General features: G+C 71.9%; 97 protein-coding genes, 2 pseudogenes and 1 riboswitch (2 of these 100 only partly in view). Of the genes and pseudogenes, 25 read left to right on the top strand and 74 right to left on the bottom strand.

What is annotated here, in order from left to right; translation table 11 throughout:
- The 3 genes in view from OG811_RS18350 to OG811_RS18340 are tightly spaced (at most 48 nt apart) and all read right to left on the bottom strand, a layout consistent with a single transcriptional unit that may run on beyond the window.
- On the bottom strand, positions 1-1,270 hold the 5' end (the start) of the coding sequence (locus OG811_RS18350; protein ID WP_406067369.1) for a GNAT family N-acetyltransferase. 1,286 nt of this gene lie to the left of the window's left edge; the window shows 1,270 of its 2,556 coding nt (coding positions 1-1,270); the start codon lies at positions 1,268-1,270; its stop codon lies off the left edge, out of view.
- A gap of 25 nt (positions 1,271-1,295) precedes the next feature.
- The gene (locus tag OG811_RS18345; protein WP_406067367.1) at positions 1,296-2,477 is read right to left on the bottom strand and encodes an acetoin utilization protein AcuC; all 1,182 of its coding nucleotides are present in this window, start codon (positions 2,475-2,477) and stop codon (positions 1,296-1,298) included.
- 48 nt (positions 2,478-2,525) lie between these two features.
- A complete protein-coding gene (locus OG811_RS18340) occupies positions 2,526-3,386 on the bottom strand; it encodes a sulfurtransferase (protein WP_406067365.1) in 861 nt (286 codons plus the stop codon).
- Positions 3,387-3,487: 101 nt separating this feature from the next.
- Here OG811_RS18340 and OG811_RS18335 point away from each other — a divergent pair, with 101 nt between their 5' ends.
- Positions 3,488-4,177: a metal-dependent transcriptional regulator gene (locus OG811_RS18335; protein ID WP_406067364.1), complete on the top strand. Its 690-nt coding sequence runs from the start codon at positions 3,488-3,490 to the stop codon at positions 4,175-4,177.
- Positions 4,178-4,195: 18 nt separating this feature from the next.
- Here the strand turns inward: OG811_RS18335 and OG811_RS18330 are convergent, their stop codons facing one another.
- From OG811_RS18330 to nrdR, 5 genes are all read right to left on the bottom strand, one after another.
- On the bottom strand, positions 4,196-4,744 hold the full coding sequence (locus OG811_RS18330; protein WP_406067362.1) for a hypothetical protein: 549 nt from the start codon (positions 4,742-4,744) through the stop codon (positions 4,196-4,198).
- Positions 4,745-4,856: 112 nt separating this feature from the next.
- Positions 4,857-5,111, bottom strand: a complete 255-nt coding sequence (locus tag OG811_RS18325) for a DUF5522 domain-containing protein (RefSeq protein ID WP_406067360.1) — start codon at positions 5,109-5,111, stop codon at positions 4,857-4,859.
- A gap of 64 nt (positions 5,112-5,175) precedes the next feature.
- Positions 5,176-6,111, bottom strand: a complete 936-nt coding sequence (locus tag OG811_RS18320) for a DUF2332 domain-containing protein (RefSeq protein ID WP_406067359.1) — start codon at positions 6,109-6,111, stop codon at positions 5,176-5,178.
- Positions 6,112-6,767: 656 nt separating this feature from the next.
- The gene (locus OG811_RS18315) at positions 6,768-9,662 is read right to left on the bottom strand and encodes a vitamin B12-dependent ribonucleotide reductase (protein WP_406067357.1); all 2,895 of its coding nucleotides are present in this window, start codon (positions 9,660-9,662) and stop codon (positions 6,768-6,770) included.
- Positions 9,663-9,691: 29 nt separating this feature from the next.
- Positions 9,692-10,195 (bottom strand): transcriptional regulator NrdR, encoded by a 504-nt coding sequence (gene nrdR / locus OG811_RS18310; protein ID WP_272616340.1) that lies wholly within the window; start codon positions 10,193-10,195, stop codon positions 9,692-9,694.
- A gap of 724 nt (positions 10,196-10,919) precedes the next feature.
- Between nrdR and lexA the strand changes: the two genes are divergently transcribed.
- The gene (lexA, locus tag OG811_RS18305; protein WP_110563337.1) at positions 10,920-11,705 is read left to right on the top strand and encodes a transcriptional repressor LexA; all 786 of its coding nucleotides are present in this window, start codon (positions 10,920-10,922) and stop codon (positions 11,703-11,705) included.
- Between the two features lie 74 nt (positions 11,706-11,779).
- Here the strand turns inward: lexA and OG811_RS18300 are convergent, their stop codons facing one another.
- Positions 11,780-13,501, bottom strand: a complete 1,722-nt coding sequence (locus OG811_RS18300; RefSeq protein WP_406067354.1) for a hypothetical protein — start codon at positions 13,499-13,501, stop codon at positions 11,780-11,782.
- Between the two features lie 50 nt (positions 13,502-13,551).
- Positions 13,552-15,006: a GTPase HflX gene (gene hflX / locus OG811_RS18295; RefSeq protein ID WP_406067352.1), complete on the bottom strand. Its 1,455-nt coding sequence runs from the start codon at positions 15,004-15,006 to the stop codon at positions 13,552-13,554.
- 183 nt (positions 15,007-15,189) lie between these two features.
- On the opposite strand from hflX, the gene OG811_RS18290 reads away from it, so the two are divergent.
- Complete coding sequence (locus OG811_RS18290) at positions 15,190-16,656, top strand: NAD-dependent malic enzyme (protein ID WP_406067350.1); 1,467 nt, start codon at positions 15,190-15,192, stop codon at positions 16,654-16,656.
- Between the two features lie 198 nt (positions 16,657-16,854).
- Here the strand turns inward: OG811_RS18290 and dapF are convergent, their stop codons facing one another.
- Genes dapF through OG811_RS18275 form a run of 3 tightly spaced genes read right to left on the bottom strand, consistent with a single transcriptional unit; the run spans position 16,855 to position 19,440 of the window.
- Positions 16,855-17,706, bottom strand: a complete 852-nt coding sequence (dapF, locus tag OG811_RS18285; RefSeq protein ID WP_406067349.1) for a diaminopimelate epimerase — start codon at positions 17,704-17,706, stop codon at positions 16,855-16,857.
- Between the two features lie 7 nt (positions 17,707-17,713).
- Positions 17,714-18,637, bottom strand: coding sequence for a tRNA (adenosine(37)-N6)-dimethylallyltransferase MiaA (gene miaA / locus OG811_RS18280; RefSeq protein ID WP_406067347.1), 924 nt, complete (start codon positions 18,635-18,637; stop codon positions 17,714-17,716).
- Positions 18,634-19,440 carry a hypothetical protein gene (locus OG811_RS18275; RefSeq protein ID WP_406067345.1) on the bottom strand — a complete coding sequence of 269 codons (807 nt, stop codon included), beginning with the start codon at positions 19,438-19,440 and terminating at the stop codon, positions 18,634-18,636. The genes miaA and OG811_RS18275 overlap by 4 nt, the downstream gene beginning before the upstream one ends.
- A 201-nt stretch (positions 19,441-19,641) precedes the next feature.
- Between OG811_RS18275 and OG811_RS18270 the strand changes: the two genes are divergently transcribed.
- From OG811_RS18270 to OG811_RS18260, 3 genes are all read left to right on the top strand, one after another.
- A complete protein-coding gene (locus OG811_RS18270; protein ID WP_406067343.1) occupies positions 19,642-20,850 on the top strand; it encodes a DUF349 domain-containing protein in 1,209 nt (402 codons plus the stop codon).
- Between the two features lie 681 nt (positions 20,851-21,531).
- Positions 21,532-23,121: a cellulase family glycosylhydrolase gene (locus OG811_RS18265; RefSeq protein ID WP_406067341.1), complete on the top strand. Its 1,590-nt coding sequence runs from the start codon at positions 21,532-21,534 to the stop codon at positions 23,119-23,121.
- A 238-nt stretch (positions 23,122-23,359) separates the two neighbouring features.
- Positions 23,360-24,727: a cellulose binding domain-containing protein gene (locus tag OG811_RS18260; RefSeq protein WP_406067339.1), complete on the top strand. Its 1,368-nt coding sequence runs from the start codon at positions 23,360-23,362 to the stop codon at positions 24,725-24,727.
- A gap of 51 nt (positions 24,728-24,778) precedes the next feature.
- Here OG811_RS18260 and miaB read toward each other — a convergent pair whose 3' ends face one another.
- Positions 24,779-26,272, bottom strand: a complete 1,494-nt coding sequence (gene miaB / locus OG811_RS18255) for a tRNA (N6-isopentenyl adenosine(37)-C2)-methylthiotransferase MiaB (RefSeq protein ID WP_406067337.1) — start codon at positions 26,270-26,272, stop codon at positions 24,779-24,781.
- Positions 26,273-26,492: 220 nt separating this feature from the next.
- Between miaB and OG811_RS18250 the strand changes: the two genes are divergently transcribed.
- Positions 26,493-27,401 (top strand): alpha/beta fold hydrolase, encoded by a 909-nt coding sequence (locus tag OG811_RS18250; RefSeq protein ID WP_406067335.1) that lies wholly within the window; start codon positions 26,493-26,495, stop codon positions 27,399-27,401.
- Positions 27,402-27,464: 63 nt separating this feature from the next.
- On the opposite strand, the gene fxsT is transcribed toward OG811_RS18250, so the two are convergent.
- The 6 genes from fxsT to OG811_RS18220 form a co-directional block, all read right to left on the bottom strand.
- Positions 27,465-31,334, bottom strand: coding sequence for an FxSxx-COOH system tetratricopeptide repeat protein (gene fxsT, locus OG811_RS18245; protein WP_406067333.1), 3,870 nt, complete (start codon positions 31,332-31,334; stop codon positions 27,465-27,467).
- Positions 31,331-32,602: a TIR-like protein FxsC gene (locus OG811_RS18240; protein WP_406067331.1), complete on the bottom strand. Its 1,272-nt coding sequence runs from the start codon at positions 32,600-32,602 to the stop codon at positions 31,331-31,333. Before OG811_RS18240 ends, fxsT begins: the two co-directional genes overlap by 4 nt.
- Positions 32,599-33,249: a TIR-like protein FxsC gene (locus tag OG811_RS18235; protein ID WP_406067330.1), complete on the bottom strand. Its 651-nt coding sequence runs from the start codon at positions 33,247-33,249 to the stop codon at positions 32,599-32,601. The genes OG811_RS18240 and OG811_RS18235 overlap by 4 nt, the downstream gene beginning before the upstream one ends.
- A gap of 61 nt (positions 33,250-33,310) precedes the next feature.
- Entirely contained in the window at positions 33,311-34,111 is an 801-nt protein-coding gene (locus OG811_RS18230; protein WP_406067328.1) for an aminoglycoside N(3)-acetyltransferase, read from the bottom strand.
- 7 nt (positions 34,112-34,118) lie between these two features.
- On the bottom strand, positions 34,119-36,392 hold the full coding sequence (locus OG811_RS18225) for an FxsB family cyclophane-forming radical SAM/SPASM peptide maturase (RefSeq protein ID WP_406067327.1): 2,274 nt from the start codon (positions 36,390-36,392) through the stop codon (positions 34,119-34,121).
- Between the two features lie 63 nt (positions 36,393-36,455).
- Positions 36,456-36,644, bottom strand: a complete 189-nt coding sequence (locus tag OG811_RS18220) for a hypothetical protein (RefSeq protein ID WP_406067326.1) — start codon at positions 36,642-36,644, stop codon at positions 36,456-36,458.
- A gap of 162 nt (positions 36,645-36,806) precedes the next feature.
- Here OG811_RS18220 and OG811_RS18215 point away from each other — a divergent pair, with 162 nt between their 5' ends.
- On the top strand, positions 36,807-37,055 hold the full coding sequence (locus OG811_RS18215) for a DUF2277 family protein (RefSeq protein ID WP_406067324.1): 249 nt from the start codon (positions 36,807-36,809) through the stop codon (positions 37,053-37,055).
- Between the two features lie 52 nt (positions 37,056-37,107).
- Here the strand turns inward: OG811_RS18215 and OG811_RS18210 are convergent, their stop codons facing one another.
- Together OG811_RS18210 and selD are read right to left on the bottom strand one after the other, a co-directional pair.
- Positions 37,108-37,587 carry a hypothetical protein gene (locus OG811_RS18210; RefSeq protein ID WP_406067323.1) on the bottom strand — a complete coding sequence of 160 codons (480 nt, stop codon included), beginning with the start codon at positions 37,585-37,587 and terminating at the stop codon, positions 37,108-37,110.
- A gap of 246 nt (positions 37,588-37,833) precedes the next feature.
- Positions 37,834-38,823 (bottom strand): selenide, water dikinase SelD, encoded by a 990-nt coding sequence (gene selD / locus OG811_RS18205; RefSeq protein WP_406067322.1) that lies wholly within the window; start codon positions 38,821-38,823, stop codon positions 37,834-37,836.
- 195 nt (positions 38,824-39,018) lie between these two features.
- Between selD and OG811_RS18200 the strand changes: the two genes are divergently transcribed.
- From OG811_RS18200 to OG811_RS18185, 4 genes are all read left to right on the top strand, one after another.
- Complete coding sequence (locus tag OG811_RS18200; protein ID WP_406067320.1) at positions 39,019-39,774, top strand: amino acid ABC transporter ATP-binding protein; 756 nt, start codon at positions 39,019-39,021, stop codon at positions 39,772-39,774.
- Positions 39,775-39,837: 63 nt separating this feature from the next.
- Positions 39,838-40,716, top strand: a complete 879-nt coding sequence (locus OG811_RS18195) for a glutamate ABC transporter substrate-binding protein (protein ID WP_406067318.1) — start codon at positions 39,838-39,840, stop codon at positions 40,714-40,716.
- Positions 40,717-40,756: 40 nt separating this feature from the next.
- A complete protein-coding gene (locus OG811_RS18190) occupies positions 40,757-41,464 on the top strand; it encodes an amino acid ABC transporter permease (protein WP_406067317.1) in 708 nt (235 codons plus the stop codon).
- The gene (locus OG811_RS18185) at positions 41,461-42,432 is read left to right on the top strand and encodes an amino acid ABC transporter permease (RefSeq protein WP_406067315.1); all 972 of its coding nucleotides are present in this window, start codon (positions 41,461-41,463) and stop codon (positions 42,430-42,432) included. The genes OG811_RS18190 and OG811_RS18185 overlap by 4 nt, the downstream gene beginning before the upstream one ends.
- 96 nt (positions 42,433-42,528) lie before the next feature.
- Here the strand turns inward: OG811_RS18185 and rny are convergent, their stop codons facing one another.
- From rny to OG811_RS18140, 9 genes and pseudogenes are all read right to left on the bottom strand, one after another.
- Complete coding sequence (gene rny / locus OG811_RS18180) at positions 42,529-44,295, bottom strand: ribonuclease Y (RefSeq protein ID WP_406067313.1); 1,767 nt, start codon at positions 44,293-44,295, stop codon at positions 42,529-42,531.
- Between the two features lie 598 nt (positions 44,296-44,893).
- Positions 44,894-45,583 (bottom strand): regulatory protein RecX, encoded by a 690-nt coding sequence (locus OG811_RS18175; RefSeq protein ID WP_406067312.1) that lies wholly within the window; start codon positions 45,581-45,583, stop codon positions 44,894-44,896.
- 14 nt (positions 45,584-45,597) lie between these two features.
- Positions 45,598-46,098, bottom strand: a complete 501-nt coding sequence (locus OG811_RS18170) for a hypothetical protein (RefSeq protein ID WP_406075785.1) — start codon at positions 46,096-46,098, stop codon at positions 45,598-45,600.
- 171 nt (positions 46,099-46,269) lie between these two features.
- Positions 46,270-46,881: pseudogene (locus OG811_RS18165) on the bottom strand (recombinase RecA); the annotation flags it as partial.
- 6 nt (positions 46,882-46,887) lie between these two features.
- A pseudogene (gene recA, locus OG811_RS18160) lies at positions 46,888-47,748 on the bottom strand (recombinase RecA); the annotation flags it as partial.
- Between the two features lie 184 nt (positions 47,749-47,932).
- Positions 47,933-48,133, bottom strand: a complete 201-nt coding sequence (locus tag OG811_RS18155; protein ID WP_030489422.1) for a DUF3046 domain-containing protein — start codon at positions 48,131-48,133, stop codon at positions 47,933-47,935.
- 5 nt (positions 48,134-48,138) lie between these two features.
- Positions 48,139-49,542, bottom strand: coding sequence for an MFS transporter (locus OG811_RS18150; RefSeq protein ID WP_406067310.1), 1,404 nt, complete (start codon positions 49,540-49,542; stop codon positions 48,139-48,141).
- Positions 49,543-49,751: 209 nt separating this feature from the next.
- On the bottom strand, positions 49,752-50,456 hold the full coding sequence (locus OG811_RS18145; protein WP_406067309.1) for a UdgX family uracil-DNA binding protein: 705 nt from the start codon (positions 50,454-50,456) through the stop codon (positions 49,752-49,754).
- Positions 50,457-50,769: 313 nt separating this feature from the next.
- On the bottom strand, positions 50,770-52,110 hold the full coding sequence (locus tag OG811_RS18140; RefSeq protein WP_406067308.1) for an aminotransferase class I/II-fold pyridoxal phosphate-dependent enzyme: 1,341 nt from the start codon (positions 52,108-52,110) through the stop codon (positions 50,770-50,772).
- Positions 52,111-52,144: 34 nt separating this feature from the next.
- Between OG811_RS18140 and OG811_RS18135 the strand changes: the two genes are divergently transcribed.
- Positions 52,145-53,386 (top strand): bifunctional pyridoxamine 5'-phosphate oxidase family protein/GNAT family N-acetyltransferase, encoded by a 1,242-nt coding sequence (locus OG811_RS18135; RefSeq protein WP_406067307.1) that lies wholly within the window; start codon positions 52,145-52,147, stop codon positions 53,384-53,386.
- On the top strand, positions 53,386-54,057 hold the full coding sequence (leuE, locus tag OG811_RS18130) for a leucine efflux protein LeuE (RefSeq protein WP_406075784.1): 672 nt from the start codon (positions 53,386-53,388) through the stop codon (positions 54,055-54,057). The genes OG811_RS18135 and leuE overlap by 1 nt, the downstream gene beginning before the upstream one ends.
- A gap of 128 nt (positions 54,058-54,185) precedes the next feature.
- Here the strand turns inward: leuE and OG811_RS18125 are convergent, their stop codons facing one another.
- The 10 genes from OG811_RS18125 to OG811_RS18080 all read right to left on the bottom strand — a co-directional run bounded on the left by OG811_RS18125 (position 54,186) and on the right by OG811_RS18080 (position 64,539).
- Positions 54,186-55,115 carry a sporulation protein gene (locus OG811_RS18125; protein WP_406067306.1) on the bottom strand — a complete coding sequence of 310 codons (930 nt, stop codon included), beginning with the start codon at positions 55,113-55,115 and terminating at the stop codon, positions 54,186-54,188.
- A gap of 157 nt (positions 55,116-55,272) precedes the next feature.
- Positions 55,273-56,337, bottom strand: coding sequence for a hemolysin family protein (locus OG811_RS18120; protein WP_406067305.1), 1,065 nt, complete (start codon positions 56,335-56,337; stop codon positions 55,273-55,275).
- The gene (locus OG811_RS18115) at positions 56,334-57,689 is read right to left on the bottom strand and encodes a hemolysin family protein (protein ID WP_406067303.1); all 1,356 of its coding nucleotides are present in this window, start codon (positions 57,687-57,689) and stop codon (positions 56,334-56,336) included. The genes OG811_RS18120 and OG811_RS18115 overlap by 4 nt, the downstream gene beginning before the upstream one ends.
- Before the next feature lie 182 nt (positions 57,690-57,871).
- A complete protein-coding gene (mnhG, locus tag OG811_RS18110) occupies positions 57,872-58,231 on the bottom strand; it encodes a monovalent cation/H(+) antiporter subunit G (RefSeq protein ID WP_406075782.1) in 360 nt (119 codons plus the stop codon).
- On the bottom strand, positions 58,231-58,494 hold the full coding sequence (locus OG811_RS18105) for a monovalent cation/H+ antiporter complex subunit F (RefSeq protein ID WP_406067301.1): 264 nt from the start codon (positions 58,492-58,494) through the stop codon (positions 58,231-58,233). Before OG811_RS18105 ends, mnhG begins: the two co-directional genes overlap by 1 nt.
- A complete protein-coding gene (locus tag OG811_RS18100; protein ID WP_406067299.1) occupies positions 58,491-59,102 on the bottom strand; it encodes a Na+/H+ antiporter subunit E in 612 nt (203 codons plus the stop codon). The genes OG811_RS18105 and OG811_RS18100 overlap by 4 nt, the downstream gene beginning before the upstream one ends.
- Positions 59,099-60,604, bottom strand: a complete 1,506-nt coding sequence (locus OG811_RS18095; protein WP_406067298.1) for a Na+/H+ antiporter subunit D — start codon at positions 60,602-60,604, stop codon at positions 59,099-59,101. Before OG811_RS18095 ends, OG811_RS18100 begins: the two co-directional genes overlap by 4 nt.
- A complete protein-coding gene (locus tag OG811_RS18090; protein WP_406067297.1) occupies positions 60,604-61,083 on the bottom strand; it encodes a Na(+)/H(+) antiporter subunit C in 480 nt (159 codons plus the stop codon). The genes OG811_RS18095 and OG811_RS18090 overlap by 1 nt, the downstream gene beginning before the upstream one ends.
- 55 nt (positions 61,084-61,138) lie before the next feature.
- Positions 61,139-63,973 carry a Na+/H+ antiporter subunit A gene (locus OG811_RS18085; RefSeq protein WP_406067296.1) on the bottom strand — a complete coding sequence of 945 codons (2,835 nt, stop codon included), beginning with the start codon at positions 63,971-63,973 and terminating at the stop codon, positions 61,139-61,141.
- Positions 63,974-64,152: 179 nt separating this feature from the next.
- Positions 64,153-64,539, bottom strand: coding sequence for a hypothetical protein (locus OG811_RS18080; RefSeq protein ID WP_406067295.1), 387 nt, complete (start codon positions 64,537-64,539; stop codon positions 64,153-64,155).
- Between the two features lie 179 nt (positions 64,540-64,718).
- Here OG811_RS18080 and OG811_RS18075 point away from each other — a divergent pair, with 179 nt between their 5' ends.
- Positions 64,719-69,386, top strand: coding sequence for a DEAD/DEAH box helicase (locus OG811_RS18075; RefSeq protein WP_406067294.1), 4,668 nt, complete (start codon positions 64,719-64,721; stop codon positions 69,384-69,386).
- A gap of 102 nt (positions 69,387-69,488) precedes the next feature.
- Here the strand turns inward: OG811_RS18075 and OG811_RS18070 are convergent, their stop codons facing one another.
- The gene (locus tag OG811_RS18070) at positions 69,489-70,064 is read right to left on the bottom strand and encodes a hypothetical protein (RefSeq protein WP_406067292.1); all 576 of its coding nucleotides are present in this window, start codon (positions 70,062-70,064) and stop codon (positions 69,489-69,491) included.
- Between the two features lie 163 nt (positions 70,065-70,227).
- Here OG811_RS18070 and OG811_RS18065 point away from each other — a divergent pair, with 163 nt between their 5' ends.
- Positions 70,228-70,470, top strand: a complete 243-nt coding sequence (locus OG811_RS18065) for a CPCC family cysteine-rich protein (RefSeq protein WP_406067291.1) — start codon at positions 70,228-70,230, stop codon at positions 70,468-70,470.
- Between the two features lie 26 nt (positions 70,471-70,496).
- Here OG811_RS18065 and OG811_RS18060 read toward each other — a convergent pair whose 3' ends face one another.
- Entirely contained in the window at positions 70,497-71,762 is a 1,266-nt protein-coding gene (locus OG811_RS18060) for a hypothetical protein (protein WP_406067289.1), read from the bottom strand.
- A gap of 109 nt (positions 71,763-71,871) precedes the next feature.
- Between OG811_RS18060 and OG811_RS18055 the strand changes: the two genes are divergently transcribed.
- Entirely contained in the window at positions 71,872-72,681 is an 810-nt protein-coding gene (locus tag OG811_RS18055) for a DNA-formamidopyrimidine glycosylase family protein (RefSeq protein WP_406067287.1), read from the top strand.
- A gap of 73 nt (positions 72,682-72,754) precedes the next feature.
- Positions 72,755-76,453: a hypothetical protein gene (locus tag OG811_RS18050; protein WP_406067286.1), complete on the top strand. Its 3,699-nt coding sequence runs from the start codon at positions 72,755-72,757 to the stop codon at positions 76,451-76,453.
- 38 nt (positions 76,454-76,491) lie between these two features.
- Here OG811_RS18050 and OG811_RS18045 read toward each other — a convergent pair whose 3' ends face one another.
- From OG811_RS18045 to OG811_RS18015, 7 genes are all read right to left on the bottom strand, one after another.
- A complete protein-coding gene (locus tag OG811_RS18045; protein WP_406067284.1) occupies positions 76,492-77,277 on the bottom strand; it encodes a hypothetical protein in 786 nt (261 codons plus the stop codon).
- 23 nt (positions 77,278-77,300) lie between these two features.
- Positions 77,301-78,173, bottom strand: coding sequence for a PspA/IM30 family protein (locus tag OG811_RS18040; RefSeq protein ID WP_406067282.1), 873 nt, complete (start codon positions 78,171-78,173; stop codon positions 77,301-77,303).
- A gap of 200 nt (positions 78,174-78,373) precedes the next feature.
- On the bottom strand, positions 78,374-78,814 hold the full coding sequence (locus OG811_RS18035; RefSeq protein ID WP_406067280.1) for a helix-turn-helix domain-containing protein: 441 nt from the start codon (positions 78,812-78,814) through the stop codon (positions 78,374-78,376).
- 144 nt (positions 78,815-78,958) lie between these two features.
- Positions 78,959-79,606 (bottom strand): CinA family protein, encoded by a 648-nt coding sequence (locus OG811_RS18030; protein ID WP_406067279.1) that lies wholly within the window; start codon positions 79,604-79,606, stop codon positions 78,959-78,961.
- Positions 79,607-79,765: 159 nt separating this feature from the next.
- Positions 79,766-80,365, bottom strand: coding sequence for a CDP-diacylglycerol--glycerol-3-phosphate 3-phosphatidyltransferase (gene pgsA / locus OG811_RS18025; protein ID WP_406067277.1), 600 nt, complete (start codon positions 80,363-80,365; stop codon positions 79,766-79,768).
- Between the two features lie 74 nt (positions 80,366-80,439).
- Positions 80,440-81,948, bottom strand: a complete 1,509-nt coding sequence (rimO, locus tag OG811_RS18020; protein ID WP_406067275.1) for a 30S ribosomal protein S12 methylthiotransferase RimO — start codon at positions 81,946-81,948, stop codon at positions 80,440-80,442.
- Between the two features lie 91 nt (positions 81,949-82,039).
- Positions 82,040-82,963, bottom strand: coding sequence for an ornithine cyclodeaminase family protein (locus OG811_RS18015; RefSeq protein WP_406067274.1), 924 nt, complete (start codon positions 82,961-82,963; stop codon positions 82,040-82,042).
- A 92-nt stretch (positions 82,964-83,055) separates the two neighbouring features.
- Positions 83,056-83,128, top strand: a riboswitch (guanidine-III (ykkC-III) riboswitch).
- Between the two features lie 61 nt (positions 83,129-83,189).
- On the opposite strand from OG811_RS18015, the gene OG811_RS18010 reads away from it, so the two are divergent.
- Positions 83,190-83,504, top strand: a complete 315-nt coding sequence (locus OG811_RS18010; RefSeq protein ID WP_406067272.1) for a DMT family transporter — start codon at positions 83,190-83,192, stop codon at positions 83,502-83,504.
- 101 nt (positions 83,505-83,605) lie between these two features.
- Here the strand turns inward: OG811_RS18010 and OG811_RS18005 are convergent, their stop codons facing one another.
- A complete protein-coding gene (locus OG811_RS18005; protein WP_406067271.1) occupies positions 83,606-86,068 on the bottom strand; it encodes a DNA translocase FtsK in 2,463 nt (820 codons plus the stop codon).
- Between the two features lie 112 nt (positions 86,069-86,180).
- Here OG811_RS18005 and OG811_RS18000 point away from each other — a divergent pair, with 112 nt between their 5' ends.
- Positions 86,181-86,660, top strand: a complete 480-nt coding sequence (locus OG811_RS18000; protein WP_406067269.1) for a YbjN domain-containing protein — start codon at positions 86,181-86,183, stop codon at positions 86,658-86,660.
- Complete coding sequence (locus OG811_RS17995) at positions 86,657-88,333, top strand: YbjN domain-containing protein (protein WP_406067268.1); 1,677 nt, start codon at positions 86,657-86,659, stop codon at positions 88,331-88,333. The genes OG811_RS18000 and OG811_RS17995 overlap by 4 nt, the downstream gene beginning before the upstream one ends.
- 65 nt (positions 88,334-88,398) lie before the next feature.
- Here OG811_RS17995 and OG811_RS17990 read toward each other — a convergent pair whose 3' ends face one another.
- The 5 genes from OG811_RS17990 to OG811_RS17970 all read right to left on the bottom strand — a co-directional run bounded on the left by OG811_RS17990 (position 88,399) and on the right by OG811_RS17970 (position 94,027).
- Positions 88,399-90,087: a ribonuclease J gene (locus OG811_RS17990; RefSeq protein WP_406067266.1), complete on the bottom strand. Its 1,689-nt coding sequence runs from the start codon at positions 90,085-90,087 to the stop codon at positions 88,399-88,401.
- A 52-nt stretch (positions 90,088-90,139) separates the two neighbouring features.
- The gene (dapA, locus tag OG811_RS17985) at positions 90,140-91,066 is read right to left on the bottom strand and encodes a 4-hydroxy-tetrahydrodipicolinate synthase (RefSeq protein WP_406067265.1); all 927 of its coding nucleotides are present in this window, start codon (positions 91,064-91,066) and stop codon (positions 90,140-90,142) included.
- 46 nt (positions 91,067-91,112) lie between these two features.
- Complete coding sequence (gene thyX, locus OG811_RS17980; protein ID WP_406075781.1) at positions 91,113-91,853, bottom strand: FAD-dependent thymidylate synthase; 741 nt, start codon at positions 91,851-91,853, stop codon at positions 91,113-91,115.
- A gap of 358 nt (positions 91,854-92,211) precedes the next feature.
- Positions 92,212-92,733 carry a DUF2752 domain-containing protein gene (locus tag OG811_RS17975; RefSeq protein ID WP_406075779.1) on the bottom strand — a complete coding sequence of 174 codons (522 nt, stop codon included), beginning with the start codon at positions 92,731-92,733 and terminating at the stop codon, positions 92,212-92,214.
- A 64-nt stretch (positions 92,734-92,797) separates the two neighbouring features.
- Complete coding sequence (locus OG811_RS17970) at positions 92,798-94,027, bottom strand: winged helix-turn-helix domain-containing protein (RefSeq protein ID WP_406067263.1); 1,230 nt, start codon at positions 94,025-94,027, stop codon at positions 92,798-92,800.
- Between the two features lie 79 nt (positions 94,028-94,106).
- On the opposite strand from OG811_RS17970, the gene OG811_RS17965 reads away from it, so the two are divergent.
- Positions 94,107-94,658, top strand: a complete 552-nt coding sequence (locus OG811_RS17965; protein WP_406067261.1) for a GNAT family N-acetyltransferase — start codon at positions 94,107-94,109, stop codon at positions 94,656-94,658.
- Here the strand turns inward: OG811_RS17965 and OG811_RS17960 are convergent.
- A complete protein-coding gene (locus tag OG811_RS17960) occupies positions 94,557-95,831 on the bottom strand; it encodes a glycosyltransferase family 87 protein (protein WP_406067259.1) in 1,275 nt (424 codons plus the stop codon). The two genes, OG811_RS17965 and OG811_RS17960, sit on opposite strands and share 102 nt — an antisense overlap.
- A gap of 35 nt (positions 95,832-95,866) precedes the next feature.
- On the opposite strand from OG811_RS17960, the gene OG811_RS17955 reads away from it, so the two are divergent.
- Positions 95,867-96,448: a GNAT family N-acetyltransferase gene (locus tag OG811_RS17955; RefSeq protein WP_406067258.1), complete on the top strand. Its 582-nt coding sequence runs from the start codon at positions 95,867-95,869 to the stop codon at positions 96,446-96,448.
- A 64-nt stretch (positions 96,449-96,512) separates the two neighbouring features.
- Here the strand turns inward: OG811_RS17955 and OG811_RS17950 are convergent, their stop codons facing one another.
- The 17 genes from OG811_RS17950 to rimP all read right to left on the bottom strand — a co-directional run bounded on the left by OG811_RS17950 (position 96,513) and on the right by rimP (position 114,412).
- Positions 96,513-97,037, bottom strand: a complete 525-nt coding sequence (locus tag OG811_RS17950; protein WP_406067257.1) for a GNAT family N-acetyltransferase — start codon at positions 97,035-97,037, stop codon at positions 96,513-96,515.
- A 70-nt stretch (positions 97,038-97,107) separates the two neighbouring features.
- Entirely contained in the window at positions 97,108-97,875 is a 768-nt protein-coding gene (dapB, locus tag OG811_RS17945; RefSeq protein ID WP_406067255.1) for a 4-hydroxy-tetrahydrodipicolinate reductase, read from the bottom strand.
- A 71-nt stretch (positions 97,876-97,946) separates the two neighbouring features.
- The gene (locus OG811_RS17940; RefSeq protein ID WP_406067253.1) at positions 97,947-99,344 is read right to left on the bottom strand and encodes a M16 family metallopeptidase; all 1,398 of its coding nucleotides are present in this window, start codon (positions 99,342-99,344) and stop codon (positions 97,947-97,949) included.
- Between the two features lie 47 nt (positions 99,345-99,391).
- Positions 99,392-101,782: a polyribonucleotide nucleotidyltransferase gene (locus OG811_RS17935; RefSeq protein WP_406067252.1), complete on the bottom strand. Its 2,391-nt coding sequence runs from the start codon at positions 101,780-101,782 to the stop codon at positions 99,392-99,394.
- 226 nt (positions 101,783-102,008) lie between these two features.
- Complete coding sequence (rpsO, locus tag OG811_RS17930; protein WP_030337594.1) at positions 102,009-102,278, bottom strand: 30S ribosomal protein S15; 270 nt, start codon at positions 102,276-102,278, stop codon at positions 102,009-102,011.
- A gap of 199 nt (positions 102,279-102,477) precedes the next feature.
- Positions 102,478-103,407, bottom strand: a complete 930-nt coding sequence (locus tag OG811_RS17925; protein ID WP_406067250.1) for a bifunctional riboflavin kinase/FAD synthetase — start codon at positions 103,405-103,407, stop codon at positions 102,478-102,480.
- 76 nt (positions 103,408-103,483) lie between these two features.
- Complete coding sequence (gene truB, locus OG811_RS17920; protein ID WP_406067249.1) at positions 103,484-104,368, bottom strand: tRNA pseudouridine(55) synthase TruB; 885 nt, start codon at positions 104,366-104,368, stop codon at positions 103,484-103,486.
- A 97-nt stretch (positions 104,369-104,465) separates the two neighbouring features.
- Positions 104,466-105,791: an MATE family efflux transporter gene (locus tag OG811_RS17915; RefSeq protein WP_406067247.1), complete on the bottom strand. Its 1,326-nt coding sequence runs from the start codon at positions 105,789-105,791 to the stop codon at positions 104,466-104,468.
- 639 nt (positions 105,792-106,430) lie between these two features.
- Positions 106,431-106,640, bottom strand: coding sequence for a DUF6186 family protein (locus OG811_RS17910; protein WP_203151123.1), 210 nt, complete (start codon positions 106,638-106,640; stop codon positions 106,431-106,433).
- Positions 106,640-107,047 carry a hypothetical protein gene (locus OG811_RS17905; RefSeq protein ID WP_406067245.1) on the bottom strand — a complete coding sequence of 136 codons (408 nt, stop codon included), beginning with the start codon at positions 107,045-107,047 and terminating at the stop codon, positions 106,640-106,642. The genes OG811_RS17910 and OG811_RS17905 overlap by 1 nt, the downstream gene beginning before the upstream one ends.
- Positions 107,048-107,150: 103 nt before the next feature.
- On the bottom strand, positions 107,151-108,209 hold the full coding sequence (locus tag OG811_RS17900) for a bifunctional oligoribonuclease/PAP phosphatase NrnA (protein WP_406067244.1): 1,059 nt from the start codon (positions 108,207-108,209) through the stop codon (positions 107,151-107,153).
- Positions 108,206-108,697 (bottom strand): 30S ribosome-binding factor RbfA, encoded by a 492-nt coding sequence (gene rbfA / locus OG811_RS17895; protein WP_406067242.1) that lies wholly within the window; start codon positions 108,695-108,697, stop codon positions 108,206-108,208. The genes OG811_RS17900 and rbfA overlap by 4 nt, the downstream gene beginning before the upstream one ends.
- A 126-nt stretch (positions 108,698-108,823) precedes the next feature.
- Positions 108,824-109,120 carry a DUF503 domain-containing protein gene (locus tag OG811_RS17890; RefSeq protein ID WP_272616236.1) on the bottom strand — a complete coding sequence of 99 codons (297 nt, stop codon included), beginning with the start codon at positions 109,118-109,120 and terminating at the stop codon, positions 108,824-108,826.
- 90 nt (positions 109,121-109,210) lie between these two features.
- Complete coding sequence (gene infB / locus OG811_RS17885) at positions 109,211-112,240, bottom strand: translation initiation factor IF-2 (protein ID WP_406067241.1); 3,030 nt, start codon at positions 112,238-112,240, stop codon at positions 109,211-109,213.
- Positions 112,241-112,333: 93 nt separating this feature from the next.
- On the bottom strand, positions 112,334-112,666 hold the full coding sequence (locus OG811_RS17880) for a YlxR family protein (RefSeq protein ID WP_406067239.1): 333 nt from the start codon (positions 112,664-112,666) through the stop codon (positions 112,334-112,336).
- Positions 112,667-112,682: 16 nt separating this feature from the next.
- Complete coding sequence (nusA, locus tag OG811_RS17875; protein WP_406067238.1) at positions 112,683-113,726, bottom strand: transcription termination factor NusA; 1,044 nt, start codon at positions 113,724-113,726, stop codon at positions 112,683-112,685.
- Positions 113,723-114,412, bottom strand: coding sequence for a ribosome maturation factor RimP (gene rimP / locus OG811_RS17870; RefSeq protein WP_406067237.1), 690 nt, complete (start codon positions 114,410-114,412; stop codon positions 113,723-113,725). The genes nusA and rimP overlap by 4 nt, the downstream gene beginning before the upstream one ends.
- Before the next feature lie 154 nt (positions 114,413-114,566).
- Between rimP and OG811_RS17865 the strand changes: the two genes are divergently transcribed.
- Positions 114,567-115,094 carry a hypothetical protein gene (locus OG811_RS17865; RefSeq protein WP_406075777.1) on the top strand — a complete coding sequence of 176 codons (528 nt, stop codon included), beginning with the start codon at positions 114,567-114,569 and terminating at the stop codon, positions 115,092-115,094.
- A protein-coding gene (locus OG811_RS17860) for a ferritin-like domain-containing protein (RefSeq protein WP_406067235.1) crosses the window boundary here: on the top strand, positions 115,091-115,343 show its 5' portion. 185 nt of this gene lie beyond the right edge of the window; only the first 253 of its 438 coding nucleotides appear in the window; the start codon lies at positions 115,091-115,093; its stop codon lies off the right edge, out of view. The genes OG811_RS17865 and OG811_RS17860 overlap by 4 nt, the downstream gene beginning before the upstream one ends.

Here is a 115,343-nt window from a genome sequence, read left to right as displayed (position 1 = left end):
GCTTGGCACGGCCGATCCGCCGGGCCAGCCGGGCGAACTTGCGCGGGTTACCGAAGGTCTCCAGGTACAGCATGATCACGTCGGTGCCGGGGTCGTCCTGCCAGTACTGAAGAAGGTCGTTGCCCGAGACGTCGGCCCGGTTGCCGGCCGAGACGAAGCTGGACAGCCCGAGGCCACGCCGGTCCGCCTCGGCGAGCAGCGCCACCCCGAACGCACCGGACTGGCTGAAGATGCCGACCCGACCGGCGGGCGGCAGGGCCGGGGCGAGGGTGGCGTTGAGGCGTACCGCCGGGTTGGTGTTGGCCACGCCCAGACAGTTCGGGCCGACGACCCGCATCCCCGCGGCGTGCGCCGCGCGGACCAGCGCCCGCTGGGTGGCCGCGCCTTCGGCGCCGGCCTCGGCGAAGCCGGCCGAGATGACCACCAGGCCGTGCACCCCCGCGGCGGCGGCGTCGGTGACCACCGCGGTCGCCGCCTGCGGTGGGACCGCCACCACCGCCAGGTCCACCGGCATTCCGGCGTCGACCGCTGACGGGTACGCGGGCAGGCCCGCCACGGTCGACGCGCTCGGATGCACCGGCACCACCGCCCCGGTGAAACCACCGTCACGCAGGTGCCCGAGCACCGCCGCGCCGACGCCCTGGCCGGTGGCGCTGGCACCGTAGACGACGATGCCACGCGGGGCGAGCAGCCGGGCGATCGAGCGGGCCTCGGTGCGGTGCTCCCGGCCGCGCTGCACCTCCAGCGTGGCTTCGGTGGGGGCGATCGGGAAGCTCAGGTGCACCACACCGTCGGCGTACTCGCGCTGAACCTGGTAGCCGAAGTCGGCGAAGACCCGCAGCATCGTCCCGTTGGCCGGTAGCACCTCGGCGACGAAGCTCATGATGTCGTGACGACGGGCCGCGTCGGCCAGGTGCTCCATCAGCACCGAGCCGATGCCCCGGCCCTGGTAGGCGTCCTCCACCACGAAGGCCACCTCCGCCTCCGGGGCCTGCGGGCCGAGCCGCTCGTAGCGGCCGACCGCGACGATCTGGTCGGCGGCCAGCACCACGAACGCCTCCCGGTCGTGGTGGTCGACGGTGACGAAACGGATCAGGTCGCGTTCCGGGATACGCGGGTACGGCGAGAAGTACCGCAGGTAGCGGGTGCGCTCGGAGAACCGGCTGTGCATCGCCACGATGCCCGGCGCGTCGGCCGGGTCGATCGGTCGCAACTGGACGGTGCTGCCGTCGCTGAGCAGCACGTCCACCGGCTGGTCCACGATCGTCACCGGTGCGGCCCTCCCCCGGCCCGACTCAGTCCCGTGGATCGTACGGGTCGAGCCCGAACAGCGGGAAGACCTTCTTGCGGGTGGCCGCGATCGCCCGGTCCACCGCGTTCGGCTCACCGGTCGGCTGCCACGGCTCGTACGACGGGTCCGCGTCGTCGGTCATCCGCAGCGGCACCTCCCGGCCCAGACGACGGGAGGCGACCAGATCCCGCCACGCCGGTGGGGTGAGCGTGGCCGGGTCGATCGGGTCACCGGTGGCCACGGCCAAGAGGTGCGTCCACGCCCGGGGCACCACCTCGACCAGCGCGTACCCGCCGCCGCCGGTGGCCACCCAACGGCCGTCGCACAACTCGTCGGCGAGTGCCCGCAACGCCAGGTAGGTGGCCCGCTGCCCGTCCACCGTCAGGTTCAGGTCCGCGAGCGGATCCAGTCGGTGCCCGTCGGCACCGCACTGGCTGACGAGCACCTGCGGCCGGAACGCGCGCAGCACCGACGGCACGATCGCGTGGAACGCCCGCTGCCAGCCGGTGTCGTCGACACCCGGCGGCAGCGGCATGTTGACCGCGGTGCCCAGCGCGCCCGGCCCACCCGTCTCGTCCGGGAAACCGGTGCCCGGGAAGAGCGCCAGCGGGGTCTCGTGCAGGCTGACCGTGAGCACCCGGGGGTCGTCCCAGAAGATGTCCTGCACTCCGTCGCCGTGGTGCACGTCGACGTCCACGTACGCGATCCGCTCAGCGCCCAGGTCGAGCAGGCGGGCGATGGCCACCGCGGGGTCGTTGTAGACACAGAAACCAGAGGCCCGGGCCGGCATCGCGTGGTGCAGGCCGCCGGCCACGTTCACCGCCCGCCGGGCATCGCCGCGCCAGACCGCCTCGGCGGCAGCCACCGTCGCGCCGACGACCAGCGCGCTGGACTCGTGCATCCCCTCGAAGACCGGGTTGTCGGACGTGCCCAGCCCGTACCCGGCGAACAGCGGGTCGCGCGGCGCGGCGCGCACCGCGGCCAGGTAGGCCGGGTCGTGCACCCGGATGAGCACGGCATCGTCAGCGGGCTCCGGCTTGACCACGCGCACCCCGGGCCGATCCAGGATGCCCAGCTCGCGAGCGAGCGCGACGGTCAGCTCCACCCGGACCGGGTCGAGCGGATGGTCACCCATGTCGTAGGCGAGCAGCGACTCGTCCCACACCACCACCGTGTCGTCGGACATGAGCCCATCGTCGCACGAGGACCGTCGCCGGCCCACCGCACGCGCTGGTCAGCGGCCAGATGTCGGCCCGGAGGCGACCGGTCGGGCCGGGTCCGCCACCCAGTTGCTCCACGATCCAACATAGAGAGCAGCGTCCGTACGACCAGCCAGGTGCAGCGCGAGCACCGCCTGCGCGGCGGTCACACCCGAGCCGCAGTACGCCCCGACGGCCCGCGCCCCGGTCACCCCGGCGGCGGCGAACCGCTCGCTCAACAGATCGGTGGCCAGGAAGCGCCCGTCCGGGCCGACGTACTCCCCGGCGGGCAGGTTCGCCGCTCCCGGCACATGCCCGGCGACGGGGTCGATCGGCTCCACCTCGCCCCGATAGCGGGGCGCCGCCCGTACGTCGAGCAGCACGGCGTCGTCCGCGGCGGCCAGCGCGGCGGCCTGCCCGGCGTCGAGCACCGGAAGATCACCGGGGCGTACCACGACGTCGCCGGACGCCCGGGCGGGCGCGTCCGTGGAGACGGGCCGGCCCGCGGCGACCCAGGCCGGGTAGCCACCGTGCAGCAGTCGCGCCGGGCGGTGTCCCGCCCAGCGCAGCGTCCACCAGGCCCGCGCGGCGGCCAGGCCGTCGCCGCCGTCGTACACCACCACGGGGTGACCGGCGCGGACGCCGGCGGCCCGCAACGCGGCCTGCAACGCGGCCGGGTCGGGCAGTGGATGCCGACCGCCGGCGCCGGGCGTCCCGCAGAGCGCGGTGTCCAGGTCGATGAAGACCGCGCCGGGCAGGTGGCCGGCGAGGTAGTCGTCGCGGCCGGGTGGGCCGACGAGCCGCCAGCGGACGTCGAGCAGGGTTGGCGGATCGGCGTGGTCGAGCTCGGCGGCGAGCCGATCGACCTCGACCAGCGGCTCCTGGATACCGGACATGGCGACCATCCAACACCATTCACGCCGGGAGCACCCGGTTCGGTGGCGGCCGCCGGCCCAACACCCGAGGTAGCATCGTGCACCGGAGGGCCGCTGACGTTATGAAGTCTCACGACCTGGTCGATACGACCGAAATGTACCTACGCACCATCCTTGAGCTGGAAGAGGAGGGGGTGCCCCCGCTGCGTGCCCGGATCGCCGAACGGCTGCAGCAGAGCGGCCCCACCGTGAGCCAGACCGTCGCGCGGATGGAGCGCGACGGCCTCCTCACCGTCGAGGGCGACCGGCACCTGACGCTCACCGCGCGGGGTCGTGGCCGCGCCGTGTCGGTGATGCGCAAGCACCGCCTCGCCGAGCTGCTGCTGGTCAACGTCATCGGGATGCCCTACGAGGAGGCCCACGAGGAGGCCTGCCGCTGGGAGCACGTGATGAGCGACGCGGTGGAGAAACGGGTCTACGACCTGCTCAACCGGCCGACCCGCTCTCCGTACGGCAACCCGATCCCGGGGCTACAGGAGCTGGGCTCGCCGGCGGTGGAAACCCCCGAAGTTGTTGAGAGCGAGCGCAACCTGGCCTTCCCCGGCCTTTCCGGGCCGGTCGTGGTGCGCCGGATCTGCGAGAGCGTGCAGAAGGACGCCGACGTGCTGCGCCAGCTGCACGCCGCAGGTGTCGACCCGGGTGCCACGGTGACCGTGGCGCAGGAGCGCGACGGGGTGTCGATCGACCGGTCGGGTGACCGGGTGCGGCTGCCCCGCGAGGTCGCCTCGCGGGTCTTCGTCGCCGCCAACTGACCAACGGGCACCCGGGCGTCACAGCGCCCGGGTGTTCACCTTCTTAGCCAGTGCGGCCAGGTCGCCGGTCAGCTTCTCCGCCACCGTGCGCTCGCTGCCCCGAGCACCGGTCCAGCTCAAGGTGGCCAGCCGCCCGTCATTGGCCAGCCAGCCCACCTCGGCGACCGGCCCGCGCCCGCTCGCCGCAGCGGTCGTCCGCTTGTACGCCTGCTGGCCCAGCCCAGTGACCTTCGCCGCCTTGTCGGGCATCACGTCTGCGGCGAAGGTGGCCTTGTCGATGGTGGTCTCGGTCACGCTGAGCGTCAGCTCCGGCAGCGGCGCGCCACCGGCCCGGACCACACAGGTGTGCGTATCGCCCTGCTCGCTGGAGGCCGCCACGTCGAAGCGCACCTTGGCCAACTGCTCGATCACGGTGAAATCCAGCAGCCGGCAGGCACCCCCCGAGGAGGCCGCCGCCACGTCCACCGCGATCGGCACCGGTGGCGGCACCGCCACCGGCTCGGCCTCGGCGGCGCAGCCGCTCACCAGCAGCCCCGCCAGCCCGGCGACCACGATCCGCCCGCGCACGTTTCCACCCTCTCGCCGACCGACGGCGGAAGGCGCCCGCCCGATGTCCGTCGGCCACCGTACGGGGTGTCGGTGTCGGGCGGAAGCCCTCGTCTCATCGGCCCGCCGGCGCTTATCCGGACTGTAGATCATCCACGTACGGGCAGTGCCGGCAGCCGCGCCCGCAGCACGTGCCGCGCCGGGCCAGGAAGCCGGCGCTGAGCACGAACAACCCGCTCGCCGGGTCAGCGTAGCCGGCGTCCCCGGCGGCCAGCGCGGCGTTGTGCGCGGCGAGTATCCGGGGCCGGTCGGGGTGCTCGGGCGGCAGCCGGGACGGGTGCGGCTCGGTGAGCGGCCGGTCCGCCAACGGTCGTCGCTCTCCGGTCACCGCAGCAGTCTAGGGACACCCTTCGGCGTGCGGCTCAGCCGTGCCGGGCCAGCGGGCGGGGGCGTCAGGCGAACCAGGTCATCGCCTGACCGTGGCCTCGCGTCCAGGCCAGCGGTGTGCCGTCCAGCGCCATGACGTTGTACAGCCCTTCCTCCGGCGACTCCGGCAGCCCCTCGTACGGCAGCACCTCCGGGTCCTCGTTCGCGACCCAGTGTCCGGGCAGGCCACGGACCAGCCCGACGAACGCCTTCCGACGCGGCACGGGCACCTGGTAGAGCACGGAGGTGTGGATGACCACCAGCGTCGCGCCGGCCGGCGCCCGCGCGGCCAGCGCCGGCAGGTCGTCCACCAGATCGCCACGGACCAGCAGTGGCGGGTCGGCCGCGGCGACCGCCGCCGCGGCCCGCAGCCGGGCCCGCCGATGCGCGTGCTCCGGCCAGATCAGGGCGTCCAACCAGGACACGTCGTCGGGGTCGGTCACGTCGAGCGGGTTCAGGTCCAGGCCGGCCCGCCACACCACCTGGGGTACGCGTGCCGGCGGCACCAACCCGCTGGCCGCGCAATCCAGGACCGGCTCCCCGGAGCCGACCCGGTGCTCGCCATAGCGGTAGGCGTACCGGTCGGGATAGAGGCAGAGCCCGGCGGACGCCCCGACCTCCAGCAGGGCCAGCGGCTGCGGCAACGCGGCGAGCACCGGCAGCAGGACCGCACACCGGCCCGCCTCGTTCGTCTGGGTGGCCCGAGCCCGCACCTGCGCCTCGATGGCGGGCCAGTTCGCCACGGTGTAGTCGTGGAACGCGGCCGGGTCCTCGACCGGGCCGCCGAGCCACCGGACGACGCCGAACAGCAGGTTCGGCTGCCGCTTGGCCGGCGGGAGCCCGTCGAGCAGAGCGAGCAGCTCGTCGTCGCGGGACACCGCCAGGGACAGCCGCTCGTACGCGGGCGAGACCCCACGCACCTCGCGGCCAGCGAACCTGGCATACGCCTCAGCGGTCGTCATGCCCTGATCGTCGCAGCCGTCCCCCGGCAATCCGCACCCGGTCTGGTGCACCGCTCGACGCTCGCCCTCGAAGATCACTTGATGCTGAGAAGCCAGGGAAACCTCCGGCAACTACTCAGCATCACGTGATCATGGCAACACCGGTATGACCGTCGGTCACCGCAACTCGACGTCAATCCGGTCCTCGGCAAGCCGCTGGAGGATCTGGTCGAACCCAGCGGCCAGTGCGTCCAGGGCACGGCGTATCGGCGGATGGGGCCGGCATCCGAGGATATCGGCGCACACGGCAACCGCTGCGTCCGGATCACCCGTGGTCTATTCATCAACCAGCAACCAGCGAAGCGGGACGGGTTCGTCCCAGCGCCATCGCCTGTCCTGCGGGCTCGTCTCATCATCGGCCACGTGGGTCCCTTGCCAGCATGAGCGAGGCCGAGCGGCCGATCGCCGAATCGTCCGGCGGAACGGAGACGGAGATCTCGTTCACGGCTTGGCCCGGCGGGCAACGTCATGGCGAGCGTGATGCCTGTGAGGCATAAATATGACTCACAGGCATCACGGCCAACGGCAACATGCCCTCCGCCAGAGTCCGCGAGGACCTGGAAACGGCGCTGCCCCGACCTCCGATGCGGGAGGCCGGGGCAGCGCTGATGCGTACGTCAGCTGCAACCGCTGGTGGAGCCGCAGCCCTCGCAGACGTAGCAGCTACCGGCGGGGCGCATCTTCGTACCGCAGGTGAAGCAGAGCGGTGCGTCGGCGGCCTTGCCGATCACGGCCTCCAGCAGTTCGGTGCTGGAACCCACGTTCGGAGCCGGCTTGGCGGCGGCGACCTCGGCCATCTCCTGGGCCGGCTGCGCGATGGCCTCCGGCTTTGGCGGGCTCTCCACCGGCGCCGAGGACGCCATCGCGGTGAGCTCCGCTCCGGTGACCCCGGCGGCTTCCGCGTCGGCCTCGGCCCGCAGCTGGGCGGCCCGCTCCGAAGCGGTGAAGATGCCCAGCTCGGCGCGGCGCTCGTAGGGCAGGAAATCCAACGCCAGGCGACGGAAGATGTAGTCCATCACCGAGGCCGCCATCCGCACGTCCGGGTCGTCGGTCATGCCGGCCGGCTCGAAGCGCATGTTGGTGAACTTGCTGACGAACGTCTCCAGCGGCACGCCGTACTGAAGACCGATGCTGATGGCCACCGAGAAGGCGTCCATCACCCCGGCCAGGGTCGAGCCCTGCTTGGACATCTTGAGGAAGACCTCGCCAAGGCCGTCGTCCGGGTAGGACGACGCGGTGAGGTAGCCCTCGGCACCGCCGACGGAGAAGCTGACCGTCTCGGACGGGCGCTTCTTCGGCAGGCGCTTACGCACCGGCCGGTACTCGATGACCTTCTCCACCGCGGCCGGCGCGGCCGACGCGGTCTCGACGGCGGCCGGCTCGGTGGCCTTGTTGGACTTGGCCACGGAGAGCGGCTGGCCGACCTTGCAGTTGTCCCGGTAGATCGCCAGCGCCTTGAGGCCGAGCTTCCAGCCCTCGAAGTAGATCTTCTCGACGTCCTCGACGGTGGCCGCCTCCGGCATGTTGACCGTCTTGGAGATGGCGCCGGAGACGAACGGCTGGATGGCCGCCATCATCCGCACGTGGCCCATCGGGGCGATCGTCCGCTCCCCCATGGCGCAGTCGAAGACCGGGTAGTGCTCCGGCTTCAGGCCAGGGGCGTCGACCACGTGGCCGTGGTCGGCGATGTGCTCGACGATCGCCTCGACCTGCTCCTCGGGGTAGCCGAGGCTGCGCAGGGCGCGCGGCACCGTCTGGTTGACGATCTGCATCGAGCCGCCGCCGACCAACTTCTTGAACTTGACCAGCGCCAGGTCCGGCTCCACGCCGGTCGTGTCGCAGTCCATCATGAAGCCGATCGTGCCGGTCGGGGCGAGCACGCTCGCCTGCGCGTTGCGCCAGCCGAACTTGTCGCCGATCTTGTTGCCCTGGGTCCACTGCTTGGTCGCCTCGCGGACGATCGCGGTGGCCACCGGGCTGGTCGGCTTGATCTCGTCGTTGGCTGCGGCGTGCTTGCGCATGACCCGCTTGTGCGGCTCGGCGTTGCGGGCGTAGCCGTCGTACGGGCCGACGACGCCAGCCATCTCGGCCGAGCGGCGGTAGGCGGTGGCGGTCATCAGGGACGTGATCGACGCGGCGACCGAGCGGCCCTGCTCCGAGTCGTACGGCAGGCCGGTGGCCATCAGCAGGGCACCGAGGTTGGCGTAGCCGATGCCGAGCTGCCGGTAGGCGCGGGAGGTCTCGCCGATCTTCTCGGTCGGGAAGTCCGCGAAGCAGATCGAGATATCCATCGCGGTAATGACGAACTCGACGGACTTGACGAACTTCTCCACCTCGAAGCCACCGTCGGCGCGGAGGAACTTCATCAGGTTGAGCGAGGCCAGGTTGCACGAGGAGTTGTCCAGGTGCAGATACTCCGAGCACGGGTTCGACGCGGTGATCCGCCCCGTCTCCGGGCAGGTGTGCCAGTCGTTGATCGTGTCGTCGTACTGCAGGCCCGGGTCGGCGCACTCCCAGGCGGCCTGGGAGATGGTGCGGAACAGCTTCTTGGCATCGACGGTCTCGATCACCGAGCCGTCCAGCCGGCCGCGCAGGTCGAAGCCGCCGCCGTTCTCGACCGCCGACATGAACTCGTCGGAGACCCGGACCGAGTTGTTGGCGTTCTGGTACTGCACGCTGACGATGTCGGAGCCGCCGAGGTCCATGTCGAACCCGGCGTCACGCAGGGCGCGGATCTTGTCCTCCTCGCGCGCCTTCGTGACCACGAACTCCTCGATGTCCGGGTGGTCCACGTCGATGATGACCATCTTGGCGGCCCGGCGGGTCGCGCCGCCGGACTTGATGGTGCCGGCGGAGGCGTCCGCGCCGCGCATGAAGCTGACCGGGCCGGAGGCGGTGCCACCGGAGGAGAGCAGCTCACGGGACGAGCGGATCCGCGACAGGTTGACCCCGGAGCCGGAGCCGCCCTTGAAGATCAGCCCCTCCTCCTTGTACCAGTCGAGGATCGAGTCCATCGAGTCGTCGACGGCCAGGATGAAGCAGGCGCTGACCTGCTGCGGCGACGGCGTGCCGACGTTGAACCAGACCGGCGAGTTGAAGCTGAACACCTGGTGCAGCAGCATCCAGGTCAGCTCGTGGCCGAAGATCTCGGCGTCGGCCGGGCTGGCGAAGTAGCCGTACTCCTCACCCGCGGTGCGGTAGGTGGTGACCACCCGGTCGATCAACTGCTTGAGCGACCACTCCCGCTCCGGGGTCCCCACCGCGCCCCGGAAATACTTCGTGGTGACGATGTTGGCCGCGTTGACACTCCACGACTCCGGGAACTCGACCCCCCGTTGCTCGAAGTTGATCGAGCCGTCCCGCCAGTTCGTCATCACGACGTCGCGGCGCTCCCAGGTGACCTCGTCGTACGGGTGGACCCCCTCGGTCGTCCACACCCGTTCGATCTTCAGCCCAGCGCTCGCGTTGGCCCTGCTACGTGACCTGCTTGTCGTCACACCATCCCCCGACATCTCATCCGCCCCCTCGTCAAACACAAATCTCAATTGGTACGGCCGGCGGGTCCCGCCGCCCCGGCCTCCGCCGCGCCCTCCCGGGCGCGGGCGGCGACCCGCAATGTCTCGATCTCCTGCTCGAAGTCGGCGAGCGAGTCGAAGGACCGGTAGACGCTGGCGAACCGCAGGTACGCCACCTCGTCCAGGCCCTGCAGAGGGCCCAGGATCGCCAGCCCCACGTCGTGGCTGGGGATCTCGGCCGCACCCTTGGCCCGCACGGTCTCCTCGACCTTCTGGGCCAGCAACGCGATCGAGTCCTCGTCGACCGGCCGGCCCTGGCACGCCTTGCGCACCCCGCCGATGATCTTCGTACGACTGAACGGCTCGGTCACCCCGCTGCGCTTGACGACCGCGAGGACCGCCTCCTCGACGGTGGTGAACCGCTTGCCGCACTCCGGGCAGGACCGCCGCCGTCGGATGAGCTGGCCGTCGTCGGCCTCCCGCGAGTCGACCACCCGGGAGTCAGCGTGCCGGCAGTACGGACACCGCATCGCCCACCTCCTAATAATGATCAACTGCAACCGCACCGGACACCCCCGGGCACGACTCACCGCGACGGTGCCACCCTCGGATGACGCCCGCCGTGATCAACGTTACGGGAGTGCGGTCGGTAGTCGGACCCAACCTGTAGGCAACTTACGCCCATGTCACTACTACATCTAGGGGTTGACCGTATGTCGCCGGGAAAGCCGGGTCAAGTTGGCGCGCGGGTCCGGCGCGTCACGGACCATCCGGTCATCCACCCCCAGAACCACGCCCGAAAACCCAACGCCGAGACCGCCATCGAGTTACCGCCTCCCCACCCGCCAACCCCCACCGCCCCAACCCCCGCGCGCCCCCCGCGCTCCCCGCACGCCAACCCCCCACCTCGTCGATCTAGGGCAGATCGCCACTAGTGGATCTCCAATCACGACGATCTGACCTAGATCAACGGGGGCGGGGTGGGCGGGGTGGGGCGGGGTGGGCGGGGCGGGCGGGGCGGGCGGGGGGCGGGGGGGGCGGGGCGGGGTGGGGTTATCGAACGTGCGTGCTATTTGGCGTACCATTTATCAGAACATCCGTACTACCGGAGCGGTTTTCGCACCGACACGCGGGTGAGAGGTCGTACAGATGTTTGAAAATGACCGATCTCACCTATACGGTCATGAACAACGTGGCACCACCGCACGCACCACGAGCCGACGAGGCACCCAGCGCCGACCAGGGAGGACGGACGTGACCGAGGACCGGGCCAGCCGGCCGAAGAGCCCGCAGCAGATCACCGACGCGGGCCCGCCAGCCACCCGACGCCGCAGTGCCGCGCGCAGCCGGACGGGTCAGCCCGCCGTGCGCCCGGTCACCCCGGTGGTCAGCGCCTTCCCCGACCCGGCGACGGTCGACCTGACCGCCCGCCAGCGTCGCATCCTGGAGTTCATTCGCACCTGGGTGGAGCGGCACGGTTACCCGCCGAGCGTCCGGGAGATTGGCGAGGCCGTCGGCCTCGTGTCGCCGTCCAGCGTCGCCTACCAGCTCAAGGAGCTGGAGAAGAAGGGCTTCCTGCGCCGCGACCCCAACCGGCCGCGCGCGGTGGACGTCCGCGCCCCCAGCGAGGCCATCGACGACGAGCTCTCCCGTGCACAACGGCCGACCCCGGCGTACGTGCCGATGCTCGGCCGGATCGCCGCTGGTGGGCCGATTCTCGCCGAGCAGGCCGTGGAGGACATCTTCCCGCTCCCCCGCGAACTGGTGGGCGAGGGCGAGGTCTTCATGCTCCAGGTCAAGGGCGACTCGATGCTCGACGCGGCGATCTGCGACGGCGACTGGGTGGTCGTTCGGCAGCAGCCGACCGCCGACTCGGGCGAGATCGTGGCCGCCATGCTCGACGGCGAGGCGACCGTCAAGACCTACCGGCGGCGCGACGGGCACGTCTGGCTGATGCCACAGAACCCGGCCTTCGACCCGATCCCCGGTGACGACGCCACCATCATGGGCCGCGTCGTGGCGGTGCTGCGCCGGATCTGACCGGTCGACGGGTGAGTGCCCATGGGCGCTCACCCGCACCGGTTGTCAGGGGCGGGTGAGTCACCCAGCAGCCGTCAGTAGCGGTCGCCCCGATGGCCGCGACCGCCCCCGGGATACTGCCCGTACGGGTCGACGGGCGCGTCGTCGTCACGCCGACGACCGGGCCGCTGACCTCGAGGGTCAGGCTCCTGCCCACCGCGCCGGGGCGGCTCCGCACGACCGGCGCCGGGCTGACCACCGTCGCCGCCGTACACGCCGCTGCCCGGACGACCGCCCCCGCCCTGCGGACGACCACCGCCCTCGGGACGACCACCACCGACCGGAGGACGACCACCGCCACCGGCCGGGGGCCGTCCACCGCCACCGGCCGGGGGCCGTCCACCGCCACCGGCCGGGGGCCGTCCGCCGCCGTACACGCCACCACCGTCTGGCCGTGCCGCACCGTAGCCACCGTCGGCGACGGCCGGACGACCGCCGCCGCCGTACACGGCACCACTCGCCGGGGCCGGGCCACCGCGACCCGCACCACCGCCGTAGACCGCGCCGCCCGCCGGCGCGCCGCCACCGTAGACACCATCTCCACGGTGACCCGTTGCTGAGGAACCGTCGACGGCACGACCTGCGCGCGGGCCGAACGGCTCGCCATCCGGGTCCGACGCGTCGGACGCCTCGGCGGTCGGCGGTCGGCGGCGGGCCCGGACGATGCCGATGATGCCAGCGCCGACCAGCAGCAGGCCGAGAACCCCGACCGCGCTGACCAGGTACGTGATGTCGTTGAGACTCAACCCGTCGGTCCAGGATTTCGCGGCGGCCGGCTTGGCGCCCGCGTCTGGGGCCAGTGGCACCGCGGTCGTGCTCGACGGCGTGTAGCTGAGGATGTCGAGGGGTTCGTCTTCGGTGAACCGGCCCGCGTCGGAGACGGTGAGGAACGTCTTCCCGTCCGGGGTGTAGCTGATGGCCTCGCCGAACGGGTCGGCCAGCGCCGTCACCCGCGGCTTGCCGGTGGTGAGTGCGCCGACGATGTCGCCGCCGGTCACGTCGAACTCGAAGGCGTCCGCGTAGGTGCGCAGGACCACCCGGGAGCCATCCGGCGATCGGGACGCACCGGTGATGGCGATCCGGCCGAATGTGTTGAGTGTGTTCTCCGTCTGCGTCTGGGGCAGCGCGATGTCGCCGACCTTGCGCATCGGCACCGGGTCGGTGTCGCCGTTCTTCAGGGCCGCCGTCGGGGTGTAGATCTCGGCCTTGCCGCTGGTCACCTTGGTGATGATCAGCGGTTTTCCGTCGTCGCCGATGAGCAACGCCTCGGCGTCGTGCGGTTTGGCCTCGGGGTAGGAGAGCCGGTGCAGCGTCGGCCGCTTGGCGCCGGTGACCGGCATCGACCAGAGCGCGACGTGCGGGCGGCGCTGCTTCGAGGTGGTGTTGTCACCGGTGTCGGCGATCCAGAGGGTGTTGCCGTCCTTGGAGAGGGCGAGATCCTCGGTGTCGAACGGGCCCTGCCCCGAGTACTGGACCGGCTCCTTCGAGATCTTGCACTTGCTGTCGAGGAAGAAGATCCGTTTGCGCGCCGGGACATCGGTGCTGTCGTTGATGACGATGAAGCCGCTCTTGGTCGCGACCAGCCCGGACAACTCCCGTAGTCGCTCGTCCGTGATCGTGCACCGCTTCTGACCGGAAGTGACGGCGGGCAGCCCGGACAACCCGGGAGCGGGAGCCGCCACGGCGACTCCGGCGAGCGCCACGGTTGCCCCAAGCAGGCCGAGGGCAACCGTGACCGAGGAAACAACGCGGCGCATTCGGCCAGTGTCGCATGCCGCGCGTTTCCGGTGGATGACGCCGTGGCCGCTCAGGACCGGCTGCCGGCCGCCTGCTCCTGCCGCTCGACATCGAACGGCAGCAGCTCCGCGGCGAGCTCCGCACCGACGCGGACGTGCAGCAGAGTGCCCTCTGGCAGGTGCGACGTGCTGAGCACCTCGCCCGTGCGGTGCACCCGGGCCACCAGGTCACCCCGGTCGTACGGCAGCACGGCCCGGACCTCGACGGCCGGGCGCGGCAGCCGCTCCTCGATCGCCGCGCGCAGCCCGTCGATGCCCCGCCCGGAGTGCGCGGACACGAAGACCGCGTCCGGCCAGAGCCGCTTGAGCCGCAGCAGAGTGTCCTCGTCGGCCGCGTCGGTCTTGTTGACCACCAGCAACTCGGGGAGCCGGTCCGCGCTCACCTCGGCGAGCACCGCGTGGACCGCCCGGACCTGCTCCTCCGGATCCGGGTGGGTTCCGTCGACGACGTGCACCACCAGATCCGCCTGCGCGACCTCCTCCAGCGTCGAGCGGAACGCCTCGACGATCTGGTGCGGCAGGTGCCGGACGAAGCCGACCGTGTCGGACAGGGTGTAGAGCCGCCCGTCCGAGGCGGTGGCCTTACGGGTGGTCGGGTCCAACGTCGCGAACAGCGCGTTCTCCACGAGCACGCCCGCGCCGGTCAGACGGTTGAGCAGGCTGGACTTGCCGGCGTTGGTGTAGCCGGCGATGGCGACCGCGGGAACGGCGTTGCGGGAGCGCCGGGCGCGCTTGGTCACGCGTACCGTCTTCATGTTCTTGATCTCGCGACGTAGCCGGGAGATGCGGTGGCGGATGCGCCGCCGGTCGGTCTCCAGCTTGGTCTCACCGGGACCACGAACACCCACACCGCCGCCGGCGCCGCCGCCCCGGCCGGAACCACCGGTCTGCCGGGAGAGCGTCTCACCCCAACCGCGCAGCCGGGGCAGCAGGTATTCGAGCTGAGCCAGCTCGACCTGCGCCTTACCTTCCTTGCTCTTGGCGTGCTGGGCGAAGATGTCGAGGATCAGCGCCGTCCGGTCGACAACCTTGACCTTGGTGCGCTGCTCCAGGTTGCGCAGCTGCGACGGGGACAGCTCACCGTCGCAGATGATCGTGTCGGCGCCGGTGGCGAGCACCACCGCGCCGAGGTCGTCGACCTTGCCGCGGCCAATGTACGTGGCCGGGTCGGGTCGGGTGCGGCGCTGGATGAGCCCTTCGAGCACCTCCGAGCCAGCGGTCTCGGCCAGCGCGGCAAGCTCGGTCAACGAATTTTCGGCGTCGGTCACCGTGCCCTCGGTCCAGACACCCACCAGGACGACCCGCTCCAGCCGCAGCTGGCGGTATTCCACCTCGGTGACGTCGGTGAGCTCGGTCGACAGGCCCGGGACGCGTCGGAGGGACTGTCGCTCCGACAGCTCCATCTCGCCGGTGGTGACGTCGTCGAGCTCGTCCTCGACGGGGACAAAGCTCTCCTGGTCTCGCAAGCGGTTCTCCTGTCCGTTTTGATAATTAGAACGTAATCCTGACATGACACAACGCCGAACGCACCTGCTATATGCCCATGGTGAAGGTCGCCAAAAGTGGGGGCGAATGCTGGTCGGCCGCGACAACCCGGTAGACATGCGGGCGACGGCCGACCGGCCGCACAGCCGTGACGGAGGGATCCCGTGGCCATCACCCGACTGCCGAGCGCCGGATTTTCGATCACTATCCGGATTGCCGTGACCGCGGACGCCTCCTCGATCGGCCGGCTCACCACCTCCGTCGGCGAGGCCGGGGCGATCGTCACGGCGCTGGACGTGGTGGATTCGGACTCGACCAACGTGATCGTCGACCTGACCTGCGACACCGCCGACGCCGGCCACGCCGACCAGGTGGTCGACGCGCTGACCGCCCTGGACGGCGTCGACGTGCGCAAGGTGTCGGACCGGACGTTCCTCCTGCACCTCGGCGGCAAGATCGAGGTGACCTCGAAGGTCGCGCTGCGCAACCGCGACGAGCTGTCCCGGGCGTACACCCCGGGGGTTGCCCGGGTCTGCATGGCGATCGCCGAGAACCCGGCGGACGCCCGGCGACTGACCATCAAGCGCAACACCGTCGCGGTGGTCAGCGACGGTTCGGCGGTGCTGGGCCTGGGCAACCTGGGCCCCGCCGCGTCGCTGCCCGTGATGGAGGGCAAGGCGGCGCTGTTCAAGCGCTTCGGCGGGGTGGACGCCTGGCCGGTGGTGCTGGACACCCAGGACACCGACGAGATCGTGCAGATCGTGAAGGCGATCGCGCCGGCGTACGGCGGCATCAACCTGGAGGACATCGCCGCGCCGCGCTGCTTCGAGATCGAGGCCCGACTGCGTGAGCTGCTGGACATCCCGGTCTTCCACGACGACCAGCACGGCACCGCGATCTGCGTGCTGGCCGCGCTGACCAACGCGCTGCGGGTGGTGGGCAAGCAGCTCAAGGACGTCCGGGTGGTCGTCTCCGGAGCCGGCGCGGCCGGCACCGCGATCATGAAGCTGCTGCTGCGCCAGGGCGTGGGCGACATCATCGCGTACGACCGGAAGGGTGCCCTGCACCGCGGGCTGACCGGGCTCAACTCGGCCTGGCAGTGGCTGGCGGAGAACACCAACAAGGAGAACTACTCGGGCGACCTGCCGGGTGCGGTCCGGGGTGCCGACGTGTTCATCGGCGTGAGCGCACCGAACCTGCTCACCGGCGACGACATCGCTCAGATGGCCAAGGACTCGATCGTCTTCGCGCTGGCCAACCCGGACCCGGAGGTCGACCCGCGGGAGGCGCGCAAGCACGCCGCCGTGGTCGCCACCGGCCGTTCGGACCAGCCGAACCAGATCAACAACGTGCTCGCCTTCCCCGGGGTGTTCCGCGGCATGCTGGACGCGCACGCCGAGGCGTTCACCGAGGAGATGGCGCTCGCCGCCGCCCAGGCCATCGCCGACGTGGTCGGCGAGGAGAAGATCAACCCGACGGTGATCGTGCCGAGCGTCTTCGACCCCCGGGTCGCCCCGGCGGTCGCCGCCGCCGTCCGCGCCGCCGCAAGCAACCCGAGCCCGCTACCGGCCGCCGACCCCGGGCCCGCCGACCTTCCCGAAATCGCCGCCAACGCCAGCGCGACCCCCTGACGGGCTGACAGACGCGGAGCCGGGGCGGCTGGCACCGCCGCGAATGCGCCAGCCGGTCGCTTCCCGTCTCTGCTCTGCTTCAATCCGCGCAACAGTCGCGGTCCCACCTCGTTGCGTGGGTTGAAGCAGAGCAAAGGCCGCGCACCAACCAACCCCAGCCGGGCACGGGCCGCGGGCGTCAGCAGAGCGGCCGAAGCGTCAGACCCGCACAGGCAGGGTCGCGGGGTTGACCTCGCCCGTCGCCACCAGGACGGCTGGGCCGGACAGCCAGCAGGAGGTCTCGGTGACCGTAACCGTCAGGCGGCCACCGGGGACGTCCACGGCGATCACTCCGGTGTCCCGTCCGGCGTCGCGCAGGGCCACGGCGCCCACCGCGCAGGCACCGGTGCCGCAGGACAGGGTCTCGGCGCTGCCGCGCTCGTACACCCGCATCAGGCTGTGCCCGTCGGTGTCGTCGACCGGCTCGCCCGCGACGATGAACTCCACGTTCACCCCGGTCGGGAACACCGTCGGGTCGAACCCGGGCGCGGTCGTCAAATCCAGCGCGGACAGCTCCACGCCCGCCGGTAGGACGCAGACCAGGTGCGGGTTGCCGACGTCCACGACGGTGCCGGGCAGGGTCAGACCGCCGAGGGTGGCCGTGGAGCCGTCGTACAGCCGGGGGCGGCGCACCTCGACGGACACCGTGCCGCCCTCGACCAGCGCGCGCACGACGCCGGCCCGGGTGGCCACCGGCAGCGCCGCCCCGGCGGGCGTCGCCAACCCGGTGTCGAGCAGGTAACGCACGAAGACCCGGGCGCCGTTGCCGCACATCTCGGCGAACGAACCGTCGGCATTCCAGTAGTCCATGAACCACTCGGCGTCGCCGGCCTGCCCGGCACCCTCCGGATGCTTGGCCGCGCGGACCACCCGCAGTACGCCGTCCGCGCCGATGCCGCGCCGCCGGTCGCAGAGCGCCGCGACCAGCTCCGGAGTCAGGTCGAGCTGACCGTCCGGGTCGGGAAGGAGGACGAAGTCATTGCCGGTGCCGTGGCCCTTGGTGAACTCCACGCCCTCATCATCGCGCAGCGGTTGGCACCAGGCGCAGGGCGGCCCCGATCAGGTCCGGCGTCGCCGAGTCCAACCACTGGATCCGCGGGTCGCGCCGGAACCAGGACCGCTGCCGACGGACGAAGCGCCGGGTGGCCCGGACCGTCTCGTCGTGCGCCTGCGACTCGGTCAACTCACCGGCGAGCAGGCGCAACACCTGCTGGTAGCCGAGCGCCCGGCTCGCCGTCCGCCCCTCGGGCAGCCCCCGCCCGACCAACTCGCGGGTCTCCGGCACCAGGCCGTCGGCCCACATCCGGTCGACCCGCAGCGCAATCCGCTCGTCCAGCAGCCCGGTGTCCAGGTCCACCCCGAGCTGCACCGACGGGTAGTACGGCGTGGGCTGCGGCAGCGACGCGGTGAACGGTGCGCCGGTGAGCTCGATCACCTCCAGGGCCCGGACGATCCGCCGGCCGTTGCCGGGCAGGATGCCCTCGGCGGCGACCGGGTCAGCGGCACGCAGCCGCGCGTACAGCGGCGCCGGGCCGACCTCAGCCAGCTCCCGTTCCAGCCGCTCCCGCAGCACCGCGTCGGTGCCGGGGAACTCGAAACGCTCCAGCACCGCCCGCACGTACAGCCCGGACCCACCGACCAGCAGCGGCACCCTCCCCCGGGCCAGGATGTCGTCCACCGCCGCGCGGGCCAGCCGCTGGTACTCCGCGACGCTCGCCGGCTCGGTGACCTCCCAGATGTCCAGCAGGTGGTGCGGCACCCCGTCCCGCTCGGCCGGGGTCAGCTTGGCGGTGCCGATGTCCATGCCCCGGTAGAGCTGCATCGAGTCGGCGTTGACCACCTCGCCGTCGAGGGCGTGCGCCAACGCGATGCTCAGCGCCGACTTACCCGCCGCGGTCGGGCCGACCACCGCGACGACCGTGCCGGGTCCGTCGCTGGTCACACCCGCTCCCAGGACGCCACGAAGTAGGCGACGCCGTACGGGGCCGCGTCGTGCAGCAGCTCACCGCGCCACCCGCCGCCGGCCGAACGGGCCGCGCGAGCGAGGACCTGCCAGGGCGCGCGGCCGGCGGCCTTCAGCTCCGCCGACAACACCGGGTCGAGGTCGAGCAGGACGTCCAGGTCCGCGTCGGCCAGCGCCGCGGCGACCCTCTGGTCGTACGGGCGGGCGCGCGGGTCGTCGTACCCGGGGGCCTTCTCTCCCCGGCAGGCCGACCCGTCCCCGAGCACCAGCAACGCCACCCGGTCACCCGCGGCGTTGACCGTGTCGGCGACCGCGGCCAGCTCGGCCAGACCGGCGTCGGCGGCCACCTGAATGACGGCCGTCGGCGCGACGGGCAACGGCGCGGCGGTCAACGGCGCGGCGGTCAACGGCGCGGCGGTCAACGGCGCGGCGGTCAACGGCGCGGCGGGCGCTGGCGGGCGCGGGTCGTGCCGGGCCAGCAACCACGCGCCGATGGTCAGGCTCAACGGCAGCACCGCACCCCGGTCGGGCTGGCCGCGGACCAACGGCACGTCCAGGTCGACGCCCCAGGGCTGCAGGGAGCCGGTGGCCGGGATGCTGATCGGGCCGGTCACCGGGCCGCTGCCGAGCAGCACGACAGTGTCCGGATCGGCGGCCAGCAACCGGCGTACGGCGACGTCGCAGGCCGCCCGTAGGTCGTCCAACTCAGGGGCCGCGGAGCCGGCCACCTCGGGCACGAGCAGGGGCGGATGCGGGCAGACTGCGGCGGCGACCAGTGGCACCCGTTCACCGTAGCGGGAATCCCCGGTGCGTCTCCGCGCCGATCCGGTCGTTCGGCCCCTAGGACACCGTATGGTCACGGTCGGCGATAGGCGCTCGACGCGGACCGGGTCGGACCTGTGACAATGCCGGAAGCAACTTGACTGCGCCGTGGCGGCGACGGGGGATGGTTCCCTCGACGCCGGGAGAACGAGGATGGGCACATGAGCGACTGGACTGCCTTCGGACGGGTGGACGCGGACGGCACCGTGTACGTCAAGACCACCGAGGGAGAGCGGGTGGTCGGATCCTGGCAGGCGGGAGCGCCGGAGGAGGGCCTGGCACACTTCGCACGCCGCTTCGCCGACCTGGTGACCGAGGTGGACCTGACCGAAGCACGACTCAAGTCGGGTGCGGCGGATGCCGGGCACTCGTTGAGCACGATCCGGCGGATCCGCACCACGCTGCCCGAGGCCAACGTGGTCGGCGACATCGACGCGCTGGCCGCTCGGCTGGACAAGCTGGCGACCCTCGCCGAGGAGAAGGCCGCAGAAGCTCGCGCGGCCCGGGACGCCGCTCGCGGCGAAGCCCTGGCCCGCAAGACCGCGCTGGTCGAGGAGGCCGAGAAGCTCGCGGCCGAATCCACCGGTTGGAAGACCGCCGGGGACCGGCTCAAGGAGATCCTCGACGAGTGGAAGACCATCCGCGGGGTCGACAAGAAGGCCGACGGTGAGCTGTGGAAGCGGTTCGCCGCTGCCCGGGACGGTTTCACCCGGCGCCGGGGCGCCCACTTCGCCTCGCTGGACTCGCAGCGCAAGCAGGCGCAGACCGCGAAGGAAGATCTGGTCGCCGAAGCGGAGAAACTCCAGGAATCCACCGACTGGGCCGCCACCGCCAACCAGCTCAAGGATCTGATGACCCAGTGGAAGGCCGCACCGCGCGCTTCCAAGGAGGCCGAGCAGAAACTCTGGGAACGATTCCGGGGCGCGCAGGATGCCTTCTTCAGCCGGCGCAGTGAGGTTTTCTCCGCGAGGGACAACGAGCAGCGCGGCAACCTGGAGCGCAAGCAGGCCCTGCTCGCCGAGGCCGAGGCGTTGGACATCGACGCCGACCCGAAGGGCGCCCAGGCCAAGCTGCGGGAGATCCAGGCACAGTGGCACGAGGCCGGCCGGGTGCCCCGCGAGGCGGCCGCCGGGCTGGAGCGCCGGCTGCGCGTCATCGACGACAAGGTCCGCGACGTGATGGACTCGGCGTGGCGCCGCACCACCAAGGAAGACAACCCGCTGCTCGCCCAGATGCGGTCGCAGGTGGCGGAAGCCGAGGACCGGCTGGCCCGGGCGCAGACCGCCGGGGACGCACGCCGGATCAAGGAGGCCGAGCAGGCACTCGCCGCCAAGCGGCAGTTCCTCCAGCTCGCCGAGCAGGCCGGTTGAGCTGACGTCGTCCGGGAGCCCCCGGTCCCCCTTGCGGGATCGGGGCTCCCGCATGCCCCGCATGCCCCGCGCCCCGCGCCCCGCGCCCCGCGCCCCGCGCCCCGCGCCCCGCGCCCCGCGCCCCGCGCCCCGCGCCCCGCGCCCCGCGCCCCGCGCCCATGATCGTGCTCGATCAGGGAAGTAGTGGCATCAGCGGCGAGCGAGACCACTACAACCAGGATCGAGCACGATCGTGCGGGGTCGGCGTGCGCCGTGCGCCCTGATCTGCACAACTACCCGCAAGTTGCTGCTTTCGGCGCGCGGGAGGCAGCAACTTGCCTGATGTTGCGCGGATCTTGAGGGTGAGCACCCGGTGGGAGCCGGGGCAGCGGCGGACGAGGCAGCGGCGGGCGAGGCAGCGGCGGGCGAGGCAGCGGCGGGCGGGGCAGCGGCCGGGACGGTTGACGCATCGACCTGAGCTGATCAGAATGGGCGGCGGAGCCAGGTAGGGCCACCGGCACGAGGGCGACGAAGGCGGAACACCGCTGTCGAGGGTCGCCGGTGAGCTTTCGCGAGTGACCATGTCCGCGTGACATGGGCCGTCGCGCACTGTCCGCGTACCCGTCAAGGGACCGTGACGTGCGGACGGCCGTCCGCCGGCCCCGTCATCGGGCGGCGCCGGACTTCCGAAGTGGAGCTCGTATGTTCCGTCCCACCGCTCTCGGCGGCGCGCTGACCGCGCTCGCCACCGTCGCGGCCGGCGTGTTCCTCGCCGCCGCCGTCAGCACCAGTCCGGCCGTCGCCGCTGGCACCGGTACCGGCTACCTGCACACCAACGGCAATCAGATCGTGGACAGCACCGGCGCCACGGTCCGGCTGACCGGCATCAACTGGTTCGGCATGGAGACCGACAACAAGACCTTCCACGGGCTGTGGTCGAGCAATCCGTGGCGGGGGCAGCTCGACACGATGGCCCGGCTGGGTTACAACACGCTGCGTGTGCCGTACTCGAACGACGCGCTGAAGTCGGGCGCGACCGCCAGTGGGGTCAACGACTTCGTGAACCCGGATCTGGTCGGGCTCTCCCCATTGCAGATCCTCGACAAGGTGATCGCCTATGCCGGCAGCAAGGGGATGCGGATCATCCTGGACCGGCACCGGCCGACGGCGGCCGGACAGTCACCGCTGTGGTACACGTCGACCGTCTCCGAGGCGACGTGGATCAACGACTGGAAGATGCTCGCGCAGCGGTACGCGGGCAACCCAACGGTGATCGGCGCCGACCTGCACAACGAGCCGCACGCCGAGGGCACCAACCCGGCGGCCACCGGTGCGTGCTGGGGCTGCGGCGACACCACCCGGGACTGGCGGCTCGCCGCCGAACGGGCCGGGAACGCGATCCTCGGCGTCCAGCCCAACTGGTTGATCTTCGTGGAGGGGGTGAGCTGCCCCAGCGGTGGCCTCTCCAACGTGTGGGACAACGATCCGAGCAACGACGAGGACTGCGGTTGGTGGGGCGGGAACCTGTCCAAGGCCGGCCAGTACCCGGTACGGCTGAACGTGGCCAACCGGCTGGTCTACTCGCCGCACGAGTACGCCACCTCGGTCTACCGGCAGAGTTGGTTCGACGCTCCGGACTACCCGGCGAACATGCCGGCGATCTGGGACAGGTACTGGGGTTACCTCTACAAGCAGAACATCGCCCCGATCATGATGGGTGAGTTCGGCAGCACCCTGGCCGACCCGAAGGACCGGGTGTGGCTGGAGAAGTTGATGGCCTACACCGGCACCGGGGTCACCGGAATGTCCTTTACCTACTGGTCGTGGAATCCGAACTCGGGTGACACCGGCGGCATCGCGCTGGACGACTGGACCACCATCAACACCACCAAGCAGGCGATCCTCCAGCCGTACCTGATCGCGCCGTCGGGCGGCACCGGTCCGACGACGCCGCCGCCGACCGGCGGGCCGACGAACCCGCCCACCGGCGCCTGCTCGGCCACCTACCGGCAGGTCAACGCCTGGCAGGGTGGCTTCCAGGGCGAGCTGACCGTGAAGAACACCGGCTCGGCCGCGGTGAACCCGTGGTCGGCCACCTGGAGTTGGCCGTCCGGGGTGACGCTGGGCAGTGGTTGGAACGCCACCGTCACGCAGTCCGGCACGACGGTCACCGCCGCCGCCCCGGGGCACGCCCCCTCACTACCGGCGGGTGGGTCGGTCACCGTGGGCTTCACCGCCAACGGCACCGCCAGCGCCCCGGCGACGGTGAAGCTCAACGGCACCAGCTGCTGAGCTGCCGGGACGGCCGGTGCCCTGGCACCGGCCGTCCCGGTCATTTACATCTAGATACTTCTATGCTTTTATCGGGAAAGCGCTTGCCTCTGCATCGGTCGGCGCGAGCGCGGGAGCCGCTTACCTTCACGTACCTGCACTGGCGGGCCTGAGGACCAACCACTGGTCCCGGCCGAGATTCGCCGCCCACGGGCATGGGCGTCGCGATGATCCGTCCGCCTCATCGAGAGGAAGCAGCATGCGCACAGGACGGCGTCGAATGACGCTGATCGCCACCACCGCCGCAGCCACCGCCACCCTCGTCACCGCCGGTCTGCTGACCTCGGTGTCCGCCCAGGCGGCCGCCGGCTGCCGGGTCGCCTACTCCGTCGCCAGCCAGTGGCCGGGTGGGTTCACCGGCAACGTCACCGTCACCAACCTGGGCGACCCGGTCTCCGGATGGACGTTGCGCTGGTCGTACGGAGCCGGCCAGCAGGTCAGCCAGGCGTGGGGCGCCACCGTCTCGCAGAGCGGCGGCCAGGTCTCCGCGACCAACGTCGACTACAACGGCAACCTGGCGACCAACGGCAGCACCTCGTTCGGCTTCAACGCGAGCTGGAACAACTCCAGCAACCCGGCTCCGACCAGCTTCACCCTGAACAACGTCGCCTGCACCGGCAGCACCACACCGACCACCCCGCCACCGCCGAGCACACCCCCGCCGACCACCCCGCCACCGCCGAGCACACCCCCGCCCAGCAACCCGCCGCAGACGGGTCTGGTGGGATGGGCCACCCAGAACGGCGGCACCACCGGCGGCGGCAACGCCGCGATCACGACCGTCACCAACGCCTCGGCACTGACCAGCGCGCTGAACGCGACCGGCGCGGCGGTGATCCGGGTGTCCGGGACCATTTCCTGCTCGGGCATGCTGCGGGTCCGATCCAACAAGACGATCCTCGGCAACTCCGGCGCGACCATCGCCGGCTGCGGGCTCAACATCAGCGGTGACCGCAACGTGATCATCCGGAACCTGACCTTCCGGGACTGGAACGACGACGCGATCAACGTGCAGGAGTCGGCCACCAACATCTGGATCGACCACAACAGCTTCAGCAACGGGTATGACGGCGCCGTCGACATCAAGCGCGGCTCGGACTTCGTCACCGTGTCGTGGAACCGGGTCTTCAACCACGACAAGACCATGCTGCTCGGCCACAGCGACGACAACGCCAGCCAGGACGTCGGTCACCTGCGGGTGAGCTACCACCACAACTGGTTCGACGGCAGCAACCAGCGCAACCCCCGGGTGCGCTTCGGCAACCCGGTGCACGTGTACAACAACTACTACCGGGCCAACGGTGGCTACGGTGTGGCCTCCACCGAAAACGCCGGCGTGCTCGTCGAGGGCAACTACTTCGAGAACGTCGACGACCCGTACCACCTCGGTGAGGGTGACTCCGGGCCCGGCAGCCTGGTCGCCCGCAACAACCACTTCGTCAACTCGCCCACGGGCCAGACCGGCGGCAGCGTGGCCGGCATCCCGTACTCCTACCAACTGGACACCGCGAGCAACGTCAAGTCCATCGTGACGGGCGGCGCCGGCGCCGGCCGGATCACCGTCTGAGCGCGGCGGTTCGGGGAAGGGCCCCTTGTCCAGGGAGCCCTTCCCCGCACATCAGTGGGTGGCGCAGCCAGCGGTGGGTGCGGGTGCGACCGGCGGTGCGCCGATCGTCGGCAGACCGAGCAACACCCCAGGGGTACGCGGGGAGCGACCCGCCTCGGCCGCGTCGCCGGCCCGGGTCCGCCGGTGCGCCACCGGCGCTCCGTCAGCGTTGAGGTGATGCGGCGCCGCGTACGTGATCGTGGTGTGCACGATGTCGCCCGGCCGGATCTGGCCGGCCAGCGACGGCGTACCAGGGGCCTCGGTCGCGAAGTGCACCAGTCGACCGTCGCGGGCCCGACCGGACATCCGGCCGGTCCGCTCATCCTTGCGGCCCTCACCGAGCGCGACCAGCACCTCGACGGTCTCCCCCACCAGGCGCTTGTTCTCCGCCCAGGAGATCTCCTCGACGCATGCGATCAGCCGCTCGTAGCGCTCCTGCACGACCTGCTTGGGCAGCTGGTCGTCCATCGTCGCGGCGGGGGTGCCGGGGCGCTTCGAGTATTGGAAGGTGAAGGCCGAGGAGAACCGGGCCTCGCGGACCACGTCCAGGGTGCGCTGGAAGTCGGCCTTGGTTTCGCCGGGGAAGCCGACGATGATGTCGGTGGTGATCGCCGCGTCCGGCATCGCCGCCCGGACCTTCTCGATGATCCCCAGGTAGCGCTCGGAGCGGTAGGACCGGCGCATCGCCCGGAGCACGTCGTCCGAGCCGGACTGCAACGGCATGTGCAGCGAGTGGCAGACGTTCGATGTCTCGGCCATCGCGGCGATCACGTCGTCGGTGAAGTCCTTCGGGTGTGGGCTGGTGAACCGGACCCGCTCCAACCCGTCGATGTCACCGCAGGCCCGCAGCAGCTTGCCAAACGCGTACCGGTCACCGAACTCCACACCGTAGGAGTTGACGTTCTGCCCGAGCAGGGTCACCTCCAGCACGCCCTCGTCGACCAGGGCGCGCACCTCGGAGAGGATGTCGCCGGGACGGCGGTCCTTCTCCTTGCCGCGCAGCGCGGGCACGATGCAGAACGTGCAGGTGTTGTTGCAGCCCACCGAGATCGACACCCAACCGGCGTACGTGGACTCGCGGCGGGTGGGCAGCGTGGAGGGGAAGACGTCGAGGGACTCCAGGATCTCCACCTCGGCGGCGGCGTTGTGCCGGGCCCGCTCCAGCAGCACCGGCAGCGCGCCGATGTTGTGGGTGCCGAAGACCACGTCCACCCAGGGCGCCTTGCGGACGATCTCGCCCCGGTCCTTCTGGGCGAGGCAGCCACCGACCGCGATCTGCATCCCGGGGTGCTTGTCCTTCACCGGGCGCAGACGACCGAGGTTGCCGTAGAGCCGGTTGTCCGCATTCTCGCGCACCGCGCAGGTGTTGAAGACGACGATGTCCGGGGTGTCGTCGGCCGGCACCGCGCGCACGTAGCCGGCCTGTTCGAGCAGGCCGGAGATGCGCTCAGAGTCGTGCACGTTCATCTGGCAGCCGTACGTCACGACGTTGTAGGTCCTAGCCACCCTCTTGGTGCCCCTTCCCCTCGGGCTATCAGGGTAGCGGCCCGTGCGGCGGCCCCCACCCACCGGCATTGACCCGGCGGCCCATGGCGGGCATCCACGACGGGCAGTACGCTGCACAACAAGAATGTGTTCTGGGCGATTTCGGGGGCTTTGCACTCGGCGCCGACGATGCGCGGCTCCGTTCACGGGGGAGCACATGACGACCCGCGGGAGGCCAACCGTGACGCGACAAGATGCGGCTCAGCGCACCGTCACCACCCCGGACGGGCGACACCTCGCGGTGGAGACCTCCGGCGCGCCGGACGGGCCCGTGGTCTTCCTGCTGCACGGCACCCCGGGTAGCCGCAGCGGCCCCCGGCCCCGGGGCATCGTCGTCTACCGCCTCGGCGTGCACCTCGTCTGCTACGACCGACCCGGTTACGGCGACTCCGACCGGCACGAGGGTCGGCGGGTGGCCGACGCCGCAGCCGACGTGGCGGCGATCGCCGACGACCTCGGCATCGAGCGGTTCGCGGTGGTGGGCCGGTCCGGTGGGGGTCCACACGCCCTGGCCTGTGCGGCACTGCTGCCGGACCGGGTCACCCGGGCCGCCGTGCTGGTGGGGCTCGCCCCAGCCGGCGCACCCGACCTGGACTGGTACGCCGGGATGGCCGAGACGAACGTGGAGGACTACGGGCAGGCCGACGAGGACCTGGACGAGCTCACGCTCAACCTGAAGGTCCGCGCCGAAGAGGCCCAGCGGGACCCGATGACGCTGCTGGATTTCCTGCGCCCGCAGTTGCCCGAGGCGGACATCCGGGTCGTCGACGACATCGCGATCCGCCGACTGCTGACCGACATGTACTCCGAGGCGCTGCGGCACGGCCCCGAAGGCTGGATCGACGACGTGCTGGCGATACGGCGGGGCTGGGGGTTCGACCTCGGCGCCATTCGTGCGGAGGTCCGGCTCTGGCACGGCGACCAGGACCGCTTCTCCCCGGTGCAACACTCCCATTGGCTCGCCTCGCAGATCTCGCGCGCCGAGGTCCAGGTGCAGCCCGGCGCCGCGCACTTCGGGGCGGTGGAGATCCTGCCGCAGACCCTGATCTGGCTGGCCACGCCGGAGCTCGCGACCAGCCCACGGCTCTGAGCCTGCGGGGCAGCACGGCCAGGCCGGCGGGCGGGCCACCTGCCCGACCGCCCGCCGAGCCGGTCAGATCGTGTGCGGGTCGATCACCCGGACGACGAACCGCCGTTCGCGCAGGGTCTGCACGGTCGGATGCTCAGGGCCGATCACCTCGGCCAGCCGGTCCGCCACGGTGCTGACGTCCTCGGCGGGAGCGCCGTCGCCGGCCCGCTTCGACACCAGGGCGAGGTCACCGAGGCAGCGCAGCGTGTCGGGGTGGTCCGCACCGATCACCGTGGCCAGCCGGCCGGCGGTTTCCCGCAGTCGGTCCCGCGCCGACTCCCAGTCACCCTCCTCGGCGAGGCACACCGCCTGGTTGACCTCTGCCGCGAGGGTGTGCGGGTGGTCGGGGCCGAGCACCTTGCGCAACTCGCCGGCCGCCCGGGCAGCCGATACGCGGGCTTCCGATCTACGGCCGAGCGCGCGCTCGGCGGCGGAGATGTTGCTCAACGTCGCCAGGGTGTGCGGGTGCTCCGGGCCGAGCCGGAGATCCTCCTCGTACGCCTGGTTGACGGCGACCAGCTCGGTCAACGCCCGGGCCGCGTCGCCGACGGCCAGCAGGTTTGCCGCGCGGCTCGACCGGCACGCCACCGTGTCCGGGTTGTCCGGCCCGAAGAGTTCGTCGAGCTTCCGGTAGGCCGTCTCGAACATCGGCGCGGCCTCGCCTCCCCGACCGGTGCTGCGCAGTGACACCGCCAGGTTGACCTGGGCGGCGAGACTCTGACCGTCGTCCGGCCCGAGCACCTCGCAGTACGCGTCGTACACCGTGCGCAGCAGGGTCGCCGACCTCTCGTACTCGCCGGCTTCCCGCAGGTCGCTGCCCAGGCGGACGGCGGAGACCAGGGTGTACGGGTGGGTGGGGCCGAGCACCAGCCGCCGCCGCTGGTGCACCTCGTCGTCCCACCGGCGGGCCGACCGGTAGTCGCCGACCAGCCGGTACGAGACGGCGAGGTTGTTGGCCGCGCTCAACGTCCGCGGGTGGTCCTCGCCGAACACCTGGAGCCAGGAGGCGTAGGTGGACCGGTCCCGTTCCAGCGCCTCGGAGTAACGGCCCAGCGCCCGCAGGTCACCGGCGAGGCTGCCGGCGGTCATGAGGCTGTGCGGGTGCAGCGGGCCCAGCAGCCGCCGCTGCTCGGCCAGCACCGCCTCGTCCAGGTCCCGGGCCTCGTCGAACCGGCCCAGGCTGCGCAGAATGTTCGCCCGGTTGAACCGGAGGTGCAGCAGCTGTCGACCCAGCGCCCCGGCCTCGACCTCGTCCTGCATATCGCTGAGCCGAGCGGTCCAGGTGTCGTCCACCTCCTGGCTGAACCCGTCGGCCTGGCTTAGGCCGCCGCGCTGCCACAGATAACGGACCCGGTCGATCAGCAGCTGACACACCGATTCCTCGGGGCAGGTCAGCGCCTCGGAGACCTCCAGGTGCGGCCAGAGCATGCGCAGCCGGGCCCAGGTGGTCGGGTCGTCGACGTCGCCGCGTGGCCGGGACGCGGCCAGCACGAGGTGCACCTGGTGTCGGGCGGCGACGATCTCGTCCTCGGTCATCCGGTCGCGGACCACCGCCTGCAACAGCCGGTGCACCTGGACCCGGCCGCCCTGGACGTCGAGTTTGAGCAGTGCCAGCCGGTTGATCTGCTGGACCAGGGCACCGCGCACGAGCCGCTCCGACACCGACGGGTCGAACGGCACGAGGGCCGCCGCCATCTCGTCGCTGTAGATGAGTTCGAGGGCGATCTCCGGGGCCAGCACCGAGCAGAGCTGCAACAGCCGGTACGCGGCAGGGGCCTGCTCGAGCAGCCGGTTCAGCGACAGGTCCCAGGTGGCCTCCACGGAGAGCGCGCTGGGGCCGTGCCGCTCGATCTGCCGCAGGTAGTCGGCGACCGACGTGCCGGTGTCGGCGAGCCACGCACCTGCCGCGGCCACCGCGATCGGCAGGTCGCCGAGCGCCTCGGCCACGCGGTCGGCTTCCTCGGCGCTGATCGTGGGCACCCGCTGGGCGAGGTGCGCGACGCTCTCGGTGCGGTCGAAGACGTCCACCTGGATCGGGTTCGCCCGGTCACCCCACGCGCGGTTGCGGGAGGTCAGCAGGACATGCCCGGGGCCCTGCGGCAGGAAGGGCTCGATCTGGTCGAGCTCTTCCGCGTTGTCGAGCACGACCAGCCACCGCTCGTACGGCTCTCCCCGGCTCAGCACCTGCAGCACCGACCGGACCGTGTCGGGCAGGGTGGACCCGGCGAGGATGCCGAGGCGGCTGGCGAGATCGGCGAGGGCGGTGTCGACGAACTGCGGCGGGTCGGCCACGATCCACCAGACCACGTCGTACGCGGCCTTGAACCGGTGCACGTACTCCAGAGCCACCTGTGTCTTACCGACGCCGCCCATGCCCTGCAGGGCGACCGGCAGCACCACCGCGCTGCCCCCGCTCTGCAACTGCCCGCGCAGCCGCGCCAGGTCGTCCTCCCGGCCGGTGAACCGGGCGTTCCGGTTCGGGGCGTTGAAGATCAACGGCTCGGCGCCGGGATAGCGGGCGGACCCACCCGCCGGACCGTCCGCCGACGACGGCACCGGCCGACCGACCAACCGCAACACCCGCTCCACGGCGATCGCGGCGCTCACATTGACCAGGTTGGTGGAGCTCTGGGAAGGGAACTCCGCCAGCGGGCGCAGGTCGGCGACGTACACGGCAAGGGCCGTGGAGCCGGTGCTCGTGTCGCGGTCAGGCAGACCGCTGGACGGCGTTGCCACGTACGCCGGCGAGACCACGGTCAGCGTGCGCGGGGCAGGCGTGGCAGCCGACCCGACGGCTGCCGTGGGCTCCACCACCCGCAGCCCGGCCGAAGTGAGCACCCGCTCCAGCCACTCGGCCCAGATGGCGTCCTCCGGCGCGCAACGGAGCACGATCTGGTCGTCGACCGCCTCGGTACGTCGGCGGAAGCGAGCCTTGCCCCGCTCCCGCACCGACTCATCCATCACCGGCAGCGCGGTCACCGCGCCATCGGTGAGGATCCCGGTCAACGTCTCGAACGCGGCCAGCAGTGACGTCGGCGAGCCGGGCGGATCCCCGAACGTCGCCAGGGTCTCCTCGTACGCGTAGAACGGCCGGTAGGGGACCTCGACGGCGGCCCAGTATCGCCGCCGTTCCGCCTCGGTCATGCCCGCCGGCAACCCGGCGAACCGGCGCATGGCCAGCAGGCGACCCGCCTCAGCCCGCTCCTTCTCGGCCTGGTCGACCCGCATCGGCACCGGCAGGACCCGGATGTCCCGCCGCCGGTACCGGTCCCGCACCGAGTGCGCCACCCGGGCCGCGCCGTCGATGCCCTGGTCGCTGAGCGTGAAACAGTCGACAAGCGTGTCCGGCAGGTGCAGGGTGCAGATGTCGGCGACGTCGCTCAACCCCGTTCGGCTGTCGATCAGGGTGAAGTCGTACTGGCGCTTCATGTCGGCCCGCAGCGCCTCGAAGAACTGCGCCCCGCCCAGCCGGTTGTAGAAGTTGTCCCAGTCCAGCCCGCTCACCGAGACGGCGTAGTCGCTGTTCTGCCGGCCCGCGGAGAGGAAATCGAGGCCGCCGCCGTTCGGGAAGTTCCAGTGCAGCGAGAACGCGTGCCGCCCGACCCGGGCGTACTGCTCCATCCAGCGATCCGGCCGGTCGTCGACCCGGGTGGTCTCCCACTCGTAGTCGCGGATCATGTCGATCACACCGCTGGTGCCCTGGATCGCCTCGGCATCGAGGAACGGGTGGAAGAAGCGGTGCAGGCCGGGTGACTCGAGGTCCCAGTCAGCGACAAGCACCCGCCGACCGCTGGCCGCGAGGATCCAGGCCACGTTGGCCAGCGCCATCGTTCGGCCCGTCCCACCCTTGAACGAGTAGAAGGTGACGACCTGGCCTTCGCGATCGTTGTTCATCGGTTTTCTCCGTGGGGACGCGGTGGGGCCGGATCATCAGGCGGGGACGCGGGGTCGGGCGTAACGGTCGGGCCGGCGGCGGACAGGCCGTCGCGCAGGCTCGGCACCGGCTCCGGCGGTGGCTCGAAGGAGACGACCGGGCCGTACTTGAGGAACTGGCGGCGAGCTTCGGTGACCAGCGCCGGCATCAGATCGACGAACTCCGGCAGGCTGCACGCCCGCTTCACCTGGGGCAGACCGGCGTCGTGCAGAAGCTGCGTCACCTCGGTCGCCCATCGGGTGGCGTCCTGGCTGTCGTCGTCGTCGGTGACCACCAGCGGGACGACCCACTCCCGCAGGCCCTGCAGCATCCGGGCGAGGACTCCGGACGCATCCGGCGCCGCCGCGATCCACGGGTCGACCAGCAGCACCGCCGGCCGGCGATCGAGCAGCCCGGCGGCCTGCGTGAAGTCCTCCGTGCGGGCGGACAGCCCGAGGCGCTCGGCGGTGCTGGCCGCGTACTCGGCGACGGGCAGCTCCTGCCGGCGCCCGTACGGCCGCCAGAGCCGGCTCTTGGCGGCGTAGCCCGCGGGGTCGCGGTCGGTCGGCAGACGGTCCTGGGTCGGGGCCAGGACGGCGACGACGAAGTCCGGGTCGGTCGGCGCCGGGCGGAAGACCTCGTCGAGGCCGGGCGCCCGGGACGGGCCCAGCGGTCGCCGCTCGGCGGTGTGCACGATCCGGCTGGCGAGCCGGCTCAGCAGCAGCTCGTACTGCGCCCGGTAGGAGGCCAGCATGCAGAACGCGCGCAGGCCGTCCTCGGCGTACTCCGGGACGTCCCGGCCCAGGTCCAGGGCGCCGTCCAGCTCCGGATGGGTCTCCCACGGATGGAACGGGATCCACAGCACCGGGGTGAGATGGCCAGCAGTGACCCGGGCCGGCCCGGCGGCGGCCAGCCGGGCCCGGAAGGACTCCCGCTCCCCCAACGCCCACGGGCGGTTGAAGTAGCCGGGCGAGTAGAGCGGGACGAAGACCTCGGCGTCACCGAGTGCCTCGGCGAGAGCCGCCTTCCAGTCGGCGCCCAACGGGATCTGCTGGTCGAAGAAGCCGATCCGCATCCCGGCCACCGGTCGCGCCTGGCGCCGCACCTCGTCGGCCAGGTCGGCGAAGAACTGGCCGACCCAGACGTCGGCGTCGGCCCGGGTGCCCGGCGCCGGCGGCGAGTGGGCATAGCTGAGAAAGAAATACGTTCCTCGCGCCGCCGATCGGCGCCGGTCCGCCGGCGGGCTCATCCCGGCTCCTCGGCGAACCGGTTGCACAGCTCGTCCACGCTCGCCGGCACCCAGGGCTCCACCAGGTACGACCGGTGGATGGCCACGATCCGCTGCGCGAGCCGCCAGACCACCGCCCGGTACGCGTTCTCCCACTGCATGGTCAGCAAGCCGTAGACCCCATCCCGCTGGTAGTGCACCGCGATGTCGGGATCCGGCATGGCGGTCGGGGAGAACCGTTGGATGTCGCGGAGCACCCGAGGCAAGGCTGTGCCGTTCGTCGGCGACCAGGTGACCGGCACGATCGCCGTTTCGTGGGCGGAGGCGGAGCTGTGCCGCGCGACGATCTGTCGGCGGGCGAAAGCGTCCCACTCGCGGCCACACCAGTCGCTGCCGAGCAGCGCGCTGGACACCAGCGGAACGAAGACCTGGCAGGTGCCGGCGGCCTGGAGGAGCTCCGGGCTCCAACGTTCCCCGCCCGCGATGGAGCTGTCCAGGAACCCGGCGTCCACCCCGGTCACCGGGCCGACCAGCTCACTGACATGGACGGAGAGGTCCTCGAAGAACCGGGAGACATACTCGGCGGGCTTGCCGGTGGCGCGGCCGACCGGCGCCCTGGAATAGCTGAGGAAAAAGAGCGGGGCGCGCGTTCTGGAGGGTGCGTCCACTGTGCTCAAGGCTACCCCTCCGCCCTCCCCCTGCGGCCGGAACATCAGCGTAATCCCCGCGTCAACGTTGCGCCGCCAAGCGGTTCGCGGCGAACCAGCCGACCGCGAAGTCCACCGCAGGGCGCGCCGGCAGCAGGCGGGCACTCGCCCTACCGACCTGACCGTGCTGGACGAACGGCGCGTCGTCGAGCGCGGCGCCCACCGCGGGGAAGTCGCGGTCGTCCAGGTCGAGAGCCCGGAAGTCGAGGCGGACCCGGCGCCCGTCGACGAGCCGGAAGCAGCGGTAGTCGCGCTCGGGCGCCGGCACCGCAAGCCGGTACTCGGCCAGGTGCAGGGCGCTGCACACCTCGTAGCCGAGGCCGAGCAGCAGGATCTGCCCGTCCGCCGCGTAGAGACCGCCGATCGGTGAGCGTTCCCCCAGATGGCAGGTGAGGTCGTGGCCGTCGGTGAGCTGCCGGGCCCGAGGGCCGAGCGCGGCGAACGAGGTCTGCGGATGATCGCTGCGTACGGCACCGGGGGCACACCGGACGTACTCGGCGAGCGCACCCATCCGCTGGGAGGGGGTGGTTTGGCGGTCCCAGCCCGGCAGCGCCGCCTCGTACCTGTCGCGCTGCGCCCGGTCCATGCCGGCGGTGGCCGCCAGGTGGGCCCGGGAGGTGGTCGAGTTGCCGTCGGTCTGGGTGGGCACGAGCAGCGTGCCAGCCGGGCCGAGGACGTCCCGCAGGGCGCCGGCGAGCGTCGCGGGGCCGTGCTCCAGCGGGCCCACCCGCCGGAGGCCGCAGTGCACCAGGAGGCACACACCCGGGCGGACGCCCAGCGCCCGCAGGTCGTCGGCGAGGCGAGGACGGCCCAGTGTGGACATCTCCCGCTCATCTGGACCCGACACAGGTCTCCTCAATGGCGTGACGCAGCTGCCCGACGAACCGCTCGCCCGCCGCGGTGAGCGACCGACTGGCCAGCAGCGCGTCGACGCCATCCCGGGTCCAGGCCAGGAAACGGGCAGCGTGCGCCGACGCGTCCGGGCCGTCGGCGGCCGCCCGGGACCGCCACACCTGGGTGACGGCCAGGTGTGCGTACACCCCCTGCAGCACGCCTTCGGGTGGCCGCGGGTCGGGGCGCCAGGGCACCCGGATCCGGGTGCCCTGCCCGGGTTTGACCAGATCGAACAGGTCGAGCACGGCTCCGAGCTTCGCGTGCTGCCACTCGTGCACGAGCAGCACCGCCATCGTCTCCGGGTCCGGATCGGTGGTGACGGCGACCGCGCCGAACGCGTGCCGGGCGGTCGCGCTCCGCAACGGTCGCGCCGGGTCGGGTGCCAGCGGCACGACGGCGCGCAGACCGCCGTCGAGCGCCGCCGCGTGCGCCGGCACGTCCCGGTGCACGACCTGCCAGGCCTCGGTCAGGGTACGGCCCAACGCCCACGCCGCCGGGGCCTCCAGGCGAGGCGCCACCGGTTGGCCGTAGCAGTCCCGGTACGGGTCGCCGTCTTCGAGGAGCAACCGCCCAGCGGGAACCGGCACGTCGCGGGTCGGTCGCCAGCCGGCCGACAGCTCGACCGGATCGAGGAGCACGGTCCGCTCGGCGGTCCCACCCCGGACCCGGAGTTCACCCGGCCGGACGGTCACCTCGGCGCTCTCCCCCACGCCGGGCAGCAGCAGGCCGCCGAGCGTGGGCAACGTGATCGCATCGGCCCGTACCGGGACGTGCACCGCGGCCGGAACGCCCGCCCGGAGAGCCGCGGCGACGGCGAGCGCCGGCAGCGGGTCGAGCGCCGCGCTGACGCCGGACCGGGCCGACGAGTCGAGGCGATGCACCAGCCAGGGCCGAACGAAGGGGTGCTCCAGGACCGCCCGGACCGCCTCCGGCGCCACCTGATCGAGGTGGACGAGCAGCTCCCAGGCGGCCGTGGGGCCGGCCAGGTCCCGGCAGGCCACCAGCAGCGCCCGGGTGATGGAGAGCTGGGTGGCGGTGAGCAGTGCCAGCGTCGCCGCCGACCCGTGCCCGGTGGCCAGGTCGTCCAGCAGTTCGTCGACCGGCGACGCGGCGGACCACTCGCTCGGCGCGGCGGGAGCGGGCTCGGGGTACGCGTCTACGCGGTTGATGAGGTGAAGCAGGTCGGCGCAGTACACCGAGGGGTTGTCAAAGCCGGAACCGGTGCGCCAGCGGTGGGCGTACAGGCCGCCGCCGCACCGGTCGACCACCGGGCAGGCCCGGCAGGTCGCACAGAGCCCGTCCACACCGTCCTGTCGGACCGCGACCCCGGGGTGCCGGGCGACCTCGTCCACGGAATGGCCGAACACGTCGAACCCGGTGCCGGCCGCGCCGTGGTAGGCGGTCTTCAGCGAGTCAACCTGCTCCCAACTGCCGTCCGCCTCGATCACCAGCACATCGGCCGGCGCGAGGCCGAACGCCTCGGTGCCGCCGCCACCGGGCCGCAACGCCTCGAACAGCCGGATCGACACGGGACGCCCGTCGTCCACCCAGCGCCGGTGGAGCCGTCCCAGCCAGTCCGCGTACGGGGTGGACCCGGGGCCGGGGCGTTCCGGGGGGTTGTCCCAGGTGGCGTGTGGCAGCAGCAGGTCGACCCGGGGAGGGCTCTCGGCCAGCAGTGCCTCGTACACCCGATCGGGATCGTTGCGAACGTCGACCGTGCAGAGGATGCCGGCGTAGCTGACGCGGTGGTCCGGCTGCCGGAGCAGGGACAGGGCTCGCCGGACCTGGTCATGGCTGCTGCCGCCGTGGGCGAAGACCCGGTGCCGGTCGTTGGCGGCACGGTCACCGTCGAACGACACACCGACCTGCACGGCGTAGTCGACGAGCAGCCGGCACAGCTCCTCGTCAAGCAACACGCCGTTGGTCTGCATACGGAGGTCGAGCAGCGTCCACGGCGTGATCGCCGCCCGCAGCTCGGCCAGCACCTCGCGCAGCCCGGCAGCACCCAGCAGCAGCGGCTCACCCCCGTGCAGCACCACGTGCACGACCGACAGCTCGTGCTCGCGGGCGTGCTCGGCGATGCGCCGTGCGGCGGCCCGGACCGTGGCCGGTGGCATCCGCACCGGTCGACCACGCCAGGTCTGGTCAGCGTGCTGGTAGATGTAGCAGTGGTCGCAACTGAGGTCGCACCGGCTGTGCACCTTCAGCACGAACTGGCTGATCCGCCGGCAGGATCCGCCCGCTCCGGGTGGACCGCACCGGCAGGCCATCGCTCAGATGGACGAGTTGAAGGCGGCGACGGGGACGCTGCCGGACGGCACGGATTGATTCGCGACGACGCGCCTGCGGACCGCCTCGACCAGATCGGCGTGCTCGACGGCGATCCGCTCCAACGGGATGTGCAGGCTACGGGTGAGATCGACTAGGACGGGACGGGACGGGCTGGTGGGGGCGTGGTCCACAATGAGTCTCCGGGGGCCCGGGCGCTGGGAGCGCGAGCGGCGAGAATGGCTCGAAAGGCTCTGGTCCGTGACCAGGATAGACAAATATCGACCCAGTGTCACCGTCGGTACAACCGCCGGCACCGCGGGTGCAATCCGGGTGCCGACAGAGGAGGAGCGCACATGTGTCGGAGCATCAAGACGCTGCGTGAGCCGTTCACCCCGCAGGTGACCGATGCGGACGTCGAGGCGGCGGCGTTGCAGTACGTCCGGAAGATCTCTGGCTTCCGGGCGCCCGCCGCGCACAACGCCGCCGCGTTCGACGCCGCGGTCGCCGCCGTGGCCGAAGCGACGCGCACCCTGCTCGACCAGCTGGTGGTGCGGGGTGCCGCAACGGGCACCCCGGACCGGCAGGCCGCCACCTCCAGCTGATCACCGTCTCGCCAGCACGGCCCCCCGGCCGGCCGGGGGGACCCGTGGCGGGTCACGCCGCGGCGAGCGCCGGGGCGACCGTGTCGGGCGCCCAACGCGAGCGGTGGCACTGCGACCAGCCCCGACAACCCGGGTCGCCCGCCGTGCAGAGCCGCTGCCTGCTGAGCGCCTCACCGTCCTCGGTGTCCCGCACGTCGAAGTGCACCGGGCGGACCGTGCCGTCCGGGGCGACGAGCAGGTGCCGGCCCGCGTCGAGCGTGTCGTCGCGCAACAGACAGTTGCGGCCCAACAGTCGAGCGAGTGCGGCGATGCTGGCGTGCTCGGGCAGCCGCTCGGGCACCCGGTAGCAATCCACGACCGTCGCGAATTCGCCCGGCGCCTGCCAGACGTCGCACACCACCGCGTACGCCGGCAGCCGGGCCGGGTCGGCCACCGCCAGTGGCATCACCACCCGACCAAGCGCCTCGGCCAGCGCCGGGTAGACCTCCACGGGTCGCACCCCGTCGATTCTCCAGTTCCACAGCTCGGTCATTCCGCCTCCTCGCTGCGTTCGTCCCACCGGCCTCCGGATCGGGCCTTACACACGATGGTGGGGGGCATTTGACCCCAGCCGGGGGCAAGTTACCGGTCTGTGACCATTCCGGGCAAAATTTCCCTGAGCGGCATTGCTCGGAGTAGTGGGAAGGTGACAGTTTATCGGGTATGGTCCGCGACCGGCGCCACCGCCACCGCGTGTTCGACGACGGCGATTGCCGGTCCGACGACGGCCGCCGAGAGGTCAGCGCAGGACGACGAGGTGCTCGCTGCGGGGCAGCAGCTCACCCACCACGGGCACGCCGGGCACCTCGCCGGCGACCAGCAGGCCACCGGAGGTCTGCGCGTCGGCCAGCAGCAACCGCTCGTCCGCACCCGCCGCGCCGAAATCGGTCCACGGGGTGACCCACTCCAGGTTGCGCCGGCTGCCGCCGCTGACATAGCCGTCGCGCAGCGCCTCCCACGCACCGGCCAGGTACGGAACCCGGGCCGTGTCGATGGCCACCGTGAGCTGGCTGGCCCGGGCCAGCTTCGAGGCGTGCCCGAGCAGACCGAACCCGGTCACGTCGGTGCCACAACGAATGCCGGCGGCAACCGCCGCGCGAGCGGCGTCCCGGTTGAGCGCGCTCATCGTTGCCACCGCCTCCGGAAAGCTCTCGCCGGTGGTCTTGTGCCGGGTGTTCAGCACGCCCACCCCGAGTGGCTTCGTCAGCGACAACGGCACCCCGGCCCGCCCCGCGTCGAGGGTGATCAGCTCCTCCGGTCGGACCGTGCCGGTGACCGCGAGGCCGTACTTCGGGCCGTCGTCGTCCACGCTGTGCCCGCCGGCCAGGTGACAGCCGGCCTCCCGGGCCACGTCCTGACCACCGCGCAGAACCTCACCGGCCAACTCCATCGGTAGCACGTCGCGCGGCCAGCAGAGCAGGTTGAGCGCGATCAACGGGGTGCCGCCCATCGCGTAGACGTCGGAGAGCGCGTTGGCCGCGGCGATCCGACCCCAGTCGTACGCGTCGTCGACCACCGGCGTGAAGAAGTCGGCGGTGCTGACGATGCCCGTCCGCTCGTCCAGGCGCACCACCGCCGCGTCGTCGCCGTGGTCCAACCCGACAAGCAGTTCCGCGGTCCCGGTGGCCGGGCCGAGACCGGCCACCATGATCTCCAGTTCCCCCGGGGGGATCTTGCAGGCGCAGCCACCGCCGCGGGCATACTTGGTCAGCCGTACCGATTCGGTCATTCCTCCATGCTCTCGACACCGCGCCACGATCGCCACCGTTGTGCCTCGCACGATGACCCGAATCGGACGTCCGACAACGATCGTGACCGGTGTTACCGCTCCGTGACCCGCCGGGTTGCGTACTGCCACATCAGGCCGCCTACAGTGGCCGCACCGGGGGTCAACCGACCCCTATCCGGGGAGACGACAGGGACGGTGGACGACGTGACGACGGGCGAACCGCTCATCGTGCTGGACGCGGTCAACAAGTGGTTCGGGCCGCTGCACGTGCTGGACGACGTCTCACTGTCGGTGGGTCGGGGCGAGGTGGTCGTGGTGATCGGCCCGTCCGGCTCCGGCAAGTCGACGCTGTGCCGCACCATCAACCGACTGGAACCGATCAGCTCCGGCACCATCACCTTCGACGGCCAGCCGCTGCCGGCCGAGGGCAAGCCGCTCGCCAAGCTACGCAGCGAGGTGGGCATGGTCTTCCAGTCCTTCAACCTCTTCGCCCACAAGACCATCCTGGAAAACGTCACCCTCGGCCCGGTCAAGGTCCGCAAGGAGAAGCCGGCAGCCGCCCGCGAGCGCGGCCTGGCGCTGCTCGACCGGGTCGGCATCGCCAACCAGGCGGACAAGTTTCCGGCCCAGCTCTCCGGCGGGCAGCAGCAGCGGGTGGCCATCGCCCGGGCGCTGGCCATGCAGCCCAAGGCGATGCTCTTCGACGAGCCGACGAGCGCCCTGGACCCGGAGATGGTCGGCGAGGTGCTCGACGTGATGACCTCGCTGGCCAGCGACGGCATGACGATGGTCGTGGTCACCCACGAGATGGGCTTCGCCCGGCACGCCGCGAACCGGGTCATCTTCATGGCCGATGGGCAGCTGGTCGAGGACGCCCCGCCAGCGGAGTTCTTCGCGAACCCGCGCAGCGAGCGGGCCAGGGACTTCCTCTCCAAGATCCTCACGCACTAGGCGTCCGTAGTGGAGCGCGCCGCACCCCGGTGGGCTCCGTTGAAGTTGAAGAAGGAGAAGAGTATGCGTATCACGCGCGTTGCGGCAGTCGCCGCGGTTGCCGCTCTGGCGCTCGGCCTCACCGCCTGTGGTGGCGACGACGACGGGGAGGGCGCCGGCGCAGGCAGCAAGTCCTTCGCCGCCGGCAGCACCATGGAGAAGCTGAACAAGGCCCAGAAGATCAAGATTGGCACCAAGTTCGACCAGCCTGGCTTCGGCCAGAAGGGCCTGTCGGGCAAGCCGGAGGGCTTCGACGTCGAGGTCGCGAAGATCATCGTCAAGGAGCTCGGCATCCCCGCGGACAAGATCGAGTGGGTCGAGGCCCCCTCGAAGGTCCGCGAGGACGTGATCGTCAACGGCACGGTCGACCTGGTCGCCGCGACGTACACGATCAACGACAAGCGCAAGGAGCGCATCGCCTTCGCCGGGCCGTACTACGAGGCTGGCCAGAACATCATGGTGAAGAAGGACGACACCACGATCACCGGCCCGGACTCGTTCAAGGACGGCACCAAGAAGGTCTGCTCGGTCACCGGCTCCACCCCGGCCGAGGAGATCAAGAAGCACGTCAAGGACGTGGGCTCCCAGCTGGTGCTCTTCGACACCTACGACAAGTGCCGGGACGCCCTCAAGGGCGGCCAGGTCGACGCCGTGACCACGGACAACGTGATCCTGCTCGGCTACATCGCCAAGGACGAGGCGTCCTTCAAGCTGGCCGGCCCCAACTTCACCAAGGAGCCGTACGGCATCGGTGTGAAGAAGGAAGACACCGACTTCCGCAGCTTCATCAACGACACGCTGGACAAGGCTGTCGGCGACGGTAGCTGGAAGAAGGCCTGGGACGACACCGCCGGCAAGTTCGGCGCGGAACTGGGCTCTGCGCCCACCGTCAACCGCTACTGATCTGATCCTTCGATCTGGAGGGTGGGAGGAACCCCGACCCGTGAACGTGCTCATCGACAAGTTCGACGTCTTTGCGGGTGGTTTCTGGCTCACCCTCCAGATCTGCGTACTCGCCGCGATCGGCGCCCTCATCCTGGGTGCCGTCGTGGCGGTGCTCCGCATCTCGCCGGTGCCGCCTCTGCGCGCGCTCGGCACCGGCTACGTGAACATCTTCCGCAACATGCCGCTGACCGTGATGATGTTCTTCGCCGCGTTCGGCCTGCCGGCGCTCGGCTCGAACGCGGACTTCCTCCGCATCCCGGTGATCGACTCGTTGTTCACCCGGCTCGGCACGGACCTGCCGTACTTCCGGTTCGCACTGATCGCCCTCGTGCTGTACACCGCCGCGTTCGTCTGCGAGGCGCTGCGGTCCGGGGTGAACGCGGTGCCTGCCGGTCAGGCGGAGGCTGCGCGGTCGCTGGGCCTGACTTTCGGGCAGAACCTGCGCCACGTGGTGCTGCCGCAGTCCTGGCAGGCCTCGGTGGTGCCGCTCGGCTCGGTGATCATCGCGATGATCAAGAACTCGGCGCTGGTCGGCTTCTTCGGGGTGGTAGGTGACCTGTCGCAGACCGCCGACCAGCTCACCTCGGCCGAGGGCTACGCCTTCGTCCCGGTCGCCATCGGCATCTCGATCGGCTACCTGATCATGACCGTGCCGCTCGGCGCCCTGCTGGACCGGATCGAGAAGCGACAGGCGGTGGCCCGATGAGTCAGCAGACCAGCGTCCTCTACGACGTCCCCGGGCCCCGACAGCGACGGATCACGCTGATCAGCAGCCTCGTCGCCGGGCTGGCCGTGCTCGTCGGGGCCTACTACCTGATCTACCGGTCCCTGAACGAGAAGGGCCAGTTCTCGATGGATTTGTGGGGTCCGCTCATCGACCCCTCCAACGAGAACTTCTCCCTGGTGTGGGGCCGGATCGGCCTCGGCTTCAAGAACACCCTGATCGCTGCGGCCCTGGCCATCGTGGCCTCGCTGGTGGTCGGCACGCTGCTGGCGATGCTGCGGATCCAGCTCAAGAGCCTGACCCGTCGCCAGTTCACCGGGCTCGCCACGCCGCTGGCGTACCTGCTGCGTGGGCTGAGCACGCTGCTCTCAGCGATCACCCGGGTCTGCGTCGAAGTGTTCCGCGGCCTGCCGGTCGTGATCACCATCTTCTTCGTGGCCCGGGGCTTTCCCGAGTTCGGCATCAGTTTCGACACGCTGTGGTATCTGGTCATCGGTCTCACGATCTACAACTCCGTGGTGATCGGCGAGATCCTGCGTTCAGGCATGGAGGGTCTGCCCGGCGGGCAGGCCGAGGCCGCGGCCGCGCTCGGCCTCTCACCGCTCCAGTCGACCCGGATGATCCTTCTGCCGCAGGCATTCCGGATCATGCTGCCGGCGCTGATCAGTCAGCTCGTGGTGGTGCTCAAGGACACCTCGCTCGGCTTCATCATCAGCTATGAGGAGACCCTGAACATCGGCAAGCAGATCATCGGCTATCTCGGCAACCCCATCCAGGTCTACGTCGTGATCGCCGTGCTCTTCATCGTGGTGAACTACTCCCTGTCGAAGCTCGCCCAGTACGTCCAGCGGCGGCTCGCCCAGGGCCGCAAGACCGCCGGCACCCCGGCCCAGAACCCGCCGCCTGCGGCACTGATGTCCCAGGTCGAGGCGGGCGGCGGGGGTATCTGACACGCCGCTCGCAGTCAGAGGGGCCAGCCCGGATTCCGGGCTGGCCCTCTCGTTTCACCGTCAGCGGGCCACTGTCTCGACCTCAGCGGCGAAAGACTAGCGGGCGATCTCGGTGACCCGGGACTCGCGGACCACGGTGACCCGGATCTGACCCGGGTAGGTCAGCTCCTCCTCGATCTGCTTGGCCACGTCCCTGGCCAGCACGGCGGCCCCGATGTCGTCCACGTCGTCCGGCTTGACCATCACCCGGATCTCCCTGCCGGCCTGCATGGCGAAGACCTTGTCCACACCGATCTTGCTGGCCGCGATCTCCTCGATCCGCTCCAGGCGCTTGACGTACGCCTCCAGGCTCTCCCGACGTGCGCCCGGCCGGCCACCGGAGCAGGCGTCGGAGGCCTGGGTGAGTACGGCCTCGATGGTCTGCGGTGGCACCTCGTTGTGGTGGGCCTCGATGGCGTGCACCACGTCCTCGTGCTCGCCGTACTTGCGGGCCAGGTCCGCGCCGATGATGGCGTGGCTGCCCTCCACCTCGTGGGTGAGCGCCTTCCCGATGTCGTGCAGGAACGCCGACCGTTTGATGGTGGGCACGTCCAGCCGCAGCTCGGCGGCCATGATGCCGGCGATGTGCGCGGTCTCGACCAGGTGCTTGAGCACGTTCTGCCCGTACGAGGTGCGGTAGCGCAGGCGGCCTAGCAGGGTCACCAGCTCCGGGTGGATCTCGGTGATGCCGACCTCGACCAGGGCGTCCTCGGCGGCTCGGAGGCAGAGTTGCTCCACCTCCTGCCGGGCCAGGTCGTAGACCTCCTCGATCCGGTGCGGGTGGATCCGCCCGTCCAGGACCAGCTTTTCCAGGGTCAGCCGACCGACCTCTCGGCGGACCGGGTCGAAGCAGGAGAGCAGCACCGCCTCGGGGGTGTCGTCGATGATCAGGTTGACGCCGGTCACCGACTCGAAGGCGCGGATGTTGCGCCCCTCGCGGCCGATGATCCGCCCCTTCATCTCGTCACCGGGCAGGTGCAGGACGCTGACAACGCTCTCCGCGGTCTGCTCGCTGGCGACCCGCTGGATCGCGTCCACCACGATGTGCCGGGCCCGCTGCTCGGCCGTGTTGCGCGCGTCGGACTCGATGTCCCGCACCAGCAGCGCCGCCTCCCGCTTGGCCTGCGTCTCGATGGCGTCGACCAGCTCCAGTCGGGCGGACTCGGCGGTGAGCCCGGCGATCCGCTCCAACTCCCGGCGGCGCACCTCCTCCGACTCGGTCAGCTCGGTCTCCCGCTGGGCGAGCGCGGCCTCCCGGGCGGCGAGAGCGGCTTTCGCGGCGGTGAGCTGCCGCTCCCGCTCGGCGAACCGCTCCACCTCCTCGGTGTGCATCCGCTCCCGCTCGTCCATCCGAGCTGCCCGGCGTTCCACCTCGGCGGCCTGCTCCCGGGTGGTGGCGGCGAGCACCGCGACCTCCCGCTCGCCGCTGCGCCGGGCGGCCGTCCGCAACTGTTCGGCGTCCGCTTCGGCCTGATTGTGGGCGCGCTCCAGAACGGTGTCCGCCTCGGCGCGGGCGTCGTCGAGCACGCGTCGCGCCTCGGCGCGGGCCGCCTTCGCCTCGGCCTTCGCCGCCGCCGCCTCGGTGCGGGCCGCAGCGGCGGCCGACTTCGCCACGTCGATCGTGCTGTTCGCCTCGCTGGCCGCGGTCCGCAGGGCAGCCAGCGACTGCTCCTGGCGGTCCTTCTCGGCGATGAAGGCGGGATCCTCCGGAGCTGGTGCCGCGCCCACCCGGCGCAGCGTCCGGATGCCGACCAGCACGGCTCCGATCACCACCGCCGCGAGAACGAGGACCGCCGCGAGGAGCACGACGTCGAAGGTGTTCATGCCGGGACCCCGTGGGGTCTACCGGTGAACCTGTGCCGCCGCCCCGCCATGGCCGCCTCCCCTGAACGTCGAGACCGCAGCGACTGCGCCGAAGGCACACTCCTGCGGCTGTGGACGCCCGACCGGAGCGGCTGGCCGTGGGTAGCTCTCTCCGCCGGCGGTGCCCTCGGGCAACGTCGGCGACCGGGTGCAGTTGTCGCGGTATTCCGGACCGGCCTGTCCGGAACTGCCGCCAAAGGCCGCAGAATCGGCCAAAGTGATGCTGTTCTGTTACGCGATCTATGTTGTGGACTTAGCCTGCGTTGGTCGGGCAATGTGAGCCTGTATGGCGAGGCTAGGTCTCCAGGGGTGCTCTGGTCAAGGACTCATGATCAAACCCCCCGAACGGAGCGAAGTTGAACCGTCACCGCGTGCTGATGTTGCGCCGGACACGAGGGGACAAACTCCACGAGACGTTCGACCCGTTGAACGAGTCACGCCTGCTCAACACGGGCCTACCGGCCATCAGACGTCATTCGACCGGCGTGAGCCCGATCGATGGGCAGGTGTGACCCATCCGTCCAATTGCGGACAGCCACCCGACACGCCCTGCACCCGATCAGTCAGACGAGCGGTTGTCGCGGTCCAACTCGCCCTCGGCGTCGGCGAGCGCGTCGGCGTCGATCTGCTCGGCGAACTCGGCCGCTTCGGCGCTCTGCGCGGCGAGCGCATCCTTCACGGCCCGGATCGCCACGCCCGGCGGGTAGCCCTTGCGGGCCAGCATGCCCACCAGTCGGCGGAAGACCGCGTCCGGCTCACCTCGGGCAGTGCGCAACTTGCGCTCCACGAGGCCACGGGCGGTATCCGCCTCGGTCTCCTCGTCCAGCTCACCCAGCGCCTCGGTGGCCACCTCGCCGTCCACGCCCTTCCGGCGCAACTCGTTGGCGAGCGCCCGGCGAGCCAGGCCGCGCCCGGCGTGCCGGCTGGACACCCAGGCTCGGGCGAACGCGGCGTCGTCGATGATGCCGACCTCGTCATACCGGTCGAGCACCTCGGCCGAAACCTCTTCGGAGATGCCCCGCTTGGCCAACGCCCCGGCCAGCTCGGCCCGGGTGCGTGGCCGGACGGCGAGCTGGCGCAGGCAGATCTCGCGGGCCACCTCCGACTCGTCCCGGGGTGGCGCCGGGGCCCCGACGGCGTCGGCCGCCTCGGACCGGCCCCGCCGGGGGTGGGGAGGGTCGCTGGCGTCGCCCGTACGAGGCGGGCTGGCATCCCAGCCCCGCCCCGTACGAGCGCGTCGTCCTGCCATGGGTCAGCGACCGGTCAGAAGTCGACCGGCGGCAGCTCCGGGCCACCGGCGGCGTCACTCGCGCCGACTCCGACGCCGAGCTTCTCCAGGATCTTCTTTTCGATCTCGGCGGCCACGTCCGGGTTTTCCTTCAGGAACTCCCGGGCCTTCTCCTTGCCCTGGCCGAGCTGATCACCGTCGTACGTGTACCAGGCGCCGGCCTTACGGATGATCGCCTGCTCCACGCCGACGTCGATCAGCGAGCCCTCGCGCGAGATGCCCTTGCCGTACATGATGTCGAACTCGGCCTGCTTGAACGGGGCGGCGACCTTGTTCTTCACGACCTTGACCCGGGTGCGGTTACCGACCACGTCGGTGCCGTCCTTGAGGCTCTCGATGCGTCGCACGTCGAGCCGGACCGAGGCGTAGAACTTCAGCGCCCGACCACCGGTCGTGGTCTCGGGGCTGTTGTGCACCAGAATCCCGTCAGCCAGGTAGTTGTGAGAACCCTCGATCTCGATATCGAAGCGATCCATTTTTCTGTAGTCGCGTCTTGCCTCGATCTCAAGGATGCGGGCAGGCAACGGGTACATCGTGGGCTGCACGAACTGTGGGGTCATCTCACACAAGCCGCGGAATGCCGGCAGGAGCTTGTACTCCATGCATTGAGGAATGTAGGGAGCAACAATTTCCTGGAACTGCTTTGATGCCGCCGTGGTGAACTGCAGAACACTTATTTGACGTTGGCCGCGATTGGTGAGCTTTACCCCAAGGTGCCACGTATCGCGCAAATATTCGACCAGCCGCTGCCGGCTGCCCTCGCTCATCGCCTCGACGCACACCTCGATGCGCCCACTGCCACCCTCGGTCCGCTCCTGCATCCCTTTTGACCGAAGTGTGAAGCAACCGTCGTCCATGTACCAGACGGCGAGCGCCAGCGGGGTCAACTCCTTGAGGTAATCCCAGCTCAGGTGCTTTTTGCCATCGCCGAGGTAGACCGCCTGGCGCAGCTCGCCGAGTTCGGCGAGCGGAGTGAAGTCGGCAAAGACCGCGCCCTTGTCGTTGGACGTCCGGCTGTGACGGATGTTGCCGAGCAGACTCACCTTCCAGTCGAGATACTCCGCTTGCTTCGCGCCGTGCCCCATCCGGAAACGGCCGCTTTCGGCATCGGAATTGACTGGCCCAGAGAGAGCAGCATCACCCATCAGCGAACCGAGCACGACCTGCCACTGCTGCGGGCTCAACACATGTGGCTGAGCGAGCATCACGCGGTCACCTGGGAGCAACTCACCAGCCTCACGCCAGCCACCCGGAGTCATGATCAAGTGATTTTGGGTCATCGACATCACTGCGTGGCCACGGCCCGCGCCGCCGCCAGCTCGTTCAACCTTGAAGCGCAGGAACTCTTCAGTCGCGCCATTGTTGAACCAATTGACGACCCGGCGGGGAGCGAGAGTGCCAAGCTCGCCGTCGTACGAAAGCACCTCGACATTCATTTTTTCAGTGACGATCTTGCCGAGCAGCTCCTGCGAGCCGTCCGCTAGGGTGACCTTGGTGTCCCAAGATCCACAGCCAAACATGACGCCGATCTTTTCCCGCAGCTGGTTGATGAAGATCGCCGTGGTGCCGGTGTTGCTGAGCACACCGGTGATCTTCCGTAGTGCCTGGCTCATCAGCCGGGCCTGGAGGCCCACGTGGCTGTCGCCCATCTCGCCCTCGATCTCGGCGCGCGGTACCAGGGCCGCCACCGAGTCGATCACGATGATGTCCAGAGCGCCGGAGCGGATCAGCATGTCCGCGATTTCCAGCGCCTGCTCGCCGGTGTCCGGCTGAGAGACCAGCATCGCGTCGGTGTCGACGCCGAGGGCCTTCGCGTACTCCGGGTCGAGCGCGTGCTCGGCGTCGATGAAGGCGGCGATGCCACCGTTGCGCTGGGCGTTGGCCACCGCGTGCAGCGCCACCGTGGTCTTACCGCTGGACTCGGGACCGTAGATCTCAACCACCCGGCCGCGCGGCAGACCACCGATGCCCAGCGCCACGTCGAGCGCGATGGAGCCGGTCGGAATGATCGCGGTCTGGACGACCGGCCGGTCACCCAGCCGCATCACCGAGCCCTTGCCGAATTGCTTGTCAATCTGAGCGAGAGCAAGGTCGAGTGCCTTCTCCCGGTCAGGCCCTGCTGCCATGGTTGCCACCCCTGCCTTCGCCGGCGTCTTTGCTGAGCTTCGCGTCACGCGGACACGCTAGGCGCTGGGTCCGACAGAAAACCAGCCGACGGGCCGCGAGCTGTGGACGAGCACCCCGCTGTGGACAATAGCCGAACAGGTGTACGACTCGACAAGCGACACGCGGAAGCGGCAAAAAGGCTGCTCAGCGTAGTCGGGCGGGCACTCGATCGGGGTACGCGGCACAGACCGCCCGCCACACCACGTGCGTCTGCTCCCCCGACGCCAGTGCCTGCTCGATGGTCCGTCCGCCGAGCTGGGACAGCACCTGATCGCGGGCGATGCTGGCCGCGTAGCCGGGCCCGAACGCCTCATCCAACCGCGTCCAGAAGTCGGTCAGCCGCACAGTGATCAGCCCTCCTCGCCCGGCGCCCCGGTCGGCACCGGGCGCAACGCTAGCGCCACCAGGGGCATCGCCGCGACCGCCGCGAGCAGGGTGAGCACGGGATATCCGGCGAACTGCATGACAAACCCGCTGACCACGGCGGCGCCGGCCCCGGCCACTCCCATGATCAGGTCGGACAGCCCCTGGACGCTCGGCCGCACACCGGCCGGCACCGACTCGGACAGCAGCGTCGAGCCGGCCACCATCGTCCCCGACCAGCCCAGCCCGAGCAGGACCAGACCCACCGAGAGCCGGGGAGTGTGCTGCCCGGCGGTGCCGGCGACCGCGCAGGCGGCCAGCAGCAGCCCGACCCCACCGAGGATCACCGCCCGCCGGCCGAGCCGGTCGGTGAGCCAGCCGACCACCGGGGAGAACGCGTACATGCCGGCGATGTGCAGACTCAGCACGATGCCGACCAGCCGCAGCACATCGGCGTCGGCGTGCGACTCACCGAGCCGGACCGGGGTCATCGCCATCACCGCCACCATCACCAGGTGACCCACCGCCACGGCGGCGATGCCGAGCCGGGCTGCCGGCCGCCCGCGTACCACCGACCAGGCCGCCCGCATCCCGGCGCCGCGCGGCGCGCGCACCCCGACCGGCGCGGCGGCCGGCGCCGCACCACCGCCGGTCGAGCCACCGTCCGCCGGCGTCTCGGCCGCCACGGCGGTCGCCGACTCGTCGGCGACCAACGGCAGGTCGGCAGCCGGCGCGTCGGCCGCCGCGAGCCGCCGCGCGGTGAGCAGCGGGTCGGGCCGGAGCAACCCGAGGAGTACGACGGCAGCCAGCACGAACGCCACCGAACTGAACGCGAACGGGCCGGCCAGCGGGGGCAGCCCCCAGCCGGTGGTGGCCCGGTCGGTCAACTCGGCGAAGTTCGGCGCGGCCACCGCACCGATGGTGGTGGCCCAGACGATCAGGGAGAGCTGCCGCCCTCGTCGGGCTGGCTCGGCCAGGTCCACCGCGGTGTAGCGGGCCTGCAGGTTCGCGGCGGTTCCCCCGCCGAAGAGCAGCATGCCGAGGAAGAGCAGCGGCACCCAGCGGGTGGCCGCGGCCAACACCACGAGCACGCCGCCGACGGCACCGAGCGCGTACGCCACCACCAGGCCCGGTCGCCGACCGTGCCGCGCCATGATCCGGGTGACCGGGACGGCGAGCAGCGCCGCACCGACCACCCCGGCGCTCTGCGCCACACCGGCCACCGCGGTGCCGGCGATCCGCGCGGCGAGCAGCGCGCCCACGGCAATGCCGATGGTCACGCCGACACCACCGATGATCTGGGTGGTGAAGAGCAGCCGCAGGGTACGCCGCTGGATCGACGCGACCTCGGGTGCGGCGGCGGTACGCGGCGCGGTCAGGTCGGTGGCCATCGGCGCTCCTCAGGAAGGGGGTGACCCATCCTCGCGCACCCACGTCGAACATCGGCAGTGGGTTTGGCCGACGGCCGAACCGGCACCCCGGAAACGCGCCCCGACCTGCCGCCTGCCGACTTCAAGATCCGCGCAACGTCGGTGAAGTTGCTGCCTCAGCGCGCCACGACGTCGCGCTTTCCCCGAAGTTGCGCGGACAGGTCCCGGCATCAGTCGGGCAGGGCGCGGGTGACGACGGTGAGGTCGGCGACCAGGCCCTCGTATGCCTTGTCCTGGTCGTCGGCGCGCAGGACGGCGGACGGGTGGATGGTGGCCAGCAGCCGGGCCGTCGGCGCGTCGGCCACCCCGCCGGCGTTGTCGATCGGCACCCGGGTGAAGTCCTTCGGGTGCTGGGCCGACTCTGGCCAGGGCAGCAGGTCGCCCCGCTGCCGGGTGACCCGGAAGGACGGGCCGAGCAGCGCCTTGGCGGCGGTCGCGCCGAGCACCACCACGATCTCCGGGCGCAGCCGGGCGAACTCGGCGACCAACCAGGGCCGGCAGGCGGTGATGTGCACCTGGTCCGGGGTCTGGTGGATCCGCCGCTTGCCGCGCAGCTCGAACCGGAAGTGCTTCACGGCATTCGTGAGATAGAGCTGACCCGGGTCCAGCCCGGCGTCGTCGACCGCGCGCCGCAGCAGCCGTCCGGCCGGGCCGACGAAAGGTAGCCCTTTTTGATCTTCCAGGTCGCCGGGCTGCTCGCCGACCAGCACCACCCGCGCGCTCTCGTCGCCCCGGCCGAAGACCGTCTGCGAAGCGTCCCGGTACAGCTCACAGCCCCGACAGCCGCCGGCTGCGGTGCGCAGGTCGTCAATGGTGTCAGCGTGGGGCGGGATGAACCGCTGGGCGCCCGGGGCACTCCCGGTCTGCTCGGCCATGCCGACTGTTATATACCTGTTCGATGCTCGGTGCCGGGGTACGCCCCGGCGCGGTGCCGGCCCGCCCGCCGCGCCGTGTCAGTACCCGTTACCACCGCCGCCCCGACTGGAAGCGATCGCGATCAGCACGATGATGACGATGATGATCGCCAGCGCAACCGCGATCCAGACTCCCTTACGCGACCCACCTGTTGCCATGACCCCCACCTCCGGCGCCCCGCATACCCATCCCATCTGCCCCGAATCATCGCGATCTTGCACTTTCTGCCCGAACCAACGGGCAGGTCCACGACCCGAAGCACCGAGGTCGGGGTCAGATGGGGAAGCCTCGGGGCGGGGTGGGGTTCGCGGCATGGGCCAGGGCGGCAGCCAGGGGGGCCAGGTCGCCGGTGGTCAGGGGGCCGACGGTGATGCGGAGGGCGGGTGGCGCGGCGATCCGGTAGAGGGTGCCGGGGGCCACCGCCCAGCCGGCGTCGCGCAACGCGGTGACCGCGCTGGTTTCGTCCGCCACGGGCAGCCAGACGTTGATGCCGCTGCGGCCGTGTGCGGTCAGGCCGTGCTCGGCCAGCGCGGCCAGCAGCCCCTCGCGCCGCTGCTCGTAGGTCTGCGCCGCCCGCTGCACCAGCTCGGCGACCGTCGGGTCCCGCCAGAGGGCGAGGACCAGCCGTTGCAGCACGGTGGAGACCCAGCCGGCGCCGACCCGCGTACGGCCGGTCACCCGGGCCACCGTGGTCTCGTCGCCGACCAGCACCGCCAGCCGGAGGTCCGGGCCGAAGGGCTTGCTCACCGAGCGGAGGAAGGCCCAGCTTCCGGTTGCGCCCGCCAGGGGGTGCAGGGGTACGCGGGCCAGCTCCGCAGCGTGGTCGTCCTCGATCAACAGCAGGTCCCGTCGGCCGGCGAGCAGCGCCCGCAGAGCCTCGGCGCGGGCGGCGGAGACGGCGGCGCCGGTCGGGTTCTGCGCCCGGCTGGTGACCACCAGCGCCCGCGCTCCGGCGGCGAGCGCGGCGGCGACCCCGGCCACCAGCGGCCCCTCGTCGTCCAGCGGTACGCCGATCGGGCGCAGCCCCAGCGCGGCGACCAGGTCGAGCAGGTTGGCCCAGCCCGGGTCCTCCACCGCGACCGCGTCGCCGGGACGCAGGTGGGCGCCGAGCAGCCGCTCGATGCCGTCCAGCGCGCCGCCGGTGAGGGTAAGCTCCCCGGCCGGTACGCCGTCGGCGCTCAGCCGGGCGCGGGCCGCCTCCGCCAGCTCGGGCAGCACCCCGGCGTCGGAGTAGCCGACCGACGGGCCGGCCTCGGTGGCGAGCGCCGCGAGGTGCGGGCCGAGCGGCGGGAGCAGTCGGGGATCGGGTTCGCCCCGGGACAGGTCTCGGGCGCCGGGCAACGGCGGGGGGCGCAGCGCGGAGCGGCGGGCGGCCACCGGGGGGCGGGGGCGTACCCGGGTGCCGTGCCGCCCGGCGGTGGCGAGCAGGCCGCGTTGGCGCAGCTCCTGGTAGGCGCGGGCGACGGTGGCGGGGCTGACGCCCAGCTCGACGGCGAGTGCCCGCACCGGCGGCAGGGCGGCACCCGGTGGCAGGGCGCCGGCACGGATGCCCGACTCGATGCTGGCCGAAATCTCGGCGGCCGTCGTACCGGTGAACTGATAGCGTGCTGACACAAATCAGAGATTGTACTAGAACAAAGGGGCGAGCATGAACCCACCCACCGCTCGGACCATCCCCAACCGTTCCCGCGAACGGATGAGCTACGACGCCGCCGCCGCGCACGCCGTGCTCGACGAGGCGTACACCTGTGCGCTCGGCTTCACCGTCGACGGCGAGCCGCGCGTGCTACCCACCCTGCACGTCCGCATCGGCGACACGCTCTACCTGCACGGCTCGACCGGCAGTCGGCCGCTGCTCGCCGCCCGAGGCGACGGACTGGCGGTCTGCGTGGCGGTGACCCTGCTCGACGGGCTGGTCCTGGCCCGCTCCCAGTTCCACCACAGCGCCAACTACCGCTCAGTGGTCGCGCACGGCACCGCCCGGCTGGTCACCGACGAGCGGGAGAAGACCGCCATGCTCACCGCGCTGGTCGAGAAGGTGGCCGCCGGGCGCAGCACGGACAGCCGCCCGCCCAGCCGGCGGGAGATGGCCGAGACCGCCGTACTGGCGCTGCCGCTGCGCGAGGTGGCGGTCCGGTCCCGCACCGGTGGCGTCCGCGAGGACGAGGCCGACCTGCACCTGCCGTACTGGGCCGGGGTGCTGCCGTTGCGGCTGACCGCCGGCCCGCCCGAGCCGGACGCCGGGGTCACCGTGCCGCTGCCGGCGCCGCTACGGACCGCCCGTACGCCGTGGCACGACGCGGTGCCGCTGCGCGGCGAGCACGTCCTGTTGGAGCCACTGGACCTGGCCCACGCCGACGAACTGCACGCCGCGTGCGACGACGAGGAGGTCTGGCGGCACCTCAGCGTCGCCCAGCCAACCGAACCGGCCGGCACCGCCGAGGTGGTCGCCGCCGCGCTGGCCGCACAGCACCGCGGCGAACGGGCGCCCTGGGTGCAGCGCTGCGCGGCCACCGGGGCGGTGGTCGGCACCACCTCGTACTACGAGATCGACCCGGAGCGGCGGTCGGTGGCGATCGGGCACACCTTCCTCGGCCGCTCGTGGTGGCGTACCGGGATCAACACCGAGGCCAAGCTGCTGCTGCTCGGCCGGGCCTTCGACGAGCTGGGCGCGGTGCGGGTGGCCTGGCACACCGACATCCGCAACGAGCGCTCGCAGGCATCCATCGAACGTCTCGGCGCTTCCCGGGAAGGGGTGCTGCGGATGCACCGACAACGACCGGACGGCTCCTGGCGGGACACCGTCCAGTATGCGATGACCGTCGACGAGTGGCCGAACGCACAGGCCAGGCTGCGGGAAAGACTTCGCCGAACGGCATCGGCGACGTGATGATGACGGGCGTGCTGGGAATCACCGACATCTGGACGTACGTGCTGGGCACCGTGGCCATCATCCTGCTGCCCGGGCCAAACTCACTCTTCGTGCTCTCCACCGCGGCCAAGCGGGGCGTCGCGGTCGGCTACCGGGCCGCTGGTGGGGTGTTCGTCGGCGACGGGGTGCTGATGTTCCTCTCCGCCGCCGGAGTGGCGTCGCTGCTCAAGGCGTACCCGCCGCTGTTCATGGTGATCAAGTACGCGGGTGCCGCGTACCTCGGTTATGTCGGGGTGACCATGCTGCTCGGCGCCTGGCGGCGCTGGCGCGACCGCAACGACCCGAGCACGCCGCGGCTCATCGACGCCGCGGAACCGGCGGCGATGCGCAGCCCGTTCCGCAAGGCGTTGGTGATCAGCCTGCTGAATCCGAAGGCGATCCTGTTCTTCATCTCGTTCTTCATCCAGTTCGTCGACCCCGGCTACGCCTGGCCGGCGTTGTCGTTCCTGCTGCTCGGGCTGATCGCCCAGGTGACCAGCGCGCTCTACCTGACCGCGTTGATCTTTGCGGGCACCTTCCTGGCCACGCAGTTCCGCCAACGCCGCCGCGTGGCCGCCGGCGGCACCACCGCCATAGCCGCCCTCTTCCTGGCCTTCAGCCTCAAGCTAGCCACCGCGAGCGCGGGCTGACCCCCACCCCCCTACTGCGCGCGATCTTGCACTTTCGGTCGTCGGGATGCCCGCTTCGGCCTAACTTGTCGCGACAGAAAGTGCAAGATCGCGGAGAAGGGCGGGGGCGGGGGGTGCCTGGGGGCGGGTTAGGTGCCGTCGCCGCCGGAGCCGCCGCCGCCGATTCCTGCGCTGCCGGCGGTGCCGCCTAGGCCGTAGCCGGGCCGAATCGGATCGTCGGGGTGGCGGCCGACGTGGGCGGACCCGGTGATCTGCGCGGACCAGTCGGCGTGCGCGGCCGCGGCGGCGTGCCGGTTGATCGCCTGGCGGATCCACCCGTCCACGGTGGCGACCCAGTCCCGCCGGTCGGCGTGCGCGTGCCAGAGCCGGAACCGGCTGATGCTCTGATGGGTGATCCCGGCCAGTGCCAGCCGGCGATCCATCCAGAGGATCACCTCCAGGCCCGCCGAGTTGGTCACGAAGATCACCTCCAGCTCGGTGATCGGGCCGGCGTAGAGCGGCCCCACCCAGTAGCCCCAGCGCTGGTGCAGCGGCAGGGTGTGCTCCACCCCGGGCAGCCCGCCCTCCTGCAACCCGGCCTGGCGGATCATGAAACCCAGGGTGTCCAGCGCCGCCAGCACGTGCTGCTGGGTGGGGATCGGGTGCACGAAGACCGGCACCATCGCCCCCTGATCAAGATCGGGATCGACGGACACCTCGGTGCGCAGACCCATCCGCAGGCTCAGCAGCGGCACCCCACCGAAGATCGTCACCGGCGTCTCCCACGGCAGCGGCAACGCGAAGTCGACGGCCCGCCGTCGGCCGGCCGGTACGACGAACCGGCCGGCGATCGGCAGGTGGTGAAACTGCATGAGGCGCCGGGCGGCGGCCGGGTCGTCCGGCTCGACAGTGGTGACGAGGCCGAGCCGGATGTGCCGAACCAGCACGTCCTCCGGCCCGGCCAGGAGGGTCACCCGCCCCGGCAGGCGCAGGCCCGGCCGGGTGCTCGGGTTGGGGAGCGTGGTCTGCACGGTGAGCCCGGTCCAGCCGGACGCCCGGGACACCCCCGTCAGTCGCACCGCGCGCCCCCTCCCGGGACGGGACCCCGCCGGCCCCACACCAGCCGCGCCTACCCCGTCGAGGTGACCTCAAGCCCGCCGCGCCGACCAGGCCGCGACCGAGCAGCGCTGCCGCGCCGACCCGGCCCCACCGCGTCAGCGCGGCCGGGTCGGCAACTCAGCGCAACCGCCGCCCGCGCGGCACCATGTCGGTCTCGTCGTCGAACTCGCCGATGACCTCCTCCAGGAGGTCCTCCAAGGCCACGAAGCCGATCGGTCGGGCCGGGCCACCGCCGTTGCGCACCAACGCGAGCTGCGACTGCCGGGCCCGCATCGCCGCGACCGCCTCGGTGACCGAGGACATCGCGGGCAGGGTGAACGCGGGCGTCATCAGCTCCCCGGCGGTGGCGACGCGGCCGGTGGTGACCACTCGCACCGCCTCCCGGACGTGCACCAGGCCGCAGACGTCGCCGGCCTCGTCCAGCACCGCCAGCCGGGACCGACCGCTGTCCCGGCTGACCTCTTCGATCCGCTCGGCCGGGTCATCCCGACGGACGGTGACCATGGTGTCGAAAGGTTCCATCACCTGCGCCACCGACGTGCCCTGCAACTCCAGCATGCTGGTCAGCAACTGGTGCTGCTCGGCGCCGAGCAGCCCGTGCTCACGGGACTGCTCCAGCAGAATCCGCAGCTCGTCCGGGCCGTGCACCTGGGCGAGCTGATCCTGCTGGTTGACCCCGAACAGCCGCAGGATCGCGTTGGCCAGGGCGTTGAGCGCGAAGAGCACCGGCCGGGACACCCGGGCGAAGGCGCGGAACGGCAGCGCGAGCAGCGTCGCAGAGCGCTCCGCGTCGGTGATCGCCCACGACTTCGGCGCCATCTCCCCCACCACCAGGTGCAGGAAGGTGACCACCGCGAGAGCGAAGACCAGGGCGACGATGTGACTGGCCGCGGCCGGCAGGCCCACCGCGTGCAGCAGTGGGCTGAGCAGGTGCTCGAGCGCCGGTTCGGCGAGCGCGCCGAGACCCAGGGTGCACAGTGTGATGCCAAGCTGCGCGCCGGCCAACATCAGCGACAGCTCGCGGACGCCGTCCAGCGCGGCGCGTGCCGCCCGACTGCCGTTCGCCGCCGCCTGCTCCAGGCGGTACCGCTTGCTGGCCAGCAGGGCGAACTCGGCGGCCACGAAGAACCCGTTCAGCGCCAGCAGGATCACCGAACTGAACAGCGCGATCCCGGGGCTCATGCGGTCACCCCCGGTCTGGTCAGTTGCAGCCGCACCGAATCGGCCACGTGCCGGTCCACGGCCAGCACCTCGACCAGCGCCCGGGGCTCCGCCTCGTTGTCCTCACCATCGGCGCCCTCGGGCAGCAGGATGATCTCCAGTCGGTCACCGACCTCCGGCACCCGGCCCAGCTCCCGCATCACCAACCCGGACAGGGTGTCGTACTCCGGGGCCTCGGGCAGCGCGATGCCGGTGCTGTCGGCGACCTCGTCGATCCGCCAGCGAGCCGGCACCACCCAGGACCCGTCATCCTGCCGGGCCGGCGCCCGGTCGGGCGGGTCGTCCTCGTCCCGGATCGGGCCGACCAGCTCCTCGGCGATGTCCTCCAGCGTGATCACACCGGCGAAGCCGCCGTACTCGTCGACCACGCAGGCCATCTGCCGGTGCCCGGACCGCAGGCGGTCGAGCACCGTGGGCAGGGGCAACGTCTCCGGTACGAGCAGCGGCGACCCGGCCACCGCACTCACCGGGGTGGTGGCCCGCTCCCCCGGGGGTACGCCGAGCACGTCGGCGATGCCGACGATGCCGAGCAGGTCGTCGACGCCCTCCGCGCCGCGCACCGGAAAGCGGGAGTGGCCGGTGTCGAGCAGCTCGACCACCCGGCTGACCGGTTCATGCGCCAGTACGGTGTGCACGTCGACCCGGGGCACCATGGCCTCGCCGGCGGTGAGCTCGCGGAAGTCCAGGCCCCGGTCGAGCAGCGTGGACATCTCGGCGTCGAGGCTGCCCTCCTCGCGGGACTCGGCGATGATCTGTTCCAGGTCCGCCGGGGTGGCGCCGCTGGGCAGCTCCTCGATCGGTTCGATGCCGAACCGGCGCAGCAGACGTATCGAGGCCCGGTCGAAGAGCCGGATCAGCGGCCCGGCGACAGCCAGGTAGATCAGGGTGGAGCGGCTCAGTGCCCGGGCCAGTTGCTCGGCCCGCGCGATGGCCAGGTTCTTCGGGGCCAGCTCACCGAGGACCATCTGCACGACGGTGGCGATGACCAGGGCCAACGTCACCGACAGCGGCAGGCTGACCGCCTCGCTGACGCCGGCCACGCCGAGCAGGTCGGCGAGGCCACCGCCCAGGTACGGCTCGGCGACGTAACCGACCAGCAGTGCGGTGACGGTGATGCCGAGTTGTGCGCCGGAGAGCATGAAGGAGAGCCGACTGGTGACGGTCAGGGCCCGGGCGGCGGCCGGATCGCCGTCATCGGCGAGCTGGCGCAGCTTGCCCCGGTCCACGGCGACGTAGCCGAACTCCTGCGCCACGAAGTATCCGGTGGCGGCAGTGAGCACGATGATCAGAAGAAGACCAACGACGATCAACACGGGTTGCTCAGGGCTCCCGGGGTCGTCGGTACGGGGATATGCCGGGCACGACCCGGCTGGCTACTGCTGCCCTCCTGGGCAGAAGAGTCGATCATGCCTCCATTTTATCGGCGTCGGCTGGGACTCCGCTGGGGGTGGGCCGAAGGAGCATTTCGTCCGGTTCACCCGCGACACCTGGGTCGTCACGCCGGTCCCGCCGACCCACCTTCCGATCCCCGTTCGGCCAGCTCATCGGCGTCGAGCAGGCTCCGGTCGAACCGCCCCGACCGATACGCGGCCCGCCCGATCATCTGGGCCGCGACCGGCGCGGTCGCCAGCTGGAAGACCGCCACCAGCAGGATCATGCCCAGATCCGCCGGGGACCGCAGCCGCAACGCGATGCCCAGCAGCAACAGGAGCACGCCGAGCACCTGCGGCTTGGTGGCCGCGTGCATCCGGGACAGCGCATCCGGGAAACGCAGCACGCCGATCCCGGCGGCCAGACCCAGCAGCGCGCCAGCCACCAGACAACCGGCGCCGAGCCAGTTCGCGATCGTCGCGATCACTGCCGCTCCCGGACAGCGAAGCGGACCAACGACACCGAACCCACGAAGCCGAGCAGGGATAGCACCACCAACACGGGCAGCGTGGTGGCGTGCCGGTTGACCGCCGCCTCGGCGCCCACCGCGGCGACCATGGTGGCGATCAGCATGTCCGCAGCGATCACCCGGTCCACCAGCGACGGGCCACGGTAGAGGCGGGCCAGCGCGAGAAGCGCGGTCACTGACAGCAGAACGGTGAGAACGACGGCCAGGAACGTGGTCACGGGCGGGTTTCCCTCTCGGTTGAGTCGGTCTCGAGGCGGCGCAGTTCGGCGGTGGAGCCCACCGCACGGACGATGCGCCGCTCGAGGATGCGGGTGCGTTCCCGGGCCACGTCCAGGTCCGCCGGCCTGTGGGTGTCCAGCACGTGCAGGTAGAGCGTTCCGGAGTCCCGGTCCACCTCGAGGATCAGCGTGCCCGGCACCAACGAGACCGCCTCGGCGGTGAGCGCCAGGTTCAGGTCGGTGGGCACCCGCAACTGGACCCCGATGATCGCCCCGCGCGGCCGGTAGCCGGGCTGAACGGCGATCCGGGCGACGTGCAGGCTCGCGCTGACCAGCTCCGCAGCGAAGTGGCCCGCGAACACCAGCAGCGCCCGGGGCCGCAGCCGGCCACCGAAGCTGACCGCCGGCAGCGGGAAGAAGACCAGCACCGCACCGCCCGCCAGCAGGCCACCAACCAGGTTGGCCCAGTTGATGTCGCCCCAGAGCAGGTTCCAGACCACCACCAGCCAGCCGAGCGCCACCGCCTGGTCCCGCCAGCGCCTGAGCCGGCCGCGCCCCGACGCCGCCGGCCCGGCGGCGTCGCGTGCCGTCCCGGGTGGGCCGGTCACGGGACGTCGTCCGGCAGCACGGCACGCACGTACGGGGTACGCAGGCGCAGGTCGGCGGCCGCGTCGGCGGTGACGTCGAAGAGCGGACCGGCCAGCACGGTCAGCGCCAGCCCGAGGGCGACCAGGGCCACGGTGGCCCCGACCATCAACTTCGGCAGCCGGACGGCCGGCTGGCTGGTGGCCAACCGGGGTGCACGCCAGAAGGCGATGTTCCACACCCGGGACGCGACGTACAGGGTGAGCAGGCTGGTCAGCGTGCCGGCCGCGACCAGCACCCCGGGCAGCGGCCTGCCGGTCGCCACACCGGCCTGGAGCAGGCCGAGCTTGCCGAGGAAACCGGAGAACGGCGGCACGCCGGCGAGGTTCATGACCGGGACGAAGAACAGCACACCGAGCAGCGGCGCCATCCGGGCCAACCCGCCGATGCGCCGCAGGTCGGTGCTGCCCGCACGCTCCTCGACCAGCCCGGCGACGAGGAACAGCGTGGTCTGGATGGTGATGTGGTGCACCACGTAGAAGATCGCGCCGGAGAGACCGGCGGCGGTGCTCAACGCCACGCCGAAGATCATGTAGCCGATGTGGCTGACCAGGGTGAAGGAGAGGAGCCGCTTCAGATCGGACTGGGCCACCGCGCCGAGGATGCCGATCACCATGGTCAGCCCGGCGACGACCATGAGCAGCACGTCGACGCGTCCACCGGGAAACAGCAACGTCTCGGTACGGATGATCGCGTAGACGCCCACCTTGGTGAGCAGCCCCGCGAAGACCGCGGTCACCGGGGCCGGCGCGGTGGGATAACTGTCCGGCAGCCACGCCGACAGCGGGAAGACCGCCGCCTTGATCGCGAAGGCCAGCAGCAACATCAACTCCAGGGCCAGTCGGACGTCGTCGGGCAGGTCGTCGAGGCGCCCGGCGAGTTGGGCGAGGTTGAGCGTGCCGGTGGCCGCGTACACCAGACCCACTGCCGCCAGGAAGATCATCGAGGAGAGGATGCTGACCAGCACGTACGTCGACCCGGTCCGGATCCGGGTCTTGGTGCCGCCCAGGGTGATCAGCACGAAGCTCGCAGCGAGCAGGATCTCGAAACCGACGAAGAGGTTGAACAGATCACCCGCCAGGAACGCGTTGGTGACGCCCGCGGTGAGCACCAGGTACGTCGGGTGGAAGATGGCCACCGGCGTGGCCTCGCTCATCTCGCTGCGACCCTGGCCGATCGAGTACAGCAGCACGCAGAGGGTCACCGCCGAGGAGACCACGAGCATCAGCGCGGCGAGTTGATCGGCGACCAGCACGATGCCGACCGGCGCCGGCCACCCGCCGACCGCCACCACCACCGGCCCGTGCCGGTACGCCTGCACCAGCAGCAGCACCGCCACGGTGAGGGTGCCACTCAGGCAGAGCACGCTGATCGCGCGCTGGAGTCGGGGCTTCCCGATCAGCAGCAGGGTCAGCGCCGCACCGAGAAGCGGCACCACCACCGGCAGCGGCACCAACGCGCGCATCACGCCTCGTCCCCGCGTCGTAGCCGGCGGCGGTCGGGCTCGGGATCGACCTGTTCCGGGTCGCCGTCCGGACCCTCCCCACCGAGGTCGACGGTGCCCACCTCGTTACGCCCGGCACGCCGGATGATCTGCCGATCCTCCAGGTCGTCGGGCACCTCGTCGTCGCCGGTGAGATACCAGTTGCGGTACGCGACCGCGAGCAGGAACGCGGTCAACCCGAAGGTGATCACGATGGCGGTCAACACCATCGCCTGCGGCAGCGGGTCACTCATCCGCTCCACCGGGCCGGTGCCGACGATCGGCGCCTCACCGGACCGCCCGCCGAGCAGGATCAACAGGTTGACCCCGTTGCCGAGCAGGATCACACCGAGCAGGATCCGGGTCAGGCTGCGCTCCAACAGCAGGATCACCCCGCAACCAACCAGCACCGCGACGGCCAGCACCAGCACCAACGTCGGTGCAGAGCCGCTCGCCGTCATTGCGCCACCTCTGTTCGCGACTGCGGGGCTCGCAAACCCGGCTCACTCCTCGCGCTCACGGGCGGTCCCCCTTGTTGACGGCCAGGCCGCCCGTCGCCGTCCCGGTGGCCTCGATGTGCCGGTCCACCTCGGCCCCCAGGCTGCGCAGGATGTCCAGCACCAGGCCGATCACGACCAGGTACACGCCGATGTCGAAAAAGAGCGACGTGACCAGGTGGGTGTCGCCGACCAGCGGCAGGTGCCGGTCGACCTTGGCGCTCTCCAGCACCGATCCACCGACCAGCAGCGCCACCAGGCCGCTGCCCACCGACATGGCCAGTCCGGCGCCGAGGATCGCACCGGCGCCGATCGGGACCGCCTCGGTCAACTCGTACCGGCCGCCGGCCAGATAGCGGACCACCAGGGCGAGACCCGCCACCAGACCGCCGGCGAAGCCGCCGCCCGGCGCGTTGTGCCCGGAGAAGAGCAGGAACAGGGAGAACAGCACCACGGTGTGGAAGATCAGCCGGATGACCACCTCCAACACGATCGAGCGGCGCTCCTCGTAGAGGGTGGGGCCGCCGCGCAGCCACACCGGTCGGCCCGGTCCGCTCACCCGCCGACCCGACTCCGGCCGGCGCGGTCGCGGGTCGGTGCGGGACCGTTCGAAGATCAGGCTGGCCACCCCGGTCGCGGCCACCACCAGCACCGCCAGCTCGCCCATGGTGTCCCAGGCCCGGATGTCGACCAGGGTCACGTTGACCACGTTGCGGCCGTACCCGTGGGCCACCGCCAGATCCGGGAAGGCGGCCGAGATGTCCGGCGCGCGGCGGGCCCCGGCGGCGGTGAGGGCCAGCCCGGCGGCCACCACACCCACCGCCACCCCGATGGCGCGGCGGAGCCACCGGCTGCGGCGCAGGGGGCGGGCCGAGAACCGCTCCGGCAGGCGACGCAGCACCAGCACGAAGACCGCGATCGTCGCGGTCTCCACCAGGAACTGGGTGAGCGCCAGGTCGGGTGCTCCCTGCAGGACGAACAGCATCGCGGTGCCGTAACCGGTCGTCCCGACGAGCAGCATCGCGGTCAGGCGGCGGCGGGCGCCGACCGCCAGCACCGCGGCCACCGCGATCACCAACACGACCATGGGTTGCAGCGGGCTGTCCCAGAGCAGAATCCGGGCCCGCCACGGGCTGGCGGAGAGCATCGCCCCACCGGGCACCAGCACCAGGGTGACCAGAATGGTGCCGAGATACTGCGGCAGGGAGCCCCGCTGAGTCGCTCCGGTGACCTTGATGGCCAGTCGGTCGAACCGGCCCACGATCCACTCGTACCCCTGGTTGCCGCTCACCGGCGAACGCAGCCGGGCCAGCACCGGGGCGAGCGGCCCGCGCACGGCGAAGAGCAGGCCGCCGCCGGCGAGCGCCAGCACGGACAGGCCGAGCGCCGGGGTCGGTCCGGACCAGAGCGCCAGGTGCGCGTCGACCCCGCCGAACAGATCGGCGTACGGGCGCAGCAGGCCGTCCAACACGCTCGCGGCCGGCCCGGCGAGCAGGCCGACACCGGCGAGCACCATCGGCGGGACCAGCAACGACGCGGCGATCGGGCCCGGTTGGGCCGGCGCCACGCCCGGCCGGTCGGCGAACGCGCCCCAGAGGAAGCGGGCGCTGTACGCGACGGTGAGCACCGTCCCGGCGACCAGACCGGTGAGGAGCACCGGCTGACCGGTGAACGCCCCGAACACCGCCTCCTTGGACACGAAGCCGACCAACGGCGGCACACCGGCCATCGACGCCGCGGCCAGCACCGCGACCACGAACAGCGGCCGGGACCAGTGCCGCAGCCCGGACAGCTCGCGCACGTCACGGGTGCCGGCGCCGTGATCGATGATGCCGACGACCAGGAACAGCGCCGCCTTGAACAGGGCGTGCGCCAGCAGCATCGCAGTGCCGGCCAGGGCGGCGTCCGGGGTGCCCGACCCGGTCACCGCGACCAGCAGGCCGAGCTGACTGACCGTCCCGTACGCCAGCAGCAGCTTGAGGTCGGTCTGCCGCAACGCGGCCCAGCCGCCGAGCAGCATGGTGGCCACGCCGGCGACCTGGACCACCGGCCGCCACGGGCCGACCGTGGCGAGCACCGGCGCGAGCAGCCCGACCAGGTAGACGCCGGCCTTGACCATGGCGGCGGCGTGCAGGTACGCGCTGACCGGCGTGGGTGCCGCCATCGCGACCGGCAGCCAGGAGCTGAACGGCAGCACCGCCGACTTGGACAACGCGCCGGCCAGGATCAGCAGCACCGCGGCCACCAGGTACCCGCCGCCAGGCAGCGACTGGGCGGTGATCTCCGACCAACGGTAGGTGCCGGCGTGCTCGCCCAGCATGATGAACCCGACCAGCATGGCGAGCCCGCCCAGCGTGGTGACGATCAACGCCTGCGCCGCCGCCCACCGGCTGGCATGCCGTTCGGTGCTGTGCCCGATCAGCAGGTACGAGAAGATCGTGGTCAGCTCCCAGCCGACGTAGAGCAGCAGCAGATCGTCGGCGAAGACCAGGACGAGCATCGCGCCGGCGAAGGCGACCAGGACCGCCGCGAACTGTGCCAGCCCGCGTGCGCGGGCACCGAAGTAGCGGGCGCAGTAGACCAGCACCAACGCGCCGATGCCGCCGATCAGCAGCGTCATCAGCCAGGACAGCGTGGTGAGCCGTAACGCGATGTCGAGGCCCAGTTGCTCGATCCACGGGTACGTCTCGACCACCGCCCCGCCGTCGCCGACGGCGGGGGTGTGCGCCACCGCCCAGCAGAACGCGGCGGCCGGCGCCAGCGCCAGCGGGTAGCACGCGCGCGGACCCCACCATCGGACGAGCAGGGGCGCGGCAAGGGCCGTCACGAGGTGGAGGATGAGCAGTACCAGCACCCGGACTCCCGATCGAGGTGGCCGACGCCCGTGCAGCGGTGGCGCCTAGCAGCGATCAGACGTCAGTTCGTCGCCCGTCGGGCGGTTTTGCCGGAATTCGTCCCGTACTCGACGGCGGCGGTCCGGCCCATGGCCGCTGAAGGACCGGCTACCGGGGGCACGGCGCGGCACCGTCGTGGTCAGCGCAGCAGGGCGTCGCCGAGAGGCAGCGCGTCGTCGGACGCGGGGCGGTCGCGGCACAGCTCGGTCAGCAGGTCGGGGCGGCCGAGCTGGCGTGCGACCCGGTCGACCACCCGCTCCGCGGCGGCCAGCGACCGCACCGAGAGCAACCGGCCGCGGCTCTCCCGGCGCAGCACGAAGTAGTGGACGGCGACACGGACCTGACCCCGATCGGCGGCGCTGGCCTGGGCGGTGCAGAGGACCAGCTCCCGCAGGCAGCGGGCGAGGCATTCGGCGAGCTCGAGCTCGGGGCCGTGCAGGCCACCGCGCAGCGCGGCCAGGTGGCTGTCGACCTTGCGAATCAGCACGTCGGTGCCCGGTGCGACGCTGCGCTGCTCGCCGGCCATCACATCCCCCCACCCGGTTTCGCGTTGCGGGTGAAGTTACTTTATGTTGCCCCTTAGAAGCAAGCAGTTAAGTGCGACTTAACGTATTAAGCACGTGTTCCGTGTTTTTTGCTGTTGGTCCGGCACATTCCGCCGCGAGGTCGGTCGTGGTTGTCGTACCGGAGGAGCACGATGGACCGGTGACCGGGGCAGACGCAGACGCCGGCGCGGTGCTCGCCGGGTTCGGTCCGGCCACCCGTGCCTGGTTCGACGCCGCCTTCGCCGCGCCCACCGCCGCACAGACCGGCGCGTGGCGATCGATCGCGGCCGGGCGCAACGCCCTCGTGGTGGCGCCCACCGGCTCCGGCAAGACGCTCGCAGCCTTCCTCTGGTCACTCGACCGACTGGCGCGCGAGCCCGCGCCGGCCGAGGCCCGCCAGCGGTGCCGGGTGCTCTACGTCAGCCCCCTCAAGGCCCTGGCCGTCGACGTCGAGCGCAACCTGCGCGCCCCGCTGGCCGGCATCCGGCAGGCGGCGACCCGGCTGGGCGTCGCACCGCCCGACATCACCGTCGGCATGCGCACCGGCGACACGCCAGCCGACGAGCGACGAGCCTTCGCCCGCACCCCACCGGACATCCTCATCACCACGCCCGAGTCGCTGTTCCTGCTGCTCACGTCCGCGGCTCGCGATTCGCTGCGCGGCATCCAGACGGTGATCGTCGACGAGGTGCACGCGGTGGCCGGCAGCAAACGCGGCGCCCACCTCGCCCTCTCCCTCGAACGCCTCGACGAGCTGCTGCCCGCCCCGGCGCAGCGCATCGGCCTCTCCGCCACCGTCCGGCCGATCGACGCCTGCGCGCAGTTCCTCGGCGGCGCCCGCCCGGTCGACGTCGTGCAGCCGGCCACCTCGAAGACCATCGAGGTCAGCGTGCAGGTCCCGGTGGAAGACATGACCCGCCTGGACGAGCAGGAGCAGCCACCGGAGGACGACCTCGGCGGCCCCGGGCCACGCCGCGCCTCGATCTGGCCGGCCGTGGAAGAGCGGGTCTTCACGCTCATCGGCCAGCACCGCTCGACCATCGTCTTCACCAACTCCCGCCGCAGCGCCGAGCGTCTCTGCGCCCGGCTCAACGAACTGGCCGCCGAAGAGGTGGCATCCGCGTCGGGCGAGGGCGCGGTCGGCGTACCGGAGGGGTTGTCGGCGGGCGACGACCCGGCGGGCGACGGCGGCCCGGCGGGCGGCGCGCAGCGGTGGGGTGACCCCGCCGGTCCGTTGCGCAACCGGCCACCGGCCGAGGTGATGGCCCAGTCCGGCGCGGCCACCGGCGCGGCACCCGTGATCGCCCGCGCCCACCACGGCAGCGTCTCCCGGGAGGAGCGCAAGCACATCGAGGAGGCGCTCAAATCCGGCCAGCTCCCGGCGGTGGTGGCCACCTCCAGCCTGGAGCTGGGCATCGACATGGGCGCGGTCGACCTGGTGGTGCAGATCGAGGCGCCGCCGAGCGTGGCCTCCGGGCTGCAACGGGTCGGCCGGGCCGGGCACCAGGTGGGCGCCGTCTCCCGTGGGGTGGTCTTCCCCAAGCACCGCGGGGATCTGCTCTCCTGCGCGGTGGTCGCCGAGCGGATGACCGACGGCGCGATCGAGGAGCTGCACTACCCGCGCAATCCGCTGGACGTGCTGGCCCAGCAGATCGTCGCGATGGTGGCACTGGAGCCATGGCCGCTCGGTGACCTGGCCGTGCTGGTCCGGCGGGCCGCGCCCTTCGCCGAGCTGCCCGACTCCGCGCTGCACGCCGTGTTGGACATGCTCTCCGGCCGCTACCCGTCCACCGCCTTCGCCGAGCTGCGCCCCCGACTGGTCTGGGACCGGGCCACCGACCTGCTCACCGGCCGTCCCGGCGCGCAGCGACTCGCGGTCACCAGCGGCGGCACCATCCCCGACCGGGGCCTGTTCGGGGTCTTCCTGGCCGGGGCCGAGCGGGCCGCCCGGGTCGGCGAGCTGGACGAGGAGATGGTCTACGAGTCGCGGGTCGGCGACGTCTTCCTGCTCGGCTCCTCCTCCTGGCGCATCGAGGAGATCACCCCCGACCGGGTGCTGGTCTCGCCCGCCCCGGGGCAGGCCGCGCGCATGCCGTTCTGGAAGGGCGACCAGCTGGGCCGACCGGTGGAGCTGGGCCGGGCCATCGGCGCCCGGGTGCGCACCCTGCTGCGGCAGAGCGATGAGGCGGCGCTGGCCGCGCTGCGTGACGGCGGGCTGGACGAGTGGGCCGCCGGCAACCTGATGGCCTACCTGCGCGAGCAGCGGGAGGCGACCCGCTCGCTGCCCGACGACCGAACGATCGTGGTGGAGCGGTTCCGCGACGAGCTGGGCGACTGGCGGCTGGCCGTGCACAGCGTCCTCGGCGCTCGGGTCAACGGGCCGTGGGCCCTCGCGGTGGCCCGCCGGCTGGCCGAGCGGTACGGGATGGACGCCCAGGTGATGCCCTCCGACGACGGCATCGTGGTGCGACTCCCGGACACCGCCGACGAGCCACCCGGCGCCGACGTGGTGGTCTTCGAGCCAGACGAGATCACCCAGCTCGTGGAGGAGTCGGTCGGCACCTCCGCCCTCTTCGCCGCCCGCTTCCGGGAGTGCGCCGCCCGGTCACTGCTGCTGCCCCGCCGCGACCCGCGTCGCCGGCAGCCGCTCTGGCAGCAGCGGCAACGCGCCGCGCAGCTCCTCGACGTCGCCCGCGAGTACGCGGACTTCCCGGTCACCCTGGAGGCCGCCCGCGAGTGCCTCCAGGACGTCTTCGACCAGCCGGCGCTGGCCGGGCTGATGCGCGACCTGGCCACCCGGAAGGTGCGACTGGTCGAGGTGGAGACCAGCGCGCCGTCCCCGTTCGCCCGGTCGCTGCTCTTCGGCTACGTCGGCGCGTTCCTCTACGAGGGTGACGCGCCGCTCGCCGAACGGCGCGCCGCCGCGCTCGCCCTGGATTCCACGCTCCTCGGCGAGCTGCTCGGCCGGGTCGACCTGCGTGAGTTGCTCGACCCTGCCGTGCTCGCCGAGACCGATCGTCAGCTGCGCTGGCTGACCGAGCAGCGCCGCCCCCGCGACGCCGAAGACGTCGTCGAGCTGCTGCGGGTGCTCGGTGACCTGAGCGACGCCGAGTTGACCGAGCGGGGTGTGCCGGAGGCCTGGCTGATCGAGCTGGAGGCCACCCGTCGGGTGCTGCGGGTCCGGATCGCCGGCGAGCAGCGCTGGGTGGGCGTCGAGGACGCCGCCCGACTGCGCGACGCCCTCGGCGTGGCGCTACCGGTCGGGGTGGCCGAGGCGTACCTCGCCCCGGTGGCCGACCCGCTCGGTGACCTGGTGGCCCGTTACGCCCGCACCCGCGGGCCGTTCGCCGCTGCCAGCTGCGCGGCCCGCTTCGGGCTCGGTGTGTTCGTCGTCGAGCAGGCGCTGCGTCGGCTCGGCGCCACCGGGCGGGTGGTCTCCGGGGAGTTCACCCCGGATTCGGCCGGCGCCCAGTGGTGCGACGCCGAGGTGCTGCGGATGCTGCGCCGCCGCTCGCTCGCGGCGCTGCGCCGGGAGATCGAGCCGGTGCCACCCCGGGCGCTGGCCACGTTCCTGCCCCGCTGGCAGCAGGTCGGCTCGTCCGCCAGAGGTGTGGAGGCGCTGGCCGCGACGGTGGAGCAGTTGCAGGGCGCGACGGTGCCGGCGTCCGCCCTGGAGCGGTTGGTGCTGCCCGGTCGGGTCGCTGACTACTCCCCCGCCCAGCTCGACGAACTGTGCGCCAGCGGGGAGGTGCTCTGGGCGGGAGCGGGGGCGATCTCCGGGGGCGACGGCTGGGTCACCCTGGCGTACGCGGACGCCGCCCCGCTGCTGCTCCCGCCACCCGACGAGGCGTTGACCCGCACCCCGTTGCACGAGGCGGTGCTGGACGCGCTCGACGACGGGCAGGCGCTGTTCTTCCGACCGCTGGCCGACCGGGTGGGCTCGACCGACGACGCCGCCCTGACCGGGGTGATCTGGGACCTGGTCTGGGCCGGGCACCTCACCAACGACACCCTCGCCCCGCTGCGCGCGGTGCTCGGCGCCGGCGGCGCGCACCGCTCGCGGCCGTCCGCGCCGCGCACCCGTTACCGGCGGCCCGGTCGGGTCGCGCTGCCCACCCGTGGTGGCCCGCCGACCGTCGCCGGCCGCTGGTCACGCCTGCCGGAACGGGACGTGGACCCGACGCGACGGGCCGCCGCCCTGGCCGACGTGCTGCTGGAGCGGCACGGCGTGGTCACCCGCGGCGCGGTGATGGCCGAGCAGGTGGTGGGCGGGTTCTCGGCGGTCTACCCGGTGCTGTCCGCGCTGGAGGAGCGCGGCGCCGCCCGCCGGGGTTACTTCGTCGAAGGGCTGGGGGCGGCGCAGTTCGCGGTGCCCGGTGCGGTGGACCGGCTGCGCGCACTGGCCGAGCCGACCGACGGCGCCCGGGGCCGGGGCACGCCCGCCACCGTGCTCGCCGCCACCGACCCGGCCAACCCGTACGGCGCGGCGCTGCCCTGGCCGGAACGGGTGGTCGACTCCGGCGACGGGGCTGCCCCGGCGACCGGGCACCGGGCCGGCCGCAAGGCAGGTGCGCTGGTCGTGCAGGTCGGCGGCGACCTCGTCCTCTACGTGGAACGCGGTGGCCGGACGCTGCTCTCGTTCACCGACGACACCGACACCCTCGCTGCGGCCGGCAAGGCGCTGGCCGACGCCGTTCACTCCGGGGCGTTGGGTGCGATGTCGGTGGAGCGGGCCGACGGCGAGGCGGTGCACTCCTCGCCCCTGCGCGACGCGCTGACCGCCGCAGGCTTCCGGGCCACCCCACGCGGCCTGCGCCTACGCGGCTGACCTGCCCGCCGCAGCCGCCCTCTGAGCCGCAGCCGACGTCTGGCGAGTGGCACTCGATTGAGCGTGATGGCGTCCCCGCCGCGCCCACGCTCCGGCTCGCGCTCAACGCAGGCCGTCGAGCACCTTCTCGTAGCGGGGGCGATCGGCGGCCGAGGTCTTTGCCTCCAGGTAGTTGAGCACCACCGCGCCCCGCCGGTACGACTGGCCGCCCCAGGTCTCCGCGATGTCACTGGCGCTGATCTCGTCCGGAAACACGTACACCGTGACGGCGTCGGTGGCGATCAGCTCGGAACAGCCCAGGCCGAGCCCGTCCGGTCCACAGTCGACTGAGCGGTCCTTTGGATGGAGGACCTTCAGACCGGCGGCCTTGAACGCGTTGACGACCTGCTGCGCGCCGGGCGCACCGGCCGGACGCTGGGGAAGCACCACCGGCGGCGGGCTCGCCGGCCGTCGCTGTGTCGGCCCCTGCGCGGTGGCGGAGGGCGGGGCCGGCGGGGCCGCCTCGCTGGCGCTGGGCGAAGCCCCGGTCGTCGGCGCGGTCGGGAGGCCGGTGGGGGCCGACTCGGACGAGGCGGATGGTGCCGCGTTCGGCTGGCCGTCGTCGTCACTACCGCAACCGGCGGTGAGGGCAACGGCGACCAGCAGGGCCCCGACGGCGGGCAGGCTCCGGATTGTCACCACCGTAGTCTGCCCAACGGCATCCGGCGGCGCGAGGGGCCGGTCGGTCACTGCGCTGTCCCGTATTCGCCACCCGCCGGTCGACCGGTGGACCGGCTTCGGGTGTTCCCGGAGGGCCTCCTGCGGGTGTCCGGCTGTTATTCGACTGTGGAATGCTTCCCTGGTGGGTGAACATGTGGTTCCCGTGGGCTGTCCCTGCTGTGCATCCCGGACCGGCGGGGGGACCTGCCCGGTCTGTTTCTGGACTGACGACGGCCAGACCGACGCCGACGCCGACGCGGTCCGGGGTGGCCCCAACGGCGATCTGAGCCTCTCGCACGCCCGACTCAACTACGCCGTCTACGGTGCCAGCCACCCGCGCTACCAGGACATGGTGCGCTCGGCCCGCCCCGACGAGCGCCCCTGACCGGCGCCCGACGGGGTGCGTGCGGCTCAGCAGGCCGGCGCGCTGCCGCCGTAGACGCTGGAGATGTACGCGTGGCTGACGTACTGCCCGGTGGCCAGGCGGTTCCAGCGGTTCGTCGTGCGGTAGGGGCCGGTCACCGACTGTCCGACGACGTAGCACTGGATCGGCACGTGGGCCAGCCGGGCGGCGAGGCCACGGATCGCGGATGACGTGTTGGCTCCGGCGCGGATGTTGAGCGGCCCGTCACCGACCACGCCGCGCGGCCCGTCTCCGGTCCACAGGTAGGCGACGTCCACCCAGGCGTTGGTGGTGAGCCGCAGGCCGTCCCAGAAGGTGCCGTCTGCCAGGTCGATACCGGCCGGGTTGAGCACCGTACGCCCGAACTGGTCCCGCCCGCCGTTGTAGCCGGACTCGTACGCGGCCTGCGCCTCGGGCCGGCCCTGCGGCAGGTTCTTCCAGTTTTCGCGTACCGATGAGGGGTTCCAGTAGTCGTCGCGGGTGTTCCACGGCCCGACATCCCAGACCGGGGCGTACTCGCAGCGGACGTCAGTGGTCGTGCAGACCCGCACGGTGTAGTCGCCGGTGTTGAGTGGGGAGAGGCCGCGCCCCGACGGTAGCGCCACGAAGTGATCCCGGGGTTGCACGGTACGGCCGTTGGCGGTCAGCTCGCCGACCAGCCCGATGCGTGTGGCGTACACCCGGTAGGTGCGCCCGGGCGTGGCGGCGGAGACGGCGGCGGTCGTGTCGGCGGTGAGCCGCACGGCGCGTACCGTCGCGGTGGCACCGCCATTGGGCGCGGTGAGCACCACCCGGGTCTGCACCCGGGTGACCGGCCGGTCGAAGACCGCGCTGGCGGTGGCGGCTCGCCACTCCGTCCAGCCGGCGGCCCGCCAGCCGCGGACCTGCGCCTCCACGCCTGCCCCGGTCGGGACCGAGGCGTTGATCTCGGCGCGGACCCTGGTGGCCGGTCGGTCGAGGGTGCGAGGGGCGGTCAGGAACATTCCCTCGGCGACCGCGCTGTGCGGGCTGCGAGCGCTGCGGCCGGTGGCCCGGGTCGCACTCAGTCGTAGCCCGGCGGCGGTGCGTCGGACGTTGACGTCGTCGCGGTCGACGACCGAGAGGTCGGCGTCCCACCGTTCGCTGCCGGGTGCCGCGGCGATGAGGGTGATCGGGCTGCCGGCGCCGGGGGTGGCCGAGACTCGGCTGGTGGCGGGCAGGAGCGCGGCGGTGAGCAGGAGGACGAGGGTGGCGGCGAGGGCGACGGATGGGATACGACAACGAGGTCGTGTCATGGACATTCTCCTCAGAACCTCCCGACCCTCGCATGTCAGAAGATCGTGAGGAACCGGTGTACAAATAGCGACACATGCGAATCCCGCTCAAAAGAGGGAGGATGGCAGGGTGCCCGAAGGCGACACCGTCTGGAACACCGCGCGCGTGCTGCACCGCGCGCTGGCCGGCGCACGGATCACCAGCAGTGATTTCCGGGTGCCGCAGTTGGCGACCACGGATCTCGCCGGTTGGACCGTCCGCGAGTCGGCCAGCCGGGGCAAGCACCTGCTGCTGCGGCTCAGCGCCCCGAACCAGGCGCACTGGACCTTGCACTCGCACCTGCGGATGGACGGCGCCTGGCGGGCGTACGCGCCGGGGGAACGCTGGAGCGGCCGGCCCACGCACCTGATCCGGGTGGTGCTGCGCAGCCCCGGCGCTGTCGCGGTCGGCTACCACCTGCACGAGATGACCCTGGTGCCGACCGCCGAGGAGGACCAACTGGTCGGCCACCTCGGCCCCGACCTGCTCGGCAACGACTGGGACCCGGCCGAGGCGATCCGTCGGCTCGCCGACCACCCGGAGCAGGCCATCGGCGAGGCGCTGCTCGACCAGCGCAACCTGGCCGGCGTGGGCAACTTCTACAAGTGCGAGGTGCTGTTCCTGCGCGGTGTGTCGCCGTGGACGCCGGTCGGCGCGGTGCCCGACCTGCCCGGCATGGTGACCCTCGCGCAGCGGCTGCTCGCCGCCAACCGTGGCCGGTGGACGCAGAGCAGCACCGGCTCGTTGCACCGGGGGCAGACCAGCTACGTGTACGGCCGTCGCGCCCAGCCCTGCCGCCGCTGCGGCACCGCGATTCACAAGGAGGAGCTGGGCGACCGGGTCACCTACTGGTGCCCGGTCTGCCAGCCCGAGCGTCTGGACCCACCGTCACCGGGCTGAGTAGGACGCCCACCGGTCGAGGCCGTCCCAGATACGGACGATTGGGTAATTCCTATCCGGCCGCCGGAGTCGCATGCTGCGGTTGAGTGCTCACCGACCGTCAGCAGAGTGCCGAGGTCCGCCACGCCGGAGTGGCCGGCCTCGTGCCCCGAACCCGGGGAGAGTCATGGCGATGTTCCGCAGACTCCGCACCACCTTCTTCGAGCGGACCACCCGCGACACCTTCGGCCTGGCGGCGTCCGTGCCGGCCGCGCGTACCGCCGAGGAGACCGTCCCGGCGCCGAGCCTGGACCCGGCCGTGGTGCCCCGCTGCTTCGGCCCCGTGCCGAACTTCGCACACAGCCCTCGGCCAGCGCGTGACCCCAGCGGGCGGGTGGCGCCCGGGACCGGGCTGCGCAAGTTCGTCGACCCGCTGCCCACTCCGGGCCAGCAGAGCCGCACCGACCTCGGCGGCCACCTGCCGGTGGCAGTGCCGGACACGATCAGCTATCCGGGCTGCGACTACTACGAGATCGGCCTGCAGGAATACGCGCAACGGCTGCATCGGGACCTGCCGGCCACCCGGCTGCGCGGCTACCGGCAGCTCAACCTGGGCACCGACGCGTCGGGCCACAACCTGGTGGCACCACCCGAGCGGCCCTGGCACCTCGGCCCGATGATCCTCGCCCGTCGGGGCCGACCGGTCCGGGTGAAATTCATCAACCAACTTCCCACCGGCCGGGCCGGCGAGTTGTTCCTGCCGGTCGACGACACGATCCAGGGGGCCGGGCTCGGCCCGCTGGACGGGCCGGCGCCGTACCCGCAGAACCGGGCTGTGCTGCACCTGGCCGGGGCACAGACCGGCTGGACCAGCGCCGGCAACCCGGGGCAGTGGATCACCCCGGCCGCAGAGATCACTCCGTACCCGACCGGGGTGGGCGTGACCCACGTGCCGGACATGCCGCCGCCCGGTGCCGGCGCGACCACGCTCTACTACCCGAACGAGCAGAGCGGCCGGCTGATGTGGTTCCACGACAACACCCTCGGCCTGGCCCGGCTCACCGTCTACGGCGGGCAGCTCGCGCTCTACCTGCTCACCGACCCGGCCGAGGACCAACTCGTCGCCGACAACGTGCTGCCGGCGGACCAGCTGCCGCTGGTGATCGAGGACAAGACGTTCGTGCCCGACGACACCCAACTCGCCGCCGAGGACCCGACCTGGGATCGGGAACGCTGGGGCGCCCGGGGAAGCCTCTGGCACCCGCACGTCTACCAGCCGCGGCAGAACCCGTACCGGGCCGGTGGACGCAACCCCACCGGCCGGTGGGACTACGGCCCCTGGTCGCACAACCCAGCCTTAAACGACACCCACACCGACAGTTGGGTCCCGAACCCGCACCACGACCCGGTCGGCGCGCCGGACGAGCCGCCGCTGAGCCCCGGAGTGCCGCACCCGTCCGTGGTCCCCGAGGCGTACGGCGACACCCCGCTCGTCAACGGCGTCGCCTACCCGTACCTGGAGGTGCGACCGCGCGCGTACCGGTTCCGGATCCTCAACGCCTGCCTGGACCGCAGCCTCAACCTCCAGCTCTACCGCGCCTGCTCCGACGCGGCAATGTGGGCGGCCGACGGCACGCTCGCCGACGCCGACGCCGGTGAGGTGCCGATGGTGCCCGCCGTGCGGGCGGCCGACCGGCCCACCGGGTGGCCGACCGACGGACGCGACGGCGGTGTGCCGGACCCGCGCGCCGCCGGCCCGGAGTTCATCCAGATCGGCAACGAGGCCGGGCTGCTGCCCGCCCCGGTGGTGCTGCCGAACCGACCGATCGGCTACCGCTACGACCGGCTCGACCCGACCGTGCTGAACGTCGACGGGCACACGATGCTGCTCGGCCCGGGTGAGCGGGCCGACGTGCTGGTCGACTTCTCCGCCGTGCCACCGGGCAGCACGCTGATCCTGTACAACGACGCCCCGGCCCCGCTGCCCGGCTTCGACCCCCGCTACGACCAGCACACCGACGCACCGGACCGGACCGCCGAGGGCGGCCCACCTGCCACCGAGCCGGGGTACGGCCCGAACACCCGCACCCTGCTCCAGTTCCGGGTCAGCGGGGCGCCCGCACCGCCGTACGACCTGAGCCGGCTGCGCGCGAGGCTGCCCATGGCGTACGCGGCGAGCCAACGCCCGCCGATCGTGCCGCAGCCGGCGTACGACCCTGCGTTCGGCACCCGGACCGCGGCGGAGACGACGGTGCCGGTGCACGCCACCTCGGTGACGTTCACCCCGGCGGCCGGCGTCGGCCCGGTGACCCTGCCGATCACGGTCAAGGCCGCGGAGCAGGTCTTCGAGCCCGACCACGGCCGGTTGGCCGGCCGCCTCGGCGTCGGACACCCGCACGCCAGGCCGCTCAACCCGACGACCCTGCCGCTCGGTCCGACCGATCCGGTCACCGAGGTGCTCTTCGCCACCGACCCCGCCGTGCCGGTGGGTGCGCCGACCGACGGCACCCAGCTCTGGCGAATCAGTGGCAACGTCCGGCTGACCGAGCCGCTGCGTTTCGGCGGCTGCGACGTGCAGGTGGTCAACCGGGTCGGCTGGGACGGCACGTTGCGACCGCCACACGGCACGGAGTTGGGCTGGAAGGAGATCGTCCGGGTCAACCCCCGGGAGGACGTGGTGGTGGCGCTGCGTCCGGTCGCCCCGGTGCTGCCGTTCAAGCTGGGCGACAGCGTCCGGCTGCTCGACCCGGGTCGCCCGCCCGGGGCCCGGACCGGGTCGACCCCCCTCAGCCCGGCGGACGGTCGACCCGCAACGGTGGTCAACCAACTCGTCAACCTAGGCTGGGAGTATCGCTGGCACAGCCAGCTCGCCGGCCACCGCGACGGCGGGATGACCCGGCCACTGGTGGTGCGGGTGGCGCCGAAGGCACCGACCGGGCTGACCGCCACGCCGGTGCCCGGCTCGGCCACCGCGCTACCCGCGATCGCGCTGGCCTGGACCAGCAACGGCGGCCGACCAGCCGCCACCAGCCACCTGCTGCAACGGGCCACCGATGCCACCTTCGGCGGCGAGGTCACCACGATCACCGTCGCGGCCGCCGCCACCCGGTACACGGACGCGACCGTCACCCCCGGGGTGACCTACCACTACCGGATCCGGGCGGAAAACGCGGTCAGCTACTCGTCCTGGTCGAACGGCGTACCCGCCTCGGTGCACCTGGCCGCGCCGAGCGGCCTGGTCGCGGCACTCCCGCCGGCCGCGCCGCTGCGCGTGGCGCTGCGCTGGGTGAACCGGTCGTTCGCCACCGGCATCGACGTGCAGCGGGCCACCAACCCGACGTTCACCAGCGGCCCGGGCACCACGGCCATCGGCGTCGGCGACAACCACCTGGACGTCACGGTCGCGCCCGACACCACGTACTACTACCGCGTGCGGACCACCTACCTGGGCGCCGCCTCGGCCTGGTCGACGGTCGCCACGGTGAGCGCACCACCCGCGCCGGACACCCCGAGCGGGGTGAGCGCCACCGCCAGCGCCCCGGGGCCGGACACCGCGACGGTGCTCCTGGCCTGGGCGGCGAGCACACCCGCCGGCCCGGGGTCCGGGTTCATCGTGCAGCGGGCTCTGGACCCGACGTTCGAGCAGGAGGTCGCCACCTTCACGGTGACCGGTCGCGGCTTCACCAACACGGGGCTGGCCCGGGGCGTGACCTACCACTACCGGATCCGGTCGTTCAACGTCGTGGGCAGCTCGCCGTACACCGGCCTGGTCCTGGTCACGACACCGCCGTGAGCGGCCGGGGCGGGTGCGTTGCTCGGCGGGTGGGCGTCTCAGCGGGTGGGTGCGCGCAGCGGGGTGCCGACGGCGCGCAGCTCGGCCAGAGCCCCGGCAACGCCGTGCAGCAGGTCCGTTGCCTCGGTGAGCCGGTCGGCGGCCGGGTGGGCGGTCTCCGGTCGGGCGTCCTCGGCCAGATAGCCGGCGGCGGCGACGACCAGCCGTTCGTAGGCCGCGACCCCGTCCTTCAGCTGGGCGGTCAGCACGGCGTGTGCCTCGGCCAGCGGCGGCCGGGCGTCGGCCGGGGCCAGCCGCAGCGCACGTTCGACGCTGGCCACCCGTGTGGCCAGGTCGCGCAGGGAACGGTCGGCGGCAGCGGCCTCCAGCACCGCTGGCTCGGCCAACCCGGTGAGCCGGGGGGCCATCCCGGCCAGGGTGAGTGCCGCCCGGTCCAGTCGGGCCCCCGGCTCGCCCGCGCTGGTGCCGCGCAACGCGATCCGGGAGCGGACCCGGCGGACCTCGGCCAGCACACCCGGGCCGACCGGCAGCCGCTCGACGGCGGCGATCAACCGGGCCCGCGACCGGGCCGCGGCCTCGGCCGGGTCGAGCGCGGGGGGTGCCGGCTGGGCGGCCAGGGCGCGCACGTCGATCCAGCGCCAGGCGGCGAGCGCCACCGCACTGCCCGCGGCGCCGGCCCAGGCCGCGTCGGGCAGACCGAGGCCGGCGTACGGGGTCAGCACCGCCGCCGCGCCGCCAAGTCCACCGGCCAGCACGCTCCATCGTCGGGCGGACCGGCGAAGCCGACTCAGCCTTCGGAAGTACCGCGTCCGCTCGTCTGCCACCCTGACCTCCTCGGTCCAGTCGTTCAGCCGGCGGCGGTCGGGTCGCCGGTGCCCCGCTCACGCGCCATGCTGGCGCGGAGCTCGTCCAGCCGGGCGGCGGCCGTCGGGTCGGTGGTCGGGCCGGCCTTCTCCGCCTGCGGCACGCCCGGTCGTTGCGACGCGCCCCCGAGCTGCTCCCCCGCCATGCTGGACCGGATCTGCTCCAGCCGGGCGGAGCCGGCCGAGTCGATTGTCGCCTTTTGGATCTCCAACATCCGGCCCTCGACGGAGTTGCCGGCCAACTCGGCGCGACCCATCGCGTTGGCGTACCGCCGCTCGATGCGGTCGCGCACCTCGTCCAGCGACGGGGTGTTGCCCGGCGCGGTCAGCGACGACATCGACTCCAGCGATCGGGCCACCGTCTCCTGCATCTTGGCCTGCTCCAGCTGGCTGAGCAGCTTGGTGCGCTCGGCGAGCTTCTGCTGGAGGATCATCGAGTTGTTCTCGACCGCACGGCGGGCCTGCGCGGCGGCGCCCAGCGCCTGGTCGTGCAGGGTCTTCAGGTCTTCGGTGGCCTGCTCGGCGGACACCAACTGGGTGGCCAGGGTCTGCGCCGACTGCTCGAACCGCGCTGCCTCGGCCTCGTCACCCTTGGCCCGGGCCTGGTCGGACAGCACCAGAGCCTGCCGCGCGTTGCCCTGCAACCGCTCGACCTCGGACATCTGCCGGGACAGCTTCATCTCCAGCTGACGCTGGTTGCCGATCACCGCGGCAGCCTGCTGCACCAGCGCCTGGTGCTGCCGCTGGGCGTCCTCGATGGCCTGCTGGATCTGCACCTTGGGATCGGCGTGCTCATCGATCTTCGCACCGAAGAGCGCCATCAGGTAATTCCAACCCTTGACGAACGGGTTCGCCATCTCCGCGGTATCCCCTCAGTAGCGTCGCTCCACCACGGCCGGGCCGGCTGGACCGACCGACCATTGCCGGCCGGACTCCATCGTCCCAGCCGAACGCCAGCGAGGCGTTCGTACCAGGCGGTCGACAGCACCGGCAGCTCCTGCGGGCCACCCTACGCGGCCGGTGCCAGCCCGCCCATGGCCCCGCAGAAGGGACGGGCTCAGGCGGCGCAGACCACGTCCCGGTCGCGCTCGGTCGGGCGGACGCGGGAGCTGCGCAGCGTGGCCCTGAGCGGCGAATCCTGGCGGACCGAGACGGCGACCTTGCCATCGGAGGTGACCTGGCGGACACCCCGGTTGGTGCGCTTGGGCACGGCCGTGGCATCGGCCGGCTCGTCCTGCATCGAGACGAGCACCTCGGGCATCTGCTCAGCGAGCGCCACGGTGTCGCTCACCTCGAGCAGGAGCTCGGAAAGCCGGGCACCGAGGGCGTCACAGATCGCGGCCAGCAGCTCGCTGGACGGCTCCTTGTGCCCGCGTTCGATCTCGGAGAGATAGCCGAGGCTGACGTTGGCGGCGGTGGACACCTCACGCAGCGTGCGCTGCTGCCCCTGCCGGCGCGCCCGCAGTGCGTCACCGATCACCCGACGTAGCAGGATCATCGCACCTCCCCTTGAGGGATACCTCGCTGGGCAGCCGGTCGCGGCGGACCGCGCCGACCCCGAACGTCGGAGCCTTCCCGCAACCGTACCCGTTGCGGGCCCGGGCGACATCCCGCCCCGCCCGTCAGCTTGCCGGGATGGGGCTCACCGGTGTACGGCGCCGCCCGACCCCGTCCCGCCCCGGGCCGCCCCGGCTGCGCTCCTCGAGTCAGCCTCTGCGGCGTCGGCGTCGGCGTCGGCGTCGGCGTCGGCGTCGGCGGTTTCTGCGGCGTGGATCCGCTCGGCGAGCAGCCGCAGCGCCTCGACCACCGCCGCCGCGCGGACGTGGTCCCGCCCGCCGCCCAGATCGAGCTGGCGGACCTCAGCGCCGTTCGGGCCGGCGACCGCGACGTAGACCAGGCCGACGGGCTTGCCGTCCTGCGGCTCAGGCCCGGCCACGCCGGTGGTGGCGAGCCCCCAGTCCGCGCCACAGCGCTGGCGGCCACCCTCGGCGAGGGCCGCCGCCACCTCGGGGTCCACCGGCCCCCGCTCGGCCAGCAGGTCGACGGGTACGCCGGCCAGGGTGCCCTTCAACTCGGTGGCATAGACCACCAGGCCGCCCCGGTAGATCCCGCTCACCCCGGCGACGTCCACGATCGATGCGGCGAGCAGCCCACCGGTGAGTGATTCGACCGTGGCCAAAGTCTCGTGCCGCTGCGCCAGCCGGTGCACCACACCCGCCGCCGCACTGCCTGCCGCGGCATCGTCCGCCACGCCATCCGCCGGCCGCTGAAAACCCGCGTCCCGCTGCATAGACCCGTCCTTCCCCACTCACCGACCCCCAACCCTTCCGGCCCGATCACGTCGATCATGAAGTTAGCGGCGCGACACGCCGTCACCCATGACGCTAACTTCATGATCAACGGCGACGTCGGCCCCGGCCTCGGCCCCGGTGGGGCGGGGTGGGTGGGGTCAGCGGAGGCGGCGGAGGCGGCGGAGGCGGAGGGCCTGGGCTATGTAGTCGAAGCCGGTGGCGACCGTCACCAGGACGGCAGCCGCCATGATCCACGGGCCGACGGCGGCGAGGGCGGCCGGCATCGGCCAGAGGTACCAGGCGATGGCGAGGATCTGGAGCGCGGTCTTGACCTTGCCGCCGCGGCTGGCGGCGATCACGCCGTGCCGGATCACCCAGAACCGCAGCACGGTGATCCCCAGCTCGCGGACGAGGATCAGCACGGTCACCCACCAGGGCAGCTGGTCGTACCAGGAGAGCAGCACCAGGGCCGCGCCGGTGAGCGCCTTGTCGGCGATCGGGTCGGCGACCTTGCCGACCGAGGTGACCAGGCCGAACCGGCGGGCGATCCAGCCGTCCACCAGGTCCGTCGCCGAGGCCACCGCGAAGATCAGGCAAGCCACCATCCGCCAGCCGGAATGGGTCATCCCGGACATGATCACCGAGGCGCCGAAGACCGGCACCAGCACCAACCGCAGGGCGGTCAGCGCGTTGGCCGCGTTGAGGACGGGCACCACGGCAACGACCCGGGCCGGCGTCGACTCCGTCGCCCCAGTCACCGCCGCACCCCGCTCGGGCCGCCGTGTTCCCGGCACCGCACCACCTGGCTCCCCCGCTCCGCTCGGGCCCGCCGTCACCGTGCCGCGCCGGGCGCCGCCGAGATCATCTCATCCGGCACAGCGAGCAGGTCCACCCCTTCGGTGCCGGTCACCGTCGCGCGCACCAGGTCACCCGGGCGCAGCGCGGTCAAATCGACCCCGCCCTCAGCCGGGGCGACCAGGGTGGTGGAGCCGTCCACCTCCGGCGCCTGGTGGGCTGCCCGGCCCTCCACCACGCCGTCGGCGATCGAGTCGACCAACACCTCGACGGTCGAGCCGAGCCGGTCCTCGGCCCGCTGCGAGCAGAGCTCGTCGGCGAGCGCGCTGAGCCGGTCGTAGCGTCGCTTGATCGTCGCGGCGGAGACCTTGCCGGGCAGGCCGGCGGCCTCGGTGCCGTCCTCGTCGCTGTAGTCGAACATGCCGATCGCGTCGAGCCGGGCCTCGGTCAGGAACCGGACCAGCTCGTTGACATCGGCGCGGGTCTCGCCCGGGAAGCCGACGATGAAGTTGCTCCGCGCGCCGGCATCCGGGGCCAGCGCCCGGGCGCTGGCCAGCAGCTCCAGGAACCGATCGGTGGAGCCGAACCGACGCATCCGGCGCAGCACCGGCTCACTGGAGTGCTGGAACGACAGGTCGAAGTACGGGGCCACCCCCGGCGTGCCAGCAATCGCCTCGACCAGCCCGGGCCGGGTCTCGGCCGGCTGGAGGTAGCTCGCCCGTACGCGGACGATGCCGCTCACCGCGGCGAGCTGCGGCAGGAGCTTCTCCAGTGCACGGGGGTCGCCCAGGTCCTTGCCGTACGAGGTGGAGTTCTCGCTGACCAGCACCAGCTCCCGTACGCCGGTCTTGGCCAGCCACTCCGCCTCGGCGAGCAGCTCGTCAGGGGTACGCGAGACGAACGCCCCACGGAAGGCGGGGATGGCACAGAACGCGCAGCGTCGGTCACAGCCGCTGGCCAGCTTCAGCGAGGCCACCGGGCCGGTGTCCAGCCGGCGGCGCAGCACCTGGCGCAGGTGCGCCGGGGTGTGCTCGTCGGTGTCGACGGCGGTGCGGGCCACGGTGCCGTGCCCGGGCAGCGACACCCCGGTGTCACGTCGCTTCACCGGGGTCAGCGGCAGCAACTCACGTCGGTCCCGAGGGGTGTGCGCGATGACCTGCTCGCCGGCGACGACCGCGTTCAACCGGGCGGCGATGTCCGGGTAGTCGTCGAAGCTCAGCACCGCCTGCGCCTCGGGCAGGCTGTCGGCCAACTCCCGGCCGTAGCGCTCGGCCATGCAACCCGCGGCGACCACCTTGGCGCCCGTGCCCGCGGCGGCGAGCAGGGTCTGGATGGAGTCCTGCTTGGCCTTCTCCACGAAACCGCAGGTGTTGACGACCACCACGTCGGCGCCCTCGCCGTCGGTGGTCACCTGCCAACCGTCGGCGTGCAGCCGGGCGGCAAGCTCCTCCGAATCGACCTCGTTGCGGGCGCAGCCGAGGGTGAGCAGAGCGACGCGACGGCCCTCGGCGCTGTCAGAGGGAGAGGGAGAGGTGGCAGACACCATCCGAGGGTACCGGGCCGACCGGGGAAGCCCACGCACGCGGGCTGCGGGACGGGGCCGACACCATTTCGGTAGGCCGCGTCCCTCAAGCCGGTCAGCGCGCCGCCGCGCCCACGCGGGTCAGCGCGTCGAGCAGGAAGACCTCGGTGCCGGCCAGGCCGGTGGAGCAGAAGACGGAGACCTGGTCCGCAGTGGTCCGGCCGGGGACCGCGCCGGCCAGGATGCCGCCCAGGTCGCGCAGCCGCTCGCCGTACGGGGGTGTGGCCGCGAGCATCGGCGGCTGGTAGTCCGCCGCCTGGGCCAGCGAATCGGTGACCAGCAGATCGGCGGTGTCCAGCAGGTCGGTGCCGAACTCGCTACGGTCGCGCTGCTTGAAGCCGACCGCGTTGACGTGGGTGCCGGGGCTGAGGTCGGCGGCGCAGAGCACCGGGGTAGGGCTGGTGGTCGCGAGGATCACCAGGTCCCGCCCCGCCACGGCCGAGCCTGGGTCGGCCACCGCGCGGGCCGGCACGCCCAGCTCGGCGCGGACGCGGGCGGCGAAGGCATCCCTACCAGCGGCGGAGCGACTGTGCACCACCACCTCGCGCAACGGGCGGACCTCGGCGACGGCCCAGACCTGGGTCCACGCCTGCCGGCCGGCGCCGATCACCCCGAGGGTGGCCGCGTCCGAGCGGGCCAGCGCGTCGACCGCGAGACCTCCCAACCCTCCGGTACGCCGGGAGCCCAACTCCGCGCCGACCGCGACCGCCCGGATCGCCCCGGTCCGCGCGTCGTGCAGCACCACCAACTGCTCGCCCTGCTGGTGGCCGAAGGTGTCGTACGAGCGGAAGCCGTACCACTCGCCGACCAGGTGCCCGGCGGTGAGCACCATCCGCCCACCGCTCAGTGGGGCGGCGGCCCGGGGCGGGGCGATGAGGCGTCCCTCGTACGCGGCCAGAAGGGCGGCGCGCATGGCGTCGACCGTGGTGGCGGCGTCCAGCACGGCGGCGACCTCGGGGTCGGCGTAGAGCATGGTCATGATTGCCATACTGCAAGTTGAAGTCAGGTCGAGGTCAACGGGCCGTGGCGAGAGTCACCGCCCCACCGCCAGGGCCGGTGCTAGCGTCGGCGTCGGTGGCCCCGGGTGCTCGTGGCCGCTCCGGACGAGTGGTGGGCGTACCCGGTCAGGCCAAGACGCCCCGCGTGACGTGCAAACTCGACTCGTCCCGGCGCGGCAGCCCCGGGCGCTCTCCGTGAGGTGGACGATGGCCTGGCTCGTACTGGTGATCTCGGGACTGCTGGAGACCGCCTGGGCGATCGCCCTGGACCGCAGCATCGGCTTCAGCCGGCTGGCCCCGTCAGTGGTGTTCGTGGTGACCCTGGTCCTGAGCATGGCCGGGCTGGCGTACGCGCTCCGGGAGATTCCCGTCGGCACCGGGTACGCGGTCTGGGTCGGCATCGGCGCGGTCGGCACCGCACTGATCGGAATGCTGGCGCTCGGCGAATCGGCGAGCCTGCCCCGAATCCTCTGCCTGCTGCTGGTGGTCGCGGGCGTGATCGGTCTGAAGATCTTCCACTGAAGTGCCGCACCGGCACGAGTGGCCAGCGCCCACAGTGGGTAGCGGGCCCGCCGGATACCGGTGGGCCCGTCGCGCACTCCGGGCTCGGCCGTACCCCTCGGTCAGTCCCCGTCGCCGCGCAGGCCGACCAGGACCTCCTCCAGTTCGTCCGGCTTGACCAGCACGTCGCGCGCCTTCGACCCCTCGGACGGCCCGACCACGCCACGGGTCTCCATCAGGTCCATCAGTCGGCCGGCCTTCGCGAAACCGACCCGCAGCTTGCGCTGGAGCATCGAGGTCGAGCCGAACTGCGAGGTGACCACCAGTTCCACCGCCTGCACCAACAGGTCCAGGTCGTCGCCGATGTCCTCGTCGATCTTCTTCTTGCTCTCCTGTGCGGGGGCCAGCACGTCCTTGCGGAACTCCGGCTCGCGCTGGTCCTTGCAGAACTTCACCACGTCGGCGATTTCCCGCTCGGTGACCCAGGCGCCCTGGATGCGTACCGGCTTCGAGGCGCCCATTGGCAGGAAGAGCCCGTCACCGCGGCCGAGCAGCTTCTCCGCGCCCGGCTGATCGAGGATGACCCGGGAGTCCGCGAGCGAGGAGGTGGCGAACGCGAGCCGGGACGGCACGTTCGCCTTGATCAGACCGGTCACCACGTCGACCGAGGGGCGCTGGGTGGCCAGCACCAGGTGGATGCCGGCGGCACGGGCCAGCTGGGTGATCCGGACGACCGAGTCCTCCACATCGCGCGGCGCGACCATCATCAGGTCGGCCAGCTCGTCCACGATCACCAGCAGGTACGGGTACGGGCGCATCTCCCGTTCGCTGCCCGGCGGGGCCTTGATCTCGCCGTTGCGGACCTTGCGGTTGAAGTCGTCGATGTGCCGGACCCCGTTGGCGGCAAGGTCGTCGTAGCGCATGTCCATCTCGCGGACCACCCAGTCCAGCGATTCGGCTGCCTTCTTGGCGTTGGTCACGATCGGGGTGACCAGGTGCGGGATGCCCTCGTAGCCGGTCATCTCGACCCGCTTCGGGTCGATCAGCAGCAACCGCACCTCGTCCGGGGTGGCCCGGGTGAGGACGGAAACCAGCAGGGTGTTGAGGCAGCTCGATTTCCCGGCTCCGGTGGCCCCGGCAATGAGAATGTGGGGCATCTTGGCGAGGTTGGCCACCACGTAGCCGCCCTCGATGTCCTTACCGAGCGCCACGACCATCGGGTGGTGATCGCTGGTCGCCGCCCGCGAGCGCAGCACATCGCCGAGGGCGACGTTCTCCGGGTCGGTGTTCGGGATCTCCACGCCGACCGCGCTCTTGCCCGGGATGGGGCTGAGGATCCGCACGTCCGGTGACTTCACCGCGTACGCGATGTTGCGGGACAGTTGAGTGATCCGCTCGACCTTGACGCCGTGCCCCAACTCCACCTCGTAGCGGGTGACCGTTGGGCCGCGGGTGAAGCCGGTGACCGCGGCGTCCACATCGAACTGATCGAACACGCCCGTCAGGGCGGCGATCACCTCGTCGTTGGCCTTGCTGCGGGTCTTCGCGGCGGCCCCGGCGCTCAGCATGTTGGCCGGCGGCAGGGTGTAGTCCCCGGCCAGCCCGGTCAACGCGAGCTGCTCGGCCCGGGTCGGCGTGGGCGAGTGTTCCGGCGGCTCGATCGGCGGCTTGCGGCTCGCCGGCACCTTCGCCGGCGACTTGCGCGGCAGCACCATGGTCTCCTGGAGGTCCGCGCCGTCCAGGTCCTCGAAGTCGTCCGGGTCGAGCGGCGGAGGCATCCGCTTCGCCGGTCGCTTGCGCGCCGGTCGGATGACCGTCTCGTCCGACTCCTCCTCGGTGGCGGCGTCCGCCGGGGTGACCAGCCCACCGGCGAGCAGACCCAGCCGCTCGGGGATCTTGTTGATCGGTGTCGCGGTCACCACGAGCAGGCCGAAGAGCAGCAGCAGGATCAGCAGCGGCACCGCCACCCAGGCGGTGACCGCGCGCTCCAGCAGCCCGCCGACGCCCGCGCCGACCAGACCGCCGGCGAAGTCACGCTGCAGCGGGTTGGCCGGGTCCTGACCGATCTGGAGCAGCGCGGCGGTCGACACGAGCAGCGAGCCCCAGCCGATCAACCCGCGGCCCCGGTGTTCCGGATCGGCCGGCTGACGCATCAGCCGCCACGCCCCGATCATCAACAGCACCGGAACGACCACCGAGATCGCGCCCAGGAACAGCCGGATCGAGTCGGCCAGTCGTGCGCCCACCGGGCCCGCTCCGGAGAACCAGAGCGCCACGGCGGTGAGCAGGGCGAGCCCGAACAACAGCAGTCCGGCGCCGTCACGGCGGTGCTCCGGGTCGAGGTCGCGGGCCGAGGCGGCCTGCCGACCGGCGGCCCGGACCGCCCAACCCATGCCGTGTGCCAGGCCCATCCACAGTGCACCGACCGCACGGCCCACGTAGACAGCCGGGCCGGGCCGGGCCGGCGCGGTGCGACGACGAACCGGTGCCCGGGTCTTCTTCGCCGGTTGACGGACACGACTGTTGGTGCCACCGCGCGGCGACGCGCCGCGTCGCCGGCTCGCCTGAGGGGTACGGCCCGCCATAGAGTCACGGTAACGGTGGGGCCGGGCAGATCCCCGCTTTCCGGATCGTGTCCGCGCGTCGCAACACGAACCCCGCCGCCGGTCGTGATATCCGCCTCAGAAGGGATGCCCCATGGCGTCGCCGGAAATCGAGGGCGATCCGGACGATCCGCTGGCCGGGCACCCTGGTGCACTACGGCCACTGACCGGTGAACTGGTCGCCGCGGTGCTCGCCGCCCGCGGCCGGTCCGTCGGCCTGACCGTGGACGGCGAGCTGGTGGGCCACTTCGACGACAACATGATCTGGTTCCTCCGCCTCGGCGGGGACGGCGAGCTGCTCCAGGTTCGCACCATGGTCGCCCCCACCTTCGGAATCGAGCAGGTGCCCGCCCTGTACGCGTTCTGCAACTCGTGGAACCACGATCGGCTCTGGCCCAAGGCGTTCGTGCACGTCGACGACGCCGGTCGGGCCCGGGTCTACGGCGAGGTGATCACCGACCTGGAACGCGGCGTGACCCCGCACCAGCTCGACCAACTGCTCGACTGTGGCATCTCCACCGGCTGCCAGCTCGCTGTGGCGGTCCGTCGGCTGCCCGGCGCGGTGCCGTCATGACCGGCCGGGACGAGTTCACGGGCAGCCGCACCGAGCGGGCGGACCACCCCGGAGCGCCGCACGCCGGTCCCGTCGGCCGGGTCGCCGGGAGCCGTCTGCCGGCCCTGGAGGCTGTGCTCGCCGACACCCGGGACCTGCCCGACGGGCCGGCGCGGCAGGTGGCGCTGGAACGACTCGCCGAGCGCGCCGACGCGGCCGGGGACGTCCGGTCCGGGATGGACGCACGGTTCGCGCTGATCGAGGCGTACCTGCTGCACGGGGAGCGGTGGCGTCTGGTCGAGCCGGTCCGGCGCTGCCGGGCCGCCGCCGACCACCGGCCCGAGCTGCTCACCGAAGCCGAGGCCAGGCTGCTGCTGCGCTACCAGCGCTACGCGGTGGAGGCGCTGCTCGGCACCCCCCGGGTCGGGCTGGACCAGACCCGGTCCCTGCTGCACGACCTCGCCCACCGGGTCGACGCGGACGGTCCGGACGCCCCGACGGTCGCGGAGCTGCACTGCCGGATCGCCGACCACCTGGGCGACGAGCCCACGGCCCGCCACTGGTACGAGCGGTGGTCCGGGAAGCGGCCCGGCCCGGCCGGCGGCTGCCCGGGCTGCGCGGCGGCCCGACGCGCCGAGCTGCTTGCCGGCTGGGGCGAGTGGCGAGCCGCGCTCAGCGAGCTGCGGGAATCCGACGATGACCCGGCGGCCTGTACCGACCAGCCCGAACGGGACCTGGTCGCCGGTCTGCTGCCCGCCCTCCGGGCCGACGAGGCGGAGCGGGCCGCGGCGGCACACGTGCGGGCGTACCGCCGGCACCGGCGCGAGCGCGCGGCGTTCCCGCACCTCGCCGCGCACCTGCGATTCTGCGCGCTGGGCGGGCACCTGGAACGCGGGCTGACCATCCTGGCCGAGCAGCTGCCCCGGTTGGACCGCCCGACCGACGACCTCGCCGCCATGGAGTTCGCCGCCGCCGGGGCGCTGGTCTGCGGGCTGGCCGTGGAGGCCGGGCTGGGCGGTCGGGCGATGCCACGCCCGGCGTACGGCGAGCGGCCAGCCACCGAGCTGGACGTGTCCACACTCGGCGCCCTGCTGCTCGGGGTGGCCAGCGAGCTGGCCGGCAGCTTCGACGCCCGCAACGGCACCGGCCACCACTCCGGTCGGATGGCCGCCTGGCTCGCCGAGCGCCCGCTCGCGGCGCCGGTCCCGCTGCCCGCCGACGACAGACCCGACGAGCCCGACGAGCCCGACATCAACCGCTCCGACGATGAGGCCGGGTCGGGCGAGCGGGAGCTGGCAGCGCTGACCCTCGACATGATCACCGCAGTCCTGGACGGGCGCGGCGACCGGTACCTGGTGGAAGAGGGCGACACGGTGGTCGGCCGGTGGGGTGGCGCGGTGATCCAGTTCCGGCGGGCCGGTGAGCGCGGTGAGGTGCTGCACGCACGCGCCATGGCCGCCCGCCGGCTACCAGCGGCCCGCCGGGCCGAGGCGTACGCCTTCTGCAACGCGTGGAACCACGACCGGCTGCTGCCCAAGGCGTACGCACACGACCTCGGCGAGGAGTTGGTGCTGGCCGGCGACGTGGCCACGGACCTGGCACACGGGGTGGCCCCGGCTCAGCTCATGGTGCTGGTGGACGCCGCCATCACCACCGGCGTCGCGTACGCCGAGGCAGCCGCCGCGCTGCCCTGACATCCCTGGAACGCGGCGACGCCGGCCCACCCCGTTGAGGGTGGACCGGCGTCAGCGGAAGTTGCTCAGACCTCGACGACGGTGGGCACGATCATCGGTCGACGACGGTACTTGTCGTTGACCCACCGCCCCACCGTCCGCCGGACGATCTGCTGGAGCTGGTGCGGGTCGGTGATGCCGTCCGCGGCGGCCCGGTTGAGCGCCTCGGTGACCAGCGGAACCACCGGGTTGAACGCCTCCGGGTCCTCGGAGAAGCCCTTCGCGGACAGCGTCGGGCCGGCGACCACCTTGCCGGTGACCGAGTCGACGACCACGGTGGTGGCGATGAAGCCGCCGTCACCGAGGATCCGCCGCTCGGTGAGCAACGACTCGCTGACGTCACCGACGGCGAGGCCGTCCACGTAGACGTACCGGCTCTTCACGTGCCCGACCAGGCTGGCGCGGCCCTCGACCAGGTCGACCACGTCGCCGTCCTCGCAGATCACCACCCGGTCGGCGGCGACCCCGGATTCGATGCCGAGCCGGGCGTGGGCGCGCAGGTGGCGCCACTCGCCGTGCACCGGCATCAGGTTGCTGGGCCGGACCACGTTGAGCAGGTAGAGCAGCTCCCCGGCGGGGGCGTGCCCGGAGACGTGCACCTTCGCCACGTCCTTGTGCACGACCACCGCGCCGGCCCGGGCGAGCCGGTTGATCACCCGGTAGACCGAGGTCTCGTTACCGGGAACCAGCGAGGAGGCCAGCACGACGGTGTCACCGGGGGCGATGGTGATGTGCCGGTGGTCGCCGCTGGCCATCCGGCCCAGCGCGCTCATCGGCTCGCCCTGGGAACCGGTGGACATCAGCACGATCTGCTCCGGCGGCAACGTGGTCGCCTCCTCGATCCCGATGACCAGGCCGGCCGGGATGTTGAGCAGGCCGAGGTCCCGGGCGATGCCCATGTTGCGGACCATGGACCGGCCGATCAGCGCGACCTTGCGGCCGTGCTCGCCGGCGGAGTCGAAGACCTGCTGCACACGGTGCACGTGCGAGGCGAACGAGGCGACGATGATGCGGCCCTTGGCCTTCGCGAAGATCGAGTCGAGCACCGGCCCGATCTCCCGCTCCGGGGTGACGAAGCCGGGGATCTCCGCGTTGGTGGAGTCGGACAACAGCAGGTCGACACCTTCGGCGCCGAGCCGGGCGAAGCCGGCCAGGTCGGTGATCCGGCCGTCCAGCGGGAGCTGGTCCATCTTGAAGTCGCCGGTGTGCAGCACCAGACCTGCGGGGGTGCGGATGGCGACCGCGAGGGCGTCCGGGATCGAGTGGTTGACCGCGAAGAACTCACACTCGAACGGGCCGAGCCGCTCGCGCCCGCCCTCCCGCACGGTCAGCGTGTACGGCTGGATCCGCCGCTCGGCCAACTTCGCCTCGACCAGGGCGAGGGTGAACTGTGAGCCGACCAGCGGTATGTCGGGCTTGTGGGCGAGCAGGTACGGCACCGCCCCGATGTGGTCCTCATGGCCGTGCGTCAGCACGATCGCCTGGACGTCGGCCAGCCGGTCCAGGATCGGGCCGAAGTCGGGCAGGATCAGGTCCACACCCGGCTGCTCGACGTCGGGGAACAGGACTCCGCAGTCGACGATCAGCAACTTGCCGTCGAACTCGAAGACGGTCATGTTCCGACCAATGGCGCCGAGCCCGCCGAGCGGGATGATCCGCAGGCCACCTTCCGGCAGCGGCGGGGGTAGTTCCGCCTCGATGTGCGCCTCGGTCACGCGTCCACCTCATTCTGCGACGCCGTAACCCGGCGCCCATCGTGTCGTTCGATCATTCGGGCAGCTCCAGGCCCACTGCCGCGAAGTCCGCGCGCAGCTGGGCAATCTCGTCGTTGGTGGCGTGCATCAGCGGGGGGCGCACCGGGCCGGCCGGCAGGCCGAGCGCCGCCAGACCCGCCTTCACCAGAATGGTGCCCTGGGTGCGGAAGATGCCGGTGAACAGCGGCAGCAGCCGCCGGTGCAGGGCAAGCGCGGTCGGCATGTCCCCCGCGTCGTACGCCTCGATCATCTGTGCGGTCAGCGCCCCGGTGAAGTGCGTCGAGGTGCCGACCAAGCCCACGCTGCCGACGGCCAGCGCCGGCAGGGTGAGTACGTCCTCGCCGCTGTAGAAGGCGAGGGCGGTCCGGCTGGTCACCCAGCTGGTGGCGGTCAGGTCGCCCTTGGCGTCCTTGACCGCGACGATCCGGCCGTGTTCGGCGAGCCGGACCAGCGTCTCGGTGTCGATCGGCACGCCGGAGCGGTGCGGGATGTCGTACAGCATCACCGGCAGGCCGGTGGCGTCGGCCACCGCGGTGAAGTGCCGCAGCAATCCGCTCTGCGGCGGCTTGTTGTAGTACGGGGTGACCACCAGCAGGCCGTGTGCGCCCGCCTTCTCGGCGGCGACGGCCAGCTCGATGGTGTGCCGGGTGTCGTTGGTGCCGACCCCGGCGACGACCTTGGCGCGGTCGCCGACGGCCTCCACCACGACCCGGATCAGCTGTTCCTTTTCCGCGTCGGTGGTGGTCGGCGACTCGCCGGTGGTGCCGTTGACCACCAGCGCATCGTTGCCCTGCTCGTCGACCAGGTAGCTCGCCAGCCGGGCGACACCGTCGAGGTCGAGTGAGCCGTCGGAGGCGAACGGGCTCACCATAGCGGTGAGCAGCCGGCCGAAGGGGCGGGACACCGGTCGGGCGGCGGCGTCGGGGTGGTCGTGCGTCATACCCCCAACCTAGCGGACGACCAGCAGGGGCCCGCCGGGGAAGGGCTCAGGACGCCTCGTGCGGGCTGACCGCCACCTCGCTGCCGTCCGGCAGCGTGGAGATCACGAAGTCGGCGAACACGTTCGGAGCGACTCCCTGCAGCTGGCGCAGGCACTCCACGGCCAGCTCACGGATCTCCACATCGGCGTGCTCGGTCGCCCGCATCGCGATGAAGTGCCGCCAGGCCCGGTAGTTGCCGGTGACCACGATCCGGGTCTCGGTGGCGTTGGGCAGCACCGCCCGGGCCGCCTGCCGCGCCTGCTTGCGGCGCAGCGTCGGGTTCGGCTCGTCGGAGAAGCGCTGTTCGAGGCCCTCCAGCAACTCGGTGTACGCCCGAACGCTCGCCTCGGCGGCCTCGACGAACTTTTTGTGCAGCTCCGGGTCGTCGGCGATGACCGCCGGCTCGACCATGGCCGCGTCCCGCTCCGGGACGTACCGCTGGGAGAGCTGGGAGTACGAGAAGTGCCGGTGCCGGATCAGCTCGTGGGTGAAGGAGCGGGACACGCCGGTGAAGTAGAAGGTGACCGACCCGTGCTCCAGCACCGAGAGGTGCCCGACCTCGAGGATGTGCGCCAGGTAGCCAGAATTGGTGGCGGTCGCCGGGTTCGGCTTCTTCCAGGACTGGTAGCAGGCCCGGCCGGCGAACTCGGCGAGCGCCTGGCCACCCTCCGCGTCGGTCGACCACGGCACGTCGTCCGGGGCCGCGAACTGGGTCCACGCGATCAACTTGACCTGGGGCTGCACCATCTCCGGCATTCCAGGGACTGTAGTGGCGCGGCACCTCCCGACCCAACTCGGGCGCGCCCTGTGCAATGTCGATCACCCAGGCGGTGTCGGAGCCGAACATGCCCGGGGCGTGGGCCAAGGCTCGGATACCCGACCTCGGGGCTGGGGACAGTTCCCTGGCGTCCTTTGGAGCTGAATCGTCTGCGACATCAGCCGTCCCGGCCGTTGCCTTGAGCGGCCTCGAGCGGCCGAGCGGCCTCGAGCGGTGACGGCCGGAGGAAGCGGGTGATGTCGTAAACGATTCAGCTCCAAAGGGGCCCGAACACACATGCCGGCCGAGCGGCGGCCCCCGCGAATCGGCGAATCGCAGGAGTGCGGGTCAGACGTAGAGCGAGGTGAACGGCGCCCAGGGCAGGTTGCGGAGCACCGAGAAGGCCAGCCACGCGGCCAGGAAACCGCCGATGACCTTCGAGCTGATCCGCAGCTCGGGCAGCCGCCAGCCGAACGCCTGGTGGCCCGCCCAGGCCACGAAGAGGTACGCGAGGAACGGCAGCGCGAAGATGAACAGGAAGTGGTGCCGGGCGGCGGCCGGCAGGTCGCCGTGCAGCACGTACCAGAGGGCGCGGGTGCCGCCGCAGCCCGGGCAGTCCAGCCCGGTGGTCAACTTGAGCAGACAGGTGGGCGCGGCGTCCGGGTCGGCGTGGGTCGGATTGCTGACCAGCGCGTAGGCCATGCCGACGGCGACGCAGCCGACTGCGGCCAGCGGCACCGCCCAGCGCGGCGAACGCTCGTAGAGCCGCAGCACGAACCGGGTGAGCCGGTCCGGCTCGGGCGCTGGGTAACCACCCGGCGGGGGCGGCGGCCAGCCGTCCGGCACCGTGTGGACCGCGTCGGCCGGCACCGTGTGGACCGCCCCGGGGGCGGGCTGCGGCTGGTCGACCGGACCGGGAGCACTCGTCACGCGCTCACGGTACACCGGACACGCTGGCCAACGCGGCGGTGAGCGGACCGGCCAGGTCGCCGGCCACGGGCGGTGCCACCGCGTCCAGGCCGAGCCAGCCGGCCAGCCGGTACAGCTCGGCGGCGAGCGCCACCGCGGTCTCCCCCGGGTCGGCGCCGGGCTCGACCCAGGCGGCCGGCACCAGCAGCACCCCGGCCCTGCGGTCGGCCTTCAGGTCGACCCGGGCGGTGAACCGGTCGCCCTGCAGAAAGGGCAGCACGTAGTAGCCGTAGACCCGCTGCGGCGCCGGAACGTAGATCTCGATCCGGTAGCTGAAGCCGAACAGCCGCTCGGCCCGGGCACGTTCCCAGACCAGCGGGTCGAAGGGGCTGACCAGTGTGTTGCCCCGGATCCACCGGGGCAACCGGGCGGACGCGTGCAACCACGCCGGCTGGCGCCAGCCCGCCACGGTGACCGGCACCAGCTCACCCGCCTCGGCCAGCTCCGCGACGGCCTGCCGGGCACCGGCCAGCGGCAGCCGGAAGTAGTCACGCAGCTCCGGCTCGGCGGCCACCCCGAGCGACCGCGCGGCAAGGGCCACCAACGTGCGGTACGCCTCGGCGTCGGTCGGGGTGGGCGCGGCCAGCACCGCGGCGGGCAGCACCCGCTCGGGCAGGTCGTAGCGACGGGCAAAGGAGGTGCTGCGCTCCGCGGCGGCCACCTCGCCGGCCCAGAAGAGGAACTCCAACGCCCGCTTGACCGCCGACCAGTTCCATCCCCAGTTGCCGGTTTCCCGGGGCGCGTCGTGCTCGATCTCGGCAGCGGTCAGCGGACCTCGGGCGGCCACCTCGTCGCGGACCCAGGCGACCAGCTCCGGCTGCTCCTGGGCGATCCGCCGCATACCGCCCCAGGATTCGCTGTGTGCCCGGGCCATCCGCCAGCGCAGCATCGGGTGCAGCTCGACCGGGACCAGCGACGCCTCGTGGCCCCAGTATTCGAACAGCTCACGCGGGCGACGGTAGGCGGCCTGGTCGAGCAGTGTGGTCGGGTAGGGCCCGAGCCGGCTGTAGAGCGGTAGGTAGTGCGCGCGTTGCAGCACGTTGACCGAGTCCATCTGGATCAACCCGACCCGGTCGAGCACCCGGCGCAGGTGCCGGCGGGTGGGCACACCGGCTGGCGCCGGGTCGGCGAAGCCCTGGGCGGCGAGCGCCACCCGCCGGGCCTGGGCAATCGAGAGGGATTCCGGTGCGGTCATCGTCGGCGACCTTAATTCATGGGTACGACGTCGGTGCGGGAAGCTGGACGCGACGACCAACGGGGCATAGAACGATGCAATGCTGACCATCCGTCGGGAGGAGCCGGACGACGCCGAGGCGGTCGCCCGGGTGCACGTGCACGGCTGGCAGGCGGGCTACGCCGGCTTCATGCCGGACGAGGTGCTGGAGCGGCTCAACGTGCTCGCCTGGGCGCAGCGCCGCCGCGACGTCGGCACCGCCGATCCGGAGCACCCGTTCACCACCCTGCTCGGCGAGGTGGACGGGCTGGTCGTCGGCTTCACCACCTTCGGGCCGTACCGCCGCAATCAGGACCGGGACGACCTGGACCCGACGGTCGGCGAGGTGGTGGCGCTCTACGTGGAGCCGGCGTACTGGGGTGACGGGACTGCCGCCGCGCTCCTGGCCGCCGCTCGGGTCGGGCTCACCGAGCGGGGCTGGACCGGGTACCGGGCGTGGGTGCTGTCGGAGAACCGACGGGCCCGCCGGTTCTCCGAGCGGGCCGGGCTGTCAGCGGACGGCGCGCGGTCGACCTACCAGGTGCCGCTCGCCGGTGGGCAGCCCCCGGTCAGTCTGGTCGAGCTGCGGTACGCCGGACGCCTCGACACCTGACCCGCGCGGGCTCAGCCACCGGCGGATCGGCAGGAAGGCCAGCAGCGCCAGGCTGATCCACACGTAGGCGTTGCTGCCCAGGAAGCCGTCGACGCCGCTGAAGTCCTTTTCCCAGAACCAGACGGTCCGGCTGATCAGCAGCACGTACCCGATGGTCGCGGCGACCAGCAGGACCCGCCGTCGGCGGCCGGCCGGCGCGGCCATCGCGTTGTCGACCAGCAGGATCAGCGCGGGCAGCAGCCAGACCAGGTGGTGCACCCAGGTAACCGGGCTGACCAGGCACATCACCGCGCCGGTCAGCGCCAGGCCGGTGGCCTCGTCACCGGCCGCGACGGCGGCCCGGGATCGCCAGGCCCAGAGCGCCAGGGTGCCGAACACCAGCAGCAGCCACAGCACGGTGCTCGGGTGCTCGGGGTCGAGCCGGGCGACCACCCCGCGCAGCGACTGGTTGGAGACGAAGGAGAGCTCGCCCACCCGGCCGGTGTTCCACAGCGCCTCGGTCCAGAACTCCCGGGACGCGTCCGGGAAGAGCGCACCGGCCAGCAGCGACACCCCGGCGGCCGTGCCGCAGGCGGTGAGAGCGGCCCGCCACCGCCCGGTCACCAACAGGTAGACGATGAAGACGCCCGGGGTCAGTTTGATCGCGGTGGCGAGCCCGATGCCCACCCCGGCCCACCGGTTGCCGGCCGGCAGCAGCCGCAGCAGATCGACCGCCACCAGGAAGAGCATCAGCATGTTGACCTGGCCGAAGTTGACCGTCTCCCGCATCGGCTCGAACGCGGCGGCCAGGCAGAGCGCCACGGCGAGCGCAAACCACGGGGTCCAACCGGCGCGGCGGGCGATCGGGTCGACCAGCCACCAGATCAGCACCGCGGTGGTGACCACGCTGGCGAGCACGCTCACCACGATCGCGGCCGACCACGGCAGGTACGCCATCGGCAGCATCACCAGCGCGGCGAACGGCGGATACGTGAAGCCGTACTGGGTGCCGGGCTTGAGGTAGTCGTAGATCTCCCCGCCGTCGTGGACCCACCAGGTCAACGCGCCGTAGTAGACCTTCAGGTCGAAGAAGCCGTGCCGTACGGCCGCAACGGCGAGGAACGCGGTGACCGCCGCGGCGAGCACCACCACGCCGGCGACCTGCGCGGTCGTCTTGTTGGCACCCTGCGCCACCGTCGTCTCCCTCGCCCTGCGTAGGCTTCCGTCCCATGGCTCTCGGGTACGTCCGCCCGGCGCGTCCTGAGGACGCCGGCGAGATCGCACGCATCCAGCTCGCAACCTGGCGGGTCGCGTACCGCCGGATCCTTCCTCGGCATGTGCTCGACAACCTGGACGAGGCGTTCCTCGCCCGGCGGTGGAGCGCCGCGGTGCTGGAGCCGCCCTCGGGCGCGCACCGGGTGCTGGTCGCCGTCGAACAGGCCGAGCAATCGTATCTGGTGGGGTTCGCCGCCTCCGGCCCGGCCGACGGCGAGGCGTTGGCCCCGGGTGAGCCGGCCGACGCGCTCGGCCCGGATGTGGCGGCGGTGACCGACCTGCTGGTGGAGCCGCGCTGGGGCCGGCGCGGGCACGGCAGCCGGCTGCTCGCCGCGGCCGTCGACCTGTGGCGTGAGGACGGCCTGAGTCGGGCGGTGGCCTGGGCGTTCGAGGGGGACGAGGCGACCCGGACGTTCCTCACCAGCACCGGTTGGGAGCCCGACGGCGCGGCCCGCGCGCTGGACGTCGACGACATGCTGGTTCCACAGGTACGCCTGCACGTGGGCGTCCCGACCGAGAAGGTGCCAGCGGAGTGACCGGTGTGGCGGCCCCGGGCCCGGGGCCGCCCCGCCACCCCTTGCGTTGATCATGGAGTTGTTGTCAGTCGGCCCGGCGTGTCGGCGCAATAACTTCATGATCAACGCGAGGGGTGGGGGTGGGGGTTTGTTGGGTTATCAGCTCTTCTTCGTCTAGCGCGCCTGTGGGGTGGAAGCCGAGGGACGTGTAGAGGGAGGCGGCCTGGGTGTTGTCGGGGTGGTAGGAGAGACGGACCGGGGGATTGCCATCCCTTGCGGACAGCCAGGTGGCCAGGGTCTGCACCGTGGCTCGGCCCACGCCACGGCTCTGCTCCGGGGCGTCGATCAGCATCCCGCCGATCCAGTGCGAACCGTCGTCGTCCACACCCCACATGACGTGGCCGACGACGGTCTCGTCCGCGTACACCGCGAGTGAGGTCCACACCTCGGAGCGGGTGCTGAGCAGCAGGTAGCGGGCACCCAGCGCGGCCACGAAGCGGCGCTGGTCGTCGCGCGGGGCGACATCCGCCACCGCCCGCCAGTTGTCGTCGTCCACCGGGCGCAGGGTGACCAGCCGCCCGGCCCGGTCCAGGTGTCCACCATTGATCATGGCCGCAGCCTAGGATCGGCCCGGCCCCGGGAGCGAGCGGGTTTCCGGCCCGCCCGCCGGCTCGGCACTGTCAGTCGAGCAGGGCGTCCAGGCCGACCGTGAGGCCGGGGCGGTTGCGCACCGCGCGGACGGCCAGCAGCACGCCCGGCATGAACGACACCCGGTCGTACGAGTCGTGGCGGATGGTCAGCGTCTCGCCGGTGGTGCCGAAGAGCACCTCCTGGTGGGCGACGAGCCCGGTGGCACGCACCGCGTGGACGCGTACCCCGTCGATCTCGGCGCCGCGCGCGCCCAGCACCTCGTTCCTGGTGGCGTCCGGGACCGGACCGAGACCGGCCTCGGCGCGGGCCTGGGCGATCTGCCGGGCGGTGTGGGTGGCGGTGCCGCTCGGGGCGTCCAGCTTGCTCGGGTGGTGCTGTTCGATGATTTCGACGGACTCGAAGTGCCGGGCGGCCCGCGCGGCGAACTGCATCATCAGCACCGCGCCGATGCCGAAGTTCGGGGCGATGACCACGCCCACGCCGGGCTTGCGGGCCAGCCAACCGCGCACCTGCTCCAACCGCTGCTCGGTGAAGCCGGTCGTGCCGACCACCGCGCTGATGCCCTGGTCGATGCACCACTCCAGGTTGTCCATGACGACGTCCGGCGTGGTGAAGTCGACGACCACCTCGACGCCGGAGACGGCGGAACGGCTGTCGCCCTGGTCGATCGACGCCGCCAGCTCAAGGTCGGCGGCGGCGGCGACCGCCTTGCAGACCTCGATACCCATCCGGCCGCGGGCACCGAACACGCCGACCCGCAGCGGCTCGGCCGGGGTCTTCTCCTGTGCGTCAGTCACGGGGCACAACCTATCCCAATCGGGACGTGCTCCTCTGGCCGGGACATCCCCCCAACCAGCGGCGGCAGCCCTCAGACGGCGAAGTCGCCCGCGCCGAACGGGCCGACCACGGCCAGCGACATCGGCCTGCTGAGCAGCTCGGCAGCGAGGACGTTCACGTCCTCCACGGTGACCTCGTCGACCCGACGGAGCAACTCGTCCACGGGCATCAGGTCACCGTAGAGCAGCTCACCCTTGGCCAGTCGGCTCATCCGGGAACCGGTGTCCTCCAGGCCGAGCACGAACGAGCCCTTGCTCATCCCCTTGCCCCGGGCCACCTCGGCCTCGGTCAACCCGTCGGCAGCCACCCGGGCCAGCTCGGCACGGGTCAGGGCCAGGACCTCGTCCACCTTGCCCGGCGCGCAGCCGGCGTAGACGGCGAACAGGCCGCTGTCGGCGTACTGGCTGGCGTAGGAGTAGACCGAGTACGCCAGGCCGCGCTGCTCGCGAATCTCCTGGAACAGGCGGCTGGACATGCCACCGCCGAGCACGTTGTTGAGCACCCCGAGAGCGAAGCGCCGCTCGTCGAGGCGGTCGATGCCGGGGCAGCCGAGGATGACGTGCGCCTGCTCGGTCTCCTTCGGCTCCACCAGGGTGGTCGCCGACCTGGTCGGTACCGCCGGGGTCGCCGCGCGGTGCGGCGCCGGGGTGGCGGGGTCGCTGTCCAGCGGGGTGCCACGCAGAGCTTGGCGGACCAGCTTGACCACTGCGGCGTGGTCGAGGTTGCCAGCGGCGGCGATGACGATCTGCGGCGCGGTGTAGCGACCCCGGTAGAAGCTCTGGATCTGCCGCCGAGTCATCGGCGTGACGGTTTCCCCGGTGCCGGAGATCAGCCGACCCAGCGGGTGGTCGCCGTAGACGGCCTGGACGAAGAGGTCGTGCACCTCGTCACCGGGCTCGTCGTCGTGCATGGCGATCTCTTCCAGGATCACGCCGCGCTCGGTCTCGACGTCGGCCGGCTCCAACAGCGAGTCGGCGACCAGGTCGCACATCACGTCGATCGCCAGCGGCAGGTCCTCGTCCAGCACCCGGGCGTAGTAGCAGGTGTATTCCTTCGTGGTGAACGCGTTGGTCTCACCACCCACCGCCTCGATCTGCGAGGAGATCTCCAGTGCGGTGCGCTTGTGGGTGCCCTTGAAGAGCAGGTGCTCGAGGAAGTGCGCGGCACCGGCCTGCGGGCCGGTCTCGTCGCGCGAGCCGACCGCCACCCAGATGCCGAACGAGACGCTGCGCATCGCCGGAATCGCCTCGGTGAGCACGCGCAGGCCGCTGGGCAGCACGGTACGTCGTACCGTGCCGCCCAGCGGGTCGTCGCTGAGCGTTCGGGTCACCGCGCGGGCGGTGCCGCCGGAGCGGCCCGCCCCGGTGTCCCGAGACGCGGCCACCCCCCGTCGATCCGGTGGAAACGGCGCGCTGATGGCCCGACTCACGTACTGCTCCCGGTTCGACGAGGGGTGGGTGATGCGATGTACGACGATCAGCTGTGCCGGGTCCGGCGGCGCGGACGCTCGCCGCCCTCGCCACCACCCTCGCCGCCGCCGTTGCCGCCCTCGCCGCCGCGCTCCGGGCCACGCCCGCCCCGGTCGCCGCCGCGCTCACGGTCGCCGCGGTCACGCGGAGCCCGGTCGCCCCGGTCCCGACCAGCCGGCCGGTCACCAGCGGCGGCCTCACCGGCGGCCGGCGCCTCGGTGCCCTCCGGGCGGACCTTGTCCAGGTAGATCTTGCCGCGGGCGTCGATGTCCGCGATCTCGACCTCGACCCGGTCGCCGACGTTGAGGAAGTCCTCAACGCGCTCGACCCGCTTGCCGTCGCCCACCTTGGAGATGTGCAGCAGGCCGTCACGGCCCGGCAGGAGCGAGACGAACGCGCCGAACGCGGCGGTCTTGACCACCGTGCCGAGGAACCGCTCGCCCTGCTTCGGCAGCGTCGGGTTGGCGATCCCATTGATCCGGTCGACGGCCGCCTGGGCCGACGGGCCGTTGGTGGCGCCGACGTAGATCGTGCCGTCGTCCTCGATGGAGATCTCGGCGCCGGTCTCGTCCTGGATCGCGTTGATGGTCTGACCCTTCGGGCCGATCACCATGCCGATCTTGTCCACCGGGATCTTGACGGTGGTGACCCGAGGCGCGTAGTCGGACATCTCGGCCGGAGCCTCGATCGCCGCCTTCATGACCCCGAGGATGACCTGCCGGGCCTCGTTCGCCTGCTGCAGCGCGGCGGCCAGCACGTCCGACGGAATGCCGTTGAGCTTGGTGTCGAGCTGGAGCGCGGTGACGAAGTCCGGGGTACCGGCGACCTTGAAGTCCATGTCACCGAACGCGTCCTCGGCACCGAGGATGTCGGTCAGCGTCACGTACTGGGTCTTGCCGTCCACCTCGTCGGAGATGAGCCCCATCGCGATGCCGGCGACCGGTGCCTTCAGCGGGACACCCGCGGAGAGCAGACCCAGCGTCGACGCGCAGACCGAACCCATCGAGGTGGAGCCGTTGGAGCTGAGCGCCTCCGACACCTGCCGGATGGCGTACGGGAACTCCTCACGCGACGGCAGCACCGGGATCAGCGCACGCTCGGCGAGGGCACCGTGGCCGATCTCGCGACGCTTCGGCGAGCCGACCCGGCCGGTCTCACCGGTCGAGTAGGGCGGGAAGTTGTAGTTGTGCATGTAGCGCTTGCGGTTCTCGGGGGACAGCGTGTCCACCATCTGCTCCATGCGGAGCATGTTCAGCGTGGTGACGCCCAGGATCTGAGTCTCGCCCCGCTCGAACAACGCCGAACCGTGCACCCGGGGCAGCACGCCAACCTCGGCGGTCAGTGCCCGGATGTCACGCGGGCCACGCCCGTCCATGCGGACCTGCTCGCGCAGCACGCGGTTGCGCACCTCGGACTTGGTCAGCGACCGGAAGGCAGCGCTGAGCTCCTTCTCCCGACCCTCGAACCGGCCACCCAGCTCCTCGGCGACGCGGGCCTTGACCCGGTCCAGGGCTTCCTCGCGGTCGGCCTTGCCGGCGATGGTGATCGCCTCGGCCACCTCGCTGCGGGCCAGGTCGGCGACGGCCTGGTACACGTCGTCCTGGTAGTCCAGGAAGACCGGGAACTCGGTGACCGGCTTGGCGGCGACCTCGGCCAGCTCGCTCTGTGCGCGGCACAGCTCACGGATCGCCGGCTTGGCGGCCTCCAGGCCGCTGGCCACGATCTCCTCGGTCGGGGCGGTGGCCCCGGCCGAGATCAGGGCGACGGCGTTCGGCGTGGCCTCAGCCTCGACCATCATGATCGCGACGTCGCCGTCCTCGAGCGTGCGACCGGCCACGACCATGTCGAAGGTGGCGCGGGCCAGCTCCTCCAGGGTCGGGAAGGCAACCCACTGGCCGTCGATGTGGGCGACCCGGGTCGCACCGATCGGGCCGGAGAACGGCAGGCCGGAGAGCTTGGTCGACATCGAGGCGGCGTTGATCGCCACGACGTCGTACGGGTGCTGCGGGTCGAGCGCGAGGATGGTCTCGACGACCTGGACCTCGTTGCGCAGGCCCTTGACGAAGGACGGGCGCAGCGGCCGGTCGATCAGCCGGCAGGTGAGGATCGCGTCCTCGCTGGGCCGGCCCTCACGGCGGAAGAACGAGCCGGGAATGCGGCCCGCGGCGTACATCCGCTCCTCGACATCGACGGTCAGCGGGAAGAAGTCGAACTGCTCCTTCGGGTGCTTACCGGCGGTCGTGGCGGAGAGAACGACCGTCTCGCCCAGCTGGGCGATGACGGAACCGGCGGCCTGGCGAGCCAGCCGGCCGGTGGAGAAGGTGATCTCGCGGGTGCCGAAGGACCCGTTGTCGATCACGGCGGTGCGGGATTCGGTGCCGAGTTTGGTCTCGGTCATGTGTTGTCGTGCTCCTTCGCGTCGTGGGCCCACGACATCGGGGAGCTGCTCAGCCGGCCGGTCTTCGATCGAAGCGCCCGGGTGGCCGGCATGATGCCGGGTTCCCGGGGGCCACTACCGGAGACCGGTACGCTGACCGGCTCCCTCTCGGGTGGTCGCGCGGCCCGTGTTTCTTCAGGTGGGACGCCGTACGGGGGAGCGGCCGGTCGGCCACTCCCCCGTCACGTCACCGGCGCAGGCCGAGCCGCTCGATGAGCGACCGGTAGCGCGCAATGTCCTTCTTCTGGACGTAGTTGAGCAACCGGCGGCGCCGGCCGACCAGCAGCAGCAGCCCACGGCGGCTGTGGTGGTCGTGCTTGTGCACCTTCAGGTGCTCGGTCAGCTCGGCGATCCGCTTGGTGAGGACCGCGACCTGAACCTCCGGCGAACCGGTGTCGCCCTCGGCGGTTGCGTACTCCGCGCGGATGCTGGCCTTGGCTTCCTGGTCGAGCGCCATGTTCTCCCTGTTTCGATGGTTGATCAAGTAGGTGTCCGTCGTTCCGGTGGACCGGGAACGGACCGGTACCTCGCACCCGCGGCGTCGAGCAGGCACGCGAGGCCCCACGCCGGTCACCCGACGTCCCCGCAAGACTACCAGCACTCGCCGGTAACACCCGGCGAAGGGCCTCGATGGGGGCCAGGTCACCCCACGACGATCAGGCCAGAGCGCGCCGGGTGCGCGCCACGTCCTGTTCGATCTGGGCGATCAACGGCTCGATCGCGTCGTACCGGACCTGACCGCGCAGGTGCGCCACGAAGTCCAGGGCCAGGCGCTCGCCGTACAGGTCGCCGGAGAAATCCAGCGCGTACGCCTCCACCCGCCGCTCCCGGCCGGAGAAGGTCGGATTGGTGCCCACCGACACCGCCGCCATCAGCGGCTCACGCTGCCCGCGGCGGATCAGCCGGGCCGCGTACACCCCGTCGGCGGGCACCGCCGCGTACCGGTGGCAGAGCAGGTTGGCGGTGGGGAAGCCGAGTTCCCGCCCCCGCTGGTCGCCGCGGACCACCACGCCCTCCAGCCGGTGTGGGCGACCCAGCGCGGCGGCCGCCGCTCCCACGTCGCCCGCGTCGACGCAGGAACGGATGTACGTGGAGGAGAAGACGGTGCCGTCCTCGGCGACCAGCGGGCCGCCCTCCACGCCGAAACCGAAGGTCTGACCCAGCCGCTCCAACAGCGCCACGTCGCCGGCCGCCCGGTGCCCGAAGCGGAAGTTGCCGCCGACCACCACCAACGCCGCGTGCAGGTGCTCGACCAGCACGTCGTGCACGAACTGCTCGGCCGTCAGTCGGGAGAACTCCGGGGTGAAGGGCACCACGCAGAGCACGTCCACGCCGAGCGCCTCGATCAGCTCCGCCTTACGGGCCGGCTCGGTGAGCACCGCAGGATGCGAACCGGGGCGGACCACCTCGGCCGGGTGCGGGTCGAAGGTGACCACCACCGACTGCACGCCCAACTCCCGGGCTCGGGCCACGGCGTGCCCGATGGTCGCCTGGTGCCCCCTGTGCACGCCGTCGAAGACGCCGATGGTGACGACCGAGCGTCCCCACCCACCGGGCGCCGCGTCGTACCCCCGCCACCGCTGCATGCCGTTCCTTCCTGCTGTCCCGCCGGCCGGCGGGTCGACACCGCCGGCCACCGGCCGACGGACCTGCGCCCCGCCGTCAGGCCGGGGCGAGCACGATCTCCGCGCGAGCCCGCCCGTCCCGCTCGCTGACGATAGCGATCAAGCCCCCCGCCGGCCCGAAGACGGCGTACGGGCCGGTGAGGCCGGCCGGGTCCAGCGGCCCGCCGTGGGCGAGCACCCGCGCCTCCTCGGGCGTGGCTTCCCGGCGCGGGAAGAACCGGTCGGCCGCCGCGTCCAGCGGCAGGTTCACCACGTCCGGGGCGCGCTGTTCCAACTCGTCGAGGGTTGCCGCCTCGGCGAGGGTGAAGCCACCCACCGCGGTCCGCCGCAACGCCGTCAGGTGCCCACCGACACCGAGCGCCAGGCCCGCGTCCCGGGCGATGGCCCGGATGTACGTGCCGGAGGAGCAGGTCACGTCCACATCCACGTCCACCACGTCCGGCTCGGTGCGGCGGATCGCCAGCACCTCCAACCGGGAGATGGTGACCCGCCGTGCGGGCAACTCGACGCTCTCCCCGTCACGGACCCGCTTGTACGCGCGCTGTCCGTCGATCTTGATGGCGCTGACCGCGCTCGGCACCTGGTCGACCTCGCCGCTGAGCGCGCCCAGCGCCGACCGGATCGCCTCGTCGGTGACCTGACCGGCCGGCACGGTGGCGATCACGTCGCCCTCGGCGTCGTCGGTGACGGTGGCCTGGCCGAGCCGGATGGTGCCGGTGTAGCTCTTGCCCGCGCCGATCACATAGGTCAGCAGGCGGGTGGCCCGGCCCACGCCGATCACCAGCACACCGGTGGCCATCGGGTCGAGGGTGCCGCCGTGCCCGACCCGCCGGGTCTTCGCCAGCCGGCGGATCCGCGCCACCACGTCGTGCGACGTCATGCCGCCGGACTTGTCGACCACGATCAGACCATCGATGCTCACGTCGGCCAAGCCTGCCAGACGGCCCGTACCCCGGAGTGCGTGGGCACGCCCGGCGTGACCCGAGCGACCAGCGCCAGACCGGCAGCGCCAGAGCCCCTCAGCGGACCGCGCCGGTCACCGCCCAGCTGCCGTTGCGCAGTCGCAGCAGCAGGGCGACCAGCCGGATCACCACGAACAGGGTGAGCCCGGCCCAGATGCCGCCCAGCCCGAGATCGAGCACGTACGCCAGCCAGATGGCCGGCAGGAAGCCGCCGAGCGCCGCCACGATCGTGAGGTTGCGCAGGTAACGCACGTCGCCGGCGCCGATCAGCACGCCGTCGAGGGCGAACACCACCCCGGCCAGCGGCAGCATGACGACGAACCACGGCCAGGCCACCATGGCCTGCTCGCGTACCCCTTGATCGGAGCTGAACCACGACGGCACGACGCCGGCGCCGGCGGCGACGAGCAGCGCGAAACCGACGCCGCAGACGCCGCCGAGCAGCCCGACCCGGCGGGCGAGCGCCCGCGCGCCCGCGTCGTCGCCGGCGCCGAGCGCGGCACCGACCAGGGACTGCGCGGCGATGGCGAGGGCGTCGAGCACCAGCGCGGTGAAGAACCAGAGTTGCAGGGCGATCTGGTGGGCGCCGACGGCGGCGGCGCCGAAGCGGGCGGCGACGGCGGTCGCGGAGAGGAAGCTGGCCTGGAACGCCAGGCCACGGATCAGCAGGTCCCGGCTGAGCACCAACTGCTGGCGGATCACTCGGGGCCGGGGCCGCAGCGACACCCGCTCGACAACCAGCGCAGCGGCGAAGAGCACCCCGCAGAGCGTCTGCGCGACGACGTTGGCCACCGCCGAGCCGATCAGGCCCAACCCGCCGGGATAGACCAGCAGCGGGCAGAGCAGCGCGGAGAGCAGGTTGGGGCCGAGCACGAAGACCAACGGGCGGCGAGTGTCCTGCACACCGCGCAGCCAGCCGTTGCCGGCGGCGGCGAGCAGCAGGCCGGGGGCGCCGAGGGCCGCGATCCGCAGCCAGTGCGCGGCGGCGTCGGCCACCTCGCCACCACCGCCGGCGAGGGTACGCGCGAGCGCGCCCCCGCCGAACTGCATGCCGATCGCGATCAGCAGACCGACACCGAACGCCAGCCAGGACGACTGGACACCTTCGGCCACGGCGGCTGCCCGGTCACCGGCGCCGAAGCGGCGGGCCGCGCGCCCGGTGGTGCCGTACGCGACCACGGTGCCGACCCACGCGGTGAGCGTCATCACGGTGCCGCCGACGGCGAGCGCGGCGAGCGGAACCCGGCCGAGGTGGCCGACCACGGCGGTGTCGACCAGCACGTAGAGCGGCTCAGCGGCGAGCACCACGAGGGCCGGCAGTGCGAGGCTGGCGATCCGCCGAGGCGAGGCGGATCGGTGGATGGTGGCGGCGGTCTGACTCATCGCCGCCGATCCTGGCACGAGCGCGGTAAGGATCGCAATCCCGCCGACTGCTTACTCCGTCGGTGGGTGGCGCTCAGGCTCGTCGCGGTTCCCCGGGCAGCGCCTACCGTCGGGCAGTCGGGCCGGCCGGGAGCGGGCCTCTGGTCAGAGGCTTTGGAGCTGATGTCGTAGACGAATCACGTCTCGATGTCGTAAACGATTCAGCTCCAGAGGCACGCCGTGAAGCGCCCACCTCCGGCGGGCGCATTGACCCGGGGGATCACTGCCGGACGGGTCGGGTCACTGACGGGTGTCCATCGACGTCTGCAGCGCGCGGCGGGCCTGCTCGCGGGCGTCGTCGGTGGTCTCGGGCTTGGGCTTGTTCGGCATGGTGGCGCTCCTTCCAGGGCGTGAGCCGCCGACACGCGGCGGCCCTCACGGGCGGTCGTGCTGAGCGCCCCACGGCGGTCCGGGGTTACCGGAGCAGCCGGCTGGGCAGCGTGAGCCCGGGTCGGTCCGACCCTGGAGGGAAGCGGCGCGAGGTGTTGCACCACCGCCCACGACCTGCGCCGCAAGGCGACACCGGCCATCTCCCAAGCTATCGTTCAGGTCCATATGCTGCTCGTGGTTCCCGCCATCTGGACAGTTGGCGACCCCGGTTCAGCGAGCCAGGAAATGCCAGCCCAGCCACCACCAGAACCCGAACAGACCGATCCGGCCCACCGGCACCGGGCCCACCTCGTAGCGCATCACGTACGCGCAGACCTCGCCCAGGGTGGGGATCCGGGAACCCTCCCGCCGGGCCATCCACTCGACCACCGCGAAGAGGGCCAGCGCGGTGAGGAAACCGCCGATCGCGAGCGCTCGCATCATCGCCGCACCAGCCCCCAGAAGGCGGCCAACCAGGCGAACCAGACCGCCGACCGGGTCAGGTGATCCTCCAGGAGAGGGTCGGCCAGCCGGGAGAAGGTGGGGAAGTCATCGCCGGCCGCCAGCACGAAGGTGACGCCCTCGAAGACCCCGAAGACCACCACCGGCACCGCCCACCAGGCCGCCCCCGCGCCCAGACGCCGCGGCGCCGGTCGACGGGGCACCCGATTGCTCAGACCGAGCCAGATCAGCACCCCTCCGGTGCCGATGGTGAACAGATTCGCCTCGGTGGAGAACGAGGCGAACCGGCCACCGACGAGCGACAGGCAGACGAGGACGGGAACGGAGACGGCGGGCCGGTCCCAGGCGCGGGGGGCCTCCACGGTGAGATCGTGCGGCTGCTCCATCCCGCAATTCTTCCCGGTCGCACGGAGCGCGGGAAGACCAACACTCCCCGGAGCTGACCCTGATCTTCCGAACCAGCAGATCGATGGAGGCGAATCGCCAGCGTCAGCTGCCGGAGCGGATCAGCGCCGCGTCCAGTTGGCCACGAATCGACTCGACCACCTGCTCAACGGTGCCCCGACCGATGAACCCGGCCGCGAACAGGTGACCACCACCGCCCAGCGCGACCGCGACCCGGCTGACGTCCACCGCGCCCTTGCTGCGCATCGACACGGCCCACTCGCCCGGCGTGGTCTGCTTCAACACACAGCTCACATCCGCCTCGGCGGTGCAGCGCACCGAGTCGATAAGCGCCTCCAGCACGTACGGCCGCTGGTCGTGCCGGGCCAGGTCGTCCAGGGTGGCGGAGGTCCAGACCAACCCTCGGCCGCCAGCAGCGGCCGGCTCCAGCCGGGCCCGGCCGAGCACCTCACCAAAGAGGCGGACCGCGCCGAAGGGCCGTGTGTCGAAGACCCGCCGGGAGATGTCACCGGGCGAGATGCCGGTGGCCAGCAACCGGGCTGCCATCTGATGCACCGCCGGGGTGGTCGCCTCGAACCGGAACGAGCCGGTATCCGTGGTCAGCGCCACGTAGAGGCACTCGGCGATGGCCGGATCCACCACAACCCCGAGCCGGGCCAGCAACTGCTCGGCCACCACCGACGTCGCCGCAGCACCCGGGTCGACCAGATTGACCGTGCCGAAGCCGGGGTTGGAGGCGTGGTGATCAAGCACCAGCGCCGCCCCCGCGGACGACAACCGCCCCGCCAACTCGCCGAGGCGCGACTCGCTCGCCGCGTCAAAGCAGATCACCAGATCGGGTGCCAGATCCGCGGCGCCCGCCGGGACCAGCAGGTCCAGACCGGGCAACCCACGGAACGGCTCGGGCACCTCCGGCGGCCCGGGAAAGGTCGCCTGCACCTCGCGTACGCCGAACTGCCGCAGACCCAGACCGAAGCCGAGCATGCTGCCCAGCGCGTCGCCGTCCGGGTTGACGTGGCAGATCAGCAGCACCCGACCGCTCGGCGGGACAGCCCGCACCAGCGCCTCGGCCGCAGCCCAGTCCGCCTCGGCGGGGCCGACCCCGGCCGCCCTGGCGAGCGGGGCGCTGGCGGTGCTCGTCACCGCGTTTCCCCACCCCGCGGGGTTTCCTTGACGTCGGTGGCCTCGTCGGCCTCCTCCGTCTCGTCCGTCTCGTCATCCACCCGGTACGGCTGCGCTTCGCCCGCGTACTTCGCCTGGGCAGCGAGCCGCTGCACCTCGGCGTCCGCGTTGCGGGCGGCGGCGAGCAGGTCGTCGATGTGCTTGACCTGGTCCTGCACGTCGTCGAGGACGAACGTGAGGGTCGGCGAGTGCCGCAACCCGAGCGCCTTTCCGACCGTGCTGCGCAGCAGCCCCTTGGCGCTCTCCAGCGCCGCCGCGGTGTCCGCCTGGGCCACCGCGTCGCCGAGCACGGTGTAGAAGACCGTCGCCTCGCGCAGGTCAGCGGTGATCCGGGCATCGGTGATGGTGATCATCCCGAGCCGCGGGTCCTTGATCTGGCTCCGCACCACCGACGCGACCAGCTCACGCACCCGTTCCGCGTGCCGGCGTACCTTGGCCGGATCAGACATCTCGCCACCTCCACGGCGTCCTGCTCCCGGTAGACCCGGCGACCCGGGGGCCGCCGGCCGACCGGCCAACATCTCGAACACTACCTTTGCGGCCGCACCGGTCGCCCGGCACAGCCGGCACCTCGGTCAGTCGTCGTCCACGCCGTACAGCCGGCGTCGGACCGACAGCAACTCGACCTCGGGGCGGCCGGCCACCAGACGCTCACAGGAGTCGAGCACCTCGCGGACGTGCGCCGTCTCGGCGGCCACCACGGCCACCGCTATCTCCGCTCGACCATGCAGGTCGAGCGCTCCCACCTCGGCGGCCGACACCTCGAAGCGGCGCAGCGCCGCCACGATCGGCCGTACATATGATCTTTTGGCTTTGAGCGACCGGGAGTCGCCCGGCAGCAGCAGGTCGAAGACCGCGGTTCCGGTAAACATCGCCCCGGACGATACCGCCAAGCCACCCCGCATGATCAAGGGGTTTACGCCGGTCGGCGTAAACCCCTTGATCAGCGTGTCACTGCCGGATCAGGCGCGAACCTTCTCCCGCATCTCGAAGGTCTCGATGACGTCGCCAACCTGGACGTTGTTGTAACCACCCAGGGTCAGACCACACTCGAAGCCCTCGCGGACCTCCGTGGCGTCGTCCTTGAACCGCTTCAACGAGCTGATCGTGAGGTTGTCCGCCACGACCGCCCCGTCCCGAAGCAGGCGCGCCTTCGCGTTGCGTCGGAGGATGCCCGACCGGACGATGCAACCGGAGATGTTGCCGATCTTGGACGAGCGGAAGACGTCGCGGATCTCCGCGCTGCCCAGCTCGACCTCCTCGTACTCCGGCTTGAGCAGGCCCTTGAGCGCCGCCTCGATCTCCTCGATGGCCTGGTAGATGACGGTGTAGTACCGGATCTCCACGCCCTCGCGGTCGGCCATCTCACGGACCTTGTTCGAGGCCCGCACGTTGAAGCCGATGATCGTGACCGGCTCGGACGAGGCGCTCGCGAGCATGATGTTGCTCTCGGTGATCGCGCCGACGCCCCGGTCGAGGACCTTGAGCTGGACCTCCTCGGGGATGTCGAGGTTGAACAGCGCGTCCTCGAGGGCCTCCACCGAACCGGAGACATCGCCCTTGAGGATGAGGTTGAGCGACGTCTTCTCGCCCTCCTTGAGCTGCTCCATGAGCGTCTCAAGAGTGGCCCGACCGCGGGAGTTGGCGAAGGACGCCGCCCGCCGCCGTGCCTGCCGCTGCTCGGCGATCTGCCGCACCGTGCGGTCGTCTGCCGCGGCGAGGAACGTGTCGCCCGCACCGGGAGGCGCGGTCAGACCCAGCACCATGACCGGACGCGCCGGACCGGCCTCGGTGAGCTGGTTGCCGTTCTCGTCGAGCATCGCCCGAACCCGGCCGTGCGCCCCACCGGCGACGATCGAGTCGCCAGCCCTCAGGGTGCCCTTCTGCACCAGCACCGTCGCCACCGCACCGCGGCCCTTGTCCAGGTGCGCCTCGATGGCCACACCCTGGGCCGGCCCGTCGATCGGAGCGGTCAGCTCCAGCGACGCGTCAGCGGTCAGCAGGACAGCCTCGAGCAGCTCCTCGATGCCGAGGCCCGGCTTGGCCGCCACGTTGACGAACATGGTCTCGCCGCCGTATTCCTCGGCGACCAGGCCGTACTCGGTCAGCTGCTGGCGGACCTTGTCCGGGTTGGCCTCCGGCTTGTCGACCTTGTTGACCGCGACCACGATCGGCACCTCGGCCGCCTTGGCGTGGTTCAACGCCTCAATGGTCTGCGGCATCACGCCGTCGTCGGCCGCGACGACCAGGATCACGATGTCCGTCACCTGGGCACCACGAGCACGCATGGCGGTGAACGCCTCGTGGCCCGGGGTGTCGATGAAGGTCACCGCGCGGTCCACGCCATCGTGTGGAACGTGCACCTGGTAGGCACCGATGTGCTGGGTGATGCCACCCGCCTCACCGGCAACGACGTTCGCCTTACGGATCGCGTCGAGCAGCTTGGTCTTACCGTGGTCGACGTGACCCATGACGGTCACCACCGGCGCACGGCTGACCAGACGCTCCTCGGCCACCTCCGCGTCGAGGTCGATGTTGAACTGCGCGAGCAGCTCGCGGTCCTCGTCCTCCGGGCTGACGATCTGGATGTCGAAGCCCAGGTGCTCACCCAGCAGATGCAGGGTGTCGTCAGAACAGGACTGGGTCGCAGTGACCATCTCGCCCAGGTTGAACATCTCCTGGACCAGCGAACCCGGGTTGGCGTTGATCTTGTCGGCGAAGTCCGACAGAGAGGCGCCACGGGACAACCGGACGACCTGACCCTGACCTCGGGGAGCACCCGAGCTCATGGTCGGAGCCGACAGGTTGTCGAACTCCTGTCTGCGCTGCTTCTTGGACTTGCGACCGCGCGTCGGCCGGCCACCCGGACGCCCGAAGGCACCCGCGGCGCCGCCGCCACGGCCACGACCACCCGCACCCGGACGACCGCCGCCACCGGACGGAGCACCCGGACGGAAACCGCCACCGGGAGCACCGCCGCCGGGGCCTCCACCGGGACCGCCACGGTAGCCACCGCCACCGCCGGCACCCGCGCCGCCACCAGGGCCGCCGCGGTAACCGCCACCGGCGCCGGCGCCACCGCCGGGACCGCCACGGAAGCCACCACCGCCGCCACCACCGGGACGACCAGCGCCGCCACCACCGGGACGACCAGCGCCACCGGGACCGGGACGACCGGCAGCCGGACGCTGGCTCGGCATGGACGCCGGGCTGGGCCGCGGCGGCATGGAGTTCGGGCTCGGCCGCGGCGGCATGCCCGCCGGGCTGTTGGGCCGGGGGCCACCAGCGCCCGCAGCCGGCGGCCGCTGCTGCTGGCCACCCTGGATACCGAACGGGTTGTTACCGGCGCCGCGCGCCGGCGGGCGACCGCCCGGCCGGGCACCTGGAGCCGGAGCCGGCGTGCTCGGACGAGCTGCCGGCGAACCGGGACGGGGCGGCATCGCGGCCGGACCCGGCCGAGGGCCGGGGCGGTTACCGCCGTCTGCCGGAGGCTCCCGGCGAACGGGGTTGTCCCGCTGCTGCTGACGAGCGGCCTGCGCGGCCTTGACCGCGGCCTCCTGCTCAGCCTTCAGCGCGGCGGCACGCGCCTCCGCGGCCGCCACCTCGATGTCGTGGGCACTCGCCGGCTTGGCGACCGGAGCCGCGGGCTGCGGTGCAGCGGGCACCGGACCCTTCGGCTTCGGACCAGGTGCCGGAGCGGTCGGCCGCCGAGGCGGCATCGGCCGGGCCGAAACCCGTGGCGCGTCCGGGGTCGTGGACGGCGTCGGGGTCGTGGTTGAAGCCGGCGTCGACGCGGGCGCCGACGGGGCGGCCGGCGCCGGAGCACCGGCGGACGCGACGAATGCGTTACGCAGCCGCCGGGCGACGGGCGCCTCGACGGTGCTGGACGCGGACTTCACGAACTCGCCCATTTCCTTCAGCTTGGCGAGAACGGTCTTACTCTCGACCCCGAGCTCTTTTGCAAGCTCGTGTACGCGGGCCTTGCCTGCCACTGCACTCCTCACTCCGAGGTCGTGCGGGCAGCACCCGCAGCGACCTCACTCGTGCACTTGAAGCCTGGTCATTTCAGGGACTTCATCGTGTGCTCATGTCGGTCGTCCTACCCTGCTAGCGACCCTCGCCCGGTCGGGATGACCGGACGTAGTGGTTGGCGCATCGACGTGCTCCGCCAGCACACCGTGGTCAAGGACCTCGGTGATTCGCAGCGCACGCCCGAAGGCGCGGCGCCGCACCGCCAGCGCGAAGCAGGCCGGATCCGGGTGCATGTTCGCTCCCCGACCCGGCAGCCTGCGGAGCGGATCAGGCCGGAGACTGTAACCAGCCTCGTCCCTGACCGCGACGATCCGCAGCAATTCGCTGGCCGGCGCACGTTTCCGGCAACCCACACAGGTGCGCTCCGGCTGCGCGCGTCGTACCACTGGAGGAAGTCTACCCCTAGCTGCCCGAGATCGCGCCGCCCGGCTCCCGCACGTGATCAGCTGCCCCCCGCGCGGCCGGTGCGGTTTGCTCCGCATCGGAGCGAATGTCGATTCGCCAACCGGTCAATCGGGCCGCGAGCCGGGCATTCTGCCCCTCTCGGCCGATCGCGAGCGAGAGCTGAAAGTCGGGAACTGTCACCCGGGCGGCTCGGCCGGCCAGGTCGACAACCTCGACCCGCAGCGCCTTGGCCGGCGACAGAGCGTTGCCGACGAAAGTGGCCGGGTCGTCCGACCAGTCGATGATGTCGATCTTCTCGCCGTGCAGCTCGCTCATCACGGCGCGCACCCGCTGGCCCATCGGGCCGATGCAGGCGCCCTTGGGGTTCACCCCGGGGGTGGTGGAACGTACGGCGATCTTCGTACGGTGACCTGCCTCACGGGCGATCGCACCGATCTCCACCGTGCCGTCGGCGATCTCCGGGACCTCCAGCGCGAACAGCTTCTTGACCAGCGCCGGGTGCGACCGGGACAGGGTGATCTGCGGCCCCCGCATGCCCTTGGCCACGTGCACCACGACACAGCGGATCCGCTCGCCGTGGGCGTACCGCTCGCCGGGCACCTGCTCGGACTGCGGCAGCACGCCCTCCAGCTTGCCCAGGTCGACGCTGACGATGCCCTTCTCGGTGCGCGTCTCGTGCGCCTGCACCACGCCGGTGACCAGGTCACCCTCGCGGCCCACGTACTCACCGAAGTGCACCTCGTCGGTGGCCTCCCGCAGTCGCTGGAGGATCACCTGCTTGGCCGTCATGGCGGCGATCCGGCCAAAGTCGTGCGGGGTGTCGTCCCACTCCCGCACCAGGCTGCCGTCGGAGTCCATCTCCTGCGCGTACACCAGGGCGGCGCCCGTCTTGCGGTCGATCTCCACCCGGGAGTGCGGCTCGGCGCCATCGGTGTGCCGGTAGGCGGTCAGCAACGCGGTCTCGATCGCCGCGAGAATCGTGTCGAACGGGATCTCCCGCTCACGCTCGAGTGCGCGCAGCGCCGCGAGGTCGATGTTCACCTCTCCTCGTCCTCCACATCATCTTCGTCGTCGATCTCGTCTGAATCGTCGATCTCGTCTGAATCGTCCGCGTCGTCGAACTCTTCGTCCGGCTCACCGAGCTCGGCGAGCCGGGTGAACTCGATCTGCACGCGACCCGGGCCCAGCTGGGCGTACGCCCAGGAGGCACGGCCGTCGTCGGTCTCCAGCTGCACGCCCTCGTCGTCGGCCCCGACCACCCGGCCGGTCAGCTGGCGGTCACCGGCGGGCTGCTCGCCACGCTGGCCGGGCAGCGCGGCCGCGCCCCGGGCGGTGACCTTGACCAGCCGGCCCACGTTGCGCCGCCAGTGGCGGGGCAGGGTGAGCGGCCGGTCGACGCCCGGCGAGCTGACCTCCAGCTGGTACTCCCCGGCGACGATGTCGCCACCGGCCTCCTCCGCGGCGTCCAGCGCGGTCGAGACCGCGCGGGAGACGTCCGCGACGGCGTCCAGGTCGATCCCGCCGTCGGCGTCCACCATCACCCGCACCACGTGCCGGCGACCGGCCCGGGAAACCGACAGGTCCTCCAGGTCGTAGCCAGCGTCGTTGACCACGGGCTCGATCACGGCCCGCAAGCGGGCACGCCGCGTGGCGAGGTCACCGCCACGGGGACCCGCGCCATCGCGGGGTCGACCCGTCGGCCTGGTGGCACGGCCACGCTGCGTCATCTCCGCACCTTTCCCTGGTCGACGGTGACCGGTCGTCCCGCCATGCCGGCACGCCACCGGAGCGGACACGCCGGTGGCTGTGCAGAGCGTAACGCGCCGGGCCGGCGGCGGACCGGGCGGCGCACCGACGCCGGTGGCCCCCGGACCGGCGCGCATGGTGTTGACTTGCCCGGTGGGGAACGGCAGAACGACACAGCGCGACCAATCATCCGGACATTCGCGGCGAAAGCTCCTGAGCGTCGGGGCGCTGCTGGTGCTCGGCGGCACCACGGCGCCGCTGACCGGCTGTGATCTTTTCGACCGCGACGATCAGCCAGCGCCACCGCCGGACCCGCTGCGGCCGATGGTGGACGAGTCACTCGCGCTGGCCGCCGAGTACCGGACGAACGCGACCGCGCACCCGGAGCTGGCCGGCCGGCTCGACCCGATCGCCGAGGCGCACACCGCACACGCCACCGAGCTGGCCCGGGTGATCGGCGTCGCCCTGCCCTCGGCGGTCGCCGCCACTCCGACCACCACGCCGGCGGCCGACCCGGCCGGCGCGCTCGCCGCCCTGCGCGCCCTGGAAAAGACCGCCCAGAAATCCGCCACCGCCGCCTGCGCCGCGGCACCCGCGGAACGGGCCGCACTGCTCGGGTCGATCGTCGCCGCCCGGGCCACCCACCAGGAGGCACTGAAGTGAGGCAGCCGTCCGCCGGGGAGGCGTTCGCCTCCGCCCTGTCCGCCGAGTACGCGGCCATCTACGCCTACGGGCGGATCGGTGTCCAGCTCACCGGGGCGGCACGGGACGCGGCACACCAGGCCGAGGCCGCGCATCGTCGCCGGCGCGACACGCTGGTGGTGCAGCTCAGCACCGCCGGCGGTGTCGTGCCGCCGGACCGCGCCGGGTATGCGCTGCCGTTCCCGGTCACCGACCGGGCAAGCGCTCTGC

The organism is Micromonospora sp. NBC_01638 (genome assembly GCF_045209745.1).
Classification (GTDB): Bacteria; Actinomycetota; Actinomycetes; order Mycobacteriales; family Micromonosporaceae; genus Micromonospora.
Note: the sequence above shows the minus strand (reverse complement) of the source record. Positions and strands in the feature narration are given on the sequence as shown.

What these genes read in the sequence shown, in the direction of transcription:
- OG811_RS18050 (WP_406067286.1), top strand. Translation starts at nt 72,755, where the DNA reads ATGCTGCGGTTGAGTGCTCACCGACCGTCAGCAGAGTGCCGAGGTCCG.
- OG811_RS17955 (WP_406067258.1), top strand. Translation starts at nt 95,867, where the DNA reads ATGGCTCTCGGGTACGTCCGCCCGGCGCGTCCTGAGGACGCCGGCGAG.
- OG811_RS17925 (WP_406067250.1), bottom strand. Translation starts at nt 103,407, where the DNA reads ATGCAGCGGTGGCGGGGGTACGACGCGGCGCCCGGTGGGTGGGGACGC.
- OG811_RS18145 (WP_406067309.1), bottom strand. Translation starts at nt 50,456, where the DNA reads ATGGCCGAGCAGACCGGGAGTGCCCCGGGCGCCCAGCGGTTCATCCCG.
- OG811_RS18035 (WP_406067280.1), bottom strand. Translation starts at nt 78,814, where the DNA reads ATGATCCTGCTACGTCGGGTGATCGGTGACGCACTGCGGGCGCGCCGG.
- leuE (WP_406075784.1), top strand. Translation starts at nt 53,386, where the DNA reads ATGATGACGGGCGTGCTGGGAATCACCGACATCTGGACGTACGTGCTG.
- OG811_RS18175 (WP_406067312.1), bottom strand. Translation starts at nt 45,583, where the DNA reads ATGGCAGGACGACGCGCTCGTACGGGGCGGGGCTGGGATGCCAGCCCG.
- OG811_RS17915 (WP_406067247.1), bottom strand. Translation starts at nt 105,791, where the DNA reads ATGAGTCAGACCGCCGCCACCATCCACCGATCCGCCTCGCCTCGGCGG.
- OG811_RS18015 (WP_406067274.1), bottom strand. Translation starts at nt 82,963, where the DNA reads ATGACCATGCTCTACGCCGACCCCGAGGTCGCCGCCGTGCTGGACGCC.
- OG811_RS18120 (WP_406067305.1), bottom strand. Translation starts at nt 56,337, where the DNA reads ATGAGCCCCGGGATCGCGCTGTTCAGTTCGGTGATCCTGCTGGCGCTG.
- OG811_RS18090 (WP_406067297.1), bottom strand. Translation starts at nt 61,083, where the DNA reads ATGACGGCGAGCGGCTCTGCACCGACGTTGGTGCTGGTGCTGGCCGTC.
- OG811_RS18060 (WP_406067289.1), bottom strand. Translation starts at nt 71,762, where the DNA reads ATGACACGACCTCGTTGTCGTATCCCATCCGTCGCCCTCGCCGCCACC.
- OG811_RS18260 (WP_406067339.1), top strand. Translation starts at nt 23,360, where the DNA reads ATGCGCACAGGACGGCGTCGAATGACGCTGATCGCCACCACCGCCGCA.
- OG811_RS18195 (WP_406067318.1), top strand. Translation starts at nt 39,838, where the DNA reads ATGCGTATCACGCGCGTTGCGGCAGTCGCCGCGGTTGCCGCTCTGGCG.
- selD (WP_406067322.1), bottom strand. Translation starts at nt 38,823, where the DNA reads ATGACCGAATCGGTACGGCTGACCAAGTATGCCCGCGGCGGTGGCTGC.
- OG811_RS18150 (WP_406067310.1), bottom strand. Translation starts at nt 49,542, where the DNA reads ATGGCCACCGACCTGACCGCGCCGCGTACCGCCGCCGCACCCGAGGTC.
- rbfA (WP_406067242.1), bottom strand. Translation starts at nt 108,697, where the DNA reads ATGTCTGATCCGGCCAAGGTACGCCGGCACGCGGAACGGGTGCGTGAG.
- rimO (WP_406067275.1), bottom strand. Translation starts at nt 81,948, where the DNA reads ATGGTGTCTGCCACCTCTCCCTCTCCCTCTGACAGCGCCGAGGGCCGT.
- OG811_RS18135 (WP_406067307.1), top strand. Translation starts at nt 52,145, where the DNA reads ATGAACCCACCCACCGCTCGGACCATCCCCAACCGTTCCCGCGAACGG.
- OG811_RS17995 (WP_406067268.1), top strand. Translation starts at nt 86,657, where the DNA reads ATGACCGGCCGGGACGAGTTCACGGGCAGCCGCACCGAGCGGGCGGAC.
- OG811_RS18320 (WP_406067359.1), bottom strand. Translation starts at nt 6,111, where the DNA reads ATGACGACCGCTGAGGCGTATGCCAGGTTCGCTGGCCGCGAGGTGCGT.
- OG811_RS17865 (WP_406075777.1), top strand. Translation starts at nt 114,567, where the DNA reads ATGGTGTTGACTTGCCCGGTGGGGAACGGCAGAACGACACAGCGCGAC.
- OG811_RS18000 (WP_406067269.1), top strand. Translation starts at nt 86,181, where the DNA reads ATGGCGTCGCCGGAAATCGAGGGCGATCCGGACGATCCGCTGGCCGGG.
- OG811_RS18340 (WP_406067365.1), bottom strand. Translation starts at nt 3,386, where the DNA reads ATGTCCGGTATCCAGGAGCCGCTGGTCGAGGTCGATCGGCTCGCCGCC.
- OG811_RS18080 (WP_406067295.1), bottom strand. Translation starts at nt 64,539, where the DNA reads ATGGCCGGCGAGCAGCGCAGCGTCGCACCGGGCACCGACGTGCTGATT.
- OG811_RS18010 (WP_406067272.1), top strand. Translation starts at nt 83,190, where the DNA reads ATGGCCTGGCTCGTACTGGTGATCTCGGGACTGCTGGAGACCGCCTGG.
- OG811_RS18300 (WP_406067354.1), bottom strand. Translation starts at nt 13,501, where the DNA reads ATGCGCCGCGTTGTTTCCTCGGTCACGGTTGCCCTCGGCCTGCTTGGG.
- OG811_RS18095 (WP_406067298.1), bottom strand. Translation starts at nt 60,604, where the DNA reads ATGCGCGCGTTGGTGCCGCTGCCGGTGGTGGTGCCGCTTCTCGGTGCG.
- OG811_RS17935 (WP_406067252.1), bottom strand. Translation starts at nt 101,782, where the DNA reads ATGACCGAGACCAAACTCGGCACCGAATCCCGCACCGCCGTGATCGAC.
- OG811_RS18210 (WP_406067323.1), bottom strand. Translation starts at nt 37,587, where the DNA reads ATGACCGAGCTGTGGAACTGGAGAATCGACGGGGTGCGACCCGTGGAG.
- OG811_RS17970 (WP_406067263.1), bottom strand. Translation starts at nt 94,027, where the DNA reads ATGACCGCACCGGAATCCCTCTCGATTGCCCAGGCCCGGCGGGTGGCG.
- OG811_RS18265 (WP_406067341.1), top strand. Translation starts at nt 21,532, where the DNA reads ATGTTCCGTCCCACCGCTCTCGGCGGCGCGCTGACCGCGCTCGCCACC.
- OG811_RS18270 (WP_406067343.1), top strand. Translation starts at nt 19,642, where the DNA reads ATGAGCGACTGGACTGCCTTCGGACGGGTGGACGCGGACGGCACCGTG.
- rimP (WP_406067237.1), bottom strand. Translation starts at nt 114,412, where the DNA reads ATGACGCAGCGTGGCCGTGCCACCAGGCCGACGGGTCGACCCCGCGAT.
- OG811_RS17965 (WP_406067261.1), top strand. Translation starts at nt 94,107, where the DNA reads ATGCTGACCATCCGTCGGGAGGAGCCGGACGACGCCGAGGCGGTCGCC.
- fxsT (WP_406067333.1), bottom strand. Translation starts at nt 31,334, where the DNA reads ATGAACAACGATCGCGAAGGCCAGGTCGTCACCTTCTACTCGTTCAAG.
- rpsO (WP_030337594.1), bottom strand. Translation starts at nt 102,278, where the DNA reads ATGGCGCTCGACCAGGAAGCCAAGGCCAGCATCCGCGCGGAGTACGCA.
- OG811_RS18030 (WP_406067279.1), bottom strand. Translation starts at nt 79,606, where the DNA reads ATGCAGCGGGACGCGGGTTTTCAGCGGCCGGCGGATGGCGTGGCGGAC.
- OG811_RS17905 (WP_406067245.1), bottom strand. Translation starts at nt 107,047, where the DNA reads ATGGAGCAGCCGCACGATCTCACCGTGGAGGCCCCCCGCGCCTGGGAC.
- OG811_RS18040 (WP_406067282.1), bottom strand. Translation starts at nt 78,173, where the DNA reads ATGGCGAACCCGTTCGTCAAGGGTTGGAATTACCTGATGGCGCTCTTC.
- OG811_RS18315 (WP_406067357.1), bottom strand. Translation starts at nt 9,662, where the DNA reads ATGTCGGGGGATGGTGTGACGACAAGCAGGTCACGTAGCAGGGCCAAC.
- OG811_RS17910 (WP_203151123.1), bottom strand. Translation starts at nt 106,640, where the DNA reads ATGCGAGCGCTCGCGATCGGCGGTTTCCTCACCGCGCTGGCCCTCTTC.
- dapA (WP_406067265.1), bottom strand. Translation starts at nt 91,066, where the DNA reads ATGACGCACGACCACCCCGACGCCGCCGCCCGACCGGTGTCCCGCCCC.
- thyX (WP_406075781.1), bottom strand. Translation starts at nt 91,853, where the DNA reads ATGGTGCAGCCCCAGGTCAAGTTGATCGCGTGGACCCAGTTCGCGGCC.
- OG811_RS18215 (WP_406067324.1), top strand. Translation starts at nt 36,807, where the DNA reads ATGTGTCGGAGCATCAAGACGCTGCGTGAGCCGTTCACCCCGCAGGTG.
- OG811_RS18185 (WP_406067315.1), top strand. Translation starts at nt 41,461, where the DNA reads ATGAGTCAGCAGACCAGCGTCCTCTACGACGTCCCCGGGCCCCGACAG.
- rny (WP_406067313.1), bottom strand. Translation starts at nt 44,295, where the DNA reads ATGAACACCTTCGACGTCGTGCTCCTCGCGGCGGTCCTCGTTCTCGCG.
- OG811_RS18005 (WP_406067271.1), bottom strand. Translation starts at nt 86,068, where the DNA reads ATGGCGGGCCGTACCCCTCAGGCGAGCCGGCGACGCGGCGCGTCGCCG.
- OG811_RS18345 (WP_406067367.1), bottom strand. Translation starts at nt 2,477, where the DNA reads ATGTCCGACGACACGGTGGTGGTGTGGGACGAGTCGCTGCTCGCCTAC.
- OG811_RS17950 (WP_406067257.1), bottom strand. Translation starts at nt 97,037, where the DNA reads ATGATCAATGGTGGACACCTGGACCGGGCCGGGCGGCTGGTCACCCTG.
- OG811_RS18170 (WP_406075785.1), bottom strand. Translation starts at nt 46,098, where the DNA reads ATGGATCGCTTCGATATCGAGATCGAGGGTTCTCACAACTACCTGGCT.
- OG811_RS18240 (WP_406067331.1), bottom strand. Translation starts at nt 32,602, where the DNA reads ATGAGCCCGCCGGCGGACCGGCGCCGATCGGCGGCGCGAGGAACGTAT.
- OG811_RS18335 (WP_406067364.1), top strand. Translation starts at nt 3,488, where the DNA reads ATGAAGTCTCACGACCTGGTCGATACGACCGAAATGTACCTACGCACC.
- OG811_RS17890 (WP_272616236.1), bottom strand. Translation starts at nt 109,120, where the DNA reads ATGTTTACCGGAACCGCGGTCTTCGACCTGCTGCTGCCGGGCGACTCC.
- nrdR (WP_272616340.1), bottom strand. Translation starts at nt 10,195, where the DNA reads ATGCGGTGTCCGTACTGCCGGCACGCTGACTCCCGGGTGGTCGACTCG.
- OG811_RS18230 (WP_406067328.1), bottom strand. Translation starts at nt 34,111, where the DNA reads ATGTCCACACTGGGCCGTCCTCGCCTCGCCGACGACCTGCGGGCGCTG.